This is a genomic window from Peptacetobacter sp. AB845, assembly GCF_047528295.1.
Lineage (GTDB): Bacteria > Bacillota > Clostridia > Peptostreptococcales > Peptostreptococcaceae > Peptacetobacter.
Genome location: NZ_CP180001.1, coordinates 807,401 through 922,743, shown reverse-complemented (window position 1 = coordinate 922,743; position 115,343 = coordinate 807,401). Strand labels below are relative to the sequence as shown.

Here is a 115,343-nt window from a genome sequence, read left to right as displayed (position 1 = left end):
GAATTCATTGTCTCCTAAATTGTAAGGTCTATCCCAATCTCTAAGCCAAGTAAGCTCTAAATTATGTGGAGTAACTCCGTCTCCAAGATAAACTATTATATAGCTTCCATCCTCTGCTTCTATTCTTCTAGTTTCTTTAAGTCCTAGTGCTTTTTCATAGAAATCCATACTTTTCTTTAAATCTAATACGTTTATATTATTGTGTGCAAATGTAAAATTCATAGTCTTTTACCTCTTTCTAATTTTTTAGTTTTTTTAATTATATCAAAATCTAAATAGATAAAAAATACACTAAATATTAATTTAACGTAAATTTTTATTTTTATTCAGAAGTTTATCATATTAACATAAAAACAAATTTACATTCATATAATATTATAGAAATAAACTATATCCTTTTTTTAACTACATTTTTGAAATAGTAAGATAAATAAATAAGTTTTATGTTATAATATCATATAACACGCTTAATGAAAGGATTTATGTGATGAGTTCAATAAAAGAAAAAATAATTGCAAATTTCGATTCATTTTCAAAGAACGAAAAAAGAATCGCTACTTTTATAATCGATAATTATAGTACTATATCACACTACAATGGAAATCAGATAGCAGAAAACGCAGAAACTAGTAAGGCTACTCTAGTAAGATTTAGCCAGAAGATAGGATATAAAGGTTTTATAGAATTAAAGAGAGATATAAACGATGAACAATTATCGACTATTAAACACAATCCTTATGAGACGTTTTTACCTACGCCTTGTACGGATTCTATCTTTTCAAATCTTATCAATGATATAAAAAATTTTGAAAAGATATTACCTCCAAATAAAATCAAAAAAATTGTTAAGTATATAGCAAACGCTTCTACAGTCTATTTAATAGGTTTTGGTTCGGACTCTATAGCTTTAAAGTATCTATATAATTATCTTCCTATATGCGGTATAAAATGTATTTATTCTGATGAACAGGGAGTTAGTTTGAGAGAAAGATTACTTTCACTTAACAAGCACGATTTGGTTATAATGTCAAACTTCTCTGATATGGAGGACGACGACTACATGGTTGCACGTTATGCAAAAAAGGTAGGAGCAAAGTTTGTTTCTATGACTAATTCAGATATAGTAGGTACTTCTCTAAATGCCGATGTATACGTTATAACTAAGGAATCTGCAGAAACATTCTACAATTCACCAATTCTGTCTATTCTTTTATGTAATATTATACTGTCTGAATTGAGACATACCTATACTGAGAGAATAGAATCTGAGTTAAAAAAGTACAATGATGCTATAGAATTTATGAAAAATAGTTATTAAAATAGAAGTAAGTATTAAATTATAGTAAAAAATATCAATTAGAAAGGAATAGTTTAAAAATGAGCGATTTTAAAAATAAGATTTGTTTACTAGCAGATGAATACCAAAGCAGTTTTGAATCGATGTCAACATATTTATTCGACAATCCTGAGCTTGGAGGAGAGGAATTTTTATCAGCAAAGTGTATTGTTGATATGCTAAAAAAACATAATTTTGTTGTAAATGAACCTTATGAAACTCTTCCAACAGCAGTTGTCGCATCTTATATAAACGATCCGTCTTATGAAAATTACGCATTCATCGCCGAATACGATGCACTTCCAGGTTATGGTGACGATAAATGTACAAATGCACATGCATGTGGGCATAACTGGATAGCAGCTACAATGACCGGATGTGCTGTTGTGCTTTCTAAAATATCAAAAGAACTTGGTATAAATGTACTTTTGATAGGTACACCTGCAGAGGAAACTTTTGGTGCTAAATACGATATGATAAACTTAGGATCTTTTGACAATGTAGATTATGCATTTCAGGCTCATTTAGATGCACATAGCAATATGTATGTGCATAATTTAGCTATGAATTCGATTGAGTTTGAATTTAGAGGTCTTGCATCACACGCTTCTCAAGCTCCAGATAAGGGGATAAACGCACTTGATGCAGTTATTTCAATGTTTGTAAATATAGGACTTCTTAGACAGCAGCTACCTCCTACATCAAAAGTGCATGGTATAGTAAGCAATGGTGGTTCTGCTCCAAATATAATACCTGATTTGGCAGCATGTCAGTTTAGTATTAGAGAAAAAAACAAGGCATCGCTTAAAGTGCTAAAAGATAAAATAGTGAACATTGCAAATGCGGCTGCTCTTAGCACAGGATGTACTTTAGAATATAAATTAATAGAAAACCCATTTGACGACAGCGTACACATAGATAGCATGATAAAGGCTACAGAGGATAATTTCAAATTATATGGTATGGATAATTTTTTAGATAAAGACAATACACTTCCTGCTGGCTCTTCAGATATAGGAAATGTAAGCTACATCTGCCCTACTATATACGCCGAAATAGCATTAGACTCACCAGAGCCAATGATGCTACACACTGAAAAAGCACTTGGACTTGTAAATTCTAAGTATGCTTACGACAAAATGAACTCTGTAATAAAAGCCTTCTGCTCAACTATTGTAGACATATCTCAAAACAAAAAACTTGCAGAAAAAATAAAATCAGAATTCAAAGAAAAGACAATCTAACAAAGTATAAAAAAAGACAAGAGTGTATAACTACTCTAAAGCGACAATACTGAAAACGCCCCATACCTATAAATGTGTTACATAATAGGATGGGGCGCTGAAGTCTGAAGCAAAGAGCCGTTATACTCTTGTCTTTACTTTTTTATATGTATATCCATACTTCCAGACCTAAATCCTTCTAGGTCTAGTGTTATATAATCGTATCCAAATTCTTTTAATTTCTCAACGACTTCTTCTTTCTTTTCTAAAAGCATTATCATTTCATTTTTATCTACTTCTATCCTAGCAATATCCTCATGAACTCTTATTCTTACATTATAAAAACCTAAGTCTCTAAGCCATTTTTCAGCTTCCTCAACCTTTTGAATACTTTCATAATCTAGTATTGTTCCATAAGGGAATCTAGTAGCCATACATGGTGTAGACGGTCTATTAGATACAGATACTCCAAGTTCTGCGGCAAGCTTTCTAACTTCTTCCTTTGTAAATCCAGAATCAGCTAGTGGGCTATTTATCCCAAGCTCTCTTATTGCTTTTATCCCTGGTCTGTAAACATGTAAATCATCTTCATTTGTACCTCTACTACCTGTTTTACACCAAGTTCTTCTGCATATCTCTGTAATTTTTCAAAAATACTTTTTTTACAAAGATAGCATCTATTAACAGGATTATCCTCTATTCCAGCTTCTTTAAGCTCATCTATTGATATTATTTTATGCTCTACACCCATTTCGTCGGCTACTCTCCGTGAAATTTCTAAATCTTTCATCGGATGTATCTTTGTGTGTACTGTTACAGCATAAACTTTCTTACCTGTCTTTTTAGTCGATTTTGAAAATAATTTTAAAAGAAGGCTACTGTCAACACCTCCAGAAAATGCAAGTACAACATCTTCCTGAGATAACTTATCTACTTCTTCTAAAAGTTTTATCTTTTTTTCTTCATAGCTCATATTATTACTTGCACTCCTCGATTATTTGACGGTATACATCCTGCCAAGTTCTACCAGTTTCTTTGCATATTCTCGCTATGCTGTCGTGTTCTGGATATATTCTTTCACCTGATGGAAGTCCACAAATTTTTATCTGTACAGTTCCCATAGATGTTTCTCTCATTTCAGTTCTTCTTTCTAAAATTTTTCTATCCATGTACTGTATTCTTATACCTATGCTTGTTGTATCTTCAAATATTATTCTCTGTAATTCGTCCATTTTGTCTTCTTTACAGATAACATTTAGCTGATACCCAGGTCTATTTTTCTTCATAAAAACAGGCATATAGTGTACATCTCTTGCACCTGCATCCATTAATTTCTGCATTACGTATCCAAGTGCTTCTCCTGTACAGTCATCTATATTAGTTTCCATTTTTACTATTTTATCTTTTTCTATTTCAGTTTCTTCCTCTTCTATTATCATAGATCTAAGAAGACTAGGTCTTTCGTAATTTCTCTTACCTGCACCTATACCAGTTTTAACCACTCTAAATCTTTCTGGTAGATTTTTTTCAGTACGTATTGCAGCTGCTATTGCTGCACCTGTTGGAGTTACAAATTCTCCCTGTACACCAGTTATACTAAGAGTTAGATTTTCTGCATTTATTATATTTAAAACTGCTGGCACTGGAACTGGAAGTACACCATGCTGGCATCTAACTGTTCCAACCCCTTCGTATAATGCAGGGATTATAACTTCTTCTATACCTAAATTATCTATACATACAGCTGCTGCAACTATATCTACTATAGAGTCTACAGCTCCAACCTCATGGAAGTGAACTTCTGTTTTTGGTTTTCCATGTGCTTTAGCTTCTGCATCTGCAAGTATATCAAATATTTTATTCGCTATTTTTTTTGCATTTTCTGTTATTTCACTGCTATTTATTATATGCTGGATTTCGATAAGTCCAACATGCTCATGACTATGTCCGTGTCCATGGCTGTGACCGTGATTGTGATCATTGTCGTGATGATCGTGGTCGTGGCTATGTTCATGACAATGCTCATGGCTGTGGTCATGATTGTGATGGTCATGGTCGTGACTATGCTCATGGCTGTGGTCATGATCGTGATGGTCATGGTCGTGTTTATAATCATTAGAATGTAGATACTCCATATCGTGGTCGTGGTTATCTACATCTAATACAACAGAAAAATCAAGTGCATCTAATCCTGATTTTACAACTCTGCTTGTCTTTATTTCAAATTTATCCTTGATTGATTCAAGGCTTTTTAAAGATTTTTCAAGTACTTCTAAATCAGCCCCTAAATCTAAAAGAGAGGCTACAAACATATCTCCACTAATTCCAGAATAGCATTCTAAGTATAATTTTCTCTTACTCATGATTATTTACTCCTAGTTTATTAATTTGTGATGCAATATATCCAGCTCCATACCCATTATCTATATTCACTGTTGCAATACCATTTGCACAAGAATTTATCATTGTAAGTAGTGCTGATATACCATTCATACTAGCTCCATATCCTATTGATGTAGGTACAGCTATAACAGGTTTATCAACTAAACCTCCTATAACACTAGCTAGTGCTCCCTCCATTCCAGCAACTGCTATAACACAGTTTGCATCCTGTATTGTTTCCATTCTTGATAGAAGTCTGTGTATTCCACTTACTCCTACATCGTATATTCTTTCTACCTTATTTCCAAAGAACTCAGCTGTCTGAGCAGCTTCTTCTGCAACCGGAATATCCGCTGTACCTGCTGTACATACTGCAATTTTTCCGACATGTTTTTTATTTTCATTTTCAATCTTTAAAATTTTTGAAAGAGGATCATACTGGACACAAGGAATTTTTGCCTGTACTAGCTCAGCCTGTTCTTTAGATGCTCTTGTTCCAAGAACTTCTCCTTCCATAGAATAAAGGTGTTCATATATGCTTAATAAATGTTCATTTGCTTTTCCACTGCAGAAAACAACTTCTGCACATCCTGAACGAACCTTTCTATGAGTATCTAATTTAGCATATCCTAATTCTTCAAATGGCTGCTTACGGAAAAATTTCTCTGCTTCTTCAACTGATATTTCTCCATTTTTTACCTTGCTTAACATTTCTCTTGTCTCCATTTAAGTACCTCCATTTTATTTCCTATAATAATTACTTGTGATTTATTTCTCTTAAATCAACTATTCTTGTGCACACTCTTTTAGCCAATTCCATATTATGTGTTACTATAATCATCCCATAATCTTTTTCTTCAGCTATACTTAGTAGCACATTCCATATCTGTGCCTGAGAAATAACATCTAACATAGTAGTAATCTCATCACATATAAGAAATTTTGTTTCTGGTGCTAAAACCCTTGTAATACAAAATCTCTGTAATTCTCCACCAGAAAGCTCGTTTGGCCATCTTTTTAGCCACTCTTTTTCTATTCCAAAACGCTTTAGCATTTTGTCATCTGGTTGCCAACATTCATTTAGTATCTTATCCATTTTCCATCTTGGATTTACAGACAACTCTGGATGCTGATGAATCATCTGTACGGGACAAAATCCCTTTTCATCTATAGGCTTACCATCTATAAGTACATTTCCTGATGTAGGTTTTTCATAACCTGCAATTATTTTTGAAAGCGTACTCTTACCATAACCAGATGGCCCTATAATACCTACTCTCTCTCCTGATTCTACTTTTAAATTTATATCTTTTAAAATCCAAGGAGATTTTTCTGTATATCTAAAATTTATATTTTCTATACTAAGTTGCATTTACACACCTAACCTTTCCGCCTCTAAGCTCTCTCATAGGAATATTACCTTCACATTTTTCTGATACATAAGGGCATCTACTTGCATATAAACATCCCTTAGGTAGCTCACCTGCATAAGGCTGTAATCCTTCTATAGACTTAAATTCGTTTTGTGGTAATGCTGATATAAATTCCTTGCTGTATGGATGTCTAAGTGCATCCCTACCTTCAAGGAAGTCTTTTGTAGAAGCTATTTCAAATATTGTACCTGCATAAAATACTGCTATTCTATCTGCTACATGAAGTGCCAAATCGACATCATGTGTTATAAGAAGTACTCCTGCTCCCTTATCTGCAATTTCTCTGAAATGCTTTAACGTATCCATAGCCATATCTACACTAAGTCCTGGAGTTGGCTCGTCTGCAACTATAAGTCTAGGCATTTCCATAACCGCTGACGATACAAGCACCCTTCTCGCCATACCACCAGAAAGCTGGAATGGATACATTTCTTCTACACTTTTATCTAATTTATATTTTTTAAATAGCTCTTCTTGTCTTTCCTTAGTAGAATAAACACCTTGAGCCTGTTTTCCTACTTTCATAACTGGATCTAGATAATCAATAGACTGAGGAATGAAAACCATCTTTCTCCCCAACAACTCACTTCTTTTTTCATCTGTAAGCTCTTCACCTTCATAAAGGATTTTTCCCTCTACTGTTGCATTTTTAGGAAGTAATCCTAAGATAGCATGTGCTAAAAGACTTTTTCCAGATCCACTAGAACCTACTACTGCAACAATTTCTCCTTCATTAATATCAAGTGATAATGAGTGAACAACTTCCAAACTTTCTTTTTTAAAGAGTCCTTTATACATACTAAAAGATACAACTAGATCATCTACACTCAATATATTCTTTTTTGTCATCTTAAACTCTCCTTATTCATTTCCACTTTCAGGATTCCAAAGTTTCTTTAAATTTTCCCCTATAACGTCAAATAATAGCACTGCTATTAAAAGCATCAATCCTGGGAATAATGCAAGCCACCATTTTCCTGTTGAAATATGCTGCATAGCTTCTGATAAAATTACACCTATTGCAGGCATTTCGGCAGGCATACCGAATCCTAAAAATGTAATTGAAGCCTCGTGCATGATTGCATGTGGAAATAATAAAACTAGTCCTATTAAATAAGCTGGTATTACATGAGGAAGTATGTGCTGGAAAGCAACCTGTGATTTTGTTCTCCCCATTTTATAAGCCGCTTTTACATATTGAGATGAACGAATCTGCATAACCTCAGATCTAACTATTCTCGTTAAAGATGGCCAATGTGTAAGAGCAACTGCAATAGTTACACCTTTTACTCCTTTTCCCATCATAAACGATATAAGCATTAATAAAACTAAGTGAGGTAATCCCATACATAAATCGACACACCAGTTTACAAATTTATCTACCCATCCGCCAAATACAGCAGATGCAATTCCTGCTACTAATGCTATGATTGAACTTACAATCGAAGCAAGCACACCTATGATTATACTGTTAGATAGACCTTTTATAGTTCTGTGGAACATATCTCTCCCTATAAAATCAGTCCCAAAAGGATGTGCTAAACTAGGTGCTAAAAACTTATTTGCATAATTTGCCTCATAAGTCCGTGGGTTCATAAATAATCCCCAAACAAATACACCTACTAGATATGTAACTGCAACAGCCATTAATATAACAACAAAAACTCTTCTATTAAATACTTTTTCTTTATTCACGAGCATCCACCTCTCTTATTCTAGGGTCAAATACTCCATAAAGAATATTTGCTATTAAGTTTCCTACAAATACAAATATTGCACTAAAAACTGAAATACCTAATAGAAGTGGAACATCTCCATTTAATGCCGCAGCAGTTATTGCAGTTCCTATTCCAGGATATGCGAATACTGTCTCAGCAAGTGCCATTCCTCCAAATAATTCACTAAATGAAGCAAACTGCACTGTTATCGCAGGTAACGATACGTTTCTTAAAATATGTCTTGTTATAAGCTGTTTTCTGTTTTCTCCTCTAGTTTTTGCATATAATATAAAATCACTATTCATTATTTCTATAACTTTTTGTCTTGTATATAAAACAACTTCACTAATACTTACTATTGTAAGTGTAAGCACAGGAAGAATTAAATGATGAATCTTATCCGCCAACGTTACCTCCGATGCCAGTTTACCAGCAGGTACCGCCATTCCAAGAGGGAACCATCCTAATTTAACCGCAAATATAGATACGACTATAAGCCCTATCCAAAATACCGGTGCGGATTTTACCACCAGACAAAACGTCTTAACTATCCTATCAAAAATACTACCATCTATAATTCCGCATATTACTCCCAAAATAAATCCTATTATTCCAGAAAGAAGCCACGAAATAGCCATAAGAACTATTGAATAAGAAAACCTAGTTTTTATTACTTCAGAAACTGGTTTTTTGTAGGTAATTGACATACCTAAATCTCCCTTAAGAGCATGTTCACCCCACGTAATAAAACGCTGAGAAGGTGGGGCATTTAAGTCCCACTCCTCAGCAATTTCCTGTTTAGCTTCTTCTGAGATAGTTGTATTAGTTCCTACATATGAAACTAATGGATCTATAGGAGATTTTATTATTAATAAAAATGCTATTATACTAACTGCTACTAAAAGCAGTACCATTCTCAGGCATTCTCCTAATATTTTTCTCCAACTCTTCATAATCTATCTCCGTATTATTTTAATTTCCAATCTGCTATATTACATACAATTGGTGTTCCGTGTCCATGAGGATGAGGAATCTGTGTATCTTTTGATATATCTAATTTATCTGATATAAAGTAGCAGTGTTCTATATTCACTAGGAATAAGTTAGAATGATCTTTATCTGCTAATCCCTGAACTTCTTTCCATGCTGCTATTGCATCTTCCTGAGAATTTGCATTTATAGCTTCTTTTATTTTTGCATCTACTTCTGGATTATTGTAACCAACAACATTATCATATCCTCCAGATAAGAATAATTCTGAATTATATAATGAAGATAAAACTGTTGGTGAATACTGTCCCCAACCCCATAAGATTGCTGAAGTATTCTGTAATGTTAATATTTCATCCCAAGTAGCTGTTTTTACTGGTATATCTATACCAAGTTCTTTTGCATTTTCAGCAAGTGCTACACATAAATTGTATCTATCTGTTTCTCCTGCTGATGCATATAAATCAAATGTACATTTCTGTCCGTCTTTTTCACGAATTCCGCTTTCAGTTTCTTTCCATCCAGCTTCATCTAAAAGTTTTTTAGCTTCATCTACTTTATTATCTTCGTAGTTATCTGTACTAGCCCAAACAAGGTTATCTGTAAAGTTTACTGCAGGCTGTCCTATTCCATTTGAAGCATTTTCTATTATTTTTTTACGATCTATACCTATCGCAAGCGCTTTTCTAACTGCTGGGTCTGATGTTACATTGTTACCAACTTTAACCATTTCTCCGCTTGGACTCTTAACTTCGCTAACAGGTCTAACAGGAAGTCCTACATTACGAACGTCCATAGTTTCTAATTTTTCTATTTTCATACCTGGAATTTTTTCATTAGCGTAATTTGTTCCAACCATTGCAACATCTAATTCTCCAGCTTTAGCTGATGAAAAGGCTGCGTCTTCTTCCATATTAACTATTGTAACTTTCTTTATTTCTGGAGCTTTTCCAAAATAGTTTTCATTTGCTTCTAATATTATCTGCTGACTTGCATCATACTGAGCTACTTTATACGCACCAGTTCCTATTGGCTGAGTGTCGAATGTTTTGCTATCATAAGCATCTGAAGGAACTATTCCTAACTGAGCTGTTGTATCTAAGAATGGTGAATATGGTTCTTTTAATTTAAATTCTACTGTATCCTTATCCACTTCTTTTACAGACTCTAAATATGTTAAGTCAACGTTTTCATTGTGAGCCTGATTTTCTTTTACAGTATTGTATGTAAATACAACATCCTCTGCATTCATTTCGCTTCCATCACTAAATTTAACACCATCATTTAAATCAAATGTGTATGTTAAAGCATCATTACTTACTTTCCACTCTTTTGCTAAGTCTCCTACGTACTTAGAATCACTATTTACCTTTAATAGTGCGTTATTTGTAAATGGATATCCGTTTGACATCCCGCCCTTTATTGGGTCTAAACTATCATCAAATATTGATGATCCAATATAAATTTTTATTCCGTCTTCTGGATTTGAATTACTCGCTTCTTTTTTCCCACAACCTACAAGTAGCATTGGTAATACCATAGCTGTAGATACTAAACTTACAATTTTTTTGTTCATATTAGTCCTCATTTCCACTAAAAAAGCATATCTTTTATTCTACTGAATTTACTCATACCTTCTGGTACTTTTTATTTATATAGATGTCTAAATATGCCTTAGTTATTAATAGTATATAATTTTTTATTATTTCTTATACTTCCTGTATAAATTGTAAGCTTCTTGCTACTTTTTTAATACTTCTAGTAATTATAAATATGATTTAAGTTCATTGATTGTTTCTGAAATGAACTCATTCATCCTTTTATTTTCCACTCCAACAATTATATTGTTGCAATGGTTCATAGGTATAAGTAATTTTTTAGCTAGACTCTGGCCAACTGCAACTGCCATTTTTGGTGTTATTTCACCGTACATAGAATCTGCTATAACTATACCTACTGGTCCTATTATAATATCTGCTTTTCTACAAGCAACAACAACTGCATTTTCTCCTGTAGCTGCATTTGTTGCTCCTGCTTTTAACATATTTGTTGTTGCAACTGAATTTGTTCCAACAGCAGTTATATTTGCATTTTTAAAGTTTTTATTTATTTCTATTATTAATTGTTTTCCTATGCCGCCACCCTGTGCATCTATAATTAGTATCTCCATATCATTTCCTCACTTTATTATAAATTTTCTTATTTTAGGATAGCAGAGTTTTTTTATACTTACAAGTTATATTGATATACAATCTTAAATAAATTATATCGGCGGTAAAATTTTACCGCCGATACATTATAATCAATACATTAAAATTTCACTTTTATTTAATTTATTCAGCTACTTTTTTCTTTTTTAGGAATGATAACTGTGTTTCAGCTATTATTATAGCTAAGAACATTAGTGTGAATCCTAATATTGACTGAGGAGTAAATGTTTCACCGAAGAACACTGCTCCGAATACTAGTCCGAATATGTTTTCGAAACTTAATATTATAGAAACACTTGTTGGATCTTCTGTTTTCTGTGCAATTGTCTGTAATAAGAAACATATACCAGAACAAACAACACCAAGATATAATACTCCACCAACAGCTGCTGCATTCCACTGTATAGCAAATGGATCTTCCATAGTTAATGTGAATACCCATGCTAGAACAGCACATACAACGAATTCTAATATAGTTATTAGAACTGGGTCTTTGTCTTTACCCCATTTAGCTATAGCTATTATCTGTGCAGCCCAGAATACTGAACTTGCTATAGATATACTATCTCCGTAGCTTATGCTGAAGCTTCCTACTAGAGAAACTAGTATTATACCTACCGCACACATTACAGCTGCTATTATGTGATAAATCTTAGGTCTTTCTTTTAATATTATCCATCCTAAGAATGGTACGAATACACAGTATGCTGATGATAAGAAGTGACTCTTACCAGGCATTTCAAGCATAACACCTAAAGTCTGTGTAAAGTATGCCATGAATAGACATACCCCTATAAGTATCCCACTTTTTATATATTCTTTATCAATTTGTTTTAATCTCTTTATATTTACTATTCCTAAAACTAAAGCTGCGATTGTAAAACGCCAAGCAAGAAGAGATCCTGCTGGTAGTATATCAGTAGAACCTTTGATAACAACCATTGAACTACCCCAAGCAACAGCTACGAATAGCAAAGCTAATTTTCCGAATACACCTTTTTTCATAACAGCTTCTCCAATTTCGTATTATTTTTTGAACTAGTCAAACTAATTATTTCATTAAGTCAAGTCCTTTAGCAACACGAGTTATAAAGTCCTGAACGTTTGTTACCATTGTTGTTGCAGCTAAACTACCTCTGTCAAGAAGTTTATTAACAACGAATTCATCTGCATCTATTGTGTATAGATATACTGGACGTATAGTTCCATCTTCTAATACACGGAATGAAGGAGTCATATTACCTACTGCTATTGTATGTAACATTGTAGCTAGACATATAACTGTTGTAGCATCTTTTACTATTGCTCTCATTGCATTTGCTGCTTCATAAACATTTCCATAAACTTCTGGAAGTGGTCCGTCATCACGTATAGAACCAGCAAGTACTATTGGTACATTGTTGTTTACACAACTACATATAATTCCGTCATTTAAGTCATAATCTTTCATGAACTGTGGTATAGATCCACTTCTTCTTACTTTGTTAAGTACGTCTAAGTGGTTGTAATGTCCATTAGGCTGAGACTGCTGAGTATATATATCCTGTCCTAAAGCAGTGTGTAATAAAGCACCTTCTAAGTCGTGAGTTGCTAATGCATTACCTGCTAATAGTCCATGAGCATATCCGTTTTCAACTAATGCCTGCATTGCTGCTCTTGCATTAGCATCGAATGCGAATGCTGGTCCCATAACCCAAACTATTTTTCCACCATGTTCTTTTTCATATTTTAATAATTCAAATAATTTGTCATAATCTCTAGCGTATGATGTTTCACGGCTTCTTCCCTGACGGAATACGAACTGGTCGTCTAATCCTTCAGTTGGTTCTTCAAATCCGTGGCAGTACATGTAGCAACCTTCTTCACATCTTTCAGTTCTACCAAGCATTACTTTGTCGCCTTTTTTAACGTTTCTTGATTCTACAACTGCTAATGTTCCATCATCTTTAAGAACTACACAAGAGTCCATACGGCTTTCTTCTGCAAGTTTCCATTCTCCATCTATTTTAAAATATTCTGGGTACATAGATGTACTGTGATAGTAATCTGGAAGTACTCCATCTTTTTCCGCTTCTTCATATTTAGCATTCGGTGCATTTACAAACATTTCTTCTGAAAAGTCTGGATGTCTATATTTTGGCATTTCAAAAACTGACATAATAGTTCCTCCTTGAGATTTTTTTATACAGGCCTGTTTCTTTGTCTATAATATAACATATTTAACATTTAGTGTAAAGCTTTTCAACGTATTTTCCGAAACTTTTTTTTCATCATATATTTTATTCCCACTTATTTTTTCACTTTTTACTATTTTTCATCGTATTCTTTTATACATTAAGCATTGTTATCGTTTTCCTAATTTATCGTCGATAACTTTAGTTTATTAGTATTGATATTTTTGTAAAATTCTAATAGTGTGTACTTTTTGTTATATTATGCACAATTTTTGTTTATTTTAATTGTATTTATTATTACTTTTTACTATGTAGACTTTAGATTATTAAGTGTTTTTAGGGTTATTTTTTTCATGTTTTGGTTTGTCCTGTTCTTGATATTTCTTTTTAGTTTTTTATTTTCAAAAGGTGACAATTTTTTATTCTGTAATTTTTCCAATAAAAAAAATACTGACCTAAAAGATCAGTATTTCTAATGTTTCCACATTTTTAATTGGTGGAAGTGAGGGGAGTCGAACCCCTGTCCGAAAGCTCTTTCCCCGCTGCATCTACGTGTGTAGTTGTCTCTTTATTTATCTCGTATCAAGTATAGCCGAGCAACAGGCGATACCATCAACCAGCCACAATTAGTCCACTTTTAGTCGCGGCATCCAAAAAGTAGTTCCCTGCATAGATGATGTCCAGTCTTAACCGGCAGGAGGGCTAAGAGGGACAAGCTGCAATTAGGCAGCTAATGCGTAATTATCGTTTGCGTTTATTTTAAATTCCCCAGTTTTTACGTGACCCAGAGTAACACGACACGCAGCCTCAGGTGCTAAACCCCCGTCGAAACCTTTACACTCCCTTATTATTAAGAAGTATTAAAACTTCCATAAAGGAACTATGTTTCAAACACAAACTCTAATTAATTTTGAAAAGCAAAAAGCTTTTATTTATATTAAGTATTAACATACTATAATTAAGTATATTATACCACTAATCATAAAAAACACAAATAATTAATATTTACCTGTCATTTCTCTTTCTATACGTCTCTTAGCATCTTTTTTAGCAAGATCCTGACGTTTATCGTATAATTTTTTACCTTTTGCTAGAGCTATCTCAACTTTAACTCTACCATTTTTTAAATACATACTTAAAGGAACTAAAGAATATCCTTTAACAGTAGTTGCACCGATAAGTTTTCTTATCTCGTGCTTATGAAGAAGAAGTTTTCTAACTCTAAGAGGATCGACATTGAAGATATTTCCCTGTTCGTATGGGCTTATATGAACCTGCTTCATGAACACTTCTCCATTATCAACTGAGCAGTATCCTTCTTTTAAATTGACTCTACCCCGTCTAATAGATTTAACCTCTGTTCCTTTTAGCTCTATACCACATTCATAAGTTTCCTCTATAAAGAACTCATGTCTAGCTTTTTTATTTGTCGCAAGTACCTTTACTCCTGCCATATCTTCTCACCTTCTTCACAAAAATATTTTTAAGCTAAGTTATACTATATCACAACAGAAAATATGTGTCAATTTTTTCAATAACAAATAAAAATTCAATAACAAATAAAAATCTTTATCATAAAAGCAAAATGAATTATAATTAAAGTATAAATATTGATAGAATTTTCAGTATTTATCGTAAACACAAATTTATTTTTCCAAACTCTTGAAAGGGGATGATTCTATGGAATTAAAAGAAAAAATGAAAGTTATTGAAAGCATAAGCGATGGAGGCTCTACTTTTGAAGTTCTTGAATTTGAAAATTTAGATGGAGCTTCAGATCCTATTATGGCTATGGGGCTTTACTTTGCAAAACAGGCTGGGCTAAGATCTAGAATTGTAAGAGTTAAATTAAACAACTCTTCTGTAAAAACAGAAGCAGGTGCTCTTTACTACTCTAAGGGAACTCTTGTTTCAGATGCTAAAATGGGAGGTGTTGGAGGTTTCTTCAAAAAAGGTATCTCTGGCGCACTAACTAGCGAATCTTTAGTTAAACCTTCATACAAAGGAACTGGAGAAATCTACCTAGAACCATCTTTCAAACACTACTTCTTAATGGAATTAAAAAACGAAACAATAATAATAGATAAAGGCGTATTCTACTGCTGCTCTGATTCTCTTGAATTAAAAGCTGTTTCTCAGAAAAATGTCTCTTCAGCAATACTTGGTGGCGACGGAATATTCCAGCTACGGGTTTCAGGAACAGGTGTTTTAATATTAGAATTATCAGTTCCTAAAAACGAAATCGTAGAATATGACTTAAATGGAAGCGAAGAGTTAAAAGTTGATGGAGATTTCTCATTTGCAAGAACTTCATCTGTTAATTTCTCAGTAACTAAATCTCAGAAATCACTGTTCAAATCTGCAATGAGTGGCGAAGGGTTCCTTAATACTTACTCTGGAACAGGAAAAGTTTGGTTAGCTCCAACTTCTTCAATCTACAGAGAATTTGGAAGTGGATTTATGCCAGGAAATTCAGGTATGGATAATAATGAAATTGACTAATAAATAAAGGTGTGTGCATAATTTTAAAAACTAATTTTGGTAAAATAATAGCAACCTCCTCTCCAGGCGATCAAGTCGCATTGTCGAGTTCGGTTTGCTATTATTATAACCAAAATATAAGTTTTAAAATTATTGCAACACACTTTTTTATTTTCCAACTTAATTATTAAAAATATTGTCTTAAATCCTTTTAACAGGATTTCATTAAATAAAAATATTAAACTATCATTAAGTTAGTTTTACATTTTATTAATAAGATTACTTATATTAATCGAATAATATACTCGAATACCTTTTATTCCCCAGATTTTTACTATATAATATAGTTTGTTATATTATTAGAATATTAAGGAGAGGATGATTTTTTTATGTTCAAGTCTGTAGACAGAGATGCGTTCAGAGACGCTTTTCGTGCGTCTATACCAATTTTTATCGCTTATGTTCCAATAGGGTTGGTTGGTGGAATTTTATTAAACGCTTCTGGGGTAAATTTGTTCTTTATTTTTTTAATGTCGCTTTTAGTTTTTAGTGGGAGTGCACAGTATATCGCTGCATCTATGATAGCCACTGGTGCACCGATTTCTTCTATAATCATTACAACATTGATTATAAATCTAAGACATTTCTTAATGAGTTCAAATTTAAATATGGTTATAAAAAATAAAAGTCCTAAGTACATAATTCCTTTTGGACTTGGTTTAACAGATGAAACTTTTGCTGTAAATTATGAAAGATATATTTCAGGTAGATGGGATGATACTAGAGCAATGCTAGTAAATTACCTATGTTTAGCAATTTGGCTATTAAGCTTCTGTGCTGGATCATTTTTAGGTAATTTTATAAGTATAGATACTTATATATCAGGATTTATCATAACTGCCCTATTCACAACTATGATAATGGGTGCCATCAAGAATTTTGTTTATGTTTTAGTTGCAATTATTTCAGTTTTATCATTTATAGCACTTTATAGCATGACTCGTAGCAGTCTAATAATGGTGGTTTCTCCAATAATCGCCTGTGCTTCAGGACTTATAATAGAAAAAATGTTAAAAACTTCAAAAAATAAGGAAGGAGCTGTTGCAGATGAGTAATATGTCGATATTATTAGTATGCCTTGGAATGGGTGCAGTTACTTATGCTCCAAGAGTATTGCCACTTCTTCTTTTTGCAGGTAAAGAAATGCCAAATTGGTTAAAAGAAGCTTTAAAATTTGTACCCGTTGCAATGCTTAGTGCACTTGTTGCAAAAGATGTATTTTTCAAGGACGATGCTTTATTTATGAGCTTATCAAATCCAAAAATACTAGCATTTGTACTTGTTGCAATTGTTGCTGCAAAATTTAAATCTATACCTATATCTCTTGTAGTTGGTGTAGGAAGTATATTTATTTTTTCAACAATATTATAAAATATTGGCTGTTGTAAAATTTTACAACAGCCATTTTTTATCTCATCAAATATGATTCTTGAATTGCTCTATATATTTTTCTATAATAGTTTTCTGCTTCTCTTTCAGCCCTATCAGCAGTTCTCGACTTCAATGTGCTTATTTCAGCAACTTCCTCGATAAAGCTTCCATAGTGCTGTCTTCTAGCCTCTGTCATTCTTCCATTCAAATAATCCTTAATTATCCTGTGTATTTGAAGATCTGGATACCTTCTAATCGGTGAAGTAAAGTGACAGTAACAGTTTGTAGCAAGTGTGTAGTGCTCTGTGCAAGAGCTAGAATATCTCGCCTGTCTATTTGCCTTCCTAACTATACACTTCAAAAGCTCCTCAACACCTTCATCAGGAACGCTATTTATCATCCTCTGAATGTCTAAAGGTGTTATCTCGTCTAATTCAATTTCTCTAAGCCCTAAATCATAAGTAGTTATAAATGTAGAAGGGACTTTATTTTTATTTCTATGTGGATTTTCTAGGATTCGATAAATAAAAGGAATTTCCTCATTTACAAAATGCTTTGCTACAGTTTCATTGGCAACTATCATAAACTCCTCTATTATAATATTTGCAGCCCTTCTCTCCTCTGTAATAAGGTCGATTGGAATTCTATTTTCATCCAAAATAACCCTCTTTTCTGGAGTATCAAAACTTAAAGCGCCTCTTTTCATCCTTCTATCTCTCAAAATTTGTGATAATTTATCAGCCTCTTCAAAATCCTGTATAAAATCTTTATACTGCTCCATTAACTTTTTATCTTTATTTTCTATAATATCCGATACATCGTCGTAATTTGTTCTTAGATGAGATGCTATCACACTTTCACAAATCCAATGGTTTACAGTTCGTCCATGCTTGTCAATTTCCATTAATACAGATAGAGTTAGCTTCTCCTCTCCTTGATTTAAACTACATATCCCGTTTGAAATCTCTGGTGGTAGCATTGGAATCACTCTATCATTAAGGTATACAGAAGTTGCTCTTCTTCTCGCCATTTTATCAATGCTACTGTACTCTCTCACATAATGGCTCACATCTGCAATATGAACTCCTAAAATATAATTCCCATTAAAATTCTTGTTTATACTTATTGCATCGTCCAAATCCTTAGAATTTTTTCCATCTATTGTAAAAGTCTTTAAGTCCCTCAAATCAACTCTTTTATTTATCTCGTATTCAATTCGTTCATCTGAAAGCCTGCACGCTTCTTTAATTATTCTCTCGTCAAATTCTTCATCTATCCCAAATTCACTCACGTCGAATTTAGATATTTTCAATCTATTTTTTAGATACTCAGATTCCGCAGATTTTGAATTTTCCTTAGAAGCTTCTGATACAGGTCTTCCATCTTTTATTAATTTTTTTAGTAGGTTGCCATTTTCTGAAATCATCTCAAACACCTCCCAAACAAATTACTTTCGATTTAATATATAGTTCTATTTTCTATTAAATATAGTTCTAATATTTTTTAAGTATCTTGAAGTCTATTTCTTTTCTGTCTATATCTACGTTTACTACTTTTATTCTTACAGAGTCACCTATTTTGTACATTTTCTTAGTTCTTTCTCCAAGGACACAGAAGTTTTCTTCGTCGTAATTGTAGTAGTCATCTCCCATATCGGCAAGTCTTACAAGACCTTCAACGCTGCTAGGTAGCTCTACAAATATACCGAAGTTTGTAACCCCTGAGACAGTACCGTCATATTCCTGACCAATTCTTTTTTCCATGTATACTGCTTTGTAGTAATCGTCAACTTCTCTTTCTGCAACATCTGCTGCTCTTTCCTGTTCAGATGAATGGTCTGATGCATAAGAAACAACTGCTTCAAAGTGAGCCTTTGCTTTTTTATCCATTCTTCCATTTATCACTTCTTTTATAATTCTGTGTATCTGAAGGTCAGGATATCTTCTTATTGGAGAAGTGAAGTGGCAGTAGAATTTAGCTGCTAGACCAAAGTGACCTTCACAGTTTGGAGAATATCTCGCCTGTCTTAAAGATCTAAGCATTATTGCACTTATTGCGCTTTCTTCTGGTTTTCCAGCTATCTTTTTAAGGACAGTCTGTAATGCTTTTGGATGAACTTCCTCATCTTTTCCATTATTTACCTTGTATCCAAAGCTAGATATGAATTTTCCTAAAGTAGCCATTTTTTCATCAGATGGGTTTTCGTGAATTCTGTAGACAAATGGCATTGTTAACCAGTAGAAATGTTCTGCAACAGTTTCATTTGTAACAAGCATGAATTCTTCTATCATTCTGTTTGCTATTCTTCTTTCGTAAGGCTCTATATCAACAGGGATTCCCTCAGAGTCAAGTACTATCTTAGATTCTGGGAAGTTGAAATCTATAGCTCCTCTTCTATCTCTTTTATCCATAAGTATTCTAGCTAGTTCCTCAGCTGTTCTAAAATCATCTACTAAGTGAGCAAATGTTTTGCATAATTTTTCGTCATTTTTTTCAAGAATGTCAGACACTTCTGTGTAAGTCATTCTCGCTTTTGAATCTATCACAGTTTCTCTAATATCGTGGTCCACAACTGTACCATGTCTGTCTATTTCCATTATTACAGAAAGTGCAAGTTTATCCTCGCCCCGATTTAAACTGCAGACACCGTTAGATAATTCCTTTGGAAGCATTGGAATTACCTTATCTACTAGATAAACAGAAGTTGCTCTTTTCAGTGCTTCTTTGTCTATTTTGCTGCCCTCAGTTACATAATGGCTTACATCTGCTATATGTACCCCCAGTTTGTAGTTTCCATTTTTTAATTTTTCTATAGAAACAGCATCGTCTAAATCCTTAGCATCATCGCCATCTATTGTGAATATATTCCAATCTCTTAAATCAAGTCTTCCTTCAAAATCAGCCTCTGTTGGAGCAGTTATCTGTTCTGCCTCTCTCTGAACTTTTTTAGGGAAATCATCAGGTAAATTATTTGCCCTTACAATAGAGTCTATTTCAACGTATCTATCTCCCTTTTTCCCTATAACCTCAGTTATTACACCTTCAGGTTTTTTGCCAGCTCTTGGGTATAAAGTTATCTTGCAGACAACTTTGTCTCCAGTAGTTGCGCCGTTAAATCCTGATTTTGGAACATATACATCTTTTGTAAGTCTCTTGCTATCTGGAACGACAAATGCAAATCTTGCATCGCATTTCTGGAAAGTACCTACAACCTCAGTTATTTCTCTCTTAACTATTCTAAGTATTTTTCCTTCTGCTCTTCTTTCATCAGTCGCTTCCTTTATAACCTCTGCAACTACCCTATCTCCATGCATTGCAGTTTCTACATAGTCTGCTGGAATGAATAAGTCCTGTACAAATTCTTCATCTGATTCAACAAATCCAAATCCTTTTTCGTGTGCGACAAACTTTCCAACAAAAAGTCCTGCTTGTTCTGCAGACATTATTTTGTTCTTTTTAGTTCTAACTACATATCCATCCTGCTCTAATTCTTCTATGAAGTTGTAGAACATTGGTCTTTCTGATGTGTGTATGTCAAATATTTTTGCTAGTTCTTCCATTTTTAGTGGAACGTATCCAGGTTCGTTTATTAAACCTACTAATTGTTCTTTTAATCCAGGTATCATAGTTATACCTCCTTCTTTTTTTCTCTAATTTATATTATTTACTACATATATATCTTTATTGATGTTTACTATATTATACACCTTATTTAGTTTTTGTAAGCTAAATCTGTGTTATTTTGTTTGTTTTATTAAATTTTTTGAGAATTTTTTTATTTATTGTTTATTTTGTTATTTCTCAATATTATATAATAATTTTCAAGATATTAATATATTTTATATTAAATATTTTTAAAATAAAAATACCGTCAACATCTAGTGACATCAACGGTATCTCTAACTTCAAAATTAAATTTAATTTTAAAATCCTCTAGTCTAGCAATGGCCGGTTGCAGACTATTTTGTAACTATTATTAATGCTAGTGCATTTAAAAAGAATAAAACTGACACTACTTTAGTTACTTTGTTTAAAAATGCCTGTTTTCCCTTTGGTTTGAAGTATGTCTGATTTCCTTCTGCTCCATACTGAGAAGGCATAGCAGTTTTATTTTCCTGTGGCATTATAACTATTATTAAAGCTATACCAAGTGCAACCTGTAACGCCATTAAAACATTAACCATACTGTTCCCTCCTGTTTATCGAATATATTCTTACATTTTAGTGTAACATACATATATTTAAATTTCAATAATTTACGCACGATTAACAGATAAATACAGAATATTTATAAAAAGTTAAAGCAAGAAAATAATTAATATCTTCTTGCTTTTTCTATTTCACAAATAAATTTATTAATTTTTAATATCTTTAATTCTATTAGTCTTATCCCTATAGTATTTTGCTATCATACCTTCTTCTAAAATTTTATTCTCTGCATTAGTTTTTACTTGATTGTAAAACAAATCTTTTTCTGGATAAATATATAAATTCCAACTATCTATTTTTCCCAAAACTAAACTGTTTTTTACTATAACTTTATTTTTATAGTGCTTTATTTTTATATTTCTACCTTTTAAATATTCTCCTACAATATCCTCTACTTCTTTCTTTTTCCAACTACTTTTTGATACAGAATCGTATTTTTTTATATTCCCTAAAAATTTGTCAATATCTATATCAGTTCCTTCTTTTGATAATACGCATACATCAACATTAGTAACTCCTGATATATACGAGGATACCTCTTCCCACCAATTCATAAAATCATTATCGAATTTATAGAAGTCATCGCCTTTAAATTTTATCAATTCTATCTTATTCTCTCTATAATATAAAGTTTTTATTGTATCATCTTCAATTATAAACATACATTTATAAATCATTTAATTTTCTTCCTACTTTCTCATTGCTATTTCCATCATTTCATCAATTCTTTGTTCTATACCATCCTCATCCAAATCTGGATTTACTTCTTTTAAATATTCTTTTAAGACCGGAGTGAACTCTTTATTTTCTGAAGAAGTTAATTCTCCTTTTAGATATTTCGATAAATTTAAAGCTACACCATGCTCTTTAAATTTATCAATAAGATCATTTATTTCTTTAGCACTAAAACCTTGCTTTGCAGCTTCGACTATGAAATCCATCTCCACATCTACCTTTTTGTTTTCAGAAATACCAGATAATAATATCCCTGCACCAACAGCTGAACATACAGCCTTTTCTTCTTTACTCATTGAATTAAATTTTTCCTTATCTAATTCGATTTCATTTTCCACATATTTTATGTACTCTCCAACTGTATCAAAATCATCTGGCTTTTTATCACACTCCAGAGCTTTAGCACCTAGTTCTTCAGTATTATCATTTGTAGATATTCCTAATAATTTTGATACTACCTCAACTATTTTAGATACTGTGTCTACTATATTAATTACTTCACCTATCCCTAAATCAGGAATTTTAGAGATAATTTCACCAAGTTTACTTATAGCTCCTCCTACTATTCCACCTAATTTAGCACCAACTGATGCTATACATGAACATACAGCACTTGCTCCTGACATTACTACACTACATACTGCTCCTAAAAATGACATACTAATCCCTCCTTGATATGCATCTTAAAATATCTCTTGCTTCACCCTTTAAACAAATCTCTTCTTCTTCACTAGATATAAGATTTAAAATAGTTCTTCTTATTTCTTCCATGCATACATCATCATTTTCCTCGTATAATAGTTTTGTTAAATAACCTGCTACTATTTCCAAATCTTTTATTTTAGACTTATTTTCTATATACTCCTTAAATTTAAATCTACTTTTTCTTGACTCTACAAGATTTTTATACTCTTTTACAATTATTGCGTCTTGTAAAAATTCAATATAATTATCAACTTCCTCAACCGATGGCTGATTTTTAAACATTTCCATTCCTAAAAATACACCTGTTTTATAATTTTCTTGGTAAAACTGAAGTGCTTTTCGTCTTATTATTTTATCTGATATCAAATTATCTCCAGTCGTATTTGTTGCTGTATCAATTTGTACTTGAAGAGCTTTATCCCATCCTTGTGTAAATACAATTGCTCTTCCTACATCAAGCGAAGACATAAATTCCTTTTGTTCTTCTTTTAATGCCATGGTATTTCCTATAGCATCCTTATCATCTTGAGCAAATATTTTATGTACTATCTTTGTATTTGTATTCTTTAATATTTCTGAAGTAAGTTTATTAGGTATCTGATCAACTATAATAAGTGATTCTCCATATTTTCTTACTTCTGCTAACATATCAGTAAATACTTCGACTCCTTGTTTTTATTCAAACTATCACCTGGTTCATACTTGCTAAGCAATCTGTGTGCTTCTTCTACTAAAGTTATATGCTTAAACTTACTATCTTTATAAAAATTAGCTTTTATTGCTTCATTTAGATTCAATAGTATAAATCCCATAATTAAAGATTTTTCATTAGCATTTTTTATTTCTTCAAGTTCTATTATTACTTTTCTATTTACGAGTTCCTTAAAATTAATTGATCTTTTTGTATCTAACATAAGACCTTTTGAACCTACTGCCAATCCCTGTAATCTTGCTTTTATAGAACCAATATAATCTCGTTTTAATCTTTCATCAAATCCCTGACGATTTACAACATCTTCGGTTTTACTTATAAGATCTGATATTGTCGGAAATGCATATACTCCGTCTATAAATGGGTACTTATATTTCATATTTTTATTAGTAGCTATATTCCATCCCAAATCCTCATAACATTCATATATAGCAGACTCTATTATCTGTGGTATTGCAGCCTCCATATCAAAAGATGCTTCTATACATGCTTTTATCATATCAACCCTAGATGATATATTCTCATGTTCATAGAATTCAAACGGATTTAATCTAAACGGAGCTATGTTTTCCTTTCCCAAAGTAAATATAATTATATCATTATAACTTTCAGTAAGTATTCTATACTCTGTCTTAGCTGGCTCTATTACCATAAATGGTAAATCACTAGACATTAATATATTTTGACATGTTGTAGTTTTTCCACTACCAGTTACACCTGTTATAAATGTATGCTTATTAAGATTATCTTTATCAATATATACATCTATATCCGTTTTATTTCCACTTTGTACAAGTTTCCCTATTTTTATTTTATTTTTATCATCTATATCTTGTTTAAAGTTAAGTCCAAATTCAACCTCTTCTTTAAGAGATAAACCTACAACTTCTTTCTGAGGTAATCCAGCTATGATACTCAACTCATTTGTCGATATCCAATTTGCATATTTAAAATCCCCTTCTTTTTTATATTGAGATAAAACTGCCATAGGAACTTTGTTATTTAAATTCTTGTCATTTTTTAAGTCCAATTTAGGTATTTGGAAATTTTTGTAATAATCAAGATAATTATTATTTTCTATATAATACATTTCCAAAGTAACTTTATTTCCCTTCACTCCAGAGTATAATGATTTCATTGTATTACCTAACTTCATTAAAGTAGCCTTATGATTAGCCGAAAGTATAGTAGTTGTCATAAATGTACCCTTGCTTTTACCATAGTCTATTCTGGGTATAACCACATCATCCAAATACTTAATCCATTCCTGAGCCTCTCTATCAGCATACTCTAATGTCTTATTTTCGCTAGTTGTTTCTCCTACAGTTACATTTTTTGAATTTGTTATACCTTTTGATTCACTTTCTCCATAATTATTACTGTATGAAAAAGTTTCTGTCTCAGTTTTTCCCTTATTAGTTCCTTTTGAATTACTGCTACCATTCGTTTTGCTTGAATTTTCTCCACTCGAATGATTAGTTGAGTTGTTACTTTCATTTTTGGTTTTACTCTCACTTTTATTTTTACCTATTGTTATAGAATCATTTTCAGTTTCTGTTTCTGTTTCACCTTCACTCTTTGCAGTACTTTTAGATTTAGAATCATTTCTACCTTTATTCTTTGAACTTCCAGATGTTTCACTTGTTCCTTCTGATTTAGAATCTGATTTACTATTTCCTATCTGTATAACATCCTTTGATTTATAAGAAATAGCCGAATACGCTTCATACAAATACTTCTCAATATTTATTATATCATCTTTATTTAATGGAGATGCTATTATAGATACACAAAACTCATCTCCTAACATTACATCAACAAGTCTATCTACACCTTGAAAATTTTCATTATCTTCATTTATACCTGGCACACCTTCAACTACACTATGATAATTGAAATTATTTATTTTTTCTTTTAGTTTATATTTTGCAGTATTTTCAACATTTTTTACTTTACTTCCTCTAAAATTACCCGTTATACTAGGCTTAAGTATATAGTTACCAACTTCAGATACATTTAATTCTAACTCTTTATTTTTACTAAGATCTCTTGCTACTCCAAAATAGAAATTAACACCCACTCCATCCCCAACTATTAGATATATGAAATTTATCCCATCTATCCTCATAGCACTAAGAACATTTTCAAGTGCTTCTTTTCTAGGAGCTTTTTCTTCAAAAGTAAGTTCCTGTATATGATATAAGTAAAAATCATTTGGTAAAAACTCTTTAGCCTTCTCTAGATTTAGATTATTCTTTATAAGGTAGTGATTTCTACTATCCTCAAGATATTCAAGATATTTATTATTTTCTTTCATTTATAGTCACCCTTAATTTAATTGTATTTTTACTACTTCTGTTAAGTATTCATTATTTTTTATTCCTTCTTCTTTTGCAACTACATACTCTACTTCTGTCGGAGTTATTGGTCTTAAATATACAAATACATCGTTATCTTCAAAAGTTTCTTTTAATCTACATTTTATTCTCAATACATCTGATATAGCTAAACTATTCGTACTCGCTTCAGGAAGAGAAGTATAATAAATCTCAAAATCTTCTTCGTATGCATCAGTAAATTCAACCCACTCGTTGTACTTACTTTCTGTAGATATAATATACTTAAATTTCTTTCTTCTATTTTCTCCAACAAAGAATCTAAATTTAGCCTCTTTGTTTTCCTGATTCATATTTATAACTTTTATTCTTCCACCAGGTCTACTTTCTACAATACCAAAAGCTACTCCAGTTTTTCCTGTAGGTTTTTTGAAATTATCTCTACATACTTCAATACCTAACTCTTCTTGTAGCTTATATGCTTCTTCTGTTCCAAGAGGTGGGAATACTTCAAATATTTTATTTTCTTTTAATTCTTTCTCTAAGTTAGATTTATCTTCTACATTTATATTTGATTTTATTATTTCCTCAGACTCTCTCTTTATATATTCCTCAAACATTTCTCGTACTATATCTGATTTACTTGAGTTCCCTGCTAAGAATATATTTATTTTTTTCACGTCACTTATCTTTTCATTATCAAATGCCATTCTAAGTGATTCGAAGAAGTTTCTAACCCCTTTCTCTATTCTTTCTCTTAATATATCCTCCAATTCTTTCTCATCTATTTTTAATTGGAAGTTTGTTACTATATTTCCATTTTTATCAAACATATTTGTAGCGATTATTCCCTTAGAATATTCCTCTTTATAATTATCTTTTCTTTCCCAAAGAGGTCTTAGTTTTTCCATCACGTGTCTCATATTTATTTTTGCTTCTTGTGATTCACTTAAAAGCACTTCACTTCCTGGGAACTTTTTAGATTCTGGAGGAAGTAAAAATGTTATATTTTTCTCTCTTAAAATATCCGAATTTTTCTTAAGTAATTCAAATGCCATAAGCTCCAATAAATTTTCTCCGCCTAGATACCTATCTCCACCTGCTCCAAAATGTTCAATCACGAAATCATATTTTCTTTCTCTTTTTCCGTTTGCTTCTCTAAATATACCAAAGTCAAAATCTGTAGTTCCGCCACCAAAATCGAATACACCATAGAATATATTTTCTTCATCTTCTGGCTCAAATCCATATTCTTGAAGTGCCGAAATAGCATATGCTGCTGGTTCACTAGCTCCTTCAGATACCCTAAACGATTCCATAACCTCTTCATCTTCTATAATTTGACTCGGAAGAGATTTCTTTATTCCTCTTTCAAATGACTCTACTACTTTATCTTTCACTTCCTTCTCATACGTAATAGGGAATGAAAGTATATAATCTAAGTAAATTCCATTGTGCATATTATTTATATACAAACCTAAGTAATAGGCATAAATCTCTATAGGATCAAAATCGCTACCTTTTATTTCTATAAATGGCGGTAAATCATATATTTTCTTATTTTTATCTCTTATTCTAATTCTTTTATTTTTTCCACTACACCACTGCTTTAACTCACTAAAATATGCATAGTATTCATCACTTTTACTATTCATAAAACTTGAAAATGCAGTATGAGATATTGTTACATCTTCCCATTTTGTTTTTGGTCTTCCTTCTGCTGCCTTGTAGTCTTTTTCAAATTCATCAAGATTTATAAATTCCATAACAGTTGGATTTTCATAATGTTTACTATCTATTTTCTTTCTAAACTGGCCTATCCCAACTCTCATAGGAAGAGTATACTCGCTGTCTTCTTGGTGTACTACCACAGTACTTTTTGTACCAAAATCTATCCCTACTACACCGCCATATTTTATATCCGCCTTTGGATTTCTAGCAATCATCGGTGTTTCTATAGGTATTTTTACATAATCCTCGCTATCCTTTACAGTATATAAATCCCAATGTCCTCTATTTGGATCAGTAAGTATTTTTTCATCATATTCTTCAATATCGGCTCTTATCTTATCACATTCTAATAGATAATTCTTTTCTTGATTTATTTTTTCATCTGAAATTAATTCTTTTATTTCAGATGAAGCAAATATTTCGGTAAATTTCTTTTTATTTATAAATATAGAATTTTCATCTACATCTATAACATCATATTTTGATAAATTTTCTATTATTTTATATTCTTTTTCTAAACTAGTTTCCCACGGAATTAATTTGTTTTTTATCCATATTTTAAGTACATAATTTTCCTGTAATCGCTTGTCTTTTTCTTCTATTAATGTACATGTTGGTATAATTAAATATGCTTTATCATTTCTATCAAGAACTTGTATTGGAGTAAGCTCAACATTCATAGATTTTATATTCCCATTTTCCTCATACGATAATAAAGACGTTTCTGATGCATTACCTATTAAATCTATATATTGAATTCTTTTAGACTTAAGTGCTATTTTTAAAGTTTCTTTCTTGTTCATAATTCTCCACTTAAAGTTTTTATTTAAATTCAATGTATTATATATATCTTTTTCTATCTCGTATTTATTTCTTTCAGCTCCATAATAATTAGCTATTCTATTTTTAGCTAGATTTAAATACATAGAACCATTTTCTACATCATAATCATATTCTAAATTATTCAGTTTTACTATTTTATTATTTGAATTTATAAGTCCTATAGCTTCTTTTAACATCTTAGATAGAATCTTATTAAAATTATTAATATATTCCTCAACATCAACCTCTATAAAATTAACATCCTTTGTAAACATATTATTTTCTTACCTCCACTAATGATTTTTTTTCTATTCTACCCGTATTATTATTTATATATCCTTCTAATATTACATTGCTTATCTTTCCACTTACACTACTATCCCATAATCTTACATGCAAATCATTGTCAAACTCATCCCCTATACTAGTTTCCATTCTTGAGTATATTTTCTCATTGTATAATTCATTATATCTATCGAAAAAGTATGTAAAAATATTATTTACTTTATTTATATCTTCTATATCATTTTCAATAATTTTATTTCTCATATACTCCCAAAGCATCTCAATATTTTGATACTGTATTCCTCTGAATAAGAAATTCTCTACTCCATCATCACCGTATATACCCTTAAGTTCTTCCCTTGTTTTTTCCACTAATAAGTTATATACCCCATAAATTTCTTCAAACTTATTATATTTTCCATTTAACAAATCTATCTTCTCATTTAATATTTTATTTTCATAATTTAATTTATCAGTCTCTCTATTTTTTATGTTTAATAGTTCCTCTTTTTCATCAATTATTATTTTTAGCTCTTTATTTTTATTTGAAATATCATTATTTTTCTTCTCTAATCCATATTTTTCTCCTTCTAATATTTCAATCGATTTTTTGCTTTCTTCTAATACTATATTTAATTTGTCTATTTCTAAATTTTTAACATTTAATAATTCTTTTAAATTTCTTATTTCTTCTATTAGCTCACCATTAGAAGAAGAATCATCCTTTTCCACATTTATTTTTATTTCAGCATCCGAAATTATATCAATTAATTTTTTTTGGACTAATTCATTTTCTAATGATAACAATAAATATTCTATAAACTCATATTTTTTCATTTTAATCATTCCTTATACACTTTGATATTGTATTTTTATAACTATTTATAGTATAACATTTTTTATTTAGAATTTCACTTCAATGTATAATTAATAACTTTCTCCAAAAGAAAAAGAGCCACTGCAAATTGCAATGACTCTATCCGTTTATATTAATCTTTGTCCTTGTATAGATAAAATTTATTTGATGGATAAATTTTAAAAGTTTTCTTATTTTATTATATTTTTTATGTAATCTATACTCGGATAAGATATTAATATCTTTTCTTTTAATTATTCAATACTCAAACATTCAATTAAATACTCAAATCGAATTTTCTAAATCTCAATTCAAATTTTCTAAATCTCAATTCAAATTATCTAACTATTAGAGAGTGACCAGTCATTTCTTTTGGCTGTTCCATTCCCATCATGTCAAGTACTGTTGGAGCTATGTCTGATAATCTTCCGTCGTCAAGAAGTTTTGCTCCTTTAAATTCTTCTCCAGCCACTATAAATGGAACTGGATTTGTTGAGTGAGCTGTTACAGTTTTTCCTGTTTCAGGATCTGTCATAAGTTCAGCATTTCCGTGGTCAGCAGTTATTATTAGGCTTCCACCTTTTGCTATTATCTTATCAGCTAATTCTCCAACACATTTGTCAACAGTTTCAACAGCTTTTACTGCTGCTTCCATGCTTCCTGTGTGTCCAACCATGTCTGGGTTTGCGAAGTTTACAACTATGAAGTCGTATTTATCTTCGTTTAATTTTTCTTCTACATTTGCAAGAAGTTCATTTGCAGACATTTCTGGCTGTAAATCATAAGTTGCTACTTTTGGAGAAGGTATTAATAGTCTGTCTTCTCCTTCGTTTGGTTCTTCTACACCGCCGTTGAAGAAGAATGTAACGTGAGCATATTTTTCTGTTTCTGCTGCTCTTAACTGAAGTTTTCCGTTTTTAGCTAGGTATTCACCTAGTGTATTTACAAGAGTTTCAGGTTTGTAAGCTACATTAACATCGTCGTTTATAGCTGCATCGTATTCAGTTAAGCATACGAAATATGTATTGAAGAATTCTCTAGAGAATCCGTCAAAATCTTTAACAGCTATTGCTTTTGTTATCTGTCTTGCTCTATCTGGTCTGAAGTTGAAGAATATTACAGAATCATTTTCTTTTATTGTAGCTACAGGTTTACCGTCTTTTTCGATTACTGTAGGTACTATAAATTCGTCGTTTATATCATCTGCGTAAGATTTTTCTATAGCATCTAATATACATTCTGATTTGTTTCCCTCACCTTTAACCATTGCATTGTATGCAAGTTCTACTCTTTCCCATCTGTTGTCTCTATCCATTGCATAGTATCTTCCTGATACTGTTGCAAATTCACCGACACCAGCTTCTTTCATAGCTTCAAGAGTTTCTTTAGCATATCCTATTGCACTTCTTGGATCAGTATCTCTACCGTCTGTAAATGCATGTACATATACTTTTTCTACTCCTTTTTTAGCTGCCATGTCTAAAAGACCTTTTAAATGTTCTATGTGAGAATGTACTCCACCATCAGATAATAATCCCATTATGTGTAGTGCATTTTCTTTTGCATTTTCCATTGCCTGACAAAGAACTTCATTAGTGAAGAAATCTCCGTCATGTATTGATTTTGTTATTCTTGTAAGTGGCTGGTATACTATTCTTCCTGCTCCTATGTTTGTATGACCAACTTCTGAGTTACCCATCTGGCCATCAGGAAGACCTACATCTAGTCCACTTGCTCTCATTAAAGTACATGGATAATCTGTAGATAATCTATCTAAGTTTGGAGTTTTTGCTGTGTATATAGCATTTCCGTCGTGTTCTTTAGAATATCCATATCCATCCATTATTACTAATGCTACTGGTTTTTTCATATTTATATCTCCTTAAAAACTATACTCTTAAATCTATCACTTATCGTAATTAATCTAATAGTAGTAATTAGAAGTTAAGTAATGCAAGGAAGTCTTCAGCTTTTAAGCTTGCTCCACCAACTAATGCACCGTCTATATCGCTCTGAGCCATTATTTCAGCTACATTTGCTGGTTTAACAGAACCACCATACTGTATTCTAACTTCTTCTGCTAATTCTCCATATAATCCTTTAACAACTTCTCTTATGTAAGCTATTACGTCGTTTGCCTGTTCTGAAGTTGCAGTTTTTCCAGTTCCTATAGCCCATATTGGTTCGTAAGCTATTACAACTTTAGCTAAATCTTCTTTAGCTACATCTTTAAGAGCTGCTTCAACCTGAACTTTAACTACATCTTTAGTTTTATCAGCTTCTCTTTCTTCTAATGTTTCACCACAGCAAACTATTGGATCTATACCAACTTCTAAAGCTTTTAATACTTTTTTGTTTACTGTTTCATCAGTTTCATTGAAGTACTGTCTTCTTTCAGAATGTCCTATTATAACATAGTCCATACCTATTTCTTTAAGCATTGCTGGTGCAACTTCTCCAGTGAAAGCTCCGTTATCTTCAAAGTGCATATTCTGAGCACCTATTTTTATATCAGTACCTGCTACTGCTTCTTTAAGGTCTTTTAATAATGTGAAAGGTGCACATATAACTGCTTCAGCTTTATCTGGGCAAGTTTTTCCTTTAACTGCTTCAGCGAATTCTAAAGCTTCTTTTATAGTTTTATTCATTTTCCAGTTTCCTGCTATTATAGGTTTTCTCATGTTTTTATTCCTCCAAAATTTTATCTATTTTATAGTATGTTCTTCTTATTTTGCGTCTAAAGAAGCTATACCTGGTAATTCTTTTCCTTCTAAGAATTCAAGAGAAGCTCCACCACCTGTAGATATGTGAGTCATTTTATCTCCGAATCCCATCTGGTTAACAGCTGCTGCAGAGTCTCCACCACCTATTATAGTAACGGCTTCTGTTTCTGCCATAGCTTTTGCTACTGCTTCAGTACCTTTTGCGAAGTTTTTGAATTCGAATACACCCATTGGTCCGTTCCATACAACTGTTTTAGCTGCTTTAACTTCATTAGCGAATAATTCAGCAGTTTTCGGTCCTATATCAAGACCTTCACAGTCAGCTGGTATATCTCTTCCTTCAGATATCATTGGAGTTTCATTTTCTCCAAATTTAGCAGCGTAAGTTACATCTATTGGTAATAATAATTTAACACCTTTAGCTTCAGCTTTAGCCATCATTTCTTTTACGTAATCTATTTTATCTTCTTCACAAAGTGAGTTTCCTATTTCATGTCCCATTGCTTTAAGGAATGTATATCCCATTCCTCCACCTATTATAAGTGTATCAACTTTGTCTAATAAGTTGTTTATAACACCTAATTTATCAGAAACTTTTGCTCCACCTAATATTGCAACGAATGGTCTTTCTGGAGTTTCAACAGCTTCTCCTAAGAATTTTAATTCTTTCTGTATTAAGTATCCGCAAGCTCTTTCTTCTAAGAATTCACCAGCACCTACTGTTGAGCAGTGAGCTCTATGAGCAGTACCGAAAGCATCGTTTACAAATATTTCTGCAAGTGATGCTAATTCTTTTGAGAAGTTTTCTTCATTTTTAGTTTCTTCTTTTCTGTATCTTGTATTCTGAAGTAATATTACCTCTCCGTCTTTCATTTCTGCAGCTGCTTTTTTAGCATTTTCTCCTACTACACAGTCGTCTGCAGCGAATTTTACTTCCTGTCCTAACATTTCAGATAATCTTTTTGCTACTGGTGCTAAAGATAATTCTGGTTTTGCTTCTCCCTTTGGTTTACCTAAGTGTGAGCAAAGTATTACTCTAGCATTGTGGTCTATAAGGTATTTTATTGTTGGTAGTGCACCATTTAATCTGTTTTCATCAGTTATTACACCATCTTTTAGTGGTACATTGAAGTCGCATCTTACTAGAACTCTTTTACCTGCAACCTGTATATCTTCGATTGTTTTTTTGTTAAGCATTGACATAAGTAATTTCTCCTTTTATTTGAAGTATTTTTTTAAAGTATGACTTAATCACACTTCCCTATTATAAATATACCATATTATTTATATTTTATGTTTATTATTTGATTTTTCCGTATTTACAAAAAAAGCCCGAGTCCGCAGTAACAAAACTACAAACTAGGACTTTTTTCGTCTGAAGTACATTAATAACTCTGTATGTATGGGGGTACATACATCATATTAAGGTTTAAATGTATTCAAGTTTTATATTATAAAGTGTATATAGGTTAACAATTTTAAATTATTTGCTTAATCCTGCAAAGTATCCTAATGTTCTTATTAACTGAGAAGTGTAAGACATTTCGTTATCGTACCAAGAAACAACTTTAACTAACTGCTGTCCGTCTACTTCCATAACTCTTGTCTGAGTAGCATCGAATAATGATCCGTAGCTCATACCAACTATATCAGAAGATACTATCATGTCTTCGTTGTATCCGAATGATTCGTTAGCTGCTTCTTTCATTGCTGCATTTACTTCTTCAACTGTAACTTTTTTACCTAAAGTACAAACTAATTCAGTTAATGAACCAGTTACTACTGGAACTCTCTGTGCAGCTCCGTCTAATTTACCGTTTAATTCTGGTATAACTAAACCTATAGCTTTTGCAGCACCAGTTGTGTTAGGAACTATGTTTCCAGCTGCAGCTCTAGCTCTTCTTAAATCTCCTTTTGGATGAGGGCCATCTAATGTGTTCTGGTCATTAGTGTAAGCATGTATAGTTGTCATTAAACCTTTTTCTAAAGTGAATTTGTCGTTTAATGCTTTAGCCATTGGAGCTAAGCAGTTTGTTGTACAAGAAGCACCAGATATAACTGTTTCTGTACCATCTAATATATCACTGTTTACGTTGTAAACTATTGTTTTTAAATCTCCTGTTGCTGGAGCTGATATAACAACTTTTTTAGCACCTGCTTTTATATGAGCTTCTGCTTTATCTTTTGAAGTGAAGAATCCTGTACATTCAAGAACTATATCAACGTTTAATTCTTTCCAAGGTAAGTTTTCAGGATTTCTTTCTGCTGTTACCTGTATTTCTTTTCCGTTAACTACGAAAGCACCTTCTTTAACTTCTATTTCACCATTGAATCTTCCCTGTGCTGTATCGTATTTGAATAAATGTGCAAGCATTTTTGCATCTGTTAAGTCATTTATTGCCACTACATCGAATTTTTCTGGCTGTTCCATCATCTTTCTTAATGCTAATCTACCTATTCTACCAAAACCATTTATAGCTACTTTTACCATGTCGCTACCTCCTAAAGTTAATTAAAAATTTTATTTTTGCGGCTTTACCGTAATTATATACTTATTTATATTCAAGTATTTTCTGAGCACTAAGCTCATCTGTTATAAGAACTAAGTTCTTGTTTATTTCAGATACTGCCATGAAAGCCTCTACTTTTTCGACTCCGGCAAATATCAAAATATTCTCTTTTACTTTTGTATAGGTTTCAAGATCTATACCTACTGTACTAAGTCTGTGTACCACATTTCCATTTTTATCGAAGTAATAACCAAAAGCTTCTCCAACTGCTTTATTATTGAGAATAACTTTTCTCTGATTTTCATCTAAATTTCTTCTCTCTGCCATTGTGTCAGCTCTTCCTATACTGAAAACTAATATATCTGTCTCAGTTATATGCTTTAAAGTTCTTCTTATATCTGGAATCTGTGCTAGAGTTCTCATAGCATCTTCTCCAAGCTCGTCTGGAATATGAAGTAGTTCATAATCAGAGTGGATATTTTTTCCTAACATAGCTGTTATGCTGTTTGACTGAGTTTCAACCTCTGTCCCAACACTTCCTCTAGCAGGAACTACCAGCGAATCACTGTATTTTTTTTCTGTTTTCACAGCATCTGCAAATTCTAGCATTGTTGTTCCACCAGTTATCGCTACCTTATCTCCATCTTTTAAGACACTTAAGAAGTACTCTGAGCCTTCCTTAGCTACATCTTTTAAAACTGTTTCGTCATCTTCGCAGTTTCTAGGGACAACTATTACTTTCTTGATTCCAAGCTTTTCTCTAACCTGTTCTTGAAGGTTTGTTATTCCCATTATATCGACCATAACATCTTTTAATTTTTTAAGAAGTTCTTCTCCTTCTTCTGTTACAGTCATTCCCGATACAGCTACATTTATCAGACCTTGCTCTTTTAAAAACTCTGTCTCTGTTCTTGCCACCCTTTCGCTTATTCCTAGACGATTTGAAAGAGTTCTTCTTCCAATTGGCTGGCTAAGAGATATTTGTCTGAGTATTATATACCTTTTTTCCATAAGCTCTATCGCATTTGGTATGAGCTTTTTCTGTATCTCTATTAAGTTTCTCATAATTACTCCTTCTTGCTTTTCTGACTGGGACTTTTTTCGTCCCCTATGTTTATTTCAGTCCCACAAGTTAATTTTATTGTATAAGATTTATTCATTTTTTTCAATACCTTTTTTGAAAATTATTAAAAGTTTTTTGCTTTTTTGCAAAAGAAAACGATATACAAAAAATATTGATTTTTTAAGCTTTTAGCTAATCGTTTTCCCTTTCTTCAAAAAAAATTTTTTCCCTATTTACTTGAGGAAAAATGTGCTTTTTTTACTCTATTAGTTTTTATAAAATCTATTACAATATTGTGGGAACAATTTTGACCCTCTATAGAAATTTTATCCATTTTATACACTTCTTTCAATACAAATAACTCTCTCTGGTATAAAAATTTTAAACAACTTATTACTAAAAAATTAAATTGCTAAAAAAATAAAATATTAAAAGTAAAATATAAAAAAGTAAAACCTCTAACAAAAAAATAAAACCCCAAATACAGATTTTTACTAAATCTATATTTGAGATTTTTATTCTTTTAATTTTTAAATTTTTAATATTCTTTTCTTCTGCTAGATGAAGGAATTTCCATCTCTTCTCTGTACTTAGCAACAGTTCTCCTTGCAACGCTAACTCCTTTTTCTTTTAAAATCTTAGAAATAGCATCGTCGCTTAGAGGTTTTTTCTTATTTTCTCCATCTATTATATCTCTAATATCTCTCTTAATTCCTGCACTAGATGCCCCTTCAGAAGAATTTTCTGTTTCTAAAGCTGCATTAAAGAAAAATTTAAACTCATAAAGTCCAAATGGTGTAAGCATATACTTTCCATTTACACCTCTACTAACTGTAGATTCGTGTATATCTAACTTATCAGCAATATCCTTCATCTTCATTGGTTTGATATATTTTTCACCTTTTTCGATAAACTCATACTGCTCTTCAACTATAGCCTCAGCAATTCTAAGTATTGTGCTTTTTCTATTCTCGATATTTTTGATAAGACTAGCTGCCGAATTTAGCCTCTCTTTAATAAATTCTTTTGCCTCTTTATCCGAATCCTTATCTTTAATCATATTCCGATAAAAATCATTTATCTTTATATTGTATACTTCCTTTTCATTGGTATGTACAAAATACCCACCGTCTACCTTATCTACGATAACATCTGGCTGAATGTACAAGCATCTATCGTTTGAACATGCTCTCCCAGGCTTTGGATCTAAGTGCCTTATAATCTCAATAGCTTCTTTGCACTTTTCGATACTTATCTTATATTTTTTTGCTATGTCTTTTAGCTTATTTCTGCCAATAAGCTCTAAGTCATACATTATTATATTTTCAACTATATTATTTGAAATCCCCATTCTTTCAAGCTGAAGTATTAAACACTCAGAAATATTCCTCGCTCCTATCCCAGGTGGGTCTAACTGTTGGACTATATCTAGGCATCCTCTAAACAAACTTGCATCCACATCTAACTCTTCGCAAATTTCCTTATCATTTATTCTAAGGTACCCGTCCTCGTCCAAGCTGTCTATAATATACTCGCAAATTCTCTTTTCTTCAGATGTAAGCTTAAAATATTTTAGCTCATCAATTAAACAATCATATAAATTGTCGGTACTCTTTATCATATTTTCAAAATCAACTGCATTCTCAGAACTATATGGTGCATCATTTTTATCTTGTCTAATATTGATAGATTCCATATTTTTTATGTATTTTTCCCAATCGATTCCATCATCATTTTTCTCAGCCTCTAAAAGCGGATTACTCTCAGACTCCTTTCTGATTTCCTCATCAACTTCCAATCTACTCATGTTTAAAATTGCAAGTGATTGTTTTAACTGTGCAGTCAAAACTAACTTTTGAGACTGGTTTAACTCTAAAGTATTTTTGAAATTCATACTATAGCCCACTCTTTCCTAAAATATTCTATATATATCCTTTTTTATTAATAGCCAACTTTTTTAAAAATCTTTAACATCTATAATTATATTATATAGCAAAATATTGAATTTCAGTATAGAAATTAATGAAATTTATAACGAGTTTTTATTCAATTTTTTTATATAAGGATAAATCTCGTATATAACTTATAGTTATTAATAGTACTTAATTACAATATATTTTTTTATTTATTATAATAACTTATGAAATATAAATTTACCATTCTTTTGTGATATAATTCTATTTATTTAATTTTTTAGTGGAGGTGATTGTATGAGAGTTAAGCCAAAAGAATTTGATTTAAATGGACACAAGTTGGTTCTTAGAAATGCAGAGGAAAATGAAGCTGGGATGCTTTTGAAATATTTAAAGCAGGTCTATGCAGAAACTCCTTTTTTAATTCAAGAGCCAGATGAGATAACTTTTACAATTGAAGACGAAAAAAAATATATTAGAGAAAATAACGATTCAGACTCAGATTTACTTATGATAGGCATGCTTGACGGAAAACACGTTGGAAATTGCTCACTTATGGGTAATCACGCTAGAAGACTTAAGCACAGGATAAGTCTTGGGATTGTTCTGTATCTTGAATATACAGGACTTGGTATTGGAAAAATTATGATTGAAGAAGTTTGCTCAAAAGCTAAAGAAGTTGGGATTGAGCAGGTTGAGCTTGAGGTTGCTGCAAATAATAGGAATGCTATTTCTCTTTATAAGAAGATGGGATTTGAAAAGGTGGCAACTTTGCCAAATAATATGAAGTACGCTGATGGTACATATACTGATGTGCATTTCATGGTGAAATATTTATAAAGTAATTCAAAGAGGTGTACAATGATAACTGAAAAAAAAGAAAAACAGATTTTAATGTTGTCCTTTTTATCTGGACTTTTATTTGCTATTGTAGAGTTTATTTTTGCTATTTACAGCCACTCTCAATCAGCACTTACAGATGCCGTATACGACGCATCAGAGCTTGTGTTTATCGCATTGCTCCTATTTTTAACCCCATTATTCCATAAACCTGTATCTGAAAAGCATCCATACGGGTATTTTCAGGTAGAATCGATATTTGTCATAATCAAAAGCGTTATGATGTTATCTGTAACTATGGGGGTATCTGCAGAAGTATTAGATTCTGCTTTATCAGGCGGAAATATTGTAAACAATGCGCAGGTTTCAATATTCCAATGTTGTCTAGGGGTAGCGAGTATTGTAATTTTCCTTATTATGAAAAGACTAAATCGCAACCTTTCTTCACCTACAATTGAGGCAGAGTTACTCGGTTGGAAGCTGGATATAGTGTACAGTATGGGTATGGCACTTGCTTTTTTAGTGTCTTTATACCTTAAAAAAACGCCACTTGGGTTCATATCTCCATACTTTGACCAGATTGTAGCTGTAGTTGTTATGGTATTTATGCTACCTGAGAGTATAAAAGTGCTGTGGAGAGCTGTTAAGGATGTCTTTTTATTCTCACCAAATAAGGTGTATATGGAAGAAGTAAAGTCAATCTGTAACCCTATTTTAGATGAGCACAACTTCCACCCTGTATTTTTTGATATTACAAAAACAGGACGCCACTTGTGGATCGCGGTTTATTTCCGTATTGAAGCTGCTAGTTTAGAGTTTGCTAACTTATCAAGTGCAATTGCAACAGTAAATGAAAAAATGCAAGAAAAATTCCAAGAATGTACTTGTGAGCTTATTCTTGTTCCATAATAATTTGTAAAATATGTATTTATACTACTTAATTAGAATATTTTATTTGAATGTATATATAAAAATCCCCCATCAAATTTAGATGAGGGATTTATTTTTTATTTAGCTATTTAGTTAGTTATTTATTTAGTTTTTTAGTTCCTATTTTATTTAATTTTTTCTATTAATTTCCTTTAATTTTTCTTTAATTTTTTTTCTTTAATTTTTTTCCTTTAATTTTTTTCCTTTAATTTTTCTTTAATTTCTATTTTTCAAAGTCAACATCAAACTTCATTCCACCAACCTGGATTGTATTTTTCTTGTTTAATATCTTGTTGTCTGATTTTCTTCCAACTAATACAAGTCCATCATCTTTAGCTATTGTTGAAGCTGTTAATGCATCAACTAAAGTTTCTCCGTTAGCAAAGTATAGAGTTTCTGATGCTCCGTAGAATTCGTTTATCATTTCTCTGTTAGTTTCGTATCTATCATCTCCTGCTATTCTTTCAGCTTTGTATTTTTTAACTATTGAATCGTTCATAACAGATTTTCCACCAACTACATAGTATGATACGCCAGACTGTCTGTCAGTACTTGAAGATTTTCCATTAGTTAATAGTATCGGAGCTTCTTCTCTTGCTGCAACTGATGATGCTGACATTGCATCGGCTTCACCCTTGAATCCATTAACTACGAATGCTTTTTTGTAGCTTCCTATTTCTTTAGCAACTAGTTCTGAAGTTTCAACTCTAGTTTTTCCACCAAGTCTTTCAACATTTACTTTTACGTTATTTTTCTTTAACTGATTTATAACTTTCTGGCTTATTGCGTTTTCTCCACCTATTATGTAGACTTTTTTCACTTTAGATAGTCTGTCCATAGTTGCTTTAGGTATAGAATCTTTCTTAACTAGAAGTATTGCAGCATCTTCTTTTCCTGCAAGTCCTGCTGCTGATAGTCCGTCAGACATTGTAGATGTTGCATTTACTAGTACTGCAGTATCATATGAACCAAGTTTGTCGGCGATTTTTCCTGCAGTTTCGTATCTGTCAGATCCTATTATTCTAGTGTGGTCGTATGTTGGATTTATTGGTTTTGATGGAGTGTATATGTATTCTATATTTCCATCTCCTTCAGGTTTATTTCCTGAAAAAGCAACATTATCAAAAATCACCTTTCCATCTAAGTCTAAATTCCCATTGTTTTGAAGAGAAATGTCACTCATATTAACTTCTGAACCTTCATCTGTGTTTAGTGATGCATTTTTACCAACAACAAGATTTCCTTCTCCTGATATATTTAATTTTCCTGATACATTTATTGCACCTTTATCTCCAGAGTTAGATTCTAATTCTAGTTTTATACCTCTTGGTATTATTATTGTAATTTCTTGTTCTTTACCTATATCTAACCCTGTTCTATCTCCTATTTTCATATCTTTTGAGATAACTATTTTATCATTTTTTTCTGCCCCTATGTTTCCTATTGCTGGATTTGTAAAAGCTTTTAATGCAGCTTCTGATTCTGGATAGAATGTTTTGCTTCCATCTTCGTTGTAACTATAAACATAACTACTATAATCTGATGGTCTTATATTTTCTTCCGTATCCCGCCAAGCCCAATAGTTTAATACTTTCATATTATCTGGAAAACGAACTATTGCATTATCTGTATCCACTGCAACTATCTTATTCTTGCCTAAATTAAAGTTATTATTTCTTATATCAAGATCTACTTTTGACAATCCTCCCACTTGTATATAATGCTGAAATAGCGAATAATCAATATTATTATTTTCAACTACAACATTTTCTGATCGTCCAAAATAAAGAGCCCCTGAATTATTTATATTATTTCTTCTTATTGATATGTCCGTATAAGATTTTAGATTATCTTTTGGAACAGTTATACATGTAGTCTCATCATTTTCTAATATTTTTATTTCTCCCTTATCATGGTATTTTTTCTTTACACTAAACACAGTATTTTCAAATATATTTCCTTCTACAATACATTTTCCATTAAGATTAGCTAACATTGTACGAAATGTTCCTTCAAAATGGTTGTTTATAAATTTAAATTCAGCATTTTCATTTTGATTTCCCATGTAAATACCAAAAGACCATTTTTTCACATTTGATATTTCACTTCCATTATTTGCATCATTAGTAAATAAACATTTTTCAATTTTTATATCTGCATCATTATCCTCTATTATATGCACTGCAACATTTTTTATATCCGCATCAACTCCATATTCAAACGTTACATTAGTTAAATTTATTTTATTATCTTTATTTTTACTACCTAAATTTAGTAAATGTTTTTCTCCATCTTGAACTAATTTAACATTACTAATGCTTCCATTAGTTATATCCATACTTCCTTTTATTCCATAATTATTTTTTCCATCTATTGTAATATTTTTATCTAAAGTTATATCCTCTGTTACATCAGCTAATAGCTCTATTACATCTCCATCTTTAGCTTTTGCTATAGCACCTTCATCTCCAATTAGAGAAGTATACTGCACATCGCCTATCTTGGCTACATTTTGAGTTACTGGATTTTGCGTATCTAAATTTTCGCCTGTTCCTTCTTGATTTGTATTATTTTGTTCAGGTGCAACCTCTTGAGACTCTTCTATTTTACTTACTGGCTTCACATTATCCTTACTTAATTCAGCTGCACTTACAACTCCATCAACAGACGGAATTAGCAAAGAAGCTGCTAATAAAAATGCCAATGCTTTTGATTTTTTCTTATTCATAATACTACCTCCAAACCTCAATATTAAATATCTTTATTTTTACAAATTAAAAAAGCACAGAAGAAACCATATTTTTTAATATAATCTCTCTGTGCTTAATTTCAATTCTATATAATTTTTCACATCAAAACTTAAATGTAGAAAATTCTTTCCTTTTTTCTTATATGTGTTTAGATTTTTTAAATCAAGAAACATATTAACCACCTCACTTTTGATGATTTCGTAATTTTATTATTAAAATTATAACATACACATAAAATGTTTTGAACTTTTTTTATTTTCTTGTGAAATTTTTTCAAAAATAAAAGTAGGAAAGAAAATCTTCCCTACTTTATTTTGATTTATTCATATTTTAAATACTTTAATATATACTTTTGTTCTTTTTCAATTACTTTTAAAAGTTTATATATTAATTTATACTTTTCTTTTATTTTTCAAAGTCAACATCGAACTTCATTCCACCAACCTGGATTGTATTTTTCTTGTTTAATATCTTATTATCTGATTTTCTTCCAACTAATACAAGTCCATCGTCCTTAGCTATTGTTGAAGCTGTTAACGCATCAACTAAAGTTTCTCCGTTAGCGAAGTATAATGTTTCTGATGCTCCATAGAATTCGTTTATCATTTCTCTGTTAGTTTCGTATCTGTCATCTCCTGCTATTCTTTCAGCTTTGTATTTTTTAACTATTGAATCATTCATAACAGATTTTCCACCAACTACATAGTATGTTACACTTGATTTTCTGTCAGTACTTGAAGATTTTCCATTAGTTAATAATATTGGAGCTTCTTCTCTAGCAGCAACTGATGATGCTGACATTGCATCGGCTTCACCTTTGAATCCATTAACTACAAATGCTTTTTTGTAGTTTCCAAGTTTTTTAGCTACTAATTCTGATGTTTCAACTCTAGTTTTTCCACCTATTCTTTCAATTTTTATACCAGCTGCAGTTATTTCGTTAGCTACTTTTGCACTTATTGCATTTTCTCCACCTATTATGTATACTTTTTTAACTTTTTTTAGTCTATCCATTGTTACTTTTGGTATAGAGTCTTTTTTAGTTAATAGGATTGCACCTTTTTCTTTTCCTGCAAGACCTGAAGCTGATAGTCCGTCAGACATTGTAGATGTTGCGTTTACAAGAACAGCTGTGTCGTATGAGCCAAGTTTGTCAGCTATTTTTGCTGCTGTGTCGTATCTGTCTGATCCGATTATGCTAGTATGGTCATATGTTGGATGTATTGGTTTTGATGGAACATATATTTTTTCCCATTGTGCTGTAAATTCAAGATTATTTGTTAATGTTATCTCTGTATCTACTTTGTATTCATTTCCATTATTATCTTTCCATGATAAGAAGTTATACTCTCCATCACGTTCTGGTTTTGGTAATGTTATTTTTTCATTCTCATATCCATTTAATGTTAAAACTTTACCTGTACCATCATTATAATTTAATTTAACTGTATATGATTTTTTTTCTGGCTCATCTGGTTTTGAAGGCTCTGGTTTTTTAGTTGGTGTTATATTAGAATTAGATGATGAATTATCTGTCGCATCTTGTAATGTTCTATGATAAGTAAATAAACTAACATCGTTGTTTTCTTCATCCTTGCCTTTATTTTCAAGTTCATATTTTAATTCATCACTAACAAAATCTTTTACTGATTTATCAAAACTTCCACCTGTTACTTTAATCTTATTAGTTTCATCAGTTGTTTTATCAGTTAACTCTTTAAAATTTCCACCTTCTATATTTATTTTAGCTTCAACTTTATCAGATAAATTAGTTGTAATTATATCTCCTTCAAATTCGCCTCCATGAACATCTATAGTAGCTTCTGTATTATAGTCTTTATGCACATGTGCTCTTATAGAAGCTGTTGTTCCCTTAAAGCTTCCTCCTTCTATCTTTAAAGTTCCCCCTGAATTATATATATACGCTCCATATCCTTCATCATCTTTCATATGTTCTGTTTTAGCAGAATATGTTCCACTTTTTACAGTTACTACTCCACCATATCCAATACCAATAGCAGCTCTTGACCATGTATAACCACCATCATAATCTCCTGTAACAGTCCAATCATTATTAGATAATACCGCATTACCTCCAGCCATTTCTACAACAGGTCCTTGTTTCATAATAGCTTTTGTATTTTCAATTGTAACAGTACTTGCTTCAGTAGTATCTAAAATATCAAAATATAATGCTCTTGTTCCGTCATAGAATTCAGAATTTTTAATAGTTGCATTATAAGTGCTAAAAGATTCTCCATTAGTACCAATAATCTGATTATTAGTATGAACAATAATTCTATCTACTTCTAATGTTCCTGTTTTCATATCCTTAGTAGCATTAATTCTAAATAATCTTCCGTTATCAGTATTTCCCGAATAATTTCCTCCTAAAATTTTAAAATTCTTAACATATGCTTCAACAAATCCATATGATCCTGTATTTGATTCCGGAATTACCATACCACCTTTATTTGCTTTAATTGTAAAATTCTCTGTCTTAACCACAAATGGTCTTTTAGCTGCATTATCCGTAATTGTAAAATCTCCTAAGTTTAAAGTTGTATCTTTTGTAATTTCAATAATCTCATTAACTTCAACATCTCTTAATAACTTAACTTCTCCACCAGCTTCCAAAGCTTCTTTTAAAGTAGTATATTCAACACCATCCGCACTAGCTTCGTTTCCACTAGCTTTTCTTACCTGACTATATAAGTCCACTTTATCTTCTCGAACACCTTCAATACTAGCTACTTCTTTATTAACCTGTGAAACCTCTTTGTTCGCATTTAAATCTTTTGCCGCATAAATAGTCCCATTAGCACTTGGAACTAACATAGCCGTAGCTAACAAAAATGCCAAAACCTTTGATTTCTTCTTATTCATACTATACCTCCTCAAACAAAAAGCACAGAAAAAACTACACTCCTAAAAAGTGAATTTCATCTGTGCTTATAATCAAACCTATATAATTTTTCGCATCAAAAGTAGCAGACTTATAGCTGTCTGTCTGTCTGTCTGTCTGTCTGTCTGTCCGTCTTGCAATTTTCCCAAACAAATAGCATAACTGTCAACTCCTTTAGATGATAAATTATTTATACCCATATTATAGCAAATCCAACAAAAATTTAAAATATATTTACAAAATAAAAAATTAAAAAAATATTCAAATTATATATAATAAAGTATACGTACCTTATAACAAAACTGACTACAAAATAACTCTTTTCCAAAATTTCAAACCAAATCACAAACTGCAAAAAAGGGGAGCATATATCATATTCAACAACAATCTACAGACGCTTTCAACTTTGTTATTCGAACGGAGTTCGAACAAAACAAAGAAAGCGTCGAAGCCTGGAGTGAATATGATATTGCTCCCCTTTCCCTACATTACATCTCTTTTAAAATTTCCATTAACTCATCTTCATCATAATGATACTTCTTATTACAGAACTGGCAAGTAACTTCTGCCTGGTGGTCTTCCTCGATAATCTCAGCAAGCGCCTTTTTACCCATTGCGATAAATGCCTTCTTAACTCTATCCTTAGAGCAAACACATCTAAATCCTACCTCTACCTTGTCAAGAATTACAGGATCTAAACCTTCAAGCACTAAATTAAGCACATCCTCAGGAGTTAATCCTTCTCTGTACATCTCTGTGATAGATTTTATCTTACCTACATTTTCTTCAAGCTGGCAAATTGTAGCTTCTGTCGCATCTGGCATAAGCTGCACGATAAATCCTCCAGCATGTTCAACTTCATAGTGAGTTGTGTAAACACCTAGTGAAACAGCTGATGGAGTCTGTTCAGAAACTGTGAAATAGTATGTGAAATCTGCTGCTATTTCCCCAGAAACTATCGGACATAATCCATTCACTGGCTCTCTAAGCCCTAAATCTTTTATTACTTTTAAAGTACCTTCTGTACCTACTGCACCTGCTACGTTTAATTTTCCGTTTGGATAGTTTTCAACCTGAACATCCGGGTTTGCAACATATCCTCTAACAAATCCCTGTGCATCAGAAGTTGCAAGTATTGTTCCTATTGGCCCATCACCTTTTATTATAGATGTTAACTCGTCGCCTTTATTTTTCATCATAAGCCCCATCATTGATGTAGCTGTTAAAGTTCTTCCAAGTGCTGCAGTTGCAACCTTTGTAGTTCCATGAGATTTTCTAGCTTCTTCAACTAAATTTCTTGTAGTTGCAACAAATGCTCTAACTTCCCCATTCTTAGAAGTAGCTCTTATTACATAATCTTTCATTAAAATTCTTCCTTTCATATATACAAATTTCTAAAATTATTCTTCTAAATTCTACTTTTTTTAACTAAACTGTATTTTTTATAAAAAATACTATTTTACTAAACAAACACTATTTTTTAACTAAATCCAGTTTTTCCAACCAAATCCTATTTTCTACCTACAAAGAATACTCTCTCTGAATCTTTCTTTGGTTTTTCAAATGCAAAATCTCCATAAGCCTTGATATCTCTAAATCCTGCATCTGCTAATTTTTCTAAAATATCCTCTGTTTCGTAAGCTCTCTGCTGGTGAACTTCATCAAATCTGTCAAAAGTACCATCCTCGTTTTTCACAAAGAATGTAAGTTCCATTTCGACTAAATCCTCTTCTGGATCGAAATAGTTCTGCCACATATACACGACATCTTCTCTCTTCTCAGCAAAAGTATTATTTCCAAGCACCTTAGATAATTTATAGTATGAACTAATATCAAATATAAATATCCCGTCCTCTTTTAAAAGCTCGTGAGCCTTTGAAAATACATACTCTAAATCATCGTCATAAGTTAAATAATTGAATCCGTCACAAGCGCAAAGTATGCAATCAAGATTTGGCACATCAAAATCAAGCTCAGCAATATCCTGCTGTAAAAGAACAAGCTGCACACCTTCCTCTTCTGCCTTTTCCATAGCAACCTCAAGCATTTCCGCAGAAATATCTATCCCCGCTATATCGTATCCTTTCTTAGTTAGTGGTATAGTCAAATTCCCTGTACCACAAGCTAACTCAAGAATATTCTGCACCTCAGCACCTTCACTTTTGATAATCTCTTCTATATATTCAACCCATCTATCATAATCGACATCGTCCATCAATTCGTCGTATATAAATGCAAAATCTCTATACTGATCCATCTCAAATCTCCCAACATAAAAATATTTTTCTAAAACTAAAACATCTCAAAACCATATCGGTCAAAATATCAAAACTTGAAATATAAACACTTACACAACAAATATCCACACTCATACATAGTATATACCTCAAACTCAATATTTCTAACCATTATAGCATAAAGTATATTATATCATAAAAAATACTATAAGCGCCACATACTCCACATTCACTTATACAAAATTAATGGACTATAAAAATAATTTACTTCATAAAAAAAGAAGGTAATAGCCAAAAAACACGATAACACTACAATCGTCACACAACTCCTCTCATATAAATTATATATAAAAAAATAAATGGCCATTATTAAGGATTTTGTATGAGTCAATCTAAGACTTAAACACAAGAAGCTCGCATCGACAATACTGCAAGCGCCACGAACCTATAAATGTGTTACATAAAAGTGCGTGGCGCTGAAGCCCTGGAGAGCGAGCAATTGTGTTAAGTCTTGACTCATCAAAATCCTTACAACAGCCATCTATTTTTCTATCATATTTTTATATTCCATTAATTTTCTATACACTTCAACCCCATTTAAAATTATTTTTTCATCGAAGTCAAACTGTTCATTGTGAAGTCCCGCAGTGAATCCTTTTTCCTCATTTCTCGTACCTACATTAAAGAAAAATCCTGGCACCGCTCTTTGGAAGAATGCAAAATCCTCTGCACCCATCCGGAAATCAAGCTCCACAACATTATCCCCTTTAAAAGCATCTTTAAACTCTTGATACAAATTATCGTCATTTATCACAGCCCGACACTCATTACAAACACTCATCTCAATCTTACAATCGTACTTAGCTGCAGTAAATTCGCAAATCTTCTTCATCCTATCAAGCACATTTGCGTAAACCTCGTCCTTTGCATATCTAACAGTACCTTCTAAAGACACATTTTCAGCGACGATATTTCTTCTAGCTCCCCCTCTTATCTTACCAACTGTGATAACTGCACTGTCTATTGGACTAACATTTCTCGACACAATTGTCTGAAGAGAATTAATTACCTCAGCAGAAATCACAATTCCGTCGATACCATTTTGAGGCATTGCACCATGTGCACTCTTAGACACGATATTTATCTCAAAATCTATTGTCCCAGCCATCATAGGCCCTTTTTTAATTCCTATCACACCCTCATCAAGCAGCGGATTTACATGAAGTCCGTATATCTCATCAATTCCGTAATAGTCTATAATTCCATCCTTCACCATATCTTCAGATCCACCAGGCCCTTCCTCTGCAGGCTGGAATATGAACACAAAATTGTCCTTTAACTTATCCTTATTGTCGTTTACATACTTGATAAGCCCTAAAAGTATCGACATATGCCCATCATGTCCACAAAGGTGCTTAACTGTTCCGTCCTTAGACATAAGTCCGTCGATGTCTGCTCTAAATGCGACCGTCTTCTGTGCATCTTTCCCTTTTATAATTCCTGCAAGCCCAGTTTCTAGCCATTTCTTGCTCTCTAAACCAAGTCCGTCTAAAACAGATTTTATATAATCGTAAGTCTTAAACTCAACTCGCCCTTCCTCAGCAATACAGTGTAAATTCTTTCTATAATCGTACACACTGTCCTTTAAATACATTACTTTATCTAAACATTCTTTATTACATACGCAATTTTTCTCTTCCATAATATCACCACCAAACGTCTTTACAAAATCTTTTTTTAATCTATTTCTCCAACGATCCTTTATACTCTAGCATTGAAACATATGCATCTAAAGCATTTACGCAAATCTTTTCATCAAAATTAAATCTCAAATTATGAAGCCCATTTACAAATCCTTTTTCCTCGTTTCTCGCACCCAACATAAAGAAAATTCCTGGCACTTCTTCCCGATAATATGAAAAATCATCTGCAATCATCAAAGGATCTAAAATCTCAACCTTATCCTCACCAACAGCCTCAACAAACTCCTGACAAAGCTCCGAATCGTTGTTTACAGGATGATAATCATCTCTAATAGTTACCTTAATCTCGCAATTAAATGCCTTTGAAAATCCGTCCGCAATTTCATAGAATCTATTCTTAATCTTTGAATACACCTCAGGTTTAAAGCATCTAATTGTCCCCTCAAGGTGAACGTGTTCGGCGATAATATTTCTTCTTGAACCACCTTCAACCTTGCCTATACTAACAACTGCATTGTCTGTTGGACTAACATTTCTCGAAACAATCGTCTGCATACTACTAACCAAAGATGCATAAATTGTAATCGCATCTATCCCAGCTTCTGGAGCAGAACCACCATGGCTACTCTTTCCGTAAATATCTATCTCAAAATCGCCAATTTGAGAAAGGAAATATCCTTCCCTAATACCGACTTTTCCTTCAGGAATCTCAGGATAAATATGAAGTCCATAAATCTGGTCAACTCCATAATGTTTCAAAATACCTTCTTTGACAAGATCCTCAGCCCCTCCAGGCCCTTCCTCTGCAGGCTGGAATATAAACACAAAATTATCATTTAACTTATCCCTATTAGTATTAACATATTCAACAAGCCCTAAAAGAATTGAAGTATGTCCATCGTGCCCACAAAGATGCTGCACACCGCACTCAGTCATAAGTCCGTCGATATCTGCTCTAAAAGCTATAGTTCTCTTTGCATCCTTCCCGCGAATAATCCCCGCAGTACCTGTTCCAAGCCACTCATCGTAGCCAACACCCAATTTATCTAAATACCCTCTAATATATTCAGAAGTCTTAAATTCCTCTCTACCAAGCTCTGCAACCTCGTGCAAAACCTCTCTATGATGCTTCATAACATCAGCTAAATATGAAAAATCTCTCAAAATCTCACCCCTCTATCTAAAAATACATTTTGCATAATCATATTTTCATAAAAAAATTTTTAATCAATTAGTTTTTAACTAATCAATTTCTAAGCAATAAAATTTTAATCAATCAAAAACCTTATATCTAAAATTCTTGCATACCTAAAACATAACTAAAAAACAATTTATTTATAGTATACATTAAACAAAAACAAATACAAGAAAAAAACAAAAAGATTTCAGAATTTTTTCAAAAAATAAAACTTACACACTCTATCTAAAATATAAATCTTACTTTCACATAAAAATAAATTTCGCCAACACAAACATAAATTTCTCAAACACAAACTTTTCCCTAACCTCTACCACTAAACCTATATCCCCTTTGTCACCGAGCGTCAAAAACACTTCTTCTCTTAATTAATTGTATAATCGTAAACTGTTGCAACTTTTGCTAAATGCTTCTCTTTTTGCTCGAATTTTATAAATAAATCGAACTCGACAATGCAACTTGATTGCCTGGAGAGGAGATTATTTATAAAATCCGAGTATAAAAAAAGAGACCATTGCAAAATTGCAACAGTCCCAAGATATACCAATTAGCAAGAGAAGAAGTGTTTAGCTAATCCTCCTTTAGCTGTTTCTTTATATTTATCATGCATGTCAAGTCCAGTTTCTTTCATTGTTTCAACAACCTGGTCTAATGAAACAGAATGTTCCCCATTTGTTATCATAGCATACTTAGCTGCATCAAAAGCTCTCTGTGCTGCCATAGCATTTCTTTCTATACAAGGTATCTGAACATATCCGTAAACTGGGTCGCAAGTCATACCTAAGTGGTGTTCAAGAGCTATCTCAGCTGCGTATTCTATATGGTCTATAGAACCACCCTGAAGATAAGCAACTGCTCCAGCTGCCATTGAACATGCAGCACCTACTTCACCCTGACATCCAACTTCTGCACCTGAAATAGACGCATTAGTTTTTATTATATTTCCTATTATACCAGCTACTATTATAGCTTCGTTTACCTGTTCATCGGTTAAATTCATGTAATCTTTCATAGCGAAGAATATACCTGGTAGAACACCTGCAGAACCACAAGTTGGTGCAGTTACTATTATATTCCCAGAAGCATTCTGTTCAGAAGCTGCTAGTGCATAAGCGTAAACTAATGTAGAGAAGTCGTTAGTTTTTTTGAAGTTTTCATAGAATACTCCTGCTCTTCTCTTTAAGTGTAATTTTCCTGGTATTACTTCATTAGTAGCTAATCCTTCTTCTATTGATTTTTTCATAGCTTCTCTTATTGTATTTATGTGATCCATTATGTCACTATCTTCATTTTCTAATGCAAAATCAACTAATGTTTTGTTATTGTCTTTACACCATTTTACTATCTCGTCCATAGTACTTAGAGGATATGTTTCTTTAACTGCAGAAGTATTTCTCTTTCCTTCTTCAGCAAGAGACCCACCACCTACTGAGAATACTTCCCACTGTGCAGTAGTGTTTCCGTCTTTATCAAGAGCTTCAAGTAACATCCCATTTGGATGGAAGTCTTTTATTATATCTTCTCTCCATACTATCTCAACTTTTTTAGGAGCTATTGTTTTTATTATTATATAGTCAGTTAAATGACCAGCACCAGTAGCTGCTAAACTTCCATAAAGTGTAGCTCTAAAGCTATCTGCATCTGGATTTTCGTTTTTAAATCTTTCTGCCGCTCTCTGTGGACCCATTGTATGTGAACTTGATGGTCCGTTCCCGATTTTATATAACTCTTTTAAAGTATCCATATTATTCCTCCGTATTAAATAATTATTTTTATGTTTTCTATCTTTCTTTATTATACCTAATTTTTTGCAAAAAATATCGGTTTCTTTTAAAAAATTTGACATTGCCATGAAGTTTTTTAAATCGAATTTTTCTTAATATTCTTATTTGTTGTGCAAATTGGTGTTGCAATTTTTACTAGAATGTATTATTATTGCTTTAAGAGTTTAATTTAATATCTATAACCTGCGTAGAGGCGCTGTTTTCATTAGTAATACGGGCTAGTTGGCAAACTTATCTTGTATAAAAGGGAAAATGGCCGAAGAAATTATCTGGGCACAGATTTTTTCTGGGGTAGTATAGAATATATACTGCACTGTCACTTGTTTAGTGTTGAGCTACAAGGTTTACTTTGCTATAAGAATTTATAGACGTACAAGGTATTCCTTTGTGCGTCTTTTGTGTATATAGAACTTTTTTGACTGTTATTTAACTTTCATGAATAAGAATGTTATTTAACTTTTACAAGTAATTTATACATAAAAATTAACGTAGACCTAATTATTTAGCTTTAAAAGTTTAAATTTGCAGATAGAATATTAAAAATAATGTATAATGTTTATGAGGTGATTTTTAATGAAAAAAGTAAATTTAGCAGTAGTTGGTGCTACTGGTATGGTAGGAAGAACATTCCTAAAAGTTTTAGAAGAAAGAGAATTCCCAATAAATGATTTATATCTTTTCTCTTCTTCAAAATCAGCAGGTAAAAAAATAACTTTCGCTGGAAAAGAATACACTGTTGAAGAATTAACTGAAGATTCATTTACTGGAAGAAACATAGATATCGCTTTATTCTCAGCTGGAGGTTCTACAAGTGGAAAATTCGCTCCAATAGCTGCAGCAAATGGCGCTTTAGTTGTAGACAACTCTAGTTTCTGGAGAATGGACCCAGAAGTTCCACTAGTTGTTCCTGAAGTAAATCCAGAAGCAATAAAAGAACACAAAAAAGGAATAATAGCTAACCCTAACTGTTCTACAATTCAGGCTATGTTACCATTAAAAGCATTACATGATAAATACACTATAAAAAGAATAGTATATTCTACATATCAGGCTGTTTCTGGTTCTGGTGTTAAAGGTGTTGAAGATTTAGAAGAAGGATCAAAAGGAAATCCAACAGGATTCTACCCACATCCAATAGCTTTCAACTGCCTTCCTCACATAGATTCATTCTTAGACAATGGATACACTAAAGAAGAAATGAAAATGGTCAACGAAACTAGAAAAATCCTTTGCGATGATTCTATAAGAATAACTGCTACTACTGTAAGAGTACCAGTTAAAAACGGACACAGTGAGTCTATAAACCTTGAATTCGAAAAAGATTTCGATTTAGACGAACTTGTAGCTACTTTAGCTGCTATGGAAAATGTTGTTGTTGTTGATAACCCAGCAGAAAACCTATACCCTACTGCAGCTGAATTCTCTGATAGAGATGAAGTATTCGTTGGTAGAATAAGAAGAGATTTCAGTGTTGATAGCGGTGTAAACCTATGGGTTGTAGCTGACAACATAAGAAAAGGTGCTGCTACTAATGCAGTTCAGATAGCTGAAAAAGCTATAGAAATGGAATTAGTTTAAAATTAATTTATAAATTAAACTATATTTTGAGAATGTTTAACATAATATTGTAAAATATTACAATACTATTAAATAATTATATTTTTTAAGAAAAGGGGTCGATCTCAAATGTTATTTAAAGGTTCTGCAGTTGCTCTTGTAACACCATTCACAAAAGATAATAAGGTAAACTTCGATAAATTAGCTGAACTTATCGAATATCATATAGAAAACAAAACTGACGCTATAGTTTCTTGCGGTACTACTGGTGAAGCTACTACAATGTCAGATGAAGAAATACTTTCTGTTTTAGAATTTACAGTTAAAAAAGTAAACGGAAGAATACCAGTTATAGCTGGAACAGGATCAAACAATACTATGCATTCTGTTGAATTAAGCCAGAAAGCCGAAGCTCTTGGTGTTGACGGATTATTAATAATAACTCCATATTACAACAAAGCTAACAAATCTGGTCTTAAAAAACATTTCGTAACAATAGCAGAAAGCGTTAATATACCAATAATCTTATACAACGTTCCTGGAAGAACTTGTATGAACATATCTCCAGCTTTAATAGCTGAACTTGCTCAGGTTCCTAATATAGTTGCTGTTAAAGAAGCTAGTGGAGATTTAGGACAGGTTGCTGAAATAGCAAGCTTAGTTCCAGAAGATTTCGCTATATACTCTGGAAACGACGATTCAATAGTTCCTCTATTATCATTAGGAGGACATGGGGTTATATCTGTTCTTGCTAACGTATGCCCTAGAGAAACTCACGATTTAGTTGAAAAATATCTTGAAGGAGATGTTGAAGGTTCAAGAAAAATACAGTTAGATTTAGACGCTCTAATCGCTGCATTATTCATAGAAGTAAATCCTATACCAGTTAAAACTGCTATGAATTTACTTGGATTTGAAGTTGGAGATTTAAGACTTCCACTTGATAATATGGACCCTGCTAATCTTGAAGTTCTTAAAAAAGAATTGATAAATGCAGGACTTAAAGTTCAGGCTTAGTAATTTGTAAATCATTGGATTGCAGAAGGTTGGATTTATATCTGATATTTTGCAATCCAATTTTAAATTTATGATATAAAATAATTTAAATAAAATATAAACTTAATCAAGTTTTTAATAATTATACTTGAAAGAATTAAGTTTTAAATTAGGAGGAAATTATGTTAAGAGTAATATCTACAGGATACGACGGAAAAATGGGAAGAATAGTTGCTGAAACAGTAAGAGCAGATGAAAACTGCGAACTTGCTTTTGTTCAGGCTTACGATAAAAGTAAATGTGTACAGGATATAACAATATATGAAAAATTAGCTGATTGCGAAGAAAAAGGAGATGTTATCATAGACTTCTCTAACCACGCAAACTTAGACAACGTACTTGGATACGCTTTAAGAACTAAAACTCCAATAGTTATAGCAACTACTGGCTTTAATGATGAAGAAATAGAAAGAATACATAAAGCTTCTGAGGAAATACCTGTATTCTTCTCTTATAATATGTCTCTTGGGGTAAATATAATGGTTAAATTAGTTAAAGAAGCTGCAAAACTTCTTAACGGATTTGATATAGAAATAGTTGAAAAACACCACAACAGAAAAGTAGATGCTCCAAGTGGTACAGCTATAATGATAGCAAATGGTGTTAAAGAAGTACTTCCAGAATCTAATGTTGTAAACGGAAGATCAGGAAGAAGTTGTAAGAGACAGCCAGGCGATATAGGTATAAGTGCTGTTAGAGGTGGAACAATAGTTGGTGAACACGATGCATTATTCTGCGGAGATAGTGAAGTTGTAACTATAAGTCATCAGGCTCAGTCAAGACAGATATTCGCTAATGGTGCATTAGCTGCAGCTAAATTTATAGCTGGTAAAGAGTCTGGCTTCTACAACATGGACGATATGTTAAAATAATTTTCGCATCAATGTCTGTGTTAATTTTTAATTAATGTATTGACTTTAATTTATATATTAATTTTAATTGGTATGTATTTTTTAGAATGTATTAATATTTTAGGGATTAGATGTTAGTATATGATTCAAATGGGGAATAAAGTTATTAGCTAAGCTTTTTAGACTAATTTTTTTTAAAAGGGGGTTTACCTGTATGGTGAATTTAAATGATGCTTATGAAATAGCAAGATATATAAAGGAAGTTGAGAAAAAGACCCCTGTTAAGGTGTATGTAAATACTGAGCCATACAACTTTGAGTCTACTGACGAGTACAAAGTTTTTGGAACAGATTCTTCTCATATATTTATCGGGGACTACGATGCCATAATGGCTGCTCTTAATCAAAGAGAGGATTGTATAAGAGATATACATGTAGAATTTGATAGAAGAAATTCTGCTATTCCTCTAAAAAATACTCTTCACGAATCTGCTAGAATAGAACCAGGCTCAATTATTAGAGATATGGTTACTATCGAAAAGAATGCGGTAGTTATGATGGGTGCTGTTGTAAATATCGGTGCTGTTATCGGTGAAGGCACAATGGTCGATATGAATGCAGTTGTCGGCGCTAGAGGTACTCTTGGTAAGAATGTGCATCTAGGTGCAGGTGCTGTTGTCGCTGGTGTTCTTGAGCCACCTTCAGCAAATCCAGTTATTGTTGAGGACAATGTTATGATAGGTGCCAATGCAGTTATTCTTGAAGGTGTGAGAATAGGAGAAGGTGCCGTTGTTGCAGCTGGTTCTGTTGTTACAAAGGATGTTCCTGCAGGTGCTGTTGTCGCTGGTTCTCCAGCTAAAATTGTGAAGATGAAAGATGAAAAAACTAGTGAAAAAACAAAACTAATGGATGATTTAAGACAGTTGTAATACTAGGAAAATAAAAAATAGCTTACCTTGGCTCCAGGGTCAGACGTGTGTATTTGTCACCTGTTTTGGTGTTAGTAAAATACACGTCTTCCATTGTCGCTACGGTAAGCTATTTTTTTATTTCCATTATTATTCTAACTGGTTTAGTTGTGGGAAAGGTTGGAACAGGTTGTATTTTGCTTTGGTGATTTTTTACTGAATCCTATTTTTTATCTTATCTATTTTTTAGTATTTTTTATTTTATCTTAAGATTTTTTTTATTTTTCAGTTCTAAAATATAATTATGATTTATATTTTGAGGAGTTGATTTTATGAAAAAATTTTTAGGTAGTTTTGTCAAATCTTTCGTATTTTTTATCTGCTGGGCTCTTTTGGTTGGTTTTGTTTCTATTCCATCAAATAATCCTGTTTTATGGCGTTTTTATGCAGAGTTAATCCCCCTGTTATCAGTTATTTTAATATCTGTTATTTTTTATTTCATAGAAAGAAAAAATATAACTATTGTACCTATGCACCAATCTTTTAAAAGTATTGTTTTAGGTATTTGGGCAGGTAGTTTGTGGCTTGGTGTAGTTATTTTAACTCTATTTGCTACAAATACTATTTCATTTTTAGGCAAAAATTCAATAAGTTATTTAGCTATTTGGGCTATTTCGTGCTTTTTAAACGTTATTATGCAAGAAGTTTTAGTTAGAGGATATATTTATCAATTATTAAAAAGAAATTATAGTATATTCGTCTCTGCAATAGTAACTACTACACTTTTCTTATTCTGCCATGGTGGCGCTATTGAAGCAGGAATTATACCTATTTTAAATATTGTCACAATGAGTATTTTTATGACTTTAGCATTAGAATACACTCAAAGTATTATCACTCCAATAATTATTCATTTTGTTTGGAATTTTATAGGTGGAATAATTTTAGGAGGGGTTTCGTTAGCTGATGATTATCCTTCTGTGTTTAGACTTGCATATCATGGAAATGAACTTTTAACTGGTGGAGTTTGTAAAATTGAAGGTAGTATAGTTGTTTTAATTGTAAATATCATTTTTATTGTTTTATTCTATTATTTATTGAAAAAATCTATCTTAAAAAATAAATATTAATTTTTTAGTGTGATATAATTAAATTAACTTAATAGTTGAAGTAAAGGTAAAGCCACCGTTCCTGCTGCCAACAGTTTTTCGGTGGCTTTTTTCTTTTTTGTTAGATATACCGAAATAATATTTATTTTACCTCTACTCTATTCGTATATAAAATGTTAAAATTAAGTCATGGAAATTAATTTTTCTGAATTTTTAATTTTGGGGGTAAATTTATGTTAAGAGTTATTATATGTGGCTATAGTGGCGGCGTTGGTAAAATTTTAAGAGAGTGTGTTGCTAAAGACAGCGAGTGTGAGTTAGTTGCTGGTGTTAGCCGTTCTCTTGAGACAGGTACTTGTGACGGAGATGTTAAGTTATTCAAGAGTTTTGATGATTGCAATATTGAAGCTGATGCGATAATCGACTTCTCTCATCCTGATAATCTTGATTCTATGCTTAAATACGTTCTAAAAACTAAGACTCCTGTTGTTATCGCTACAACTGGATTTACTGCAGAACAGGATGCAGCTATTGAAGAAGTTTCTAAGGAAGTTCCTGTACTTCTTTCTCACAATACTTCAGTTGGGGTAAATGTTCTTATCGAGTTAGTTAAACAAGCTGCTAAGCTTCTTGATTTTGATATAGAAATAGTTGAAAAACATCATAATAGAAAAGAAGATGCTCCAAGTGGTACATCTAAGATGCTTATTTCTGCAATACAGGAAGTTCTTCCTGATGTTAAAGGTGTTTTTGGTAAATCTGGTAGAAGTTGTAAGAGACAGCCAGGAGATATTGGAGTTAGTTCTGTAAGAGGTGGAAATATAGTTTCTGACCACGATGTTTTATTCTGCGGTGACAGTGAAGTTGTAACACTTGCTCATCATGCACAGTCTAATGCAATTTTCGCTGAAGGTGCAATATTTGCTGCTAAAAAGATATTAGACAAAGAAAACGGATTATATGATATGAAGGATATATTATAAAACAAAAGGACAAGTGTAAATGGATAACTTGATACTAGAATATCAGTATGATATAATAAAGAAAAGATGACTAGAGCAATAGCTAGGCTATTAATCTTTCTTGAATTTAATTACAAAAGAAAATGTAAAACCACCACTACGGCTAATAGATTGGTGGTTTTTTTCTTTTTTGTCTTTAGATAGTTTGTTTATTGCTACACCTACAAATATAGGTATCACAATTAGTGTTAATACTGTCTCTACCACAGACATAACCTCCCTTCTAAAATATAATTCTATTCGTTTTGCTTGTTATCTATTTGTAGACAAATTTTCAAAAAAATGATATACTTAATTTAGATAAATAGTTAATAAAAAAAGAGAAATCATAGCTTGTGGGTAAGCAATGTTTCCTCTAAAATATTTTTCAGGAATCACTCTTAGCGGCCAACTAGAGTGATTTTTTATATGCAAATAAAAAAGACCCTTGTAAATATACAAAGGTCTACTTCTCTAATTATCTATCTTCGTCTGTTACGTTGAATATGTATGGTACGTTTCTGAAGTAGTCTCCACAGTCAAATCCGTATCCAACAACGAATTTATCCTCTACTTCATATCCGCAGTAGTCTGGCACTAAGTCAACTTTTCTTCTTGAAGGTTTGTCTAATAGCACGCAGCTTTTTATACTTGCAGGGTTTTTAGCTTTTAAATGTTTAAGCACGAAATCCATAGTCACTGCACTGTCAGTTATATCATCAACTACAAGCACATCGTATCCTTCTAAATCTACAGTTACATCTGAAGATACTTTAACTGTTCCACTAGTTTCTTCTGAATTTCCGTAGCTAGATGTTGTCATAAAGTTTACTCTAAGTGGTAAATCTATGCTTCTAACTAAGTCTGCGCAGAATATAAAGCTTCCTCTAAGTAATGCAACTACCATTAATTTTTTATCTTTATAGTCTTCTGTTATCTGTGCTCCAAGTTCTTTTACTCTTTTTGCAATGTCCTCTTCTGTGTACATTGTTTCCCATTTCTTTTTAGTTATGTCCATTTTCTGGCCTCCGATTCTTTTGTTATACAGATTATTTTATACGAATTATTGAGTATTTTCAATACTTTAATAGAAAAATGCTATCTATAATGACTTAGATAAATCTACTTATTTAATTTTTTCCTTAATTTCACAAATATTCTCTAGTTAATAGTATTTTAAAGTTAAAAATCTTTCAAAAGGTATCTCAATTTTTTAATATGATATAATATAAAAGAAAGATAAGAATAACTTTTAGAAGGTAGCGCGGTTATTTTTCTCTTTTAAAACTAAGTTTAAAAGTAATAGTAAAACCACCACTACGGTCCAATAGTCTGGTGGTTTTTTACTTTTTTATCAGATATTTCAATTACATCTCCACCAAAATAAGCCTTTAAATAATTCTTACAAACATAATTCCAAAATATCCAGTATCGATTTTCGATTGCTATTTTTACCAAAAGTGTGCAATAGAAAACAACCGCACTTCTTTACTCAAACTAAGCCTTTAAATAAGTCTTATAAATATAATTTTCAGAAAGAACTTATCTTTATTATACCTTCTCTAATTTTACAAACTAGCGAAAAAAAGAGCTATTAAATCGAACTCGACAATGCAACTTGATTGCCTGGAGAGGAGATTAATAGCTCTTTTTCGCGTTTAAAAATAGAAAAGCCGTATCAATAAAGATACGACTTCTCTGGAAAATTATATTTTAAGATTATTTAAAGGCTTATTTATTCATTTCATTCATAACATCAAGTATTACGTTGTCAGTTACAGACATTCCTTCATCTCCAACACATCCTAATGCTCTAACACTTTCATCAACAGATCTACCAACTATACCATTAAGACCTGGAACTATACATCCTCTCTTAGCAAGTATAGCATTCTGAACTGCTGCAGAAGATGCTGTAGCTAATTTACAAGCACATCCTGGTTTTGCACCGTCACATATCATACCACTTAAGTTAGCTATCATATTTTCCATAGCTCCTTCTATCTGAGACTGTTCAGCATCCATTAACCAAGAAAGACCTGCTGTACATCCTATTGCAGCTGCAACACCACATCCACACATTGGAGATAATCTACCTGTGAAGTTTTTGATGTATGCAGTTATTAAATGAGATATTGCTAAAGCTCTAGCAACTCTTTCGTCGCTCTGAGGATTTCTTTCATTGTATGCAGCTATTGGAAGTATTGCTGTTAAACCGTGGTTACCACTTCCGTTTGAACTCATAACTGGCATCTTAACACCTGACATTCTTGCATCAGAAGCTGCTGATGTAAGCATCATTGCGTAGTTTACAAGGTCATCACCTAATTCTCCAGCTTTTATAGCTTCTTTAATTCCGAAACCTGTACCAACACCAGTTTTTTCTCTTAAACCAACTTCTGCCATAGCTCTGTTCATTTTTATACCATCAAGAAGGAATTTTATATCTTCAAAGTCCATTTTTTCTACATTATCAACTATTTCAGCAACTGTAGCATTGTCCATTAAAGTTTCTTTTCTTTCTTCTGTTGCACTTGTTTCTGTTGCACTTACTTCTTTTGGTTCATTATCTAATATAACTTCTCCATCTTTTGCAAGATATGTAAAGTTATCGTGTCTTCCTCTTATCTTAACTAATACTTCATGATTAGCACCTTTTAACATAACTTCTAAGTATATTTTATCAGCTGAATCAGTTGGCTCTACTGATATAGTATGTTCTTCTAAATATTTTTCTGATTCTCTAACTTCTTCTTCAGTTAAACCTTCAAGAACGCTTAATCCGTCTGCAGATTTTCCTCCAACTATACCCATACAAGCTGCAACTTTTAGTCCTAATATCTTACTTCCTGGTATACCAACACCCATTCCGTTTTTGAATATATTGTTACTTACTAACATTTTATTATCTACAACTTCTTCACCTAAAAGTTCTTTCGCTTTTGCACAAGCTAATGCTAATGCAACTGGTTCTGTACATCCAACTGCTGGCTTAACTTCATTTCTTAACATTTCAACTAATTCATTTCTTATATCTCTCATTTTACACCCTCCATATAATCTAATATCTCTCGTATTTTAATAACTTGTCTCTATATTTATAAATAATTCTAAATAAATTTTTACTTATCTTTTTAGATTATCTTATAATTCAATTACGCCATATATAATAAGCATACATCGTGCCAAAGTTTAAAAATATTTTTCTTAAAAATTACAAATGGCTAAATAACTAGCTTTGAAATGATTATTTTTAAAAATTATCAAATCAAAAGAAATTCTTATCAAAATCTAAAAACACAACATATTCTCATTTTGGATATAAAAAAATCTCATTTTGAGAAATAATCTCAAAATGAGAATATAATCTATAACTATATACCAAACACCTTTAAAAACTCCTATTAACCTAAAATAACCTAAAAAATTCCTACTAAACTAAAAACAACCTTCTCCAACCTCAACTCATTCCAAAAAAGCAACTTCTTTATAACTAAAATTGAAAACTTATAGAATTGCTGTAGAAAAGGGTTCATTATAATTAGCGCTCTCAATAATTCAAAAACATCTTACTTTATCTACTTCCATATAAGCAACTTCTTTATAGAAAAAATTGAAAGCTTATAGAATTAGTATGCGTGAGAATGAAATATAATAATCTCACTCGACAATATGAAGGCAGCACTGTGGTATTTCATATTTGATGAGATACCCTTGTGATGACTGAGTCTGGAGAGTGAATTATTATATTCATTCTTCGTTACTTAATTCCATACTTTTCAATTTTTCTATAAAGAGTTGCCCTCGATATTCCTAATGCCTTTGCCGCCAATTCTTTATCTTTTTTATACACACTATATCTTTTAAGTGCCTTTTGAATCTCTCTCTTCTCAAGCTCTTCAAGTGTCTCTATAGCAGAAGTCTCATCTTCCTCAAACTTCTCCTCATATTCCAAAATAGACTTTGGAAGAACATCGACCGTTATCTCACTTCCCTGAGCCATATTTACACTGTACTCAATACTATTTTGAAGCTCTCTAACATTTCCTGGCCAACCGTATTTAAGCATCCTATCAAGTGCAACCTCGTCAATTCCCTCTACATTTTTCTCAAGCTTCACAGAATAATCGTGAATCATATAATCTATCAAAAGAGGAATGTCTCCCTTTCTCTGAGAAAGACTAGGTAGCTTTATAGGGATAACATTTAGCCTATAGTATAAATCCTCCCTAAATGTACCCTCTTTAACCATACTCTCAAGATCTTTATTTGTAGCTGCAATTATCCTAACATCTATCTCAATATTAGACTTCGCACCTATTTTATTCACTTCCTTTTCCTGAAGCACTCTAAGAAGCTTTGACTGAAGATGTAAACTCATATCCCCAATCTCATCTAAAAACAAGCTTCCTTTGTGGGCAATTTCAAACATACCAAGTTTTCCACCTTTTCTCGCACCTGTAAATGCACCTTCCTCATATCCAAACAATTCACTTTCTAGCAAATTATCTGGAATGGCTGCACAGTTTACCGCAATAAATGGATACTCAGACCTCTTACTATGATTGTGTATCGCCCTTGCAAACAGCTCCTTACCTGTACCACTCTCCCCTGTTATAAGGACTGTAGACACAGACTGAGCTGCCATAATCGTCTCTTGCTTCACCTTTTTAATAGACTCACTTTCGCCGATTATATTATCAATCATTATGCTTCTATCTTTATTCATCTTATTGTAGTTTTTAATAGCTTCTTTTTTATCGGTAAAATCTATAACATAACCCTTAATCTCACCATTTAGCTCGATTCTACTCATATTATAAATCCCTTTAATCGTCTTACTTCCAATTTTATAATTAAAGCTCGAACTAAAAGAATGCCCTTTTCTATACTTATCTGGAATCTTGATAAATTTAAAAATATCAAAGATAATTTTCCCTGTAATATCGTCCTTTATATTGAACATCTTTTTAAACTTTAAATTATACTTATCTACTCTTCCGTCGACATCTATAGACACTACAGACTTATCCATACCGTCTACCAAAGTCTCAAGCTTCTTTTTTTCAATATCAAGCTCATAAGATTTTATTGCTGCCTTTAATTTCCCAGACAATAAATCAGCCATTCTAGTAAGGAAATTTACCATACCCTCGCTATTTGCCTCAATTATCTTTCTCTGCTCCTCTGAGAAAGCTATAAGCCCTATCACACCATAAGATTTCCCATCACAGACTATAGGACAACATATTTCCCCGAATTCATTACAATTACCAGCTCTACAACATTCTTTACAAATTGGACTAACTTTTGGATTGTCTATAACTATTACCTCGCCGTCTTGTAAAGACTTCTTAAACGCATATCCATCTATCTGCTCACCAATCTTATTTATATACTTCCCAGTACCCGCAATTCTGATAAGATTTTCGTCTACTATTGTTACATCTATTTTCAATACAGTCTCTATCGCATCTGCTATATTTTGTATATCATTTTTTATATAACCTAGCTCGATTTTCATAACAAAATACCTATCCTTTCTAAATTGTGAGTGTATATTTAAAATCTAAATGAATCAAATTTATTTTCCTTTTCAGTTATTTCTTCTAATTCCTTGTTCTTCATCATTCTTTTAATATCCTTTAATTCCACGTAAATTTTATTAAGCGTAAACTGAATAGATACCAACACCATGAATAGAACGACAACAAACACTAACTCATAATTAATCAAAAAATCATCTCCCTATTCTAAAAATAGGCCTGGCATAATCTGCCAGACCTATTAATTATATCATTCTATTTTATTTTTTAATATATTCAATGTTGCTTTATAAATTCTAAAGCTACGTGCTTTTATAACATTCTCTTTCTAGCTACATATACGTATTTTTTACTTTCGAAATCTTCCATAACACCATCAAATCTTAAATTAGAGAATATTCTTTTTATCTCACTTGGATTGCAGTGATTTGCACAAAGACCGCATATTCTTCTTTTTAGATATTTCATCTTATTTTTAATATTATCCATATTAAGATCTTCAAGTATAAGATCTCCATTATTTTTTAGAACCCTACTTATTTCTGAAGATGCTTTTTCGTAATTGCTAGTATGATTAAACTGTTCTAAGACAATTACTTTATTAAAGTAGTTATCTTCAAATGGAAGGTATTCTAATTTTCCTTTTACAAAATTGCAATTTTCATTATGCACTAGAGAATAGCACATATCTTCATAATCTGAATCTTCAAGTATTGTTACGTTTAACCCGCTTAATCTTAGCTCTTTTCCCAATCGACCAATATCACCTACAAGTAGTACTTTTTCACCTATACTGTAGTCAAGATGGTTTAAAAGAAAATCGACTCCATTTCCATTAAGCTTTTCATCTTCATCAGCTAAATGAAATAATACTTTTTTCACAACATTCACCTCTTTAACCCTTTTAAAATAATGATAATAAATAGCCCTTATATAATAAGGACTCCCCAAAATAATTTGTCCCGTATAAATTAAGGACTTTATAAAATAATAACCTCTTTATTTTATTTCCATATGTTAGATTATAGTCCCAAATCATCAACTATTCAATAGTTTTTTCACTTTAAGAATAAAAAGATATTGCTTGATTTTTCAGTATTTTTTTAACTTTTTTAAAAAACTTTTTCCTATTTTTCAGTAGTTTTTAAAAGAAAGCATTTGAAATTTAATTGCTTACTTTTTGTATAAATATATCTATAATGCCTATGTTTTTTAACTATGACTTTTTCTAATTTTAGATATATTCCATATCATTTACTAATAAATTAAAAAGGACTGTGTTTCCACAGTCCCTTAATAAAAATATATCTTATTCTACTTTTAATCCGTCTAAATATTTAAATCTAATTAGTCTATATTTAAATCTGTTAAATCTTCACTTTTTGCTTTGCATTCTGATTTGTTGCTTTTTAATTTTGTTACACCTGTTTTTAACATTGTTGTTGCTGTATAGAATATTACACATATTACTAAAACTTTTAGTAAATCCATAGATAGGCTGTTAACAAATAATACTGCTAAGAATACTCCGAATATACCACCTATTGTTATAGCAAGAGAAGATTTTCTTGGATACTGTCCTTCTCTTATGAATTCCATACCTGAGAATGGAAGAAGCATAGCACAAGAACCCATCATTATTGGGTATGCTGCTTTTGCTGACATTCCTAAAAGGTAAAGCATTGCCATACATGGTGCGTATAGTCCGATTCCTGCTGTCATAAGTGCTCCAAGTATGAAGTTACCTACTATACCTATTACTAATTTTGCTCCAGTTAATCCTAGTGCTGTTCCACCACCTGGCATTAAGTTTATCCAAGGTAATCCACAGAACATTACTATTCCTGTTACAAATAAAGCTATACCCATAACTACCTGAACTATTGCTTCATCAAGTTTTGATATTATTTTTGCTCCTATAACTGAACCAGCCGCAGCTGCTATTAATAATGATATTAAAGTTATTGGATCAACTTTTACTGATGTTATGAATATAAGCGCTTCTAAAACCGCTGGTATTGTACATGATACGTTAAGCATACCTGGTATGTGCTTATCTTTTATATTTAATTTTAAAGCTTTTGACATAGCTACAACTATTGCGAAAGACCCTATACCTAAAGTATCTGCAAAGTTTGCTACAAATCCTATGAACCCTGGTTTTTTCCAAGTTTCATCTTCTAACTGATTTACTTCCTTAGTTTTCTTGTAATCTTTTCCGAAAACTACTGCGAACATAGATGTAAAAACGATTAACATTACTCTTACTAAAGTTGCCATTTTTTTCTCTCCTTTTTTTAATTTTTAATTTTTATTTCTCGCTCTTCACTTAATATTTACTAACATAAATTTAATTTACTCAAGTAAATTTCAAATCCCTACAGGTTTTATACTATTTTTTTATTAATCCCTGCATTTAATAGATATTGTTTTCCCTTTTCAAGTTATTATTATAACAAGGCTTCAGGTCTTTTGCAATATTTTATTTGTTTTTCAGATAATTTTTATTTATTATTTTAACATAATCTGTATTTATATGTAATTTTTTTAAATATTTTTTATACTATTTTAATTTTTCTGAAAAATCACCTTTTATTCTTCTTTTTTTAATATAATTATGATATATAACATTCTATTCTTTTGTTATTTTTTATACAATCTTAATATTGTTTATTTTATTTAATTTATAATTTTATTTTATTCTTGACATTCCAAAAAACGTTTATTTTAATTATTGCGAGATTTTTATAGAATTTACCATCTGATTTTGAGATTTGCACTAAGCTCACTACTATATTTTTTTGACACAAAAAATAAAAATGTGCCGCATACTGTCTTATTTTTGGGAAAGTACGCGACACATCTTTATCTTGATTTTATTGAGTTATTATTTGGGTTGTCTATATGTTTATTGGTTTAAAAATATATTATAAATTTATTACCTATTCATTTGCAAGTCTTTTAGACTTTGCGCCCACTGCATTTTCTTTTCTAGCTTTTAAAAGTGGAGCTAGCATGCTATAAGAAGTGTAGATTATAACTATAACAACTAGTACCTTCATTATATCCATAGGAAGGTTCTTAACTAGTATTGTCGCTATAAGCACCCCTATAACACCAAATATTGTTATTCCTAAAGTTGCTTTTCTTGGATAATTTCCTTCTTTTATAAATCTTATACTAGCTACTGGCATAAGTACTGCACAAGATCCCATCATTATAGGGAATGAAACTTTTGCAGACATTCCAAGGAAGTATACAAGCGCCATACATGGTGCATATAATCCTATTCCAGCAGTCATAAGAGAACCTAGTATAAAGTTTCCAACTGCACCTATTACTAATTTTACTCCGCTTAGTCCTATTTCATTTCCTCCACCTGGAAGTAGGTCTATCCATGGAAGTCCTAAGAACATTAATATAGCAGTTATAAATAATGCTATACCCATTACTAACTGAACTTTTTTCTCGTCCATTTTTGATATTATACCTGCTCCAACATATGAACCAAGTCCAGCAGCTGCAAGCATAACAACAAGAGTAGTTGGGTCCACTTTTATTGTAGTTGTAAATATAAACGCCTCTGTCATCACTGGAATACAGCAACCTATGTTTAACAACGCAGGTATTTCTTTATTCTTTAACTTCATCTTTGCAAACTTTGACATAGCTACTATAGGTGCAAATGCTCCTATTCCTAATGCATCTATAAAGTTTGCTACAAATCCTATAACTCCAGCCTTTTTAAATCCTTCTTCCTCTTTTTCTAAAATCCCAGTCTCTTTTGCATGTTTTAAATCTTTTAACAATACCACTAAAAATGCTATTGTAAGAACCGCAAATATTAATCTTACTAAATTTACCATTTTGCCCCCTGTTATATATTATATTTTGTTTATTGCTAATTTTAGTTTATAACTAATTTTAATTTAGTTTATTACTAAAACTATTTTTAGAAATATAAAAATAAAATATTTTTTCATCTCCACAACATACTATTTTAACTATATTTTTTTAAGTGTCAATAGCTTTTTATTCCTACTAAATCACTTTTAAATCCAAACAATTATATTTTTTTATTAATCATTATTCATTTCCTATTTTTAAGTTTATCTTGAAATATTTTTTTCTATTTTAAGGCCTAAAAAAGCGTTTTTTTAGCAGAATAGACAAGTTTTAATTTATTTTTTATATAGAAATTTTTTTAAATTTTTACTGTTCTATTTTACTATTTTTACCTTTATTTTTATAATTTCCCACCGTCAAAAACATTTTTATATATATTTTTGTTATTCAATAACTTTTTTTTATCTTTTATTTTTTTAACTTATACCTATTTTTTCATTTATTTTTCCTATATCTTTATAGATTTAATAAATCTCTGTCTATTTTTATAATTATATAATTATTTAAGTATTATAATATTTTTTAAGCTATATAACATTCTAAACCCTCTATAATAAAAAAAAGATGTTTCTTAATGAAACATCTTGTAAAATATTTATAAATATATATTTTTTAGACTATATTAGTATATATCATCATTAAACTTCTGCTAATTTCGTTTTTTCTCTATTAAATGCCTTTTTAAGCATTCCATAAGATGTGTAGTATATTACAAATACACATAGTACTTTCACCATATTCATAGGCATAGCATTAAATATGTACGCAGCTGCAAATACCCCAACTACACCTCCTATTGTTATCCATATAGATGTTTTTCTAGGGTAGTGTCCATCTTTAATGAATCTAGTACTTGCTATAGGCATAAGTACTGCACATGAGCCCATCATTATAGGAAACGCACATTTTGGCGACATACCAAGTATGTATGTAGTTGCCATACAAGGTGCATATAGCCCTATTCCAGCAGTCATTAAAGCTCCATATATAAAGTTTAGAGTAACTCCTATAAATAGCTTTGAGCCACTAAGACCTATGCTGCTTCCTCCAACAGGAAGAAGATTTACCCATGGAAGCCCCATAAATATTACAGTCGCAGTTATAAACAGTGCAATCCCCATAGCTAACTGTATTTTCTTTTCATCTAATTTTTCTACAATTCCTGCTCCAATATATGAGCCCATTCCCGCAGCTATTAGCATAGACACAAGCGTTGTAGGATCTACTTCTATAGCTGTTAAAAATATAAGTGCTTCTGTTATATTTGGTATTGCACAAGATACGTTTAACATCGCTGGTAGCTCTTTATCCTTAAATTTCATCTTCATAACTTTTCCCATAGCTATTATGACCGCAAAAGAACTTACCCCCAATGTGTCAAAAAAGTTACCTATCATCCCTGCTATTCCGGCTTTTACACAACTTTCATCTTCTAGTCGATTTTCTCTTTTGGCTTTAGAATAATCGCTAATCATTAAAAATCCCTGCATTCCGGTAAATGATAGTAGTATAATTCTTATTAAATTTACCATTTTGTCCTCCTATATATCCAGCGCACATGGCTACCGGTATACCTTTGTAGTTATCCACTTTTCCTCAAGATATTAACATATTTTCAAACATAAGCGTAATTTTTACATAGTTTAATATACTCTCTAAAAAGCGACGTCAACAATTATACTATAATTCCTTTTATTTGTATACCAAGGAAATCGCTTATCAAAAAATAAAAAAGAGGCTGTTACATTAACGTTATTTATTAATGTAATAGCCTCACTTTAATCAAATTTGAAATCTTTATTCAATACTTATTTTAATATGAAACCATATTTAACTGGGTCATCTTCGTCTATTAAGAAGTTATTGAATCCTGTCATGTAAGCAGAACCAGTTATTTTTGGTAATACTGCATCGAATTCTCCAACTTTAGTAGTTCCTACTATTTCACCTTCGAATAATGTTCCTAATATACTTTCATATACGAATTTTTCGCCTTCTTTTAATTCTCCTCTAGCATGTAAAGTAGCTAATTTAGCACTTGTACCTGTTCCACAAGGAGATCTGTCAACCTGTCCCTGTCCGAATATAACAACGTTTTTGTAAGTTGCTTTTTCGTTAGTTGGTTCGTCCCATATTTCAACAAGGTCTACAGTTTTTATATGTTCTAATGTTGGGTGCTGTATTTCGATTTCTCTGTTTATTATGTCTCTTAATTCCATTGCCATATCAGTTAATTTAGCTGCATTTTTAGGTTCTATTTTTAATCCTAACTGGCTAGCATGAACTATAGCGAAGAAAGATCCACCGAATGATATATCGAATTTAACTTTACCTACACCTGGTAATTCAACTTCCTGGTCTTTTTTGTATAAGAATGCTGGTACGTTGAATATAGAAACAGACTGAACTTTTCCGTTTTCTACTTTAACATCACCTTTTATTATTCCTGCAGGAGCTTCCATAACAACTTTTGTTACAGGTTCTTCCATTGGAACTACACCAGTTTCAACTGCAACTGTCATTGCACCTATTGAACCGTGACCACACATGTTAAGGTATCCGCCACCGTCCATGAATATTATACCGAAGTCAGCATCTGGATCACAAGGCTGAGTCATAACTGAACCGAACATGTCATTGTGTCCTCTTGGTTCTAACATTATAGCTGTTCTTATGTGATCTAAATGATCTTCTAAGTACTGTTTCTTTTCTGGCATTGTATTACCTTTTATGTTTGGTATTCCACCTACAACTATTCTAGTTGCTTCTCCAGCTGTATGAGAGTCTATAGCCTGAATTGTTCTGCTAAATTTCATAACAATTTCCCCCTTAGTTTATTGCCTTTGGCAATTATATTTTAAGTCTTATAAAAGACTTATTTGCGAATTTAAGTTTTGTAGGCATGTTAATTATAAAATAAACTATCTTTTATAAAATTTTTATATCGTTTATTTTATCATGCTTAATATAATTTTTATCTACTTTTAATTTAATTGAATTTCTTTTGTTTTATTAATTTGAAATCCATTTCCTTATATTTCTATTATATAATAAAACTATAGTTTTGTCATGTATTTATCAATAATTTTTTATATTTTTTTATAATATTTTTTAATAATTATAAAGTTATTCTATAAATTACTTTATAATTATTAAATTTAATATCACGTATTATCATTATATTCTGAAAGTTTTGAGTTATAAATTCAACTCATGCTAAAGGGTCTTATTTGCCCCGTTTTCTCATTTTTAATTTAAGGAATGCAAGGGCTTTTCTTGCATCAGTTTTATCGACGTTATTTTCGCCTACTATTTCTGTTTCTGTTCCTGATTCTGATTTGTTTATATCTACTATTGTATCCATATATTCATTTGTAACTACAAATTTTGCATTTGTTCCATTAAAAGTTACCCCTACTGTTGGGATTCCTCTTTTACCTATTTCTTCAAATGTGTTTGCATAGTCAACATGTGAGTTTCCCCATCCATCAGCAGATAATATTACTCCATCAGCTCTCATAGCTTCTAGCCACTGAGCAGCTCTCTGTCCAACAAGATTTTTGTACTTGTTATCCTGTGGAGTACCTACTACTACTATACCTAATAGATCTATGTCAGTATCTTCTGAACATATTTCTAAAATAGGATCTCTGAAATGATGTAAAGATGTTTCTTTAGTTGAAGGACCTATACCCATAATTTTCCAACCCCTTCCTTATACTAGCGCTCTAAGAGCACCGTCTCTATATTCATTAGGAGAAAGTATCATTGGCATATTGCACATATCTATAATAGATGTTCCTCCTTCAAATCCACTTGGCTCATCAGAGAATAACTGGTTATCGTACATTGCACCCTGACCAGCTATCTGTTTAACTATTACAACTTTTTTTCCACCAGGTCTAACTTTATCGAAGAATTCATGAGATTCTGAAGCATGACGCCCGTCTTCTCTCTTTAATATAGCTCTTATATCCTGGATAAAATCATCACACGCCTTGAAACAAGCATTTGGAAGATGTCTATCATATGGAAGTCCACCTTTGATAGTAACATCCATGTGTATTATGTAATCATTTTCTGATGGAGTACCGCATCTTCCTAGAACCATCTGTTCAGCAAGTCTACCTTCTGATGATCCAAATTCATGCATCTGTCTTCCATCTTCATCAACTCCTGTAAGCATTACATAAACACCTGTTAAAGTGTGTGTAAGACCTTCACCAAGAGTTCCTAGTACTTTTGTAGATATTGGTATAATATCCATTATTGTGTTAATTTCCCTGTCATAATCAGCAGGGTTTTTAGCTTTAGGTTCAATTACTTCTAGTTTAATATCAGTTATTAAATCATCTGCATCAATAAGTTCCTGAATTCTACTTTTATTAAGTAAAAGTTTTTTACCTTTAATTGCTACAGCTGATCCCATTTCCACTTCTTCTATGTGGAATGATTTAATAGCTAATCTTCTCATCACTATTTCTTCCATAATATTGACCACCTTTTTTTAAACCCCCTTCCCGGAATACCGGAAAGGGGGTATTTTTATTTAATGGATAAACCCACTAATATTTCACTAACTATATAGCAGCGTGGTATTCAAATGGTAATGGAACTATCTTACCAGCTGATGGTATTTCTACTAACTGATGTAAAGTAGCTTTTAATATACCAGTCTGCATTTCTATGTTGTGAGGTTCACCAGCATTAGCACCCATTGGAACCATTGGAGCAACTGCTCTTGGAGAACCATTCTGTCTAACTACTGGAGGTAAAGCTGCTATTATTATTGTTGGTATACCAGCTTCTTCTATTGCTCTCTGCACGATCACGGCAGTTCTGTGGCAAGTACCTCAACCAGCTGTCATAACGACACCGTCAACATTTTCTTCTTTTAATCTAGCTGCTATAGCTGGACCAGTTTCTTCTGTGAATACGTGCTGGTTACCACCACCACCCATGAATGTGTAGTGGAATGGTGCAACACCTTTTATAAATCCTTCTGCAACTAATTCATGTAATCTTTCTATTGGGAACATGCAGTTAACGTCTCTGTTAACGTCAGAGTTGTCATATCCACCGTGTGAAACCATTAAATCTTCTGGTTTAGCTGTATCTGGTACTACTCTGAAAGATGTATCCCCAGCTAGGTTAAATCTTTCGTCAGTTTTCATATGTACACCTGCAGCTGAAGCTAACGCTATAACCATATCTTTTAATTCTTTAGTTACAGGAGTCCAAACTGGAGGAGGTGTTATTGGAACGAATATTTCAGACTGAAGTCCTTTTACTGTTGTAAGACTCATTGTATTATCTCTCCCTTCAAAATGAAACTTAAATTTATATTTTTAAGTTTATGTTGTTTACAATTTTAGATTTCTTATTTGCTTTCTTCTTCAATTTCTTTTAGAAGCTGCTTTTTAAGATTTTCTCTTGTTCTAGCCATTACTTCGGCTTTTTTCTTTTGTTCTCTCAGAATGTTTTCTACATACTCTGGATTAGGATCTGGACTTAATACCTCAGGATAACTTAGCATAAATCCAACTTCTTGTCCTATCTTCGGTTCGTAGTCAGTTATAAGCATTCTGCTAGGTATTTTGAACTGTCCAAGTCTACCTTTAAGGTCTATAGTGAATGCACCATCGTGTATTTCAACTATTACACCTTCAAAGTATGATTCTGAAGAGATATATCTTAATTTTTCCATTTAGATACCTCTTTCTTGATAGTTCAATAAATTTATTTAATTATTTTAGATTTAGAAAATAAAAGTTCTTATTTTTCTATTTCTTTAACTTCAACTATTCCTGCTTCTATATCATCTTTTTCGTAGATTTCTCTTCTCTTTCTTGATATTGGAAGTACAGTTTCGTTGTCTTCTAATTCTATTTTTATTCCTAATTCTTTTTCTATAGCTTCTATGTTGTTTAATTTAACGTTAGGGTTCCATTTTCTTTCTGGAGCTTTAACTTCAACACCAGCCATAGCATTTTTAAGCATGCACATTATTCTTATAGCTTCTTCTGGAGCTAATGTGTTGTTTCCAAGTATTTCGTTTTCTATACCCTGTCTAGATTTGTTGTTATCTACCATGTGAGTCATGTATTTGTTACCAACAACTAGAGCACCCTGAACAGCTGAGTAAGTAACACCAACTACTGGCACACCTCTCATACCTATCTGTTCTATATGAGATGCGAAGTCTATATGGTTGTTACCGAATCCTTCTGTAGTAACTACAGCACCGTCAACTTCCATAGCTTCAACTAACATACCTAATCTTCTAGATACATAGAATTTTTCAGAGTTAGCCTGTGGAGATCCTACGAATACAACACCTACTAAATCTACTTCTTCATCTTCCATAGCTCTTATTACTAATGGTTCTCTCCAGTAATGTCTAGACATTTCTTTTGAAGCAGGTCCTATACAAGTTAATGCATGTATACCACCGTCTAATACTTCAAGTGGAGATAAAACAACTGGAACGTTACCTAAGTCAACGTTTGGTCTAGCACCTAATGTACCAACTGGTTCAGATGGTAATATTAAGTTATCGTGCATTGCACCCTGTCCCATTATTTCTTTAACTATAACTATTTTCTTTTTACCTTCTCTTCTGAACTGTTCTATAGTCTGAGTATCAACTACTAGAGAATCGTCAGCTTTCTTTAAGGCTTCTCTTATTTCCTGAGTTATGCAGTCAAATGCTTTGTGAGCAGCTAGAGGTCCTGGTCTTTCCATGTTAGTACCTTCTTTTATAGTTACTTCACCTTTTATGAATATTTCACCTTTATCAGCTGCACCTGGTCTACCCCACATCATTGTAGTAGACATTTCACCTTCAGAAGAACCGAATTCACCTATCTGAACTCCGTTAGCATCTGTTCCTGATAATACCATTACAACACCATCTATAGTTCTAGTGATACCTTCTCCAAGTTCACCTTCTTCTTTAGTTGCTATTGGCTGTATATCAAGTATAGCTTCTGAATATTCGTTGTATCTGTCTGGAGTTATTATATCTAACTTCATATCGTAAACTAATTCTTCAGTTTCAACTGCTTCAGCACACATAGCTTCTGGGTTTCTTAGTGTTAAAGTAGTTCCTTCTATTTTAGTTTCTTCACCGAATACAACTTTGTCTATTTTGAAATGTTTTTTTGTTAAAGTTCTTATTAATTTTGTTTCTTCTTTTTTAGCTTCTTCAACAGCTGGAACTGCTGCTGCTTCTGCTACTGGAGCTGCTGGAGCTGGAGCTGCTGCACCACCCATTGCACCTAAAGGTATTTCTAAGTTTATATCTTTACCTTCTCCTATGTGAAGTTTGAATACTCCACCTGCTAATGCTGGAGCTGCTACTGGAGCTACTGGAGCTGGAGCTGCTTCAACTACTGGAGCTTCTTCTACAACTTCTTCTTCAACTTCTTCTTCTGCTCCTGCTGAGAATCCTTCAACATTTTCTGGAGTCATAGCTGTTAAAGCATCTAAAGTTGCTGTTAATTTAGCACCTAAAACCTGTCCTATTGTTAATGTATTTTCTGGTAAAACTAATAATCCTGATTCAACTAAATCTGGGAATATAGCTGGATCCTCTAAGTTAGCTGGTTCTACCACTGTCCCTGCTTCGAATCTGCAGCATGTTACTGCTGGGTCATTAGCGTGGGCCTGAGCTGTTTCTACAGTTATTGACATAGCAAAATACCTCCTAAAATTTTATTTTTTTTATCTAATCTGAGTTCAAGCACTCTTTTGTAATAAGCAACTTGTACTTTGATTATCCGGTGCTCTTTTTAGAGCACCGGTAGATTACTATGTTTTTGTATATATATTTGAATTTTAATAATTCACTTGGTTATTATAATTCCATAGCTGCTGCTACACCTAATGGAATCTGTAAGTCTATATCTTTTCCTTCCCCGATGTGAAGTTTTAAATATCCAGAACTTACACTTACTGTTGTTGCTGCTGAAGCAACTGGATTAGATTCTACTATTTCGCTTTCTACAACTTCAACTTCTTCTTCAGCTGCTTCTTCTTCTCCTGCAGAGAATCCTTCAGCATTGTCTGGAGTAAGTGCTGTTAAAGCATCACAAGTTTTAGTTAATTTAGCTCCTAAAATCTGTCCTATTGTTAATGTATTTTCTGGAAGAACTAGTAATCCTGATTCAACTAAATCTGGGAATATAGCTGGATCTTCTAGATTAGCTGGTTCAACTACTGTTCCTTCTTCAAATCTGCAGCATGTAACTGCTGGATCATTTGCATGAGCTTTTGCTGTTTCGATTGTTATAGACATAATAATAAACCCCCTGTTTACTATCTTATTAGATTATAAGATTTGTTTTATTTTTTTCTTCTGTATAATCTATGTCCGCCTGCTCTTAATGAATGATCTGTACTGTGATATACAGGCAATCCTAACCTAGGTGCCACTTGCATAACTGTGTTTGTTCAGTCTTCGCAGTTACTTATTAGTAACGCTTCTGCACCCTGGCTCTTAAGTTTAAGAACTGTTTCTGCCTGTCCTGGACACATACCAGGAAGTGAACATCTATATCTTCCTCTACCATCATCTGTCATTCTCTTACATCTTTCTTCTGCAACTATTTCTGCATTCATAAGAGAAGCTATTTCGTGTAGTCTTGCTTCCTGAGCTCCACATTCACAGCAGATGATTCCTAATTTTCTTTTTTCCTGTATTAATGGCATAGACACGATTATACCACCTAAAGTTTTTGTTACAGGTGAATCTAATTCTCCGTGTTTACCTGTGAAAGGCCCACCAAGAACTATTTCACCATATGGTTCTAATATTCCACCACACTGGTCTATGAAGTAGCTTATTGGCATTCCTATTGGAACGTTTAAGAATACTCTACCAGTCTGAGCACTTTCATCTTTTACTCTACCAGCAACTGTTAAATCTTTAGTTATAACTGGTCTTCTTTCTTCTATAGCTGCAACTACATTTTTCACAGTTTCAACGTTTGATATTATAGCTTTTGCTACACTTGGAAGCTGACCTGGTTCAAGTTCAACTCCTAGTAATTCTCTAACTATAACTCTTTCGTCTCCTGCTGGATACATATTTGGAAGATATTTTATTTCTATATTATCTTCGTTTTTAGTTGCTTTTCCTAGAGCTAAAAGCTGTTTTGTGTGATGAGGTTTTATAGCTATGTAACCTTTAGCAGCTTTAGTTATTTCAAGAAGATATTTAAGTCCTCTTACTAACTCTTCTGCGTGATCTTCTATATATGCCATATTATGTGCAAGTATAGGTTCACATTCAGCTGCGTTTACTATTACGTAACCACCTTCTATATCACCTTTAAATTTTATACCAGCTGGGAATCCTGCCCCACCTGCTCCAACAACACCTGCTTCTATTATTGCGTCAAGATTAGATTCTGTATCTTTTATCTTAACGAATTCTTCAGGCTGTTCTTCATCCGCTTCTATAAGTATAGCTGTTTCAGTTATATCTTTAACTGTTCCGTATACAGAAGAATGGATGTTAGCACCTAGACCTGTTGGTTCTGCTATTAGCTGACCTTTTTTTACATGTTCCCCAACACTTACTATAGGCCGGCAAGGAGCACCAACATGCTGTCTTAGTTCTAATCTAAGTACCATATTAAATCACCCCCATATTAATCTGTCGCACTATTAATTATAAGCAATTCCTATGCCAAAGTTTCCAGCTAATGTTTTTTTCTATAGTGTCATTGGAATCACTCAATCTTTAGTTCCATCTTTAACTTTATTATAACAATTTCAAGTGACAATTACAAGCGTTTTCAACTCATTTTATGTCTAATTTCCGACATTTTTATAATTTTATCACTTATTTTTTATATTCAACATACAATAGTTGCCTATTTTTAGCTATTTGTTAGATAATTATATAACTTTCGTCGAAATTTAGACATAAAGTCAAAAACTCGACATTATTATATAGATTTTAGTAAAATTATTTTATTATAGCTTTTTTTTATAGTTTTCTTATTATTCTATCAATTCTATTAACAAAATATAAAATTTTTATAAGCTTTACTATTTAGCATTAATTCCATACAAATCTAACTTATAATATAGAGTTGTCCTAGGTATATTTAAAATTTTTGCTGCTTTTGCTTTATTTCCATTCGACATCTCCAAAGCTTTTTTTATATTTTTTATTTCTAACTTTTCTGTAGCTGCTGTAAGATCTAGAGGATACTCTTCCTCTTCAATGTCAGATTTTGAACTTTCTACTATATAATTAGGTATTGCATCCTTTTCTATAATAGAAGAATCCGATAATACAACCATATTTTCTACAGTATTTTTTAACTCTCTTATATTTCCCTTCCATCTATAGTTTTCTAAAATCTTATAAGCTTCTTTGCTTAAAGTTAGAGGAGGTCTACCATTTTCTCTGCACATCTCGTCCAAGAAATAATGAAGTAATATTCCTATGTCCTCTTTTCTCTCTCTTAAAGGAGGGATTTGTATCTCAACTACATTTAATCTATAATATAAATCCTCTCTAAACTTTTCTTCTTTGACCATTTTTTCTAGGTCTTTGTTGGTTGCAGAGATAATTCTAGGATTTATTTTAATAGTTTTTTCTCCACCGACTCTTCTTACTTCCTTTTCTTGAAGGACTCTCAGAAGTTTTGCCTGCATATTTAAAGGAAGGTCTGCAATTTCATCTAAGAAAACTGTCCCATCCTTTGCCAATTCAAAAATACCACTCTTACCTTTTTTATTGGCTCCAGTGAATGCTCCAGACTCATATCCAAAGAACTCACTTTCAAATAATTCTGCTGGGATTGCACTGCAGTTTACAGGAACAAAGGCTCCTTTTCTACCACTCTGCTCGTGTATAGCCCTAGAGAACACTTCCTTACCTGTACCACTTTCTCCCCAAATAAATATACTACTGCTAGTTTTTGCAACCTGTTTAGCAATAGCCTTTGCTTTTTCTATCTTATCGCTCTTTCCTAAAATCTTTTCAAATATACCACTAGATAGGTTTTTCACCTCATCCTGAAAGTATTTAAGCTTTTCGTTTGTCTTTTCAAGTTCAAAAGATAAGTTTCTAGCCTCTGTAATATCTAGCTCCGTACATACAACCCCTACAAACTCTCCTCCAAAGAAAATAGGGTTTGCATGAACAAGACCATACATATCTTGCTTCTTATGTGTTGAATATACATCACTTATACCTATCCTTCTTCTAAGAACCATCTCACAAACAGTATCCTCTAGAAAATTACTTATGTGCTTTCCTACTATATCCTCTGATTTTATATCGTATCTTTGCTCCATAAAATTATTCCAAAGTATAACTATTCCCTCATCGTTTACCGCACATATTCCTTCTTTAATTTGTCCAATTATATACTTTAAAGTTATTCCATAATCCTCAAGCTGCATATAAAGGTAGTCTCTTATATGCTCCTGTCTCAAAATTCCAGCGACCTTTCCGTCTTCTAAAACAGGTAAAATCCCTATATTTTCCTTTATCATAAGGTCTCTACATTCATCTAGCAAAGTACCTTTTTCTACGGATATAATTTTTTTCTTCATTATATCCTTTATTTTTATATTTTCATTTCCAGAGTTTAACAGCCCTAAGTTGTGTATATCTGTCATCGAAATAACACCGCTCATATTTCCAAATTCGTCTGTAACTATAAGAGTCTTTTTATTAGATTTTATAATTTCACTGACGACTGTTTTTACAGGCTCTTCTTCATTTATAGTGTTAAATGTTATATCCATAACATCTTCAACTTTTTTAAGTTCTGGTATAGAAAACATATCTGCTCCTTTCCAATCTACACTCACTCTATTAACTCACCACGTAGACTTTTTTAATTACAATTTCCTCTCAACTTTTTCTTCTTTTAATTATATCACAATTAAATGCTATCTTATGTGTTATCCAATTTAAAAATATGTAAATTCTCTTTAAATTTACCCAGTTTTAGTTTAATATAATATTATATACTTTGTGATAGGGAGTGGTAAAATGTTCGAAAACTCGTCAGAAGAAATTATATATCATAAGCTTTTGATTTTACATATATTAAAGAAGGCAAATATGCCTTTAACAAATTCTCAAATAACTCAGGTTGTACTAGATACAGAGATGATGAATTATTTTTCTCTTCAATCTCTACTTTCAGAATTAACCGACAGCAAGCTTATAACAACATACAAAGAATCTGGTAGAGAGTATTATACTCTTACATTAAACGGTGAAGAATCACACGATTACTTTGTTTCGAGAATACCAGAGACTGTAATGGATAAGGTTGATAAATATATCTGTGATAATAAAGGAAATCTCCTTGCAGATACTCAGATAAAATCTAGCTTTGTAAAACAAAGTGATAATGAATACATAGTAAATTTAAGGGTTGTTGAGGATCAGTCAAATCTTATAGACTTAAATTTAAACGTTTCATCAGAAAAACAGGCAAATAGCATCTGTAATAATTGGAAGAAAAACGCTTCTGAAATGTATACAGAGATAATTTCTCTTTTAATAGAAAAAAGAGAAAATTAATACTTAATAAAAAGTAAACTAATACCGTTATAAACTAACCTTGAATGATAACAAAAATAAATTAATACTATTAAAAAAGTTGCTTTTTAACTATTTACTCTACAATAATATATATGTTATAATCTTAAAATGAAAAAGGGACTTTGTCCCTTATTTTATTGAATAAACTAACTTAATAGGGGGAAAATATAATGAAAAAAGTTACTTTCACACCAAGCGGTGTATGTTGCAAAATGATGGAATTCGAAATAGATGATAACAACAAACTACACAATGTTGTTTTCACAGCAGGATGCAACGGAAATCTTAAAGGTATAGCTAAATTAGTAGAAGGTATGGATGCTCAGCATGTAGCTGATTTATTAGAAGGAAATACTTGTGGAAACAGACCTACATCATGTCCAGACCAGCTTTCAAAAGCAATAAAAGAAAACTTATAATAAAAATTAAAAGAAGCCTCCAGTAAAACTGAGGATTTTCTACATACAAAAAGGACAGCTTATATTAACTGTCCTTTTTTATTTACTAATTTTATTTTTTACTAATTTTATTTTTCTTTCTTTTTCTTTGTTCTTCTTTATTCTTTTTTTCTATATGCTTTTAACTTGTTATTGATTTTGCATTAAATAAACAATCATAGTATTACTTGTCAATTCTATAACTTTCTCTATTTTACAGTCTTTTCTAATACTTTTATTCTAAATTTAATTTTACTATAAATTTTTTCGATAAGTTGTAATTTTTTTGACCGTAAATATCAATAGTCTAGCTTATTGACTATTATTCATATATGGTTTAAATTGAATGTGTCAACAAATATAATCAGACAACATCAAACGATGCTTATATTTAATAAGTTTTGATTTGATAAGTTAAAACTTTCATACTATACGAGCTATTAATTAAAAAAGCTGAAACTAATTTGTTTCATGCTAGATACGAAAAATAACTTGACTTCCCAAAATTCAATTTAACTTTCGTAGCCGATAACTGGAAAACAAATCATCTCAGCCTATAAGTATTATATAATAAATGGGAATAAAAATCACCCTTTCTGTCGCGCTTTTTTATATTTTATTTTAGGCTTTGTGATTTATGTTGATTTTAAATTATATTAATTAATTAGTTTGTATGTTATCAATTAATTATATTTATTATATTTAAATCTATATTCTATTATTACATTTAAATCTATATTCTATATTTTATAGATTTAATATTTAATGGATTCTATCTTTATATAGATTTTATTTTATATTTATTGATAATCTGTATTAAAAATGCATACTATAGTTTTTAAATATAGCCATCCTTCATATAGAAGTATTTGATTTGCTATATTTTTTAGCATTTTTAAAAACAAGTATGATTAAACTATTTTCATTTAGTGTTAATCCCCAACTAACATTATAAAATTGCTTATCATTGTTGTTTCTGTTTTTCCAGTGTATCGGTTCATTTGAAGAACACTAAGGAGGATTATTCCACATGCAGATAAATTACGATTTTTTACTTAGCCAGGGTGTTGGAGCACCTAGTGAACCAGTTGTTGCTGTTGGCGACGAAGTAAAAAGAGGACAGCTTATAGCTAAATGTCCTGAAGGAAAACTTGGACAGAATATACACGCTAGTATCTACGGAGTTGTAGAATCAATAGATGATAAAAAAATAACTATAAAAGCTAACGAAGAACAGGACGACAAATTCGTTGAATTAACTTCAACTGAACCAATAGACCTAGTAAGAGAAGCTGGTATAGTTGGACTTGGTGGAGCAGGATTCCCTACTCACGTAAAACTTGGTAAACCATTCGAAAAAGGTGGCGTACTTCTTATAAACGCTGCTGAATGTGAACCAATACTTGATCACAATATGAGATATATAAACGAAAACGCTGAATACGTAGTAAAAAGCGTTAAAACTGTAATGGATATGGTTAATGCAGAAAAAGCTATAATAGGTATAAAAAGCTTACATACAGAAGAAATAGCTAAACTTGAAGCTGCTATAGACTGCGATAACATAACTATACATGGCCTTGAAAACATGTACCCAATGGGTGAAGAAAGAGCTTTAATAAGAGAAGCATTAGGTACTTTATTAAACGTAACTGATTTACCTCTTGCAGCTGATGCAATAGTTATAAACCTTGAAACATTATATAGAATACAGGAAGCTATAGAGTTCAAAAAACCTCTAATAGACAAAGATATGACTGTTGCTGGTTTAATAAACGGTGACAACATAAAAACATTCAGAAATGTTCCAATAGGTACTACTGTTGGCGAAATGATAGAAAGAGCTGGCGGATTAGCTACTGAAGAATACGGAGAAATAATAATGGGTGGACCTTTCACTGGAAAGAGAACTACTTTAGATTCTCCAGTTGTTAAAACTACAGGTGGTATAATAGTTACTAATCCATTCTGGAAAGCTCCTGAAAAAATGGGACTTCTAGTTTGTGCTTGTGGTGGAAACAAAGAAAGACTAGAACAGTTAGCTGAAAGTATGGGCGCTAAAGAAATAGTTGGTGTAGAATACTGTAAACAGGCTATAGAAATGAAAAACGGTTCTCGTAAATGTGAAAACCCAGGACACTGTCCAGGACAGGTTCAGAAAGTTATGAACTTAAAGAGAGCTGGTGCAGAAGCTATACTTATAAGTAACTGTACAGACTGTTCAAACACTGTAATGTCTTGTGCTCCTCAGCTTAAAGTACCAGTATTCCATTGTACAGATGCTGCATTAAGATCTGTAGGAATGATGCTTATAAGAAAAATCAAAAAATAAATAAAAAGATTTTAATCTTTTGACAATAACTTTTAAAATTTTTTATAATAAATTTTAAACTTTTTAAAATGTAAATATATAATCGTGATTTAAAAGTCACATACTTAGTAATTAATTAATATGATTGCAAAATTAACCTTTTAAAATATAACCAACAAAAGAAGGCTCGGATGTTTTTCCTACATCCGAGCTTTCTTCATTTATTAACAAAAATCTCTAATAACTTATAGCTCCGCTTGAAAAAAGCAAAGTTCGAAGCCTGGAGTAAAATATAATCTCTAGGTTTCTTGCTAAATTTTCGCTAAAAATATCATCATTCCAATTTTAAGCATAAAAAGAGCCGCTACAATTTTTTGCAGCAGCTCATTTTTCCTATATAAAATTAATCAAATTTTGGAGATAAAGGCATATCCCAAGATTCATGATCAGTATGAAGTAGTTTATGAGCTTTTTCTGACATAGGAGCTCCTAAATAATCTTCATATACCTTAACTATTGATGGATTTTCATGAGAGAATCTTAAATTAGCTTCTTTATCTAATTTATAAAGATTATCTACTCTGTTAGAAGTCTGACCTAAATGTATAGGCTGACCTCCACCACCTGAACATCCACCAGGACAAGCCATAACTTCAACAAAGTCATATTCAACTTCGCCATTTCTTATAGCCTGTATTAATTTATCAGTGTTTTTAAGTCCACTTGTAACAGCAGTCTTAACAACAGTTCCGTTTATTTCTATCTGAGATTCTTTCCATCCGTCCATTCCTCTAACTTCTTTGAATGCATCTGGATCTGGGTTTTCACCAGTTACTAGGTAGTATGCTGAACGTAATGCTGCTTCCATAACACCACCTGTAGCTCCGAATATAACTCCGGCACCTGTACCTACACCAAGTGGCATATCAAATTCTTCTTCTTCAAGATTTGCAACATCTATATGTTCTGCTCTTATCATTCTATCAACTTCTCTAGTTGTTATAACAACATCTACATCTTTGTCAGCTTCTGTATCATTGATTGTTGGTATATCACATTCATGTTTTTTAGCTATACAAGGCATTATAGATATTGAGTATATCTTATCTGGAGAAACATCTAATAATTCTGCATAGTATGATTTAGCTATAGCCCCGAACATCTGCTGTGGAGATTTTGAAGTAGATAAAAGATCTACCATATCTGGGTAATGAGATTTCATATATCTTACCCAACCTGGACAGCATGATGTAAACATTGGGAATTTATTATTTTCTTTATTTTTAAGTTTTTCAACAAATTCGCTACCTTCTTCCATTATTGTAAGGTCGGCACTGAATGTTGTATCGAATATGTAGTTGAATCCCATTTTTCTAAGAGCTGCAACTAATCTCTTAACTGTAGCTGCTTCTCTTTCAAGTCCTAAAGATTCTCCCCAAGCTGCTCTAACTGCTGGAGCAACCTGAACTACTGTTATTTTTTCTGGATCTGCTAAAGCATCGAATACTTTATCAACATCGTCTCTTTCTCTTAAAGCCCCTACTGGACAGTGAGTTATACACTGACCGCAAAGTGCACAGTCAGATTCTTCTATTTTTCTATTTAAAGAAACCACTACATCAGTTCTTGAACCAGTGTTTCCAACTTCCCATATTCTAGTATTCTGTACGTTTTCACATACCTGAACACATCTCATACATTTTATACATTTTGATGAGTCTCTTATAAGTGGGAAATCTTTGTTCCAAGGTTTTTTCTTGAATTTCTGATTGTATGGAAGATCTATTATTCCTAAATCATTAGAAATTGTCTGTAATTCACAGTTTCCACTTCTAACGCATGTAGCACATCTACAATCATGCTGAGATAATATTAACTCAACATTTACTCTTCTTGTTTCTCTTACTTTTGGACTGTTAGTATGTATAACCATTCCTTCTTCTACAACATTGTTACATGCTGCAACTAACTGGTCGCATCCTTCAACTTCAACAACACATACTCTACAAGCACCTATTTCATTTATATCTTTTAGGAAGCAAAGAGTAGGTATTTTTATTCCAGCCTGAGCAGCTGCATCTAGTATTTTAGTACCTTCCTGTACTTCTACTGCTATTCCATCTATTGTTAGTCTTACCATCTCTCTACTCTACCTCCTCTGAATATTCCGTAACCGAATTTATCACATCTTAAACATCTTGAAGCTTCCTGCATAGCTCCTTCACAAGTCATGCCACATTCAGCTTCTTCAAAGTTAGTTTTTCTTTCTGATGCTGGTTTTTCAGTTATATTAACTCTACCACAAGCTGGTTTATTTTCTAATCTAGGCTGTGGTATTTCTACATCACATTCTATTTTATGGTTGAATCCAAGATACTGGTCTATATTAGCAGCAGCTGTTTTACCTGCAGCTATAGCTTTTATAACAGTAGCTGGTCCTGTTGCACAGTCCCCACCTGTAAATACTCCTGGCATTCCTTTTATTGAAGTATCATCTAAAGATATTAAGTTACCCCATTTAGTTGGTATACCGAAGTCTTCACAGTCTTTGTAATCTATATTCTGTCCTATAGCAACTATTACTATATCACATTCTATTCTCTCTTCTGGTAAGTTAGCTTTTACTGGTTTTGGTCTACCTCTATCAACTTTTCCTATTAACTGAGGCTGAGTCCAAAGTGCAACAACTTTTCCATCTTCATCAGCTTCAACTCTAGCTGGAGCCTGAAGTGTAACAAGTTCGCATCCTTCTGCTTCTGCACCTTCTATTTCTTCAAGAAGAGCTGTCATATCGTCTTTTCTTCTTCTGTAAACTATCTTAACATCGTCTGCACCTAATCTTATTGAAGTTCTAGCAGCATCCATTGCAACGTTACCTCCACCGATAACAGCAACTCTCTTACCTCTAAAGTCTGGTTTTTCACCTAAACCTATATTGTGAAGCATTTCAACAGCAGATATAACTCCTTCGCTGTCTTCACCTTCCATGTTAAGTTTTTTGTCAAGCTGAGCACCTATTGTTATGAACATTGCATCGTACTCATCCTGTAATTCTTTTAATGTAACATCTTTTCCTATATTAACGCCGTATTTAACTTCTACTCCTGTAGATAATATAGCGTCTATATCTTCATGAAGTCTTGCTTCTGGTAGACGGTATTCTGGTATACCGAAGTGAAGCATTCCTCCTAATTTCTGTTCTTTTTCGAAAACAACTGCTTTGTGTCCCATTAATGATAAGAAGTATGCAGCAGTAAGACCTCCTGGTCCTCCACCTACTATTGCAACTTTTTTACCTGTTGATGGTGCACATTCTGGAGCTGGAACAACTCCTGCATTATCAGCTGCAAATCTTTTTATACCTTTTATATTTATAGCATCGTCTATCATGTTTCTTCTACATTTTGCTTCACATGGATGTTCACAAACAAGAGCACAAGCTGTTGGGAATGGGTTGTCTTTTCTTATTAATCTTATTGCATCCCGGTATCTTCCTTCTCTAACAAGTGCTATATATCCTGGAATATCAACTCCTGCTGGACATAGAGCAACACAAGGAACTGCCTGGTCTTTGAATGACTGAGAACATACTCCATGTTCTATATGAGAAACGTAATCGTCTCTGAAGCCCTGAACTCCCTGTAGAACCATTCTAGCTGCTTCGTATCCTATTGCGCAATCAGCAGAATTCACTATAACTTTAGCTGTTTTTTCTATTAAGTCTATAGTTTCTAAATCTGCTTCTCCCTCTAAAACGTCTGTTAATAGTGCTTTTAACTGTTCAAGTCCAACTCTACATGGAACACATTTTCCACAAGACTGGGCGTGACACATAGTTAAAAAAGATAAAGATAAATCAACTGGACATAGTGCTGATGGTCCAGCATCTAATCTTCTTTCTAAGTCTTTATAAAGACCGTCTACTACTTTCTGAGCACTGTTTGGTGTTGTAAGTATAAGTCTGCTCATCACATATCCTCCAATATAAAGTTAATTTGTTTTTAAGATTCATTAAAACTATATATAATTTTAACATATTTTTTTACTATAAAAAACCTTTTCTTTTTTACTTTGTTAATCTCTTTTACTCACAATACTATTTTATTATCTAACTTTAAAAAAGGTTTGTTGTATAATTTCTAACTCTAAATTGAAATTTTTTTGATTTATTTTTTCATTTTTAAGTTAAAAATTTATTTACCTTTCTTTAAAAACAGTTTTTATTATTTTTATTTTTTTAATATTTTACCTTATTTTTGTTAATTTTATATACATATAATTCACTCTATAAATAAATTTATTTTTATAGTTTTTTTCTATATCGTTGTACTTTTAAAAGAATTTTCAGAAAAATCTTCATTTCTACTTTTATATTCTAAGTATAACGTAACATTTTTAATTATGTTTTGATTTTTACTTTTTTTAAATATAAATTTATTTTTACTTAAAAAAATGCACAGCTAAAAAATCAAAATATTTCTCAACTGTGCATTATTTTTTTATTTTACTATTTCATTTTTTATTTTAATCCTTCATAAAAGTCATAAAAAATTTTTCTAAATTTATAACTTTTCATCAAAAAATTTTTATTTTAATCGTTAATTAATATCAAAAAAATATTAATCATTAAAAATTTTTATATCCTTTTTTAATGAAAATATGCCAAATAAATCTCTTCGCTTTTCATTAAATCTCCATTAATATCTCTTATTTATATTGGCATACGATTAATATCCATGCTTATATTTACATACTTTTAATATCCTCTATTTATATCGACATATTTTTCAGGCTTTCCTGTTTCAATAAAAGCTTTTAAATTTTTATAAACATTTTCAAAAAGTCTGTCGTTATTTCTGTCAGATACCCAAGAGTTGTGAGGAGTGATTATAAGGTTTTCTACATTCCAAAGACTTCTCTCTTTTGAAAGTGGCTCTTTGTCAAAAACATCAAGTGCAATTCCTCTAAACTTAGGAGCGTACTCTTCTAAATCATCTAAATTTACAAGGTTTCCTCTGCCTAGATTCATAAACACAGATCCTTCTTTCATCATTTCAAACTTATCTCTATTTATCATACCTTCAGTTTCCCTTGTTGAAGGCATAACGGCGATTACAATATCACATTCTCTAAAAATAATATCCATATCCTCTGATTTAAAGCATTTATCGAAGTATTCAACATCTTTACCAGAAGTATTAACACCACATACTTCAACACCAAAAGCTTTTAATCTCTTGGCAGTTTCCATGCCGATTCCACCAGTACCTAAAATACCAGCTCTCTTCCCTACTAATTCTAAAAGGGACATATCCACTTTCCATAGAGACTCGTCCTGATTTTTGAAGAATTTTTTAGAATTCTTGTAGATATTTAACACGTTCATCACTGCAAATTCAGCTATTGGAACACTATACCCTCCGCTATTATTTGAAAGATATATCCCATTTTCTACAAAAACATCCTTAGGAATATGGTCAAATCCTACACTTGCAAGCTGCAGGAATTTTAAATTCTTCATCTGAGAATAATCAAGCCTTGAAGTATAATAATACACATAGGCAACATCAACACTGTTTACCTCAGGAGTATTTTGAAGCTTTCTATCTTCCATAAAAACTATCTCATATCCAAGGTCTTCTATCATTTTCATCTTTTCATCGTCGAATTTTTTAGTAATAAGTAATTTCATAATATCACCCTCAATTTAACCTATATAACTTTTCTACAGACTACACAACTACAGTATAAGGTAGCTCCTTTTTCTCATCTGTCTTGTCTATATTGAATAATCTCTTTATCTTATTACCCATTAATTTTGCTCTTGAAACAAACGAAATATGCTCTAAGTCGCTACTAACAAGAGGTACAGACTGTATGACATCTCCGTACTTGTCTATATAATCTAAATAAGCTACAGTAGTTTCCTCGTTTGGTGTAGCATCTATCTTTAAATATCTAACCTTTTCAGTTATCTCTTCATCATTTTTAACAACCCCATAACAATCTCTCTTAGGCTGTAAATCTATATTATCTAAATCTGATATATTGTCTATATTACCTGTTGCAACAGTTTCACCCTTTTTACACATAAGCTTAGTTTCAAAGTGTTCTCCTAAGTTGTAAAGAGCATTTGCAGACCGAACTCTATCCTCTTTACACCAGTTCCCCATAACAACACCTATCATTCTATTGTCTATATCGCTTTTTCCGTCTGAATTCATCTTATCTGTAAACACTAAGCAATATCCTGCTAAATCTGTGTACCCTGTTTTTAATCCGTCTACATTTGAATGCATGTGAAGAAGTGGATTAGTATTATAGTAATTGAAATCTCTTGAATGGTCGTGGTCTAACTTACAGTCAGTTATTGCCATAGTTTCTTCTTCATAATCATCAAGTAAATTCTTTGTCATAGTTGCTATATCTCTAGCAGTAGAGTGATTCTGTTTTGGATCGCCGTCTTTTTTAGTCCAGTCGTATATAGGTAATCCGTTTGGATTTATGAAATAAGTATTTTTCATGCCTAATTCTTTAGCTTTTGCATTCATTCTATCGACAAAAGCGTCTACATCACCTTTACATACATGAGATGCAATCGCAACAGCACCGTCATTTGCTGATACAATCATTAGCCCTTTTAAAAGCTCATTGAATCTAACTTTTTCACCCTCTTTAAGGTGCATAGTAGAACCACTAACTTTTAACATTTTCTTGTTTATAGTAACTAAATCGTCTCTTTTAACTTCTCCATTTTTTATAGCATCCTGAGCTACGTAGAAAGTCATAACCTTACTTATACTAGCAAGCGGAACCTGTTTATCTGGATCCTTTTCAGTTATAACCCTTCCAGTTTTTTGGTCTACTAGAATTGAATTTTTAGAATATATCTCTGCAACCGGCTTTTTCTTTGCCTCGGCTGCATAACCAGTGGCCGGTATAACAAATAGTACAGCCAACATAATTGCAGTTAGTTTTTTTAGTAGTTTTCCCATACTTTCTCCTTTGCTAATTTTCTATTTTTTAAAAACACATCTTGTTTTATTTTACTACAAAATTTGTATACTGTATAGAAATACGAACCAATCTTTAGATTTAAAAAATCTATTTATTAGCTGTATTTTTAATTTATTAAATCAAATTTTTAAAGGTGGAGAAAATTAATATTTATACTTTTGAAAAATTAATATATTTATATATTTTTAATAACAGATTTATATATTTTTAAAATGATTTTTTAGAGGATTTATATATTTTTTAGAGAATTTTAATATTGAATAAGTTCATATTTTTGAATTAAATTAAAAAAAAGGAGTGATTTTTATGAATAGTATATTCCACAGAACTAGTGTAAGAAAATACACAGAACAGCCTGTAGAACAGGAAAAAATCGAAAAAATATTAAGAGCTGGTATGGCAGCACCATCTGCAATGAATCAGCAGCCTTGGGAATTCTATGTTGTAGAAAATAAAGAAGTATTAGAAAAACTTTCAAAATGTAGCCAATATGCCGGAAGCGTTGAAAAATCAGCAGTTACATTTGTAGTGTGCTACAGAAACGACTCTCTTCGTGCTGATTACAGAGAAATAGACTGCTCTGCTTGTACAGAAAATATGCTTCTTGAAATAGATCATCTAGGACTTGGAGCTGTATGGATAGGTATTGCACCTATAAAAGAAAGAATGGACGATGTGGCAAAAGTTTTAGATATGCCAGAAAACCTAAGTGCATTCGCTCTTATCGCTTGTGGATACCCAGAAAGTATAAGAGAACAGCAGGATAGATTTGAAGAAAATAGAATACACTATGTAAAATAAATAAAAAGGACGAGATTATAACTTCTCATTGCTCCAGGCTTCAGCGCCCCACACTGTTAGAGTAACACATTTAGCAGTTGTGGGGCGTTTGCAGTATTGTCGCTATAGAGAAGTTATTTCTCTCGTCCTCAGTTTATTTAATTGTTTATACGAAAATTTATTCCAATGTTAAATTTTATTTCAATGTTAATATTGGTAATTTTAGTTCCAGCAGAAGTGCCAGATTTTTTTCCCATATATTTTCTTAGATAATTTTTCTATATTAAATTTTTCCATATATTTGTCCACACTGTCTGGACAAAATGCGTAAAATTCTTCTGTAAATCTAATTTTATCCTTATCATCAACAGCTTTTTCGATTATATACTCTAGCGTATTGTGGCTTATTGCACAGGGAACTGCACCGTATTTTTCAAACCAATACTTAGAAATTGCCATAATATCCTCATTGCTTGGGCAATCATTCCAACCACCAAATGGGATATATGCAAATATTTCCCATGGATTTTCTACAGGAATCTCTGCAATTAAAATTTCCCCTCGATTTTCCATTTCCTCTTCAAAATCTAGGTCGTCTATGTCTGCAGTTGGATCATCCTCTACCTCAAGCTCGTCCCTCTCTAGCTCATATCCTCCAAAATACTCGCTATTATTCTCAATCATAACATCTAAAAGCTCTTTCCCATTAGAAAAATCCTTAGAAATCATGTTTTTTCTGTATCTATCTATCTTTTCTCTAGTTTCATAATCTATAATCCCTGTTTTTAGTAGCTCTTCTCTCTTATCAGCCTCTAAACTTCCTGAATCTAGTATACTTTCAGAATCATCATCGCTGTCTATTACAGTGTTCATTATCACTGCATCTAGTATATTTTCGCTAATATCCACAATTACAGGGATAAATTTCTCCTCTTTTGCTCTCTCAAACGACTCAACATATCCACATATGACATCGTTATCCTCAGCATTTAGTGGATAATATTTGCAATTGCAGTCTAAAAAGCTCTTCATTATTTCTGCTGATTTTGACATTTCCCGAGTATTTTCCTTTTGGGGATTTGTGTTTTCTATGTAGTTTTTTTCGTTTTCCATTAGTTCTTTTATTTTATTGATTAACATGAAATCCTCCTACAAAAGGTTTTATTATATTATTCTCAATTAAAAGTATATACTTCATAACCTATTTTTTCAAGAAAGTCGTATTTTTAGCATAATAACTCAACCTCTATCTTAATTTTGAAGAGCTTAGATAGAACGGAATAGCCAAAAGTTGAGCCACAACAGATACAACAACCATCACAGGTACACTTACATCGTAAAGCACTCCAAGAATCCAGCTTCCTAAGAACCAGAAAATACCAAAAGAACATTCAAATATCCCATATCCAGTCGCTCTACTGCTCTTTGGAACCATTGTTGTAACAGCAGCCTTTAAAATCGACTCCTGTGCACCCATTCCAATTCCCCAAAGAACAACTCCTACAAGCACCATAGGCACTGATTTTCCCATAAATACAAATGCAGAAAACGGAGCAGAAATTATTGTAGACAACACAAGCACCTTAACACCTTTTTTGTCGTACATATATCCAAAAATAAGTGCAGCAACTGCATCTACAAGCATCGCACCAGCATATAAAAGAGGGATTGTTCCGCTATTAATAATTGAGGAAGTCTCAGCAAGTCCTCCAGCAATAGATGTAAAATTCCTTGAAATATGCATAATCACAAGTGAATAATCAATAAACCCAAAAGCAAATAAACTTATCCCAACTATATAATATTTAAATGATTTCTTCATTTCAAAAGGCACAAATTCTTTAGCTTCTGGCTCAAAATTCTCAGGATTTGGGAATTTTCTTCTAGTAACTAAAAGCATGATTATCGTAATCGCACCAGGTATCGCAAGTACAGCAAAACAAGTAGAATATATCTCAAATGTTGTACCTGTAGTCTTGAAAAGCATCACCAAGTATAGAAGAACTGGCCCTAAAAAAGCTCCAATTTGATCTAACATCTCCTGAATTCCAAAGCTCTTTCCAACACCTTCTTGTGACGCTGCAAAAGACATAATTGTATCCTTTGCTGGTTTTTTAATTGCTTTACCCATTCTCTGGATGATTAGCAAAATAGCAGCTGCAATCCAGCCATTTTCGCCAACCAAAGCAAGTGCCGGCACAGCTAACACGTCTATAACATATCCAAAAATCGTCATAAACCAGTAGTTTTTTCTCTTATCCGCAATCCTACCAAAAACGTATCTCATAGAATAACCAATCAATTCTCCAAGACCAGACACAAATCCAATTGCACCCGCTGAGGCCCCAAGTATCGTAAAGTACGCACCCCTGATGCTTGAAGCACCCTCATGAGTCATATCAGAAAATAAGCTCACTATCCCAAAGAAAATGATAAATAGCATTGCTTGAGAAATTCTCTTTTTATTTTTATTATTCTCCATATCATTCACCTAGTTCTATTTCTCTTCTTCATCTTTTGGTGCAAAAAATCTCTTTTTAAAGTAGAAATCAGCTCCGTAAAGTGCTGCAACTGGGTTATGACCTGTTACCCTATCCTTTGTAACCGCTGTAGTAACTAAGGCATCAGAGTATTTGTAGAACAGACTATCATGTCCAACACATAGCCCAACCACGATATTTAAATCAGTTCCAGCCTCATTTAAAAGCTTAGCCTGAAGAATTGGGTTACACATGTTTTCACCTACACCATTGCATCTTTCAGGTATACCTATATCAACTTTTTTCTGAGTCCCAACCTTACACGCAACACCGTAAACCTCAAACCCATTGTATCTTAAGATTGATGCAAGCTTTCTGCTCTCACTGATTAGTCCAACACATGTTGCAATTCCAAGCTTTTTCATGCCCATTTTTCTAGCATAGTCCATTATTTCTTCTACCCTTGTATACTGACAGTAGTGGTCGTTTTCAACTTCTGCGGCTGCTATCATTGAGCGGCGATTTTCATCTTCTTTGTAAAGCTCCATTGCTTCGTTTAACACATCTTCGTCCATATTTGTTGTTAAACAAAATTCTGGATACTCTTTATCCTGTTTGTTGCAGTTAGTTACAAAGCAGTCTATACATGATAGTTCTTTCTTTTCCATAATAATTCCCCCTTAAATTTTACGTATTAAAAATTCTTATATTTTATAAAATTTTTATTTTAATTTTATAAAAGTCTTTTCTTAATGAAAAAGTCCTATCTTAAAAAATCCTTATTATAAACATTATTCTTTATTATAAATATTATTCTTTATTATAAATATTATTCTTTTTTCTCAATAATCCTCTTATTTAAAGTAATACTCTTTTTATATTCCTATTTAAAAATTTTATTCAAAATTCCCTCTTAATATACCAAAATTCCCTCTTAATATACAATTATTATTTACTCTAGTAAAATATACCCTTATACTATAATCTGTAAGATTTTTTGAGAGGAGAAATTCAATGGCAAAACCACTTAATAGAAAAGCTTCCGAGGTTCTGCTAGGCTCTGTCATAATAGCAAGGGCGACATCGTTTCTATTTTTAAAACTGCTTTTAGAAAATATGGGACAGTTCACACTTTTGGGGATTAGGTCTATGATTGCATTTGCAGTACTAGTATTAATCGGATTTAAAACACTTAGAAAGACCAACAAAAACGACTTATTCTATGGATTTTTGATTGGAGCATCTTTCTTTGTCGTAATGTTTTTAGAATTAACAGGACTAAAATATACAACCTCTGTTTCAATAGCATTTGAGGAAAACACCGCAATTATAATAGTTCCAATTATTTTAGCAATTTTAACTAGAAAATTTCCAGATAAGAAAACCATTTTGATGTTCTTTATGTGTGGAATCGGAATAGTCCTACTTAACTTTAAACCTGAAGGGTTTGAGTTTAATTTTGGAGATTTCCTAGGAATGATGACTGCTCTAACTTATGCGGGTACAATAATTTTAACTTCTAAGGTTTCTGATAAGGCAGATCCGATAAGAGTTGGAATATATCAGGTCGGTACAATGGGTATTCTTTCGCTTATTGCAGCATTTATCTTTGAAACTCCTGCCCTTCCCGCAACTGGAATCGAATGGAGCTACATGATGTATCTTGCAATTATCTGTAGTGTGTTTGGATTTACACTTCAACCTTACGCACAGAGTGGGACAACCGCAGAAAGAGCAAGTGTGCTTTGTGCGCTAAATCCTATAACTGTCGCTATTTTGGGTGCAGTTTTCTTAGGTGAGACTCTTACTCTAAAGGGAATTGTTGGATCAGTGCTTATTATAGTGAGTATAATTATTTAAATTAAAAAGGGACTGTTGGCTAAATTACAACAATCCCTTTGATTATTTTTACTCTTTTTTTATATTAGCTTTAAAAAATCTATATCTACCTTTTCACCTTCAATATCTACTTTTTCACCTTCAATATCTACTTTTCTATCAAAAATTCCACTAATGTGCATACTTCTATTATGAAGAGGATTATTCTGCCCTAAAAGTAGAACTCTTGTTTAATTAAAAATAACTATCAAGATTTTTCTTTATACCTTATTGATTTGTATACTCTTTTATGTTAAAATGAATCGAATTAAAACAGGAGGGTTTATAAATGGCAAAAAAATCTACATTAATAAAAAAAGCATTACTTTATACTGGTTCAGTTGCAGCTATGGCCGTTGCTGGAACAGCTAAATCAAAATCAATGCAAATTGTTTCTAAAGAACTAGCTAAAAAAGCTAATAATGTAAAATAAAAAAGAGCTAAGATTGTTATTACTTCAATCTTAGCTTTTTGTATGTAGAAAAAGGCTATTGCAAAACACAATAGCCTAAAATCTCTAATTTTATTCAACTATTTCATAATTTCCTTCTAGTGCATATGGCTGCCCAAAAGGTAGGCTTGTATCTGAAGGCCAGAACATATCTTTAACTCTAACTTTAACTCTTTTTCCATTATAATTTGATGCATCTTCAAAATTAGCAAGTTTTATCATTTTAGCTTTTTCAGTACGTGAACCTTCTCCATCTCCACTATTTGCAGTAACCACTATCTCCTCGTCAAACACTAATAGAGCAAATTTTTCACTTGTGTCTGCATAGCCACCATTAGGATCTTCCATATCCTGTAAATCTAACACCTCATTGTATGATAGATATTTTAATGTCCCCTCAAAAACATTTCTATTGTCTACCTTAACTCCTGATTCCTTTGGCTCTTCAACTGGTTCGGTTTCAGCATTTTCTTGAACCTGTGAATCTTTATTTTCCTCAGATTTTTTAGTTAAGTCAAGTTTACCTTCTTTAAATGCTTCTAATGCAGATAAATCATTGATTTCATACCAATTTATAGCGATGCTTTCTCCATCATCTTCAATAGGTTCTCCACCTAACATATATTCTTTTATTTTTGTATTTTTAAGTGCAATTGTTCCATCTTCTTTTATATCCAAGTTTATTCTTACTATTTCAAACTGACCAGTCATCCCACTTCCCTGATTTAAAATCAGTCCATCATTTTTATTTGATGCAGTTAAGTCAGCTCTCATCCCACCAACAGCTGCAACTCCTATTTCTATATTTTTAGTTGGCGATAAAAGTTTATTGTTTTCTTTATCATAGTAAAATATTTTATTGTACTGTACTCCAACTGACTCGTCTGTTCTTCCAATTATAAGCTCTGGAATTTCATCATCGTTCATATTTACAAGAGCATATTTATACGTATATGTTGCATTTTCACTTCCATATGGCTCAATTTCAAAATCAATATTTTCATAATCCTGAATCTGATTTTCATACCGTGCAGCTACTTTTTCAAAAGGATTCTTATCACCTTCGTTTGATTTTTCTGTATCCTTTTGACCGCAACCTACAAGTGCCAATGTTGTAGCAATTACTAATGCTAATAATACTCTTAGTTTTTTCATAAATCCCCCTCTTTTCTAGTGAATTTTTAATTTAAAGCATTTAGTTATTAACTTTTACTTTTTTAAAATCCTCACATCAATTAATTATCATAAAACTCAGATAATTTATTATAACATTAATCTGTTTACTTTTCAACGATACACACAATTCGTAAACTGCACACAAATCTACTTATTCTATAACACTAACCACACCATTTTTCCTGTTTTTTTCTAATCTTTTCCTCAAGCTCTTTCTCAGAGTACTCATGCAGCATCATCCCAAAATCCACAAACTTATTCCTACTAACTCCCATACACACAGAATCCCTATAATCATTTTTCAATGCCTCAAGCAAAAATCCACACTTACTGTTTAGCTTTTTCACCTTTGCCATCTCAATCTTATCGTGTAAATAGGCAGAGTCCTTCCCTAGATCCTTCAAAACATAAATCACCTTATCAAAATAACCCTCTGTATAAGCTGATTCTAAAAACTTCTTCAACATAGCTTTTACATCTCTCTTAAAATTAATATCACTTGTTTTTTTAGCAACACAACCCTGCTTCGGTTGTTGTTGTCTAATAATTGATGTATTATTTTTGTTTTTATTGGTATTGTTAATGTCAAGCTGGCATAATTCATCATTCCTATCTGGACAATTGCATTCGTTCAATTTGACAAAATGCTTATTATCATTATAACTATTTGCTTTGTTGCAAACTGAATCACTTATTTCTTCACTACAAACTAAATCATCTACTTCATCATCTACTTCATCATTTACATCTAATACTTCATCATCTAAGCCCAAAATTTCATAAACCCTGTCATAATCTATACTATACCACTTAGTTCTATCTAGCTTGCTCCTATTAAAATTCCCCACAATCAAAATTCCTTTATTCTCCAAAGATGCAAACACCCTTTTAAGAGTACTCTCGCTCCAAAACGAAAAATGATTCTCATGCCATTTTTTCAGACTATTAAAAGTCCAATATCTACCATTTTTATAGTTTAACCCCCTCTTTTCATTGCTCACAAGCCAACCATGAATCTGCTGCAATACAATAGCTTCATTAACCCCTAAGCCCTTTGCAAGCTCTTTATTTATCCCTATATAATAATTATCAAAAATTCTTCTATTCATACCTATTCCCCCAATTTATTTCATATGATACCTACTTGTACCTATTTCCTAAATTTTTATCATATGATTCCTACTCATACCTGTTATCCAAATTTTTTTATCATATGATACTTTCTTTAATCAATTTATCACCTAAGTTTTTAGATTTCTTGTATCATCTGAAATAATTTTTGACACAAAAAAAGAGAGCCTTTAAGCTCTCTAAAATTATTTAACTAACCATTATAAATCTCAAATCTATACTTCTGTCCAGTAACATTATCCTCTCTACTCGGATCAATCTCCTCTAAAAACATATCTACAGGTCTAACAAAAGTCCCATATTCTCCGTACATTGCCTGATACACAACCATCATCTCTCCACTCTCAGTGTGCTGGGCAACATCCTTCACATAATAAAAATTCCCCTTAAAATGTCTATATAGCCTATTAACAACAACCTCTCTCATAATAAAAACTCCTTTTTAAAAAATATTCTACTTATATCATACCCTATCTATCAAAAAATAATTCACCAAATAAACTACTTCAAAAAACTTCCACCAAACCTATCTCACTTTTATTTAAAAATAGTTTTTATAAATATGAAATACCTCCAGTTTTAAGAAACATATCTTTTTTCTATTTATACTAAATAAATGAAGATTTTAATTTTTCTGTAAATACAAATTTTTCAAAAATTAGTCAAATACACTCTAAGTTCGACAATCTACAGACGTGTGCGTCCTTAATTTTCCAATAAAAGGGCACACGTCGAAGCCTGGAGAACGAGAGTGTATTTAAACTAATTCTGAATAAAAACTATAGAAAAATTAAATCTTCATTAATAGCATATAAACATAAAAAAAGAGATGTCTCAAAACTGAGGCATCTCCATTTATAAAAACTATTCTGCTTTTTCCATTTCATCAAGTTTACCACTGCATAACCATAGTATTACACCTAAAGCTATTATTACAGCAGCTAAACCACCGTAACCAACAGTGAAGTTTAAAGTCTTTAACCAAGCGTATAGACTTGGGTATATATACTGAGCTATGAAAACAGCTATTGGCCAGAATCCAAGTAATAATCCTAGAACCTTAGCTGGAGCTAACTTAGATATAAACGAGTTTCCTAATGGTGAGAATATCATTTCACCTAAAGACATAAGCATACTTACAAGTGCTAACCATAAGAATGAGCACTGTCCGTTTGCAGCTGCTATTTTATCAGCTACAACCATTACTATGTAAGAACAACCAACTAGTATTATACCTAGTGCAGTTTTCTTGAACATACTTATATCACCCTGAGGTCTCTTAGCCATTTTAGCCCATACAGCAGCTAGAACTGGTCCAAGTGCTATACAAACTAATGCGTTCATTGAGTCGAACCAAGAAGTTGGTATCTGGAAGCTTCCTACATACCAGTTTGCTAAGTTCATGTAAGCTGAACCATCTCCCCATCCAAATCTGTAGTATGCTGGCATGTAAGCCATGTACCATACCATCCAGAATATAGCTGAGAATAATGTAACTAATACTATCGCACCTATACGTTTAACATCTCCTGATGTTAATTTATCACCAGCTGCTTCGTCTTTTTTAGCTACTGTTTCGAATTCACGCTGATCAGCTTTGAATGGTTCTTTACCAGCATCGCCTAGAGCTTTACTGTTTAATATGAACCAAGCTGCATCTACGAACATGAATATTGCACATATTAAGAATACAGTATTGAAGCTTGTTTTTATACCGAATAATCCAGTTGTAGCAAGCATTGCTATGAAAGTTGTTCCTATGAAAGAACCAACGTTTACGAATGAGTACTGAATTGAGAATGCCTCATCAAGTTCATCTGAATTATGGAATAATAATCCATTTATACCAGATAAGTTACCTTTGAATAAACCTGTTCCTATTGAAACTAATATTATCATTGCCCAAACTAATCCCATAGAATCTGCTTTCCAAGTACATAAATATCCAATTCCCATAAGTATCATACCTACTGGAACACATATTCTTGGACTGATCCAATGGTCAGCTATGTATCCACCAAATATTGGTGTTATATAAGTCCATGCTACGAATGCTGCTGACATTGCAACACCCTTTTCATCTGGTAATCCTAATCCACCAGATGCTACTTCTGTTACTATCCATATAGCTAATAAGTATTTAGCTGTGTAGAATGCCATACGTTCAAATGTGAATCCTAAAGCACATACATAAAAGCCAAATGGTTTTTTCTTTTTAGTTTTAGTTGCTTCCATTTTTTACCCCCTGTTAAATATTTTATTTGAAAGCTCTATGATTTTAATAACCAAGATTTTAATAACTTTATAAAACTTTTAATAACTAAGATTTAGTAATTAACTCCTTGGTTTATTTTTTCACAAAACTTTCATCGTTTGTATTATATCATATTAATTGATAAGGGGCAAATAAATTTTATAATCATTTTTTATTAACTAAATACATTTTTTAGTTTAATTTTTTTAGTTTTCTGTAAATAGTGATTGTTATTTTATAAATCTTGTTATATTTAAAAAATTTAAATATAACAATAATATTCTTCACCTACAATTAATTTATAATTAAAATATAATTAAAATATCCTTCATTTACAATTAACCAAAAATAATATTTCTTATCTACCAGTTCCCCAGAACGCAAGTACCATTACACCTGGACCTGTATGTGCACCTATTATAGGGCCAATATCAGAGATATAAATTTCTGCATCAGGCAATTTATTTTCAACATATTCTTTAAGTTCTTCGGCTGCCTTTAAATCATCTCCATGACCTATTACAACAGACTTACTTATTTCTGGACTCCAAGTTTTTACAATACATTCCACTTGTGCTGCCATAGCTTTATGACGTCCGCGAATTTTTTTGACAACCCGAAGTTTACCTTCTTCATCAACGCGTAAAAGAGGCTTTATGTTTAGAGTATTTCCTAGAGTTGCAGCAACTGCGGACACTCTTCCACCATGTTTTAGATGATCAAAATTATCTACTGTAAACCAGTGGCATAGGTTCATCTTATTATTTTCAACCCAATCCACAAGTTCATCCATAGACATACCTTCTCTTTTCTTTTTATCAACCTCTTTAATAAGAAGTCCCTCTCCAACAGCTGCACAAAGGCTATCTATACAGATAATTCTATTGTCTGGGTAAGATTCTTCAAGCTCATTTTTACAAAGACATGCTGTCTGATATGTTCCGGACATTCCGGAAGAGAAACTGATGTATAAAACATCTTTCCCTTCCTTGAGTGCCTCTTCAAAATATTTTTCATATTCTAATACATTTATCTGAGAAGTAGATGCATACTTTCCCTGCTTTTGTAGTCCATAAAACTCACTACAGGAAATATTTCCCTGAGGGCCATACACATACTCCTTATCTCCAATTTCTACGTTCATAGGTATTATTTTTACTGTTTCTAAATCTTCATTTAAATCAGATGTAGCGTCAGTAAATATTTGATATTCTTTCATAGTTATTCACCCTTTTTGCAATTATCACAGCCACTGCATCCATGCCAAAGTTTATCTGCTGTAGGCTTCCAATTTTCAGCGTATTTAACAGTCTTATCACATAGATGGTCTACACTTTCAAAGCTCTGATAATCAGTATTTTCTGCTTTTGTTTCTTTAACCATCTGTCTTAAATATTCAGGATTTTCTAGCATTGGACATGGACGAAGCATATTGTCATTAAATGGCTGATTGTTGTGATAAGCCATAAATATAGGACTCTTATATGCGTCTAATAGGCTAGTATCGTGAATATTGCAGTTTGAATAGTGGATAAATACACATGGTTCAACATCGCCTTTAGCATTTATGTGTAGGTAATTTCTTCCTCCAGCTATACATCCGTGTACGTATTGTGCATCGTTTTGGAAGTCCATTGAGAATATAGGTTTGCATTTTCTAAATTCTCTTATGCGGTTAAACATTAATTCTCTCTGCTCTGGGCTAGGTAATAGCTCAACTGCCGCATCATTTCCAACTGGCATATAGTGGAAGAACCAAACAAATAATGCACCGCTATCTATCATTAAATCAAAGTATTTTTCACTACTTACATCTTCAACATTTTTACTTGTATAACAAGTTGAAATTCCAAAAGGTAATTTATGATCTTTTAATAATTTCATTGCATTCTGTACTTTTTTGTAAACACCTTCACCTCTACGTCCGTCATTTGCTTCTTCAAATCCTTCAAGAGATATAGCAGGTACAAAGTTTTTAACACGAAGCATTTCATTGCAGAAGTCCTCGTCTATTAAGCTACCGTTTGTAAACGCTAGGAATGCACAGTCTGGATGCATTTCACAAATTTTCATTAAATCATCTTTTCTAACTAGAGGTTCTCCACCAGTATATATATACATATATGTTCCCATTTCTTTACCCTGGCGAATTATTGAATCTATTGTTTCTAAGCTTAGATTTAATTTATTTCCGTATTCTGCTGCCCAACATCCAGTGCAGTGCATATTACAAGCAGAAGTTGGGTCTAATAAAATTGCCCAAGGTACATTACATCCTTCTCTTTCTGATACTTCATGCTGTATTGCACTTCCTTTTAGACTGGCATTGAATAAGAAATTTTCAAAGAAAGCTCTTCTAACACCTGGATCTAAGTCATATACTTTTAAGATTAACTGATACCAATGATTTTTTTCCTCTATTGCCGTTCTAATAGCATCACGCTGACTTTTATACCAATACTCAGGAGTCAATTTATCCACTAATTTCATAAGTTTTGGAATATTTTCTTCTGGATTTCCTTCTATGTATTTTAGTGCTTTGTCAACTGCAAAATTTTGCATACTAGATTTTATAGATTTACTCATTCGGATTCATCCTTTCTCTTTTCATATTTTATCGACTTTTGAAATTGTACTTTTAAAATTTTAATTATTAGTTTTAAATGGTTTAAACAAATTATAAAAAGAAACGAATTTTATTTCATTGGACAAATTCATCTTTCTGTCCTAAATTGCGACAAAAGTTTAACTTTGTCCAAATTTTAGACAGATGTCTATTTGTGTCCATTGTAAGAAATGTATGAAATTATTTATTATTAAAATAAATAATAAGTATATTAATTTTTAGCAAAAATATTCTTATCAAACATACTCTAAAAAAACAAAGAATATTGTTTATTTTAATGAGAAATAATACTTAATTCATGAAGGGAGGGCCAAATTCAGATGAAAAATGACATATTCTACACCTTGATAGAAACCGTCGTCGCAAATAAGTTAAAAGATATGAAAAAATATCCCGGACGAGCTGCCAGGAACCTAATAGACTTAGGACTTTTATTCTCCAATGGGAATTTTCAAAATGCTTTTTTCTCATCCGCACAGACCATGCTTCAAAATGAGGACAGCCCTTATTATAAATTAATCGACAATGTCGTAAACAATGTCGATAATCAACGACTACTTACATTTGGAATGAATCTGGGCTACAATTCATTTAAATACGGTTCAAAAGTAATTAGAAAAAATGAGAAAAAATTAAATTGTTTTATTCCCTGGGAAATTACCCTACATATAGATGATTTTTCTTTTAAAAATAATAACCAACGTTACGACAAACTTATATCTGATGGAGAAAAATTAGGAATATATAGTTGGGTAATTTTTTTGGATAAACCTTTTTCAGATTTTTTGGAATTGGCAAAAAAACACCCTGACAGCGTCTTTTTCATAATCTTAGAAAACTTAGATGAAAATAAACAGACAATACAAAATGAAATAGATGAAAAATTTTTGGATTGCGTTGAAGAACTTGAAAATATTATGCTCATAATAGAACTAGATAATAAAAATCGCCATGTTTACAAAAATATCAAACGTAGAAAGCTTTTGTATAGTGTCTATTACTATTATTCTCAAAAGAATATAGATTTAATATTGGACGGAAGTATTCTTCGTTTTGCCGAGCAATTCGACCCATTTTTTACTATTTTCATATCCGAGCCGTATTGTAACGATAATCTTCGCAAGATGGTTTATAAAGTTTCCGAGCAAACTAGAAGTGAACAGCGCTATAGCACTATAGCCTGGGAATTATTCTATAATAATGCATATATAGATAAAATTATCTCAAGTAAAAGTCAACTCATCTCCTTTGATCATAGTGGAAATTTATGTAGCGTTGATGGAAACGTAAATAATTTAGATTTTGATTCTTCAAAAGAGAATAATATTTTCTACTCTGACCTCAATTCAATTTTGAAGTCAAATTTTAAATATTAAATTTATCTAGAATTTAAAACTCTCTTTAGAATATGGTGTTAGTCTCATTAAAAGCCAAACTTTTTATAATCAAGATTGTTTTATACTTATTATCCCTTAAATTTTAAGGTGGTTAGTTTTTATGTAATACCGAAAAAAGAGGCTGTTGCAATTAATGCAATAGCCTTTTTAAGTGAGTAATCACTTAAATACCGATTGTAAAAACTTGCAACAGCAATCATTTATCTATAAAAAAATAAAATTATCTATTAAACCTCTAATTCTTGTTGCATAATTACAATTGCAGTTTTTATGAGTTTCATTATTTTTTCTAAAAATTCATCGGCCTTCATACATTCTTTGCTCAAAAGCCATCTTTCAATTACACACAAAATAGCATCTGTAAGGAAATCTACCGTAAATTCATCGACCTCTGCCTCATCTAAAGACACAAATTCCTCTAGCAAAAATAAAATCCTATTTTTCACTAAAGGTTGGATATACTCACAAAAATGGTCTGAAAAAGAGTTTTGTCCTTTTATCAGCAATGCCTTTTGATAAAATTCTCTATTATTATAAAAATACTCACAAATATTTTCTATTGATTCCATTCTTTCTTCATAAGTTTCCTTAGAACTCCGCTCAGATGCCACTTTAATAAATTCAGTATCAAAAATCCAGTTTACTAAGTCGTATTTATCCTTGAAGTGATAATAGAAGCTTTTTCTATTCATATCACATCCATCGCAAATTTGAGCCACAGTTATCTTGTCAAATGGTACAGTTTTCATAATCTCTTTTAACGATTCTGCCAAAGCTTTTTTAGTTATATTAGAATCAGCCATAAAAACCCTCCCTTAAATAGTTAAATCGACACACTATTAAATTAATTTGTCATATCGTACTCTACCTATAATACTACTATATCATATTATTCAATATAAAAATTGTTTTAACGTATTATATTTTTTTTCTCAACTTTTACTAATGTATGTGTAGTTTTCTTCATATTTATTGCAAGCTATTTTTCTTAGTGTTAAAATCAATGCAAATATAATTGCAATTAATTATAATAAATATACTTTTTCATTTTTTTAATTGAGTTATATTTTGTAATAATCTTATCTTTTAAAATAAAGATTTTCTATTTTTTAATAATTTTATGTTTTTTTAATAAACATATTATCTATTTTCAAAGGAGATGCTTTAATTATGATGTATAAAACACACAAATTTGACCACAAAGTCGATGAAGATGTTATTTTCGCTTCTAGAGATTCGGAATTTATTTTGCCTAAATATAAAATTCCAAAAGAACAGTCTGACTCTAAGGCTATTTTAGAAATAGTAAAAGATGAGCTATTTTTAGATGGAAATGCTAGACAAAATCTGGCTACATTCACTCAGACTTATGAGGATGAGTACATCAAAGAAATAATGGAAATTGGAATGAATAAAAATATGATAGATAAGGACGAATATCCTCAAACCGCAGAAATCGAAAACCGTATAGTTTCTATGCTTGCAGATTTATGGAATTCTCCAAATGAACTAACTTCTGTAGGTACATCTACTGTTGGTTCTTCTGAGGCTTGTATGCTTGGAGGACTTGCGATGTATCATCGTTGGAGAATGAAAAGACTTGCTGAGGACAAAGATGTAAGCAAGCCAAACTTGGTTACAGGGCCTGTTCAGGTTGTCTGGGAAAAATTTGCAAGATATTGGGATATAGAGCTTAGAGAGATTCCAATGGAAGAAGGAAGATATTATATGGATCCTGATTCTATGCTTGAATATATAGATGAAAATACAATAGGTGTAGTTACAACTCTTGGACTTACATTTACAGGAGAGTATGAACCTATCGAAAAACTTTCTCATGCACTTGATAAGCTTGAAGAAAAAACTGGTTTAGATATAGATATGCACATAGATGCAGCATCTGGTGGATTTTTAGCACCATTCTGTGCACCTAAGATAAAATGGGACTTTAGACTTCCTAGAGTTAAATCAATAAGTGCTTCAGGACACAAATTTGGACTTGCTCCTCTAGGTTGTGGATTTGTTGTTTGGCGTGATGAAAAAGATTTACCTGATGATTTAATTTTCCACGTAAACTATTTAGGTGGAGATATGTCTGTGTTCCAGCTTAACTTCTCAAGACCTGCTGGACCAATTATCGCTCAATACTATCAGCTCCTTAGACTTGGATTTGATGGATATAAAAAAGTACACATGAACTGCTACAAAACTGCCCAGTATTTAGCTAAAGAGATTGAAAAACTTGGCGTATTTGAGATAATTTTTGACGGAAATCCTAATAAAGGTATACCTGCAGTTACATGGAGATTAAAGGAAGATGCTGATGTTTCGTTTAATTTATACGATTTTGCGGATAAATTGAGAAGTAGAGGTTGGCTAGTTCCAGCGTATTCACTTCCAAGATATGCCGAAAATATTGTTGTTCAGAGGGTTCTTGTTAGACAGGGATTTGGACTTGATATGGCTTCACTTCTTATGGAGGATATTAAGAGAACGTTGAAGTATTTTGAAACTCACAGGGTCGTTTCTCATTTGAATGAGGAAGATGTTGCGAGCTTGAATCATACTGGAAGATAGAAAAAGACAATAAAATAACCGCTCTTGGCTCCAGGCTTCAGCACCCAATATTTATGTAACACATTTATATGTATTGGGCGCTTGCAGTATTGTCGCGATTGAGCGGTTATTTTTCTTTTCTTTTATAGTTTTAATAAGCTTTTACTAATGATACAAAATACTCATTTAGAAGCTTCCATGTTCTTTCATCTTCCTCAATTAATTTTGATTTTTCCTTTATGTTAATCAATTCATTTTCAATATAATTATTTAAAACTTGTACTCTTGGAGCTAAGCCTATTTCTGGTAATTCTTGCTTCATTTTTAATAGTTTATCCACTTCTGATTTTATTGAATTCTCCAACTCAGCTTCCATTAATTCAGAAAATAACATCGGTGGTGGACATTCTTTATCTAAAATCCATTTCGCTGCAAGTATTGGTCTGAGTACGTAAAAATACTTTTTAACCCTCACTTGCTCTCCTTTTAAATACTCCCTATAATTACTTTCCGCCATATGGTAATAATGTAATAATCCTTTTTTCTTAGAAAAATATTTTGGTGTTCATCTAATGTTATTCCTATTGTTTCTGGTTTATGACGTAATATTAGACTTATAAATCTGCTTGTTTTTATCAAATTTCCCATAGCTATACTTCCTTTTGTTTAAAACTTTTTCTTATATCTTATCATTTTTGCATAGTAAATTCTATAACTTTCATTGTATAAATTATCATTTGTTTGTCCTTCCTATATATAGTGGGTGTTTAATTATGAAAAAAGAAGTTAGTATAGATTATTTATGCAATGAAAGAGAAGGTCAATATTTAGATAGGAAAAGTGCAAGAATCAAGCCCACTGAAGTAGCAAGGCACTTAGTTGCTTTTTCAAATGCAAATGGTGGTATATTGGCAATTGGAATAGAGGATAATGGAGCAATAACAGGATTTAATTATGATAAAGCAAATTCTATAAATGATTTTTTGTATGTTCCATTTTCATGCTGCCAAGGAAATTTAATGATAGAAACAGAAATTATAGAAGTAAATGAAAAGCAAATTCTTCTATTTTTTATTGATTCTGTAGAAAATAATGTAATTAAAACAAGTGATAACAAAGTTTATCTTCGCATAGGAGATAAGTCAAAACTATTAACACATAATGAAATAACACAACTTGAATACGATAAAGGAGATAGAAGTTTTGAGGATTTAGTCATAAAAGATTCTAGTTTTGATGATGTAGATATAGAACTTTTATTAAAATACAAATATATTCTAAATACTAATCTATCATTAGAGGAAATTTTAGAAAGTAGATCTTTAATGAAAGAAGGTCATCTTACTGTTGCCGGAGTTTTATTATTCTCAAAATATCCAACAAAATTCTTACCACAAGCTAGGTTAAGACTTCTAAAATACGATGGTACAAAAATGGAAACAGGAAGAAGGTTAAATCTTATCAAAGAAATAAACTACGAATATGCTATTCCAAAAATTATTTAAGAAGTAAGACAAGCTATAAATTTTCAACTCAGAGAATTTCAATATCTTGATAAGGATGGTCTTTTCAAAATAATACCTGAATATCCTGAATTTGCTTGGTTTGAAGGTATTGTAAATAGCTTAACTCATAGGAATTATTCTATTATTGGAGATTATATTAGAGTTTCATTGTATGACGATAGATTAGAAATTTTTAGCCCTGGAAAACTTCCAAATATCGTTACTTTGGATAATATGAAAAATACCCGTTATTCTAGAAATCCAAGAATAGCAAGAGTATTGAGTGAGTTTGGATGGGTTAAAGAGCTTAATGAAGGTGTAAAAAGAATATATGATGAGATGGATGGTTTTTACCTAAATAATCCTACTTACTCTGAACCGAATAGAAACTCTGTCTTGCTTGTACTTGAAAATAGTATTACTTCAAGAACCCTAAGAGTGGAAGATAGAATACAAAAGAATTTCGATGAATCAGTTTTTAATTCTTTAAATGAATATGAAATTAAAATTGTTCAATTTCTAATGACAAATGAAAAAATAACTGTGAAAATAGCTTCCTCTTTAACAAAAAGAAGTGATGTTACATCTAGAAATAATTTAAAACAACTTGAAAGCATTGGTATTTTGCAGTGGCATGGTAGTAATAAAAAAGATCCTACTCAATATTACACTCTTAGCCCCAAATACAAATAGTTATATTTATTAAATACTCAAAAATATTTTCGAGTAACTTTCGAGTACTTTCGAGTAACTTTCGAGTAGATATAATGCTTTCTAAATATTTCCATGTAACTTCCAAGTAAAAAGGGACTTTTGCAGCTAACACTACAACAGTCCCTTTTCTTATTTATGAATTGATTTCTTCGCACATTTATTTATACACTCGCCGCATCTTATACATTCAACACTATTTGGATTTTCATACGGTTTTATACCCATTTTGCATTTTTTCCGACACAGCCCACACTTATTACAACTGCTATCCACCTTGTATCTAAACGGAGATATTTTATTAAACAATCCTAAAAACACTCCAAAAGGACACAAATATTTACAAAACGGTCTAAAAACAAATATAGACATCAAAAATACTGTCCCAAATCCAAATAATTTTACAAATATCTTAAAATCTCCAAATATACTCTTATTTTGCATAACTGACATTGGCACTAAAATAAGTAACGAAATAAATATAATGTATTTTATTTTCTTTAGATATTTTTCATAGGGAAGTTCTACAAATTTCTTAGAATACGGTATTTCAAAAATTAATTCTTGTATTATTCCAAGTGGGCAAATAGTAGAACAAGCCAATCGTCCACCTATGGCTAATATTAAAAGAATAATTAAAAATATCATATCAGACTTTCCTCTTTATTTTCTCTCTAATAATGCCACATTTTCCACATGTACTGAGTGAGGGAACATGTCAACTGGCTGAATTTCAACGCATTTGAATCCTCTTTCGTCCATATACGCTAAATCTCTCGCCAAAGTAGATGGGTTACAAGAAACGTAAACCACTCTCTCTGGATCCATAGAAACTATAGTATCAAGCACTTTTTCGTCGCAGCCCTTTCTTGGTGGGTCGACAACGACAACATCTGCTTTCTTACCTTCTTTGTACATCTTTGGAACAACTTCTTCCGCTTTTCCAGCGTAGAATTCAGTATTTTCAAGTCCGTTAAGTTCTGCATTTCTCTTAGCATCTTTTATCGCATCCTCGACAATCTCAATTCCGTAGACCTTCTTAGCTTTCTGTGCTAAGAACAGAGAAATCGTACCAATTCCGCAGTATATATCGAAAACTGTCTCATTTCCAGTTAAATTTGCATACTCTAAAGCCTTGTTGTATAGCACTTCTGTCTGCACCGGATTTACCTGGAAGAATGAAAGTGGAGATATTTCAAACACAAGATTTCCTATATAATCGTTGATTTTCCCTGTTCCACATATAACTTTATTCTCTCTTCCAAGAATTACATTTGTCTTGTTTGTATTTACATTTACTACTAAAGTCTTGAATCCTTTTATTCTTTCTTCAAGCATTTTTGCAAGTTTATTTACATTAGGTATATTTTTTCCATTTGCAACTAATACAACCATAACCTCGCCAGTTGTAAATCCGATTTTTGTAACTATGTGTCTTAAAAGACCTTTGTGTTTCACCTCATCGTACACACTTATATTATTTTCGACGATAAATTCTCTAACAACCTCGATTATTTCGTCGTTTAATTCGTGCTGAATCATACACTTAGCTGTTGGAATTACCTCGTGGCTCTTCTTTTTGTAGAATCCAATCACAGGCTCCCCTTTTCTCATCTGAACTGGGAACTGAGCCTTATTTCTGTATCTAAATGGAGTTTCCATACCGATTGTATCGTGTATAGTCGCACCTTCAATCTTACCAATTCTTGAAATAACCTGCTTAACCTCGTTAGTTTTAAGTTCAAGCTGCTTATTGTAGTCAAGCTCCTGAATCTGACATCCACCGCACATTTTTAGGCTATCGTCGCAAACTCTCTCCACTCTGTATGGTGAATGCTCGATAATCTCAACAAGATCACCAACTGCATAATTTTTCTTAGACTTGTTTATCTTTACCTTAACCTTTTCTCCAACTAATGCACAGTCCACAAAAACTGTAAACCCATCGTATTTACCAATTCCGACACCAGACTCACCCATGTCTACTATGTCTACTACATACTCTTTATTTTTCTCTAGCATAACTTCCTCCATTTTCTAAAATTTTTATCTATCTCAATCAAATTCTTTCCAAAATTTTATAACTTTAGATTTATTTTAAAATTATTTTCTCTCTAATTTTACAACTTTAGTTTTACTTTTTAATTTTTTCTCTTTTATTCTAAAATTATCTTCTCTCAAAAATAACTTATCTTAACTAAAAAAATCAATTATAATAACTTTTAAAAAAGTAAATATTATAATTTTTTCAGTACTAAAAACTATTATTCTCAAAATTTAATTTTAACAGAAAAAAGCCCTGTACTCAAGTACAAGGCTCATTCTCTATACTATTTTTCAATCAAATCTTCAATTTTACAGTTCAAAATTTTAGCTATCCGATATAATTTATCTGCACTCGCTTTATTTATATCCTTATTCCTCTGCTCATACATTTGAATTGAACGCAAACTAACTCCAGAAAGTTCAGCCAACTTACTCTGACTTAACTTGCATCTTACCCTTCTTCTCTTCAAATTTGTTTCGTGAAAATATTCTTTTAATAGAGAATCCATGATTTCAACAAACTTAGTTATATCAGCTTCATGCAATGTATAGTACATATTCTGAAGCTCCTCAAATGAAACTGCCTCAAAAATCTCAGAATAACTCCTATTAGAATACCATTGATAGTATGCAACTGCCCATCCAATCCAATACTCTCTTGTTCTAAAAAATCTATCCTCAGCTTCTATTTCAAATTCCTTGCCTGTCGTTTCATAAATTACATCTACCAAAATCTCAATACCACTTTTTCCTGTAACATACTTTGGTTCCCCAACTTCCATACTCTTACTAATAGAACTCACAAGAAATAATGTAATAAAGTCATTCGGTTGCATTTTCAAGACATTAATTGCATAATCAAATGCATCTCCTAGAGCTGACTGAGCCCTATACGCGTACATTTCTTGGTATGCGTGGATCGTCATTTTTTATCCCTCCTCTGATAATATCCTGAATATAGATACTATCATCTTCTTCATCGAACATTTCCCAATAAATTCTATTTGCTTCATCATTTCTATTTTTTCTTAATTCATAATATTCATCAACCTTAGCCTCTTCATAACCTTCATATTTCAATTTTGAAAAAGCAAATTTAGATTTAATAACTATTTGTTCTCCTAGCTTTCCAAGTTTCATGGCTCTCGCAAGCTGTTTTACAGATATTCCATTATTTAAAAAAGTTTCTGCATAATCAAAATATGAATCATCTGCACGATATCCTATAATTAAATCATATGCATTTACATTTATTCCAAAGTTATCAATTAAATATCTCTTTGCTCTTCTAGCTATTGGTGTCTTTATAGAAAACACTCTATGCTCTATTAAAACAGCAATCCAATTCAAAATTGTGTAGTCGGGGCTATTCAAGTTTAGAATTTTTAAATACTCAGTATCCAATGTATATTTATTTGAAAAACCATCTTTCATTGAAGAGACTGCCCATTCCTTTGCAAGCTCGTTACTCTCTGTACAATAGAAACCTACTCCAAAATCATTATTCTTCCTACCTTCTCCAAAAGTAGGTTGCTCTATAACATCCTTCGAACCATGATATACAGTAACTAACTTATCCATACTATCTCCTCCTCTACTTAACACAAATATATCACTATAGTGATATATTTGCAATCTATAAGTATATACTATTAGCAATAAATCCACTTTACCTTTCAAACTAATCTTAACTTTTTACCACTTTTCACCAAATTTTATATGTTGGAAATGGTAAATTTTTTAGACAATAAGTCTAAAAAATGTTATACTTATCTTAAAGAAATAGACAATAAAAAGGGAGAAATTGTAACTTAGTGGTATGAGTAATATTTCCCCAAGAAATATTTATATTTGGAGAATCACTCTTGTCTGCCAACTAGAGTGATTTTTTTATTAGATCATATATCATAGCACCTATAATCCGGATAATTATTTCATCCGAGTGCTTTATGATTATCTTCAATAACTTCTTAATAAAGTCAATAAAACAATCTAAAATTTCCAATCTATCGCCTCCTTTCTCCAACTTTCATGAGAAAGTGGTGAATAGTAGGAAACATCACTCTCAGTTACAATTTCTCTTAAATTTATTATATCATATTAACAATAATTATTTTATAAAAAATAATTATTGTTATCTTTTACAAAATTCAAACCTATACTTCAATATAAATCAAACTTTGCTACCTAAGTCTGTAAATTACTCAATTAAAAAGGCCGTTGCATTAATTGCAACAGCCTCATATTTTTAGTAATTCCAGATATACTTTCCTCTTTCTCCTGTTCCATAGAAATCAGCAAATGTTATATCAAAAATATTCTCTTTAAAGTCTACATCTATCTCATTCTTAATTATATACTGCCAAATTCCTGAATGAGAAATATCACCCTGAAGAAGAATTCCCTTAAGCTTACCGTCTCTAAGAACTGCCTTCTTGTAGTTTTTAGAATCTTCCTGCTCTACAACTTTGTCCCCTTCCTCTTCTCTTATATTTCCAAGACAAAGAGTTACTAGTCCGTAGAAGTTCATAGTATTCTTCATAGCAAATCTATCTTCGTATTTTTCCGCCATACCAGTCATATTTCTAGCTGCAGTTTTTCCCTGCTTCATAGCATTTGGCCATATTCCAGAAAGACCTGCAACATCTCCTGCTGCATAAACATCGTCCACACTAGTTTTCATAAAGTCGTCTACAACAATCCCTCTGTCTACTTCTACATTGCTTCCTTCTAAAAATCCTACTGCTGGTCTAACCCCAGCTGCAACGATTATCATATCGCAAGCAACTGTTTCTCCTGTATCAAATGTAACTGCGTGAATCTTTCCGTCCTCAGAGCACTCAGCCTTATCAGCTTTGCATCCAAGATAGAATTTTGCACCTGCTTCTTCAAATTTTCTCTGGTATTCTTCAGCTGCATGTGGATTTAACTGAACAGGAAGTATGCTAGGAGCCATTTCGACTATTGTTACATCCTTACCTCTTTCAAGAAGTCCATGTGCAGCATCAAGTCCAACAAGACCTGATCCAACGATAAGTATCTTTTCTGATTCCTCAGCCATATTATCTATCGCCTGAGCATCTCTTAAATGTCTAAGCCCAAACACGTTAGATGCCTTTCTAAAATCTCCAACTGGTGGTATAAAACTATTTGCACCTGTTGCTATTAGAAGCTTGTCGTATTTTACAACATCACCATCTAAAAGGACAACTTCCTTATTAGCTGTGTCTATTTTATCAACTCCAACCTTTTTCCAGTCTATATTGTTTACTTCAAAAAAGTCTTCACTTGTGAAGTTTAGAGTCTTTTCATCTCTCTCATGTGATATATATTTATGTAGCATACAACGAGAGTGTACAAACTGATCTTCTGAAACCATTGTAATCTCAGAGCATTTGTCTAATTTTCTTAATTCTTCAGCTGCTGTAATACCTGCAGCCCCTACACCGATAATTACATACTTCACAGATTACACCTCCTCTACATGAATTGCTTTTTTAGGACATGATTTTACGCAACTTGGCTCTCCACCATGCTCTAAGCAGAAATCACATTTTATAACTTTTGTCTTAGTTATTCTGTCTGGTTTTAATACACCAAATGGACAGTTCATTACACACATAAAGCAAGAACCACATCTTTTTTCATCGTATGTAACAAGTCCTGATTCTGGGTCTTTTTTAAGAGCACCACTCATGCAAGACATCACACATTCTGGTTCATCACAATGTCTGCAAAATACA

General features: G+C 31.9%; 98 protein-coding genes, 1 other RNA gene, 1 pseudogene and 1 riboswitch (2 of these 101 running past the window's edge). Of the genes and pseudogenes, 23 read left to right on the top strand and 77 right to left on the bottom strand.

The window, feature by feature from the left end:
* A protein-coding gene (locus ACK2WO_RS04475) for a VOC family protein (protein WP_178411762.1) crosses the window boundary here: on the bottom strand, nucleotides 1-222 show its 5' portion. The gene continues 150 nt to the left of window position 1, outside the view; 222 of the gene's 372 nt are visible here — the first part of the coding sequence; the start codon lies at nucleotides 220-222; the stop codon falls past the left edge of the window.
* 265 nt (nucleotides 223-487) lie between these two features.
* Between ACK2WO_RS04475 and ACK2WO_RS04470 the strand changes: the two genes are divergently transcribed.
* Both ACK2WO_RS04470 and ACK2WO_RS04465 read left to right on the top strand, forming a co-directional pair.
* Nucleotides 488-1,318, top strand: coding sequence for an SIS domain-containing protein (locus ACK2WO_RS04470; RefSeq protein WP_178411763.1), 831 nt, complete (start codon nucleotides 488-490; stop codon nucleotides 1,316-1,318).
* Between the two features lie 59 nt (nucleotides 1,319-1,377).
* Complete coding sequence (locus tag ACK2WO_RS04465) at nucleotides 1,378-2,580, top strand: M20 family metallopeptidase (protein ID WP_414698511.1); 1,203 nt, start codon at nucleotides 1,378-1,380, stop codon at nucleotides 2,578-2,580.
* A gap of 134 nt (nucleotides 2,581-2,714) precedes the next feature.
* Here the strand turns inward: ACK2WO_RS04465 and ACK2WO_RS04460 are convergent, their stop codons facing one another.
* The 14 genes from ACK2WO_RS04460 to smpB form a co-directional block, all read right to left on the bottom strand.
* Nucleotides 2,715-2,993, bottom strand: a complete 279-nt coding sequence (locus ACK2WO_RS04460; RefSeq protein ID WP_414698510.1) for a hypothetical protein — start codon at nucleotides 2,991-2,993, stop codon at nucleotides 2,715-2,717.
* A gap of 122 nt (nucleotides 2,994-3,115) precedes the next feature.
* Complete coding sequence (locus ACK2WO_RS04455) at nucleotides 3,116-3,532, bottom strand: asparagine synthase-related protein (protein WP_414698509.1); 417 nt, start codon at nucleotides 3,530-3,532, stop codon at nucleotides 3,116-3,118.
* A 4-nt stretch (nucleotides 3,533-3,536) separates the two neighbouring features.
* Nucleotides 3,537-4,922, bottom strand: a complete 1,386-nt coding sequence (gene larC / locus ACK2WO_RS04450) for a nickel pincer cofactor biosynthesis protein LarC (RefSeq protein WP_414698508.1) — start codon at nucleotides 4,920-4,922, stop codon at nucleotides 3,537-3,539.
* A complete protein-coding gene (gene larB, locus ACK2WO_RS04445) occupies nucleotides 4,915-5,667 on the bottom strand; it encodes a nickel pincer cofactor biosynthesis protein LarB (protein ID WP_178411767.1) in 753 nt (250 codons plus the stop codon). The genes larC and larB overlap by 8 nt, the downstream gene beginning before the upstream one ends.
* Before the next feature lie 31 nt (nucleotides 5,668-5,698).
* Nucleotides 5,699-6,313 (bottom strand): ABC transporter ATP-binding protein, encoded by a 615-nt coding sequence (locus ACK2WO_RS04440; RefSeq protein WP_414698507.1) that lies wholly within the window; start codon nucleotides 6,311-6,313, stop codon nucleotides 5,699-5,701.
* Nucleotides 6,303-7,223 (bottom strand): ABC transporter ATP-binding protein, encoded by a 921-nt coding sequence (locus tag ACK2WO_RS04435; protein ID WP_414698506.1) that lies wholly within the window; start codon nucleotides 7,221-7,223, stop codon nucleotides 6,303-6,305. The genes ACK2WO_RS04440 and ACK2WO_RS04435 overlap by 11 nt, the downstream gene beginning before the upstream one ends.
* Before the next feature lie 12 nt (nucleotides 7,224-7,235).
* Nucleotides 7,236-8,069 carry an ABC transporter permease gene (locus ACK2WO_RS04430; protein WP_414698505.1) on the bottom strand — a complete coding sequence of 278 codons (834 nt, stop codon included), beginning with the start codon at nucleotides 8,067-8,069 and terminating at the stop codon, nucleotides 7,236-7,238.
* Nucleotides 8,062-9,045 (bottom strand): ABC transporter permease subunit, encoded by a 984-nt coding sequence (locus ACK2WO_RS04425; RefSeq protein WP_178411325.1) that lies wholly within the window; start codon nucleotides 9,043-9,045, stop codon nucleotides 8,062-8,064. The genes ACK2WO_RS04430 and ACK2WO_RS04425 overlap by 8 nt, the downstream gene beginning before the upstream one ends.
* Before the next feature lie 14 nt (nucleotides 9,046-9,059).
* On the bottom strand, nucleotides 9,060-10,658 hold the full coding sequence (locus ACK2WO_RS04420; protein ID WP_414698504.1) for an ABC transporter substrate-binding protein: 1,599 nt from the start codon (nucleotides 10,656-10,658) through the stop codon (nucleotides 9,060-9,062).
* 189 nt (nucleotides 10,659-10,847) lie between these two features.
* Nucleotides 10,848-11,252, bottom strand: coding sequence for a DUF3842 family protein (locus ACK2WO_RS04415; protein ID WP_178411327.1), 405 nt, complete (start codon nucleotides 11,250-11,252; stop codon nucleotides 10,848-10,850).
* 163 nt (nucleotides 11,253-11,415) lie between these two features.
* The gene (locus ACK2WO_RS04410) at nucleotides 11,416-12,297 is read right to left on the bottom strand and encodes an EamA family transporter (protein ID WP_178411328.1); all 882 of its coding nucleotides are present in this window, start codon (nucleotides 12,295-12,297) and stop codon (nucleotides 11,416-11,418) included.
* 46 nt (nucleotides 12,298-12,343) lie between these two features.
* Nucleotides 12,344-13,450: a hypothetical protein gene (locus ACK2WO_RS04405; RefSeq protein WP_414698503.1), complete on the bottom strand. Its 1,107-nt coding sequence runs from the start codon at nucleotides 13,448-13,450 to the stop codon at nucleotides 12,344-12,346.
* Nucleotides 13,451-13,960: 510 nt separating this feature from the next.
* Nucleotides 13,961-14,310: a transfer-messenger RNA gene (gene ssrA, locus ACK2WO_RS04400) on the bottom strand.
* Nucleotides 14,311-14,464: 154 nt separating this feature from the next.
* Nucleotides 14,465-14,920 (bottom strand): SsrA-binding protein SmpB, encoded by a 456-nt coding sequence (gene smpB, locus ACK2WO_RS04395; RefSeq protein WP_118549326.1) that lies wholly within the window; start codon nucleotides 14,918-14,920, stop codon nucleotides 14,465-14,467.
* A 226-nt stretch (nucleotides 14,921-15,146) separates the two neighbouring features.
* On the opposite strand from smpB, the gene ACK2WO_RS04390 reads away from it, so the two are divergent.
* From ACK2WO_RS04390 to ACK2WO_RS04380, 3 genes are all read left to right on the top strand, one after another.
* Complete coding sequence (locus ACK2WO_RS04390) at nucleotides 15,147-15,968, top strand: AIM24 family protein (RefSeq protein ID WP_414698502.1); 822 nt, start codon at nucleotides 15,147-15,149, stop codon at nucleotides 15,966-15,968.
* Nucleotides 15,969-16,336: 368 nt separating this feature from the next.
* Nucleotides 16,337-17,062 (top strand): AzlC family ABC transporter permease, encoded by a 726-nt coding sequence (locus ACK2WO_RS04385; protein ID WP_414698501.1) that lies wholly within the window; start codon nucleotides 16,337-16,339, stop codon nucleotides 17,060-17,062.
* Entirely contained in the window at nucleotides 17,055-17,378 is a 324-nt protein-coding gene (locus ACK2WO_RS04380; protein WP_178411332.1) for an AzlD domain-containing protein, read from the top strand. Before ACK2WO_RS04385 ends, ACK2WO_RS04380 begins: the two co-directional genes overlap by 8 nt.
* Nucleotides 17,379-17,415: 37 nt before the next feature.
* On the opposite strand, the gene ACK2WO_RS04375 is transcribed toward ACK2WO_RS04380, so the two are convergent.
* The 15 genes from ACK2WO_RS04375 to rpoN all read right to left on the bottom strand — a co-directional run bounded on the left by ACK2WO_RS04375 (nucleotide 17,416) and on the right by rpoN (nucleotide 37,959).
* Entirely contained in the window at nucleotides 17,416-18,804 is a 1,389-nt protein-coding gene (locus ACK2WO_RS04375; RefSeq protein ID WP_414698500.1) for a ribonuclease R family protein, read from the bottom strand.
* A gap of 67 nt (nucleotides 18,805-18,871) precedes the next feature.
* Nucleotides 18,872-21,004 (bottom strand): ribonuclease R, encoded by a 2,133-nt coding sequence (gene rnr, locus ACK2WO_RS04370; protein ID WP_414698499.1) that lies wholly within the window; start codon nucleotides 21,002-21,004, stop codon nucleotides 18,872-18,874.
* A gap of 333 nt (nucleotides 21,005-21,337) precedes the next feature.
* Nucleotides 21,338-21,562, bottom strand: coding sequence for a preprotein translocase subunit SecG (gene secG / locus ACK2WO_RS04365; RefSeq protein WP_006439755.1), 225 nt, complete (start codon nucleotides 21,560-21,562; stop codon nucleotides 21,338-21,340).
* A 171-nt stretch (nucleotides 21,563-21,733) separates the two neighbouring features.
* On the bottom strand, nucleotides 21,734-22,264 hold the full coding sequence (locus ACK2WO_RS04360) for a hypothetical protein (RefSeq protein WP_414698498.1): 531 nt from the start codon (nucleotides 22,262-22,264) through the stop codon (nucleotides 21,734-21,736).
* Between the two features lie 12 nt (nucleotides 22,265-22,276).
* Nucleotides 22,277-22,981, bottom strand: a complete 705-nt coding sequence (locus ACK2WO_RS04355) for a hypothetical protein (protein ID WP_414698497.1) — start codon at nucleotides 22,979-22,981, stop codon at nucleotides 22,277-22,279.
* Nucleotide 22,982: 1 nt separating this feature from the next.
* On the bottom strand, nucleotides 22,983-23,675 hold the full coding sequence (locus tag ACK2WO_RS04350) for a hypothetical protein (RefSeq protein WP_414698496.1): 693 nt from the start codon (nucleotides 23,673-23,675) through the stop codon (nucleotides 22,983-22,985).
* A complete protein-coding gene (locus ACK2WO_RS04345; RefSeq protein ID WP_414698495.1) occupies nucleotides 23,669-26,056 on the bottom strand; it encodes a helicase HerA domain-containing protein in 2,388 nt (795 codons plus the stop codon). Before ACK2WO_RS04345 ends, ACK2WO_RS04350 begins: the two co-directional genes overlap by 7 nt.
* Nucleotides 26,057-26,068: 12 nt before the next feature.
* Nucleotides 26,069-28,903, bottom strand: coding sequence for a hypothetical protein (locus ACK2WO_RS04340; RefSeq protein ID WP_414698494.1), 2,835 nt, complete (start codon nucleotides 28,901-28,903; stop codon nucleotides 26,069-26,071).
* Nucleotide 28,904: 1 nt separating this feature from the next.
* A complete protein-coding gene (locus ACK2WO_RS04335; protein ID WP_414698493.1) occupies nucleotides 28,905-29,750 on the bottom strand; it encodes a hypothetical protein in 846 nt (281 codons plus the stop codon).
* A 356-nt stretch (nucleotides 29,751-30,106) separates the two neighbouring features.
* On the bottom strand, nucleotides 30,107-31,639 hold the full coding sequence (gene gpmI, locus ACK2WO_RS04330) for a 2,3-bisphosphoglycerate-independent phosphoglycerate mutase (RefSeq protein ID WP_414698492.1): 1,533 nt from the start codon (nucleotides 31,637-31,639) through the stop codon (nucleotides 30,107-30,109).
* A 67-nt stretch (nucleotides 31,640-31,706) separates the two neighbouring features.
* Nucleotides 31,707-32,450, bottom strand: a complete 744-nt coding sequence (gene tpiA / locus ACK2WO_RS04325; RefSeq protein WP_118549319.1) for a triose-phosphate isomerase — start codon at nucleotides 32,448-32,450, stop codon at nucleotides 31,707-31,709.
* A 45-nt stretch (nucleotides 32,451-32,495) separates the two neighbouring features.
* Complete coding sequence (locus ACK2WO_RS04320; RefSeq protein ID WP_040410359.1) at nucleotides 32,496-33,695, bottom strand: phosphoglycerate kinase; 1,200 nt, start codon at nucleotides 33,693-33,695, stop codon at nucleotides 32,496-32,498.
* Between the two features lie 280 nt (nucleotides 33,696-33,975).
* The gene (gene gap, locus ACK2WO_RS04315) at nucleotides 33,976-34,983 is read right to left on the bottom strand and encodes a type I glyceraldehyde-3-phosphate dehydrogenase (protein WP_006439749.1); all 1,008 of its coding nucleotides are present in this window, start codon (nucleotides 34,981-34,983) and stop codon (nucleotides 33,976-33,978) included.
* A 61-nt stretch (nucleotides 34,984-35,044) separates the two neighbouring features.
* On the bottom strand, nucleotides 35,045-36,067 hold the full coding sequence (locus ACK2WO_RS04310) for a sugar-binding domain-containing protein (protein ID WP_178411469.1): 1,023 nt from the start codon (nucleotides 36,065-36,067) through the stop codon (nucleotides 35,045-35,047).
* Nucleotides 36,068-36,603: 536 nt separating this feature from the next.
* Complete coding sequence (gene rpoN / locus ACK2WO_RS04305) at nucleotides 36,604-37,959, bottom strand: RNA polymerase factor sigma-54 (protein ID WP_414698491.1); 1,356 nt, start codon at nucleotides 37,957-37,959, stop codon at nucleotides 36,604-36,606.
* Nucleotides 37,960-38,275: 316 nt separating this feature from the next.
* Between rpoN and ACK2WO_RS04300 the strand changes: the two genes are divergently transcribed.
* Nucleotides 38,276-38,818, top strand: a complete 543-nt coding sequence (locus ACK2WO_RS04300) for a GNAT family N-acetyltransferase (protein ID WP_414698490.1) — start codon at nucleotides 38,276-38,278, stop codon at nucleotides 38,816-38,818.
* A 21-nt stretch (nucleotides 38,819-38,839) separates the two neighbouring features.
* On the top strand, nucleotides 38,840-39,727 hold the full coding sequence (locus tag ACK2WO_RS04295) for a cation transporter (RefSeq protein WP_414698489.1): 888 nt from the start codon (nucleotides 38,840-38,842) through the stop codon (nucleotides 39,725-39,727).
* A 244-nt stretch (nucleotides 39,728-39,971) separates the two neighbouring features.
* Here the strand turns inward: ACK2WO_RS04295 and ACK2WO_RS04290 are convergent, their stop codons facing one another.
* The 8 genes from ACK2WO_RS04290 to ACK2WO_RS04255 all read right to left on the bottom strand — a co-directional run bounded on the left by ACK2WO_RS04290 (nucleotide 39,972) and on the right by ACK2WO_RS04255 (nucleotide 52,285).
* The gene (locus ACK2WO_RS04290; RefSeq protein WP_414698488.1) at nucleotides 39,972-42,476 is read right to left on the bottom strand and encodes a cell wall-binding repeat-containing protein; all 2,505 of its coding nucleotides are present in this window, start codon (nucleotides 42,474-42,476) and stop codon (nucleotides 39,972-39,974) included.
* Nucleotides 42,477-42,903: 427 nt separating this feature from the next.
* Nucleotides 42,904-45,384: a cell wall-binding repeat-containing protein gene (locus ACK2WO_RS04285; protein ID WP_414698487.1), complete on the bottom strand. Its 2,481-nt coding sequence runs from the start codon at nucleotides 45,382-45,384 to the stop codon at nucleotides 42,904-42,906.
* A 34-nt stretch (nucleotides 45,385-45,418) separates the two neighbouring features.
* Nucleotides 45,419-45,556 carry a hypothetical protein gene (locus ACK2WO_RS04280; protein ID WP_414698486.1) on the bottom strand — a complete coding sequence of 46 codons (138 nt, stop codon included), beginning with the start codon at nucleotides 45,554-45,556 and terminating at the stop codon, nucleotides 45,419-45,421.
* 335 nt (nucleotides 45,557-45,891) lie between these two features.
* The gene (gene hslO / locus ACK2WO_RS04275) at nucleotides 45,892-46,767 is read right to left on the bottom strand and encodes an Hsp33 family molecular chaperone HslO (protein ID WP_178412741.1); all 876 of its coding nucleotides are present in this window, start codon (nucleotides 46,765-46,767) and stop codon (nucleotides 45,892-45,894) included.
* 146 nt (nucleotides 46,768-46,913) lie between these two features.
* A complete protein-coding gene (locus ACK2WO_RS04270; protein WP_006439736.1) occupies nucleotides 46,914-47,660 on the bottom strand; it encodes a class I SAM-dependent DNA methyltransferase in 747 nt (248 codons plus the stop codon).
* A 521-nt stretch (nucleotides 47,661-48,181) separates the two neighbouring features.
* Nucleotides 48,182-49,342: a M20 metallopeptidase family protein gene (locus tag ACK2WO_RS04265; RefSeq protein ID WP_414698485.1), complete on the bottom strand. Its 1,161-nt coding sequence runs from the start codon at nucleotides 49,340-49,342 to the stop codon at nucleotides 48,182-48,184.
* 40 nt (nucleotides 49,343-49,382) lie between these two features.
* Complete coding sequence (locus ACK2WO_RS04260) at nucleotides 49,383-50,507, bottom strand: amidohydrolase (RefSeq protein WP_414698484.1); 1,125 nt, start codon at nucleotides 50,505-50,507, stop codon at nucleotides 49,383-49,385.
* A gap of 581 nt (nucleotides 50,508-51,088) precedes the next feature.
* Nucleotides 51,089-52,285, bottom strand: a complete 1,197-nt coding sequence (locus ACK2WO_RS04255) for an L-serine ammonia-lyase (protein ID WP_414698483.1) — start codon at nucleotides 52,283-52,285, stop codon at nucleotides 51,089-51,091.
* Between the two features lie 220 nt (nucleotides 52,286-52,505).
* A riboswitch (Lysine riboswitch) is annotated at nucleotides 52,506-52,671 on the top strand.
* Nucleotides 52,672-52,898: 227 nt separating this feature from the next.
* On the opposite strand from ACK2WO_RS04255, the gene ACK2WO_RS04250 reads away from it, so the two are divergent.
* The 6 genes from ACK2WO_RS04250 (at nucleotide 52,899) to dapB (ACK2WO_RS04225) (ending at nucleotide 58,788) form a co-directional block, all read left to right on the top strand.
* Nucleotides 52,899-53,903, top strand: a complete 1,005-nt coding sequence (locus ACK2WO_RS04250; RefSeq protein WP_414698482.1) for an aspartate-semialdehyde dehydrogenase — start codon at nucleotides 52,899-52,901, stop codon at nucleotides 53,901-53,903.
* Nucleotides 53,904-54,011: 108 nt separating this feature from the next.
* Complete coding sequence (gene dapA, locus ACK2WO_RS04245; RefSeq protein WP_414698481.1) at nucleotides 54,012-54,899, top strand: 4-hydroxy-tetrahydrodipicolinate synthase; 888 nt, start codon at nucleotides 54,012-54,014, stop codon at nucleotides 54,897-54,899.
* A gap of 161 nt (nucleotides 54,900-55,060) precedes the next feature.
* The gene (gene dapB / locus ACK2WO_RS04240) at nucleotides 55,061-55,810 is read left to right on the top strand and encodes a 4-hydroxy-tetrahydrodipicolinate reductase (protein WP_414698480.1); all 750 of its coding nucleotides are present in this window, start codon (nucleotides 55,061-55,063) and stop codon (nucleotides 55,808-55,810) included.
* A 193-nt stretch (nucleotides 55,811-56,003) separates the two neighbouring features.
* Nucleotides 56,004-56,717, top strand: coding sequence for a 2,3,4,5-tetrahydropyridine-2,6-dicarboxylate N-acetyltransferase (gene dapD / locus ACK2WO_RS04235; protein WP_414698479.1), 714 nt, complete (start codon nucleotides 56,004-56,006; stop codon nucleotides 56,715-56,717).
* Nucleotides 56,718-57,028: 311 nt separating this feature from the next.
* Nucleotides 57,029-57,826, top strand: a complete 798-nt coding sequence (locus tag ACK2WO_RS04230; RefSeq protein WP_414698478.1) for a lysostaphin resistance A-like protein — start codon at nucleotides 57,029-57,031, stop codon at nucleotides 57,824-57,826.
* Between the two features lie 212 nt (nucleotides 57,827-58,038).
* On the top strand, nucleotides 58,039-58,788 hold the full coding sequence (gene dapB, locus ACK2WO_RS04225) for a 4-hydroxy-tetrahydrodipicolinate reductase (protein WP_414698477.1): 750 nt from the start codon (nucleotides 58,039-58,041) through the stop codon (nucleotides 58,786-58,788).
* A 90-nt stretch (nucleotides 58,789-58,878) separates the two neighbouring features.
* Here dapB (ACK2WO_RS04225) and ACK2WO_RS04220 read toward each other — a convergent pair whose 3' ends face one another.
* The 18 genes and pseudogenes from ACK2WO_RS04220 to prdR all read right to left on the bottom strand — a co-directional run bounded on the left by ACK2WO_RS04220 (nucleotide 58,879) and on the right by prdR (nucleotide 80,099).
* The gene (locus tag ACK2WO_RS04220; protein WP_414698476.1) at nucleotides 58,879-59,034 is read right to left on the bottom strand and encodes a hypothetical protein; all 156 of its coding nucleotides are present in this window, start codon (nucleotides 59,032-59,034) and stop codon (nucleotides 58,879-58,881) included.
* 250 nt (nucleotides 59,035-59,284) lie between these two features.
* On the bottom strand, nucleotides 59,285-59,824 hold the full coding sequence (gene hpt / locus ACK2WO_RS04215) for a hypoxanthine phosphoribosyltransferase (RefSeq protein WP_118549755.1): 540 nt from the start codon (nucleotides 59,822-59,824) through the stop codon (nucleotides 59,285-59,287).
* A gap of 713 nt (nucleotides 59,825-60,537) precedes the next feature.
* A complete protein-coding gene (locus ACK2WO_RS04210) occupies nucleotides 60,538-61,848 on the bottom strand; it encodes a serine dehydratase subunit alpha family protein (RefSeq protein ID WP_414698475.1) in 1,311 nt (436 codons plus the stop codon).
* Nucleotides 61,849-62,566: 718 nt separating this feature from the next.
* The gene (locus ACK2WO_RS04205) at nucleotides 62,567-64,330 is read right to left on the bottom strand and encodes a sigma 54-interacting transcriptional regulator (protein WP_414698474.1); all 1,764 of its coding nucleotides are present in this window, start codon (nucleotides 64,328-64,330) and stop codon (nucleotides 62,567-62,569) included.
* A gap of 38 nt (nucleotides 64,331-64,368) precedes the next feature.
* Nucleotides 64,369-64,542, bottom strand: a complete 174-nt coding sequence (locus ACK2WO_RS04200; protein ID WP_414698473.1) for a hypothetical protein — start codon at nucleotides 64,540-64,542, stop codon at nucleotides 64,369-64,371.
* 122 nt (nucleotides 64,543-64,664) lie between these two features.
* Nucleotides 64,665-65,234, bottom strand: coding sequence for a methyltransferase domain-containing protein (locus tag ACK2WO_RS04195; protein ID WP_414698472.1), 570 nt, complete (start codon nucleotides 65,232-65,234; stop codon nucleotides 64,665-64,667).
* A 465-nt stretch (nucleotides 65,235-65,699) separates the two neighbouring features.
* On the bottom strand, nucleotides 65,700-66,632 hold the full coding sequence (locus ACK2WO_RS04190; RefSeq protein ID WP_414698471.1) for a sulfite exporter TauE/SafE family protein: 933 nt from the start codon (nucleotides 66,630-66,632) through the stop codon (nucleotides 65,700-65,702).
* Between the two features lie 662 nt (nucleotides 66,633-67,294).
* A complete protein-coding gene (locus ACK2WO_RS04185) occupies nucleotides 67,295-68,218 on the bottom strand; it encodes a sulfite exporter TauE/SafE family protein (protein WP_414698470.1) in 924 nt (307 codons plus the stop codon).
* 678 nt (nucleotides 68,219-68,896) lie between these two features.
* Complete coding sequence (locus tag ACK2WO_RS04180) at nucleotides 68,897-69,790, bottom strand: sulfite exporter TauE/SafE family protein (protein WP_414698469.1); 894 nt, start codon at nucleotides 69,788-69,790, stop codon at nucleotides 68,897-68,899.
* 276 nt (nucleotides 69,791-70,066) lie between these two features.
* Nucleotides 70,067-71,074, bottom strand: a complete 1,008-nt coding sequence (locus tag ACK2WO_RS04175; RefSeq protein WP_178412038.1) for a proline racemase — start codon at nucleotides 71,072-71,074, stop codon at nucleotides 70,067-70,069.
* Between the two features lie 410 nt (nucleotides 71,075-71,484).
* Nucleotides 71,485-71,955: a glycine/sarcosine/betaine reductase component B subunit gene (locus ACK2WO_RS04170; RefSeq protein ID WP_414698468.1), complete on the bottom strand. Its 471-nt coding sequence runs from the start codon at nucleotides 71,953-71,955 to the stop codon at nucleotides 71,485-71,487.
* 18 nt (nucleotides 71,956-71,973) lie between these two features.
* A complete protein-coding gene (gene prdD, locus ACK2WO_RS04165; protein ID WP_414698467.1) occupies nucleotides 71,974-72,747 on the bottom strand; it encodes a proline reductase cluster protein PrdD in 774 nt (257 codons plus the stop codon).
* A gap of 91 nt (nucleotides 72,748-72,838) precedes the next feature.
* Nucleotides 72,839-73,564: a D-proline reductase (dithiol) protein PrdB gene (prdB, locus tag ACK2WO_RS04160; RefSeq protein ID WP_178411592.1), complete on the bottom strand. Its 726-nt coding sequence runs from the start codon at nucleotides 73,562-73,564 to the stop codon at nucleotides 72,839-72,841.
* A 74-nt stretch (nucleotides 73,565-73,638) separates the two neighbouring features.
* Entirely contained in the window at nucleotides 73,639-73,965 is a 327-nt protein-coding gene (locus tag ACK2WO_RS04155) for a CBO2463/CBO2479 domain-containing protein (protein ID WP_006439710.1), read from the bottom strand.
* A gap of 68 nt (nucleotides 73,966-74,033) precedes the next feature.
* On the bottom strand, nucleotides 74,034-75,953 hold the full coding sequence (prdA, locus tag ACK2WO_RS04150) for a D-proline reductase (dithiol) proprotein PrdA (RefSeq protein ID WP_414698466.1): 1,920 nt from the start codon (nucleotides 75,951-75,953) through the stop codon (nucleotides 74,034-74,036).
* Between the two features lie 181 nt (nucleotides 75,954-76,134).
* Nucleotides 76,135-76,557 (bottom strand): annotated as a pseudogene (locus ACK2WO_RS04145) (sugar transporter); the annotation flags it as partial.
* 47 nt (nucleotides 76,558-76,604) lie between these two features.
* A complete protein-coding gene (gene prdC, locus ACK2WO_RS04140; protein WP_178411589.1) occupies nucleotides 76,605-77,897 on the bottom strand; it encodes a proline reductase-associated electron transfer protein PrdC in 1,293 nt (430 codons plus the stop codon).
* A 420-nt stretch (nucleotides 77,898-78,317) separates the two neighbouring features.
* Entirely contained in the window at nucleotides 78,318-80,099 is a 1,782-nt protein-coding gene (prdR, locus tag ACK2WO_RS04135) for a sigma-54 dependent transcriptional regulator PrdR (RefSeq protein WP_414698465.1), read from the bottom strand.
* 184 nt (nucleotides 80,100-80,283) lie between these two features.
* Here prdR and ACK2WO_RS04130 point away from each other — a divergent pair, with 184 nt between their 5' ends.
* The 3 genes from ACK2WO_RS04130 to prdC (ACK2WO_RS04120) all read left to right on the top strand — a co-directional run bounded on the left by ACK2WO_RS04130 (nucleotide 80,284) and on the right by prdC (ACK2WO_RS04120) (nucleotide 83,613).
* On the top strand, nucleotides 80,284-80,823 hold the full coding sequence (locus ACK2WO_RS04130; RefSeq protein WP_178411588.1) for a DUF4364 family protein: 540 nt from the start codon (nucleotides 80,284-80,286) through the stop codon (nucleotides 80,821-80,823).
* A 191-nt stretch (nucleotides 80,824-81,014) separates the two neighbouring features.
* The gene (locus tag ACK2WO_RS04125; RefSeq protein ID WP_178411587.1) at nucleotides 81,015-81,263 is read left to right on the top strand and encodes a TIGR03905 family TSCPD domain-containing protein; all 249 of its coding nucleotides are present in this window, start codon (nucleotides 81,015-81,017) and stop codon (nucleotides 81,261-81,263) included.
* Between the two features lie 1,048 nt (nucleotides 81,264-82,311).
* Nucleotides 82,312-83,613 carry a proline reductase-associated electron transfer protein PrdC gene (gene prdC, locus ACK2WO_RS04120; RefSeq protein ID WP_178411392.1) on the top strand — a complete coding sequence of 434 codons (1,302 nt, stop codon included), beginning with the start codon at nucleotides 82,312-82,314 and terminating at the stop codon, nucleotides 83,611-83,613.
* Nucleotides 83,614-83,995: 382 nt separating this feature from the next.
* Here prdC (ACK2WO_RS04120) and ACK2WO_RS04115 read toward each other — a convergent pair whose 3' ends face one another.
* The 4 genes from ACK2WO_RS04115 to ACK2WO_RS04100 form a co-directional block, all read right to left on the bottom strand.
* Nucleotides 83,996-85,732: an NADH-dependent [FeFe] hydrogenase, group A6 gene (locus tag ACK2WO_RS04115; RefSeq protein ID WP_414698464.1), complete on the bottom strand. Its 1,737-nt coding sequence runs from the start codon at nucleotides 85,730-85,732 to the stop codon at nucleotides 83,996-83,998.
* Entirely contained in the window at nucleotides 85,726-87,561 is a 1,836-nt protein-coding gene (locus ACK2WO_RS04110; protein WP_178411390.1) for an NAD(P)-binding protein, read from the bottom strand. Before ACK2WO_RS04110 ends, ACK2WO_RS04115 begins: the two co-directional genes overlap by 7 nt.
* 787 nt (nucleotides 87,562-88,348) lie before the next feature.
* On the bottom strand, nucleotides 88,349-89,284 hold the full coding sequence (locus ACK2WO_RS04105; protein ID WP_414698463.1) for a phosphoglycerate dehydrogenase: 936 nt from the start codon (nucleotides 89,282-89,284) through the stop codon (nucleotides 88,349-88,351).
* Between the two features lie 40 nt (nucleotides 89,285-89,324).
* Nucleotides 89,325-90,587 (bottom strand): serine hydrolase, encoded by a 1,263-nt coding sequence (locus tag ACK2WO_RS04100; RefSeq protein ID WP_414698462.1) that lies wholly within the window; start codon nucleotides 90,585-90,587, stop codon nucleotides 89,325-89,327.
* 328 nt (nucleotides 90,588-90,915) lie between these two features.
* On the opposite strand from ACK2WO_RS04100, the gene ACK2WO_RS04095 reads away from it, so the two are divergent.
* Nucleotides 90,916-91,410, top strand: coding sequence for a nitroreductase family protein (locus ACK2WO_RS04095; protein ID WP_414698461.1), 495 nt, complete (start codon nucleotides 90,916-90,918; stop codon nucleotides 91,408-91,410).
* Nucleotides 91,411-91,611: 201 nt separating this feature from the next.
* Here ACK2WO_RS04095 and ACK2WO_RS04090 read toward each other — a convergent pair whose 3' ends face one another.
* The 3 genes from ACK2WO_RS04090 to ACK2WO_RS04080 all read right to left on the bottom strand — a co-directional run bounded on the left by ACK2WO_RS04090 (nucleotide 91,612) and on the right by ACK2WO_RS04080 (nucleotide 94,537).
* Nucleotides 91,612-92,529, bottom strand: coding sequence for a DUF4253 domain-containing protein (locus ACK2WO_RS04090; RefSeq protein ID WP_414698460.1), 918 nt, complete (start codon nucleotides 92,527-92,529; stop codon nucleotides 91,612-91,614).
* Between the two features lie 106 nt (nucleotides 92,530-92,635).
* Entirely contained in the window at nucleotides 92,636-93,871 is a 1,236-nt protein-coding gene (locus ACK2WO_RS04085; RefSeq protein WP_414698459.1) for an MFS transporter, read from the bottom strand.
* Nucleotides 93,872-93,886: 15 nt separating this feature from the next.
* Nucleotides 93,887-94,537 (bottom strand): DUF1847 domain-containing protein, encoded by a 651-nt coding sequence (locus ACK2WO_RS04080; protein WP_414698458.1) that lies wholly within the window; start codon nucleotides 94,535-94,537, stop codon nucleotides 93,887-93,889.
* A 346-nt stretch (nucleotides 94,538-94,883) separates the two neighbouring features.
* On the opposite strand from ACK2WO_RS04080, the gene ACK2WO_RS04075 reads away from it, so the two are divergent.
* Together ACK2WO_RS04075 and ACK2WO_RS04070 are read left to right on the top strand one after the other, a co-directional pair.
* The gene (locus tag ACK2WO_RS04075; RefSeq protein WP_414698457.1) at nucleotides 94,884-95,729 is read left to right on the top strand and encodes a DMT family transporter; all 846 of its coding nucleotides are present in this window, start codon (nucleotides 94,884-94,886) and stop codon (nucleotides 95,727-95,729) included.
* A 307-nt stretch (nucleotides 95,730-96,036) separates the two neighbouring features.
* The gene (locus tag ACK2WO_RS04070; protein WP_414698456.1) at nucleotides 96,037-96,180 is read left to right on the top strand and encodes a hypothetical protein; all 144 of its coding nucleotides are present in this window, start codon (nucleotides 96,037-96,039) and stop codon (nucleotides 96,178-96,180) included.
* A 90-nt stretch (nucleotides 96,181-96,270) separates the two neighbouring features.
* On the opposite strand, the gene ACK2WO_RS04065 is transcribed toward ACK2WO_RS04070, so the two are convergent.
* From ACK2WO_RS04065 to ACK2WO_RS04040, 6 genes are all read right to left on the bottom strand, one after another.
* On the bottom strand, nucleotides 96,271-97,353 hold the full coding sequence (locus ACK2WO_RS04065; RefSeq protein WP_414698455.1) for a hypothetical protein: 1,083 nt from the start codon (nucleotides 97,351-97,353) through the stop codon (nucleotides 96,271-96,273).
* Between the two features lie 185 nt (nucleotides 97,354-97,538).
* Nucleotides 97,539-98,483, bottom strand: a complete 945-nt coding sequence (locus tag ACK2WO_RS04060) for a hypothetical protein (protein WP_414698454.1) — start codon at nucleotides 98,481-98,483, stop codon at nucleotides 97,539-97,541.
* A gap of 215 nt (nucleotides 98,484-98,698) precedes the next feature.
* Complete coding sequence (locus ACK2WO_RS04055; protein WP_414698453.1) at nucleotides 98,699-98,932, bottom strand: DUF1653 domain-containing protein; 234 nt, start codon at nucleotides 98,930-98,932, stop codon at nucleotides 98,699-98,701.
* A gap of 437 nt (nucleotides 98,933-99,369) precedes the next feature.
* Complete coding sequence (locus ACK2WO_RS04050; RefSeq protein WP_414698452.1) at nucleotides 99,370-100,740, bottom strand: peptide MFS transporter; 1,371 nt, start codon at nucleotides 100,738-100,740, stop codon at nucleotides 99,370-99,372.
* Between the two features lie 377 nt (nucleotides 100,741-101,117).
* Nucleotides 101,118-101,978: a DegV family protein gene (locus ACK2WO_RS04045; protein WP_414698451.1), complete on the bottom strand. Its 861-nt coding sequence runs from the start codon at nucleotides 101,976-101,978 to the stop codon at nucleotides 101,118-101,120.
* 2 nt (nucleotides 101,979-101,980) lie between these two features.
* Complete coding sequence (locus ACK2WO_RS04040) at nucleotides 101,981-103,345, bottom strand: radical SAM protein (RefSeq protein ID WP_414698450.1); 1,365 nt, start codon at nucleotides 103,343-103,345, stop codon at nucleotides 101,981-101,983.
* A gap of 360 nt (nucleotides 103,346-103,705) precedes the next feature.
* Between ACK2WO_RS04040 and ACK2WO_RS04035 the strand changes: the two genes are divergently transcribed.
* The gene (locus ACK2WO_RS04035; protein WP_414698449.1) at nucleotides 103,706-104,761 is read left to right on the top strand and encodes a hypothetical protein; all 1,056 of its coding nucleotides are present in this window, start codon (nucleotides 103,706-103,708) and stop codon (nucleotides 104,759-104,761) included.
* 248 nt (nucleotides 104,762-105,009) lie between these two features.
* Here ACK2WO_RS04035 and dhaS read toward each other — a convergent pair whose 3' ends face one another.
* On the bottom strand, nucleotides 105,010-105,585 hold the full coding sequence (gene dhaS, locus ACK2WO_RS04030; RefSeq protein ID WP_414698448.1) for a dihydroxyacetone kinase transcriptional activator DhaS: 576 nt from the start codon (nucleotides 105,583-105,585) through the stop codon (nucleotides 105,010-105,012).
* Nucleotides 105,586-105,952: 367 nt separating this feature from the next.
* Between dhaS and ACK2WO_RS04025 the strand changes: the two genes are divergently transcribed.
* Nucleotides 105,953-107,359, top strand: coding sequence for a glutamate decarboxylase (locus ACK2WO_RS04025; RefSeq protein ID WP_414698447.1), 1,407 nt, complete (start codon nucleotides 105,953-105,955; stop codon nucleotides 107,357-107,359).
* A gap of 130 nt (nucleotides 107,360-107,489) precedes the next feature.
* Here ACK2WO_RS04025 and ACK2WO_RS04020 read toward each other — a convergent pair whose 3' ends face one another.
* The gene (locus ACK2WO_RS04020; RefSeq protein WP_414698446.1) at nucleotides 107,490-107,855 is read right to left on the bottom strand and encodes a DNA polymerase beta superfamily protein; all 366 of its coding nucleotides are present in this window, start codon (nucleotides 107,853-107,855) and stop codon (nucleotides 107,490-107,492) included.
* A gap of 256 nt (nucleotides 107,856-108,111) precedes the next feature.
* Here ACK2WO_RS04020 and ACK2WO_RS04015 point away from each other — a divergent pair, with 256 nt between their 5' ends.
* Nucleotides 108,112-108,843 carry a helix-turn-helix domain-containing protein gene (locus ACK2WO_RS04015; RefSeq protein ID WP_414698445.1) on the top strand — a complete coding sequence of 244 codons (732 nt, stop codon included), beginning with the start codon at nucleotides 108,112-108,114 and terminating at the stop codon, nucleotides 108,841-108,843.
* Between the two features lie 15 nt (nucleotides 108,844-108,858).
* Nucleotides 108,859-109,536, top strand: a complete 678-nt coding sequence (locus tag ACK2WO_RS04010) for an ATP-binding protein (RefSeq protein WP_414698733.1) — start codon at nucleotides 108,859-108,861, stop codon at nucleotides 109,534-109,536.
* 150 nt (nucleotides 109,537-109,686) lie between these two features.
* Here ACK2WO_RS04010 and ACK2WO_RS04005 read toward each other — a convergent pair whose 3' ends face one another.
* From ACK2WO_RS04005 to ACK2WO_RS03980, 6 genes are all read right to left on the bottom strand, one after another.
* The gene (locus ACK2WO_RS04005; RefSeq protein WP_414698444.1) at nucleotides 109,687-110,202 is read right to left on the bottom strand and encodes a 4Fe-4S binding protein; all 516 of its coding nucleotides are present in this window, start codon (nucleotides 110,200-110,202) and stop codon (nucleotides 109,687-109,689) included.
* Between the two features lie 15 nt (nucleotides 110,203-110,217).
* Nucleotides 110,218-111,576, bottom strand: a complete 1,359-nt coding sequence (gene rlmD / locus ACK2WO_RS04000; RefSeq protein WP_414698443.1) for a 23S rRNA (uracil(1939)-C(5))-methyltransferase RlmD — start codon at nucleotides 111,574-111,576, stop codon at nucleotides 110,218-110,220.
* 308 nt (nucleotides 111,577-111,884) lie between these two features.
* Nucleotides 111,885-112,526: a helix-turn-helix domain-containing protein gene (locus ACK2WO_RS03995; protein ID WP_414698442.1), complete on the bottom strand. Its 642-nt coding sequence runs from the start codon at nucleotides 112,524-112,526 to the stop codon at nucleotides 111,885-111,887.
* Nucleotides 112,489-113,181: a DUF3990 domain-containing protein gene (locus tag ACK2WO_RS03990; RefSeq protein WP_414698441.1), complete on the bottom strand. Its 693-nt coding sequence runs from the start codon at nucleotides 113,179-113,181 to the stop codon at nucleotides 112,489-112,491. The genes ACK2WO_RS03995 and ACK2WO_RS03990 overlap by 38 nt, the downstream gene beginning before the upstream one ends.
* A 667-nt stretch (nucleotides 113,182-113,848) precedes the next feature.
* Complete coding sequence (locus ACK2WO_RS03985) at nucleotides 113,849-115,066, bottom strand: NAD(P)/FAD-dependent oxidoreductase (RefSeq protein ID WP_414698440.1); 1,218 nt, start codon at nucleotides 115,064-115,066, stop codon at nucleotides 113,849-113,851.
* Between the two features lie 3 nt (nucleotides 115,067-115,069).
* Nucleotides 115,070-115,343 carry the 3' portion of a 4Fe-4S dicluster domain-containing protein gene (locus ACK2WO_RS03980; protein WP_414698439.1) on the bottom strand. The gene runs 173 nt beyond the window's last position, so 274 of the gene's 447 nt are visible here — the last part of the coding sequence; its start codon lies beyond the right edge, outside the window — the gene reads right to left on this strand; the stop codon is at nucleotides 115,070-115,072.

Excerpts from the sequence above, each read along its gene's own strand:
- ACK2WO_RS04470 (WP_178411763.1), top strand. The coding sequence starts at position 488 with ATGAGTTCAATAAAAGAAAAAATAATTGCAAATTTCGATTCATTTTCA.
- ACK2WO_RS04465 (WP_414698511.1), top strand. The coding sequence starts at position 1,378 with ATGAGCGATTTTAAAAATAAGATTTGTTTACTAGCAGATGAATACCAA.
- ACK2WO_RS04460 (WP_414698510.1), bottom strand. The coding sequence starts at position 2,993 with ATGGCTACTAGATTCCCTTATGGAACAATACTAGATTATGAAAGTATT.
- ACK2WO_RS04455 (WP_414698509.1), bottom strand. The coding sequence starts at position 3,532 with ATGAGCTATGAAGAAAAAAAGATAAAACTTTTAGAAGAAGTAGATAAG.
- larC (WP_414698508.1), bottom strand. The coding sequence starts at position 4,922 with ATGAGTAAGAGAAAATTATACTTAGAATGCTATTCTGGAATTAGTGGA.
- larB (WP_178411767.1), bottom strand. The coding sequence starts at position 5,667 with ATGGAGACAAGAGAAATGTTAAGCAAGGTAAAAAATGGAGAAATATCA.
- ACK2WO_RS04440 (WP_414698507.1), bottom strand. The coding sequence starts at position 6,313 with ATGCAACTTAGTATAGAAAATATAAATTTTAGATATACAGAAAAATCT.
- ACK2WO_RS04435 (WP_414698506.1), bottom strand. The coding sequence starts at position 7,223 with ATGACAAAAAAGAATATATTGAGTGTAGATGATCTAGTTGTATCTTTT.
- ACK2WO_RS04425 (WP_178411325.1), bottom strand. The coding sequence starts at position 9,045 with ATGAAGAGTTGGAGAAAAATATTAGGAGAATGCCTGAGAATGGTACTG.
- ACK2WO_RS04420 (WP_414698504.1), bottom strand. The coding sequence starts at position 10,658 with ATGAACAAAAAAATTGTAAGTTTAGTATCTACAGCTATGGTATTACCA.
- ACK2WO_RS04415 (WP_178411327.1), bottom strand. The coding sequence starts at position 11,252 with ATGGAGATACTAATTATAGATGCACAGGGTGGCGGCATAGGAAAACAA.
- ACK2WO_RS04410 (WP_178411328.1), bottom strand. The coding sequence starts at position 12,297 with ATGAAAAAAGGTGTATTCGGAAAATTAGCTTTGCTATTCGTAGCTGTT.
- ACK2WO_RS04405 (WP_414698503.1), bottom strand. The coding sequence starts at position 13,450 with ATGTCAGTTTTTGAAATGCCAAAATATAGACATCCAGACTTTTCAGAA.
- smpB (WP_118549326.1), bottom strand. The coding sequence starts at position 14,920 with ATGGCAGGAGTAAAGGTACTTGCGACAAATAAAAAAGCTAGACATGAG.
- ACK2WO_RS04390 (WP_414698502.1), top strand. The coding sequence starts at position 15,147 with ATGGAATTAAAAGAAAAAATGAAAGTTATTGAAAGCATAAGCGATGGA.
- ACK2WO_RS04385 (WP_414698501.1), top strand. The coding sequence starts at position 16,337 with ATGTTCAAGTCTGTAGACAGAGATGCGTTCAGAGACGCTTTTCGTGCG.
- ACK2WO_RS04380 (WP_178411332.1), top strand. The coding sequence starts at position 17,055 with ATGAGTAATATGTCGATATTATTAGTATGCCTTGGAATGGGTGCAGTT.
- ACK2WO_RS04375 (WP_414698500.1), bottom strand. The coding sequence starts at position 18,804 with ATGATTTCAGAAAATGGCAACCTACTAAAAAAATTAATAAAAGATGGA.
- rnr (WP_414698499.1), bottom strand. The coding sequence starts at position 21,004 with ATGATACCTGGATTAAAAGAACAATTAGTAGGTTTAATAAACGAACCT.
- secG (WP_006439755.1), bottom strand. The coding sequence starts at position 21,562 with ATGGTTAATGTTTTAATGGCGTTACAGGTTGCACTTGGTATAGCTTTA.
- ACK2WO_RS04360 (WP_414698498.1), bottom strand. The coding sequence starts at position 22,264 with ATGATTTATAAATGTATGTTTATAATTGAAGATGATACAATAAAAACT.
- ACK2WO_RS04355 (WP_414698497.1), bottom strand. The coding sequence starts at position 22,981 with ATGTCATTTTTAGGAGCAGTATGTAGTGTAGTAATGTCAGGAGCAAGT.
- ACK2WO_RS04350 (WP_414698496.1), bottom strand. The coding sequence starts at position 23,675 with ATGTTAGCAGAAGTAAGAAAATATGGAGAATCACTTATTATAGTTGAT.
- ACK2WO_RS04345 (WP_414698495.1), bottom strand. The coding sequence starts at position 26,056 with ATGAAAGAAAATAATAAATATCTTGAATATCTTGAGGATAGTAGAAAT.
- ACK2WO_RS04340 (WP_414698494.1), bottom strand. The coding sequence starts at position 28,903 with ATGTTTACAAAGGATGTTAATTTTATAGAGGTTGATGTTGAGGAATAT.
- ACK2WO_RS04335 (WP_414698493.1), bottom strand. The coding sequence starts at position 29,750 with ATGAAAAAATATGAGTTTATAGAATATTTATTGTTATCATTAGAAAAT.
- gpmI (WP_414698492.1), bottom strand. The coding sequence starts at position 31,639 with ATGAAAAAACCAGTAGCATTAGTAATAATGGATGGATATGGATATTCT.
- tpiA (WP_118549319.1), bottom strand. The coding sequence starts at position 32,450 with ATGAGAAAACCTATAATAGCAGGAAACTGGAAAATGAATAAAACTATA.
- ACK2WO_RS04320 (WP_040410359.1), bottom strand. The coding sequence starts at position 33,695 with ATGTCAATGCTTAACAAAAAAACAATCGAAGATATACAGGTTGCAGGT.
- gap (WP_006439749.1), bottom strand. The coding sequence starts at position 34,983 with ATGGTAAAAGTAGCTATAAATGGTTTTGGTAGAATAGGTAGATTAGCA.
- ACK2WO_RS04310 (WP_178411469.1), bottom strand. The coding sequence starts at position 36,067 with ATGAGAAACTTAATAGAGATACAGAAAAAGCTCATACCAAATGCGATA.
- rpoN (WP_414698491.1), bottom strand. The coding sequence starts at position 37,959 with ATGAATTTCAAAAATACTTTAGAGTTAAACCAGTCTCAAAAGTTAGTT.
- ACK2WO_RS04300 (WP_414698490.1), top strand. The coding sequence starts at position 38,276 with ATGAGAGTTAAGCCAAAAGAATTTGATTTAAATGGACACAAGTTGGTT.
- ACK2WO_RS04295 (WP_414698489.1), top strand. The coding sequence starts at position 38,840 with ATGATAACTGAAAAAAAAGAAAAACAGATTTTAATGTTGTCCTTTTTA.
- ACK2WO_RS04290 (WP_414698488.1), bottom strand. The coding sequence starts at position 42,476 with ATGAATAAGAAAAAATCAAAAGCATTGGCATTTTTATTAGCAGCTTCT.
- ACK2WO_RS04285 (WP_414698487.1), bottom strand. The coding sequence starts at position 45,384 with ATGAATAAGAAGAAATCAAAGGTTTTGGCATTTTTGTTAGCTACGGCT.
- hslO (WP_178412741.1), bottom strand. The coding sequence starts at position 46,767 with ATGAAAGATTATGTAATAAGAGCTACTTCTAAGAATGGGGAAGTTAGA.
- ACK2WO_RS04270 (WP_006439736.1), bottom strand. The coding sequence starts at position 47,660 with ATGGATCAGTATAGAGATTTTGCATTTATATACGACGAATTGATGGAC.
- ACK2WO_RS04265 (WP_414698485.1), bottom strand. The coding sequence starts at position 49,342 with ATGGAAGAGAAAAATTGCGTATGTAATAAAGAATGTTTAGATAAAGTA.
- ACK2WO_RS04255 (WP_414698483.1), bottom strand. The coding sequence starts at position 52,285 with ATGGATACTTTAAAAGAGTTATATAAAATCGGGAACGGACCATCAAGT.
- ACK2WO_RS04250 (WP_414698482.1), top strand. The coding sequence starts at position 52,899 with ATGAAAAAAGTAAATTTAGCAGTAGTTGGTGCTACTGGTATGGTAGGA.
- dapA (WP_414698481.1), top strand. The coding sequence starts at position 54,012 with ATGTTATTTAAAGGTTCTGCAGTTGCTCTTGTAACACCATTCACAAAA.
- dapB (WP_414698480.1), top strand. The coding sequence starts at position 55,061 with ATGTTAAGAGTAATATCTACAGGATACGACGGAAAAATGGGAAGAATA.
- dapD (WP_414698479.1), top strand. The coding sequence starts at position 56,004 with ATGGTGAATTTAAATGATGCTTATGAAATAGCAAGATATATAAAGGAA.
- ACK2WO_RS04230 (WP_414698478.1), top strand. The coding sequence starts at position 57,029 with ATGAAAAAATTTTTAGGTAGTTTTGTCAAATCTTTCGTATTTTTTATC.
- dapB (WP_414698477.1), top strand. The coding sequence starts at position 58,039 with ATGTTAAGAGTTATTATATGTGGCTATAGTGGCGGCGTTGGTAAAATT.
- hpt (WP_118549755.1), bottom strand. The coding sequence starts at position 59,824 with ATGGACATAACTAAAAAGAAATGGGAAACAATGTACACAGAAGAGGAC.
- ACK2WO_RS04210 (WP_414698475.1), bottom strand. The coding sequence starts at position 61,848 with ATGAGAGATATAAGAAATGAATTAGTTGAAATGTTAAGAAATGAAGTT.
- ACK2WO_RS04205 (WP_414698474.1), bottom strand. The coding sequence starts at position 64,330 with ATGAAAATCGAGCTAGGTTATATAAAAAATGATATACAAAATATAGCA.
- ACK2WO_RS04190 (WP_414698471.1), bottom strand. The coding sequence starts at position 66,632 with ATGGCAACTTTAGTAAGAGTAATGTTAATCGTTTTTACATCTATGTTC.
- ACK2WO_RS04185 (WP_414698470.1), bottom strand. The coding sequence starts at position 68,218 with ATGGTAAATTTAGTAAGATTAATATTTGCGGTTCTTACAATAGCATTT.
- ACK2WO_RS04180 (WP_414698469.1), bottom strand. The coding sequence starts at position 69,790 with ATGGTAAATTTAATAAGAATTATACTACTATCATTTACCGGAATGCAG.
- ACK2WO_RS04175 (WP_178412038.1), bottom strand. The coding sequence starts at position 71,074 with ATGAAATTTAGCAGAACAATTCAGGCTATAGACTCTCATACAGCTGGA.
- ACK2WO_RS04170 (WP_414698468.1), bottom strand. The coding sequence starts at position 71,955 with ATGGGTATAGGTCCTTCAACTAAAGAAACATCTTTACATCATTTCAGA.
- prdD (WP_414698467.1), bottom strand. The coding sequence starts at position 72,747 with ATGGAAGAAATAGTGATGAGAAGATTAGCTATTAAATCATTCCACATA.
- ACK2WO_RS04155 (WP_006439710.1), bottom strand. The coding sequence starts at position 73,965 with ATGGAAAAATTAAGATATATCTCTTCAGAATCATACTTTGAAGGTGTA.
- prdA (WP_414698466.1), bottom strand. The coding sequence starts at position 75,953 with ATGTCAATAACTGTAGAAACAGCTCAGGCCCACGCTAATGACCCAGCA.
- ACK2WO_RS04130 (WP_178411588.1), top strand. The coding sequence starts at position 80,284 with ATGTTCGAAAACTCGTCAGAAGAAATTATATATCATAAGCTTTTGATT.
- ACK2WO_RS04125 (WP_178411587.1), top strand. The coding sequence starts at position 81,015 with ATGAAAAAAGTTACTTTCACACCAAGCGGTGTATGTTGCAAAATGATG.
- prdC (WP_178411392.1), top strand. The coding sequence starts at position 82,312 with ATGCAGATAAATTACGATTTTTTACTTAGCCAGGGTGTTGGAGCACCT.
- ACK2WO_RS04115 (WP_414698464.1), bottom strand. The coding sequence starts at position 85,732 with ATGGTAAGACTAACAATAGATGGAATAGCAGTAGAAGTACAGGAAGGT.
- ACK2WO_RS04110 (WP_178411390.1), bottom strand. The coding sequence starts at position 87,561 with ATGAGCAGACTTATACTTACAACACCAAACAGTGCTCAGAAAGTAGTA.
- ACK2WO_RS04105 (WP_414698463.1), bottom strand. The coding sequence starts at position 89,284 with ATGAAATTACTTATTACTAAAAAATTCGACGATGAAAAGATGAAAATG.
- ACK2WO_RS04100 (WP_414698462.1), bottom strand. The coding sequence starts at position 90,587 with ATGGGAAAACTACTAAAAAAACTAACTGCAATTATGTTGGCTGTACTA.
- ACK2WO_RS04095 (WP_414698461.1), top strand. The coding sequence starts at position 90,916 with ATGAATAGTATATTCCACAGAACTAGTGTAAGAAAATACACAGAACAG.
- ACK2WO_RS04090 (WP_414698460.1), bottom strand. The coding sequence starts at position 92,529 with ATGTTAATCAATAAAATAAAAGAACTAATGGAAAACGAAAAAAACTAC.
- ACK2WO_RS04085 (WP_414698459.1), bottom strand. The coding sequence starts at position 93,871 with ATGGAGAATAATAAAAATAAAAAGAGAATTTCTCAAGCAATGCTATTT.
- ACK2WO_RS04080 (WP_414698458.1), bottom strand. The coding sequence starts at position 94,537 with ATGGAAAAGAAAGAACTATCATGTATAGACTGCTTTGTAACTAACTGC.
- ACK2WO_RS04075 (WP_414698457.1), top strand. The coding sequence starts at position 94,884 with ATGGCAAAACCACTTAATAGAAAAGCTTCCGAGGTTCTGCTAGGCTCT.
- ACK2WO_RS04070 (WP_414698456.1), top strand. The coding sequence starts at position 96,037 with ATGGCAAAAAAATCTACATTAATAAAAAAAGCATTACTTTATACTGGT.
- ACK2WO_RS04065 (WP_414698455.1), bottom strand. The coding sequence starts at position 97,353 with ATGAAAAAACTAAGAGTATTATTAGCATTAGTAATTGCTACAACATTG.
- ACK2WO_RS04060 (WP_414698454.1), bottom strand. The coding sequence starts at position 98,483 with ATGAATAGAAGAATTTTTGATAATTATTATATAGGGATAAATAAAGAG.
- ACK2WO_RS04055 (WP_414698453.1), bottom strand. The coding sequence starts at position 98,932 with ATGAGAGAGGTTGTTGTTAATAGGCTATATAGACATTTTAAGGGGAAT.
- ACK2WO_RS04050 (WP_414698452.1), bottom strand. The coding sequence starts at position 100,740 with ATGGAAGCAACTAAAACTAAAAAGAAAAAACCATTTGGCTTTTATGTA.
- ACK2WO_RS04045 (WP_414698451.1), bottom strand. The coding sequence starts at position 101,978 with ATGAAAGAATATCAAATATTTACTGACGCTACATCTGATTTAAATGAA.
- ACK2WO_RS04040 (WP_414698450.1), bottom strand. The coding sequence starts at position 103,345 with ATGAGTAAATCTATAAAATCTAGTATGCAAAATTTTGCAGTTGACAAA.
- ACK2WO_RS04035 (WP_414698449.1), top strand. The coding sequence starts at position 103,706 with ATGAAAAATGACATATTCTACACCTTGATAGAAACCGTCGTCGCAAAT.
- dhaS (WP_414698448.1), bottom strand. The coding sequence starts at position 105,585 with ATGGCTGATTCTAATATAACTAAAAAAGCTTTGGCAGAATCGTTAAAA.
- ACK2WO_RS04025 (WP_414698447.1), top strand. The coding sequence starts at position 105,953 with ATGATGTATAAAACACACAAATTTGACCACAAAGTCGATGAAGATGTT.
- ACK2WO_RS04020 (WP_414698446.1), bottom strand. The coding sequence starts at position 107,855 with ATGGCGGAAAGTAATTATAGGGAGTATTTAAAAGGAGAGCAAGTGAGG.
- ACK2WO_RS04015 (WP_414698445.1), top strand. The coding sequence starts at position 108,112 with ATGAAAAAAGAAGTTAGTATAGATTATTTATGCAATGAAAGAGAAGGT.
- ACK2WO_RS04005 (WP_414698444.1), bottom strand. The coding sequence starts at position 110,202 with ATGATATTTTTAATTATTCTTTTAATATTAGCCATAGGTGGACGATTG.
- rlmD (WP_414698443.1), bottom strand. The coding sequence starts at position 111,576 with ATGCTAGAGAAAAATAAAGAGTATGTAGTAGACATAGTAGACATGGGT.
- ACK2WO_RS03995 (WP_414698442.1), bottom strand. The coding sequence starts at position 112,526 with ATGACGATCCACGCATACCAAGAAATGTACGCGTATAGGGCTCAGTCA.
- ACK2WO_RS03990 (WP_414698441.1), bottom strand. The coding sequence starts at position 113,181 with ATGGATAAGTTAGTTACTGTATATCATGGTTCGAAGGATGTTATAGAG.